93 protein-coding genes and 4 tRNA genes are annotated in these 86,578 nt (G+C 64.7%); 57 read left to right on the top strand and 40 right to left on the bottom strand.

All coding sequences use genetic code 11. The annotated features are described in order from the left end of the window. Nucleotides 1-916: 916 nt before the first annotated feature. The gene (locus BMX17_RS15705; protein ID WP_092661797.1) at nucleotides 917-2,797 is read right to left on the bottom strand and encodes a DUF262 domain-containing protein; all 1,881 of its coding nucleotides are present in this window, start codon (nucleotides 2,795-2,797) and stop codon (nucleotides 917-919) included. Between the two features lie 251 nt (nucleotides 2,798-3,048). On the opposite strand from BMX17_RS15705, the gene BMX17_RS25245 reads away from it, so the two are divergent. After that, nucleotides 3,049-3,276 (top strand): ANTAR domain-containing protein, encoded by a 228-nt coding sequence (locus tag BMX17_RS25245; protein WP_139203548.1) that lies wholly within the window; start codon nucleotides 3,049-3,051, stop codon nucleotides 3,274-3,276. A gap of 64 nt (nucleotides 3,277-3,340) precedes the next feature. Here BMX17_RS25245 and BMX17_RS15710 read toward each other — a convergent pair whose 3' ends face one another. Genes BMX17_RS15710 through BMX17_RS26705 form a run of 5 tightly spaced genes read right to left on the bottom strand, consistent with a single transcriptional unit; the run spans nucleotide 3,341 to nucleotide 6,287 of the window. Continuing rightward, on the bottom strand, nucleotides 3,341-4,465 hold the full coding sequence (locus tag BMX17_RS15710; protein WP_092661799.1) for a phospholipase D family protein: 1,125 nt from the start codon (nucleotides 4,463-4,465) through the stop codon (nucleotides 3,341-3,343). Nucleotides 4,466-4,467: 2 nt separating this feature from the next. Next, a complete protein-coding gene (locus BMX17_RS15715; protein WP_092661801.1) occupies nucleotides 4,468-5,310 on the bottom strand; it encodes a restriction endonuclease in 843 nt (280 codons plus the stop codon). Nucleotides 5,311-5,365: 55 nt separating this feature from the next. Beyond that, entirely contained in the window at nucleotides 5,366-5,638 is a 273-nt protein-coding gene (locus BMX17_RS15720) for a DUF8112 family protein (RefSeq protein WP_092661803.1), read from the bottom strand. Then, complete coding sequence (locus tag BMX17_RS27315; protein ID WP_280141402.1) at nucleotides 5,635-5,769, bottom strand: hypothetical protein; 135 nt, start codon at nucleotides 5,767-5,769, stop codon at nucleotides 5,635-5,637. Before BMX17_RS27315 ends, BMX17_RS15720 begins: the two co-directional genes overlap by 4 nt. Beyond that, the gene (locus tag BMX17_RS26705; RefSeq protein ID WP_211611357.1) at nucleotides 5,769-6,287 is read right to left on the bottom strand and encodes an SWIM zinc finger family protein; all 519 of its coding nucleotides are present in this window, start codon (nucleotides 6,285-6,287) and stop codon (nucleotides 5,769-5,771) included. The genes BMX17_RS27315 and BMX17_RS26705 overlap by 1 nt, the downstream gene beginning before the upstream one ends. A gap of 356 nt (nucleotides 6,288-6,643) precedes the next feature. Between BMX17_RS26705 and BMX17_RS15730 the strand changes: the two genes are divergently transcribed. After that, nucleotides 6,644-7,204 carry a type IV pilin domain-containing protein gene (locus BMX17_RS15730; RefSeq protein WP_092661805.1) on the top strand — a complete coding sequence of 187 codons (561 nt, stop codon included), beginning with the start codon at nucleotides 6,644-6,646 and terminating at the stop codon, nucleotides 7,202-7,204. An 11-nt stretch (nucleotides 7,205-7,215) separates the two neighbouring features. Here BMX17_RS15730 and BMX17_RS15735 read toward each other — a convergent pair whose 3' ends face one another. Further along, a complete protein-coding gene (locus BMX17_RS15735) occupies nucleotides 7,216-7,521 on the bottom strand; it encodes a winged helix-turn-helix domain-containing protein (protein ID WP_244515026.1) in 306 nt (101 codons plus the stop codon). A gap of 76 nt (nucleotides 7,522-7,597) precedes the next feature. On the opposite strand from BMX17_RS15735, the gene BMX17_RS15740 reads away from it, so the two are divergent. After that, entirely contained in the window at nucleotides 7,598-8,056 is a 459-nt protein-coding gene (locus BMX17_RS15740; RefSeq protein ID WP_092661807.1) for an FxLYD domain-containing protein, read from the top strand. A gap of 29 nt (nucleotides 8,057-8,085) precedes the next feature. On the opposite strand, the gene BMX17_RS15745 is transcribed toward BMX17_RS15740, so the two are convergent. Both BMX17_RS15745 and azf read right to left on the bottom strand, forming a co-directional pair. After that, nucleotides 8,086-9,075, bottom strand: a complete 990-nt coding sequence (locus BMX17_RS15745; protein ID WP_092661809.1) for a DUF7983 family protein — start codon at nucleotides 9,073-9,075, stop codon at nucleotides 8,086-8,088. 290 nt (nucleotides 9,076-9,365) lie between these two features. After that, on the bottom strand, nucleotides 9,366-10,136 hold the full coding sequence (azf, locus tag BMX17_RS15750) for an NAD-dependent glucose-6-phosphate dehydrogenase Azf (protein WP_092661811.1): 771 nt from the start codon (nucleotides 10,134-10,136) through the stop codon (nucleotides 9,366-9,368). Between the two features lie 103 nt (nucleotides 10,137-10,239). Between azf and BMX17_RS15755 the strand changes: the two genes are divergently transcribed. Continuing rightward, nucleotides 10,240-10,680, top strand: a complete 441-nt coding sequence (locus BMX17_RS15755; RefSeq protein WP_139203549.1) for a hypothetical protein — start codon at nucleotides 10,240-10,242, stop codon at nucleotides 10,678-10,680. On the opposite strand, the gene BMX17_RS15760 is transcribed toward BMX17_RS15755, so the two are convergent. Beyond that, the gene (locus BMX17_RS15760; RefSeq protein ID WP_092661815.1) at nucleotides 10,681-11,295 is read right to left on the bottom strand and encodes a translation initiation factor IF-2 subunit beta; all 615 of its coding nucleotides are present in this window, start codon (nucleotides 11,293-11,295) and stop codon (nucleotides 10,681-10,683) included. Nucleotides 11,296-11,414: 119 nt separating this feature from the next. Here BMX17_RS15760 and BMX17_RS15765 point away from each other — a divergent pair, with 119 nt between their 5' ends. The 4 genes from BMX17_RS15765 (at nucleotide 11,415) to BMX17_RS15780 (ending at nucleotide 15,567) form a co-directional block, all read left to right on the top strand. Then, nucleotides 11,415-11,762 carry a dihydroneopterin aldolase family protein gene (locus BMX17_RS15765; protein WP_092661817.1) on the top strand — a complete coding sequence of 116 codons (348 nt, stop codon included), beginning with the start codon at nucleotides 11,415-11,417 and terminating at the stop codon, nucleotides 11,760-11,762. 84 nt (nucleotides 11,763-11,846) lie between these two features. Next, nucleotides 11,847-13,949, top strand: coding sequence for a histidine kinase N-terminal 7TM domain-containing protein (locus BMX17_RS15770; protein ID WP_092661819.1), 2,103 nt, complete (start codon nucleotides 11,847-11,849; stop codon nucleotides 13,947-13,949). A 56-nt stretch (nucleotides 13,950-14,005) separates the two neighbouring features. After that, nucleotides 14,006-14,995, top strand: a complete 990-nt coding sequence (locus tag BMX17_RS15775; RefSeq protein WP_092661821.1) for a DUF7544 domain-containing protein — start codon at nucleotides 14,006-14,008, stop codon at nucleotides 14,993-14,995. A 104-nt stretch (nucleotides 14,996-15,099) separates the two neighbouring features. Then, the gene (locus BMX17_RS15780; RefSeq protein ID WP_092661823.1) at nucleotides 15,100-15,567 is read left to right on the top strand and encodes a DUF5790 family protein; all 468 of its coding nucleotides are present in this window, start codon (nucleotides 15,100-15,102) and stop codon (nucleotides 15,565-15,567) included. Here BMX17_RS15780 and BMX17_RS15785 read toward each other — a convergent pair. After that, entirely contained in the window at nucleotides 15,564-16,313 is a 750-nt protein-coding gene (locus tag BMX17_RS15785; RefSeq protein WP_092661825.1) for a creatininase family protein, read from the bottom strand. The genes BMX17_RS15780 and BMX17_RS15785 overlap by 4 nt on opposite strands. Nucleotides 16,314-16,419: 106 nt before the next feature. Here BMX17_RS15785 and BMX17_RS15790 point away from each other — a divergent pair, with 106 nt between their 5' ends. Then, complete coding sequence (locus tag BMX17_RS15790; protein ID WP_092661827.1) at nucleotides 16,420-16,770, top strand: TRAM domain-containing protein; 351 nt, start codon at nucleotides 16,420-16,422, stop codon at nucleotides 16,768-16,770. Nucleotides 16,771-16,784: 14 nt separating this feature from the next. Here the strand turns inward: BMX17_RS15790 and BMX17_RS15795 are convergent, their stop codons facing one another. The 3 genes from BMX17_RS15795 to BMX17_RS15805 form a co-directional block, all read right to left on the bottom strand. Further along, entirely contained in the window at nucleotides 16,785-18,716 is a 1,932-nt protein-coding gene (locus tag BMX17_RS15795) for an ABC transporter ATP-binding protein (RefSeq protein WP_092661829.1), read from the bottom strand. A 61-nt stretch (nucleotides 18,717-18,777) separates the two neighbouring features. Further along, nucleotides 18,778-19,437: a DUF192 domain-containing protein gene (locus tag BMX17_RS25250; RefSeq protein WP_244515027.1), complete on the bottom strand. Its 660-nt coding sequence runs from the start codon at nucleotides 19,435-19,437 to the stop codon at nucleotides 18,778-18,780. Nucleotides 19,438-19,487: 50 nt separating this feature from the next. Then, entirely contained in the window at nucleotides 19,488-19,991 is a 504-nt protein-coding gene (locus tag BMX17_RS15805; protein WP_092661833.1) for a DUF192 domain-containing protein, read from the bottom strand. An 84-nt stretch (nucleotides 19,992-20,075) separates the two neighbouring features. Between BMX17_RS15805 and BMX17_RS15810 the strand changes: the two genes are divergently transcribed. Beyond that, nucleotides 20,076-20,149 (top strand) — tRNA-Val (locus BMX17_RS15810). A 485-nt stretch (nucleotides 20,150-20,634) separates the two neighbouring features. Here BMX17_RS15810 and BMX17_RS15815 read toward each other — a convergent pair. Further along, a complete protein-coding gene (locus BMX17_RS15815) occupies nucleotides 20,635-21,078 on the bottom strand; it encodes a DUF8152 family protein (RefSeq protein WP_092661835.1) in 444 nt (147 codons plus the stop codon). Nucleotides 21,079-21,141: 63 nt separating this feature from the next. Next, the gene (locus BMX17_RS15820; protein ID WP_092661837.1) at nucleotides 21,142-21,633 is read right to left on the bottom strand and encodes a redoxin domain-containing protein; all 492 of its coding nucleotides are present in this window, start codon (nucleotides 21,631-21,633) and stop codon (nucleotides 21,142-21,144) included. A 166-nt stretch (nucleotides 21,634-21,799) separates the two neighbouring features. On the opposite strand from BMX17_RS15820, the gene BMX17_RS15825 reads away from it, so the two are divergent. Both BMX17_RS15825 and BMX17_RS15830 read left to right on the top strand, forming a co-directional pair. Beyond that, nucleotides 21,800-21,873, top strand: a tRNA-Phe gene (locus tag BMX17_RS15825). 239 nt (nucleotides 21,874-22,112) lie between these two features. Then, nucleotides 22,113-22,445, top strand: a complete 333-nt coding sequence (locus BMX17_RS15830; protein ID WP_170845437.1) for a DUF4234 domain-containing protein — start codon at nucleotides 22,113-22,115, stop codon at nucleotides 22,443-22,445. Nucleotides 22,446-22,532: 87 nt separating this feature from the next. Here BMX17_RS15830 and BMX17_RS15835 read toward each other — a convergent pair whose 3' ends face one another. Continuing rightward, a complete protein-coding gene (locus BMX17_RS15835) occupies nucleotides 22,533-22,850 on the bottom strand; it encodes a DUF8152 family protein (RefSeq protein WP_092661839.1) in 318 nt (105 codons plus the stop codon). A gap of 102 nt (nucleotides 22,851-22,952) precedes the next feature. Here BMX17_RS15835 and BMX17_RS15840 point away from each other — a divergent pair, with 102 nt between their 5' ends. Together BMX17_RS15840 and BMX17_RS15845 are read left to right on the top strand one after the other, a co-directional pair. Further along, nucleotides 22,953-23,198: a hypothetical protein gene (locus tag BMX17_RS15840; RefSeq protein WP_092661841.1), complete on the top strand. Its 246-nt coding sequence runs from the start codon at nucleotides 22,953-22,955 to the stop codon at nucleotides 23,196-23,198. 119 nt (nucleotides 23,199-23,317) lie between these two features. Continuing rightward, on the top strand, nucleotides 23,318-23,512 hold the full coding sequence (locus BMX17_RS15845; protein WP_077205918.1) for a cold-shock protein: 195 nt from the start codon (nucleotides 23,318-23,320) through the stop codon (nucleotides 23,510-23,512). A gap of 54 nt (nucleotides 23,513-23,566) precedes the next feature. On the opposite strand, the gene BMX17_RS15850 is transcribed toward BMX17_RS15845, so the two are convergent. Then, entirely contained in the window at nucleotides 23,567-24,319 is a 753-nt protein-coding gene (locus BMX17_RS15850; protein ID WP_092661843.1) for a DUF429 domain-containing protein, read from the bottom strand. Between the two features lie 125 nt (nucleotides 24,320-24,444). Here BMX17_RS15850 and BMX17_RS15855 point away from each other — a divergent pair, with 125 nt between their 5' ends. From BMX17_RS15855 to BMX17_RS15865, 3 genes are all read left to right on the top strand, one after another. Continuing rightward, the gene (locus tag BMX17_RS15855) at nucleotides 24,445-24,792 is read left to right on the top strand and encodes a cupin domain-containing protein (protein ID WP_092661845.1); all 348 of its coding nucleotides are present in this window, start codon (nucleotides 24,445-24,447) and stop codon (nucleotides 24,790-24,792) included. A gap of 147 nt (nucleotides 24,793-24,939) precedes the next feature. Further along, nucleotides 24,940-26,151: an RNA-guided endonuclease InsQ/TnpB family protein gene (locus tag BMX17_RS15860; RefSeq protein WP_092661847.1), complete on the top strand. Its 1,212-nt coding sequence runs from the start codon at nucleotides 24,940-24,942 to the stop codon at nucleotides 26,149-26,151. 186 nt (nucleotides 26,152-26,337) lie between these two features. Next, nucleotides 26,338-27,912, top strand: a complete 1,575-nt coding sequence (locus BMX17_RS15865) for a hypothetical protein (protein ID WP_092661849.1) — start codon at nucleotides 26,338-26,340, stop codon at nucleotides 27,910-27,912. Here the strand turns inward: BMX17_RS15865 and BMX17_RS26215 are convergent. The 4 genes from BMX17_RS26215 to BMX17_RS15880 all read right to left on the bottom strand — a co-directional run bounded on the left by BMX17_RS26215 (nucleotide 27,909) and on the right by BMX17_RS15880 (nucleotide 29,796). Continuing rightward, nucleotides 27,909-28,082, bottom strand: a complete 174-nt coding sequence (locus BMX17_RS26215; protein ID WP_170845438.1) for a hypothetical protein — start codon at nucleotides 28,080-28,082, stop codon at nucleotides 27,909-27,911. The two genes, BMX17_RS15865 and BMX17_RS26215, sit on opposite strands and share 4 nt — an antisense overlap. A gap of 95 nt (nucleotides 28,083-28,177) precedes the next feature. Further along, nucleotides 28,178-29,029, bottom strand: a complete 852-nt coding sequence (locus tag BMX17_RS15870) for an aldo/keto reductase (protein WP_092661851.1) — start codon at nucleotides 29,027-29,029, stop codon at nucleotides 28,178-28,180. Between the two features lie 38 nt (nucleotides 29,030-29,067). After that, nucleotides 29,068-29,232 (bottom strand): hypothetical protein, encoded by a 165-nt coding sequence (locus BMX17_RS26220; protein ID WP_170845439.1) that lies wholly within the window; start codon nucleotides 29,230-29,232, stop codon nucleotides 29,068-29,070. A gap of 42 nt (nucleotides 29,233-29,274) precedes the next feature. Continuing rightward, on the bottom strand, nucleotides 29,275-29,796 hold the full coding sequence (locus BMX17_RS15880) for a type IV pilin N-terminal domain-containing protein (RefSeq protein WP_092661855.1): 522 nt from the start codon (nucleotides 29,794-29,796) through the stop codon (nucleotides 29,275-29,277). A gap of 184 nt (nucleotides 29,797-29,980) precedes the next feature. Between BMX17_RS15880 and BMX17_RS27320 the strand changes: the two genes are divergently transcribed. Further along, nucleotides 29,981-30,109, top strand: a complete 129-nt coding sequence (locus BMX17_RS27320; protein WP_280141403.1) for a hypothetical protein — start codon at nucleotides 29,981-29,983, stop codon at nucleotides 30,107-30,109. 91 nt (nucleotides 30,110-30,200) lie between these two features. After that, complete coding sequence (locus BMX17_RS15885; RefSeq protein WP_092661857.1) at nucleotides 30,201-32,282, top strand: Eco57I restriction-modification methylase domain-containing protein; 2,082 nt, start codon at nucleotides 30,201-30,203, stop codon at nucleotides 32,280-32,282. On the opposite strand, the gene BMX17_RS15890 is transcribed toward BMX17_RS15885, so the two are convergent. Next, entirely contained in the window at nucleotides 32,268-33,266 is a 999-nt protein-coding gene (locus BMX17_RS15890) for a glutathione S-transferase family protein (RefSeq protein WP_092661859.1), read from the bottom strand. The genes BMX17_RS15885 and BMX17_RS15890 overlap by 15 nt on opposite strands. Beyond that, entirely contained in the window at nucleotides 33,263-33,883 is a 621-nt protein-coding gene (locus BMX17_RS15895; protein ID WP_092661861.1) for an FG-GAP repeat protein, read from the bottom strand. The genes BMX17_RS15890 and BMX17_RS15895 overlap by 4 nt, the downstream gene beginning before the upstream one ends. Nucleotides 33,884-34,001: 118 nt before the next feature. Here BMX17_RS15895 and BMX17_RS15900 point away from each other — a divergent pair, with 118 nt between their 5' ends. Continuing rightward, on the top strand, nucleotides 34,002-34,532 hold the full coding sequence (locus BMX17_RS15900) for a 50S ribosomal protein L16 (RefSeq protein WP_092661863.1): 531 nt from the start codon (nucleotides 34,002-34,004) through the stop codon (nucleotides 34,530-34,532). 316 nt (nucleotides 34,533-34,848) lie between these two features. Here the strand turns inward: BMX17_RS15900 and BMX17_RS15905 are convergent, their stop codons facing one another. Continuing rightward, on the bottom strand, nucleotides 34,849-35,280 hold the full coding sequence (locus BMX17_RS15905; protein WP_092661865.1) for a universal stress protein: 432 nt from the start codon (nucleotides 35,278-35,280) through the stop codon (nucleotides 34,849-34,851). 74 nt (nucleotides 35,281-35,354) lie between these two features. Continuing rightward, nucleotides 35,355-35,969, bottom strand: a complete 615-nt coding sequence (locus BMX17_RS15910) for a hypothetical protein (RefSeq protein WP_139203550.1) — start codon at nucleotides 35,967-35,969, stop codon at nucleotides 35,355-35,357. A gap of 234 nt (nucleotides 35,970-36,203) precedes the next feature. On the opposite strand from BMX17_RS15910, the gene BMX17_RS15915 reads away from it, so the two are divergent. Together BMX17_RS15915 and BMX17_RS15920 are read left to right on the top strand one after the other, a co-directional pair. Further along, entirely contained in the window at nucleotides 36,204-37,073 is an 870-nt protein-coding gene (locus tag BMX17_RS15915; RefSeq protein ID WP_092661869.1) for an ATP-grasp domain-containing protein, read from the top strand. Between the two features lie 68 nt (nucleotides 37,074-37,141). Beyond that, a complete protein-coding gene (locus tag BMX17_RS15920; protein ID WP_092661871.1) occupies nucleotides 37,142-37,507 on the top strand; it encodes a hypothetical protein in 366 nt (121 codons plus the stop codon). A gap of 4 nt (nucleotides 37,508-37,511) precedes the next feature. On the opposite strand, the gene BMX17_RS15925 is transcribed toward BMX17_RS15920, so the two are convergent. Together BMX17_RS15925 and BMX17_RS15930 are read right to left on the bottom strand one after the other, a co-directional pair. Then, the gene (locus tag BMX17_RS15925; protein WP_092661873.1) at nucleotides 37,512-37,898 is read right to left on the bottom strand and encodes an Hsp20/alpha crystallin family protein; all 387 of its coding nucleotides are present in this window, start codon (nucleotides 37,896-37,898) and stop codon (nucleotides 37,512-37,514) included. Between the two features lie 71 nt (nucleotides 37,899-37,969). Beyond that, a complete protein-coding gene (locus BMX17_RS15930; RefSeq protein WP_092661875.1) occupies nucleotides 37,970-38,992 on the bottom strand; it encodes a type II glyceraldehyde-3-phosphate dehydrogenase in 1,023 nt (340 codons plus the stop codon). Nucleotides 38,993-39,143: 151 nt separating this feature from the next. Here BMX17_RS15930 and BMX17_RS15935 point away from each other — a divergent pair, with 151 nt between their 5' ends. Together BMX17_RS15935 and BMX17_RS15940 are read left to right on the top strand one after the other, a co-directional pair. Beyond that, nucleotides 39,144-40,679, top strand: coding sequence for a long-chain-fatty-acid--CoA ligase (locus BMX17_RS15935; RefSeq protein WP_092661877.1), 1,536 nt, complete (start codon nucleotides 39,144-39,146; stop codon nucleotides 40,677-40,679). A gap of 41 nt (nucleotides 40,680-40,720) precedes the next feature. Then, nucleotides 40,721-41,677: an aminopeptidase gene (locus tag BMX17_RS15940; protein WP_092661879.1), complete on the top strand. Its 957-nt coding sequence runs from the start codon at nucleotides 40,721-40,723 to the stop codon at nucleotides 41,675-41,677. A 20-nt stretch (nucleotides 41,678-41,697) separates the two neighbouring features. Here the strand turns inward: BMX17_RS15940 and BMX17_RS15945 are convergent, their stop codons facing one another. Next, a complete protein-coding gene (locus BMX17_RS15945; RefSeq protein WP_092661881.1) occupies nucleotides 41,698-41,988 on the bottom strand; it encodes a hypothetical protein in 291 nt (96 codons plus the stop codon). A 142-nt stretch (nucleotides 41,989-42,130) separates the two neighbouring features. Here BMX17_RS15945 and BMX17_RS15950 point away from each other — a divergent pair, with 142 nt between their 5' ends. The 3 genes from BMX17_RS15950 to BMX17_RS15960 all read left to right on the top strand — a co-directional run bounded on the left by BMX17_RS15950 (nucleotide 42,131) and on the right by BMX17_RS15960 (nucleotide 44,255). Beyond that, the gene (locus BMX17_RS15950; protein ID WP_092661883.1) at nucleotides 42,131-42,784 is read left to right on the top strand and encodes an HVO_0476 family zinc finger protein; all 654 of its coding nucleotides are present in this window, start codon (nucleotides 42,131-42,133) and stop codon (nucleotides 42,782-42,784) included. A gap of 1 nt (nucleotide 42,785) precedes the next feature. Further along, nucleotides 42,786-43,412: a protein-L-isoaspartate(D-aspartate) O-methyltransferase gene (locus BMX17_RS15955; RefSeq protein ID WP_092661885.1), complete on the top strand. Its 627-nt coding sequence runs from the start codon at nucleotides 42,786-42,788 to the stop codon at nucleotides 43,410-43,412. Nucleotides 43,413-43,490: 78 nt separating this feature from the next. After that, nucleotides 43,491-44,255, top strand: coding sequence for a protein-L-isoaspartate O-methyltransferase family protein (locus tag BMX17_RS15960; protein WP_092661887.1), 765 nt, complete (start codon nucleotides 43,491-43,493; stop codon nucleotides 44,253-44,255). Here the strand turns inward: BMX17_RS15960 and BMX17_RS15965 are convergent. Then, nucleotides 44,243-44,701 carry a DUF7382 domain-containing protein gene (locus BMX17_RS15965; RefSeq protein ID WP_092661889.1) on the bottom strand — a complete coding sequence of 153 codons (459 nt, stop codon included), beginning with the start codon at nucleotides 44,699-44,701 and terminating at the stop codon, nucleotides 44,243-44,245. The genes BMX17_RS15960 and BMX17_RS15965 overlap by 13 nt on opposite strands. A 121-nt stretch (nucleotides 44,702-44,822) precedes the next feature. Here BMX17_RS15965 and BMX17_RS15970 point away from each other — a divergent pair, with 121 nt between their 5' ends. From BMX17_RS15970 to BMX17_RS16005, 8 genes are all read left to right on the top strand, one after another. After that, nucleotides 44,823-45,227, top strand: a complete 405-nt coding sequence (locus BMX17_RS15970; RefSeq protein ID WP_092661891.1) for a fluoride efflux transporter FluC — start codon at nucleotides 44,823-44,825, stop codon at nucleotides 45,225-45,227. Then, nucleotides 45,227-45,574, top strand: a complete 348-nt coding sequence (locus tag BMX17_RS15975) for a fluoride efflux transporter FluC (RefSeq protein ID WP_092661893.1) — start codon at nucleotides 45,227-45,229, stop codon at nucleotides 45,572-45,574. Before BMX17_RS15970 ends, BMX17_RS15975 begins: the two co-directional genes overlap by 1 nt. A gap of 41 nt (nucleotides 45,575-45,615) precedes the next feature. Further along, nucleotides 45,616-46,593 (top strand): fumarylacetoacetate hydrolase family protein, encoded by a 978-nt coding sequence (locus BMX17_RS15980; protein ID WP_092661895.1) that lies wholly within the window; start codon nucleotides 45,616-45,618, stop codon nucleotides 46,591-46,593. 43 nt (nucleotides 46,594-46,636) lie between these two features. Beyond that, complete coding sequence (locus BMX17_RS15985) at nucleotides 46,637-47,737, top strand: aminotransferase class V-fold PLP-dependent enzyme (RefSeq protein WP_092661897.1); 1,101 nt, start codon at nucleotides 46,637-46,639, stop codon at nucleotides 47,735-47,737. A 124-nt stretch (nucleotides 47,738-47,861) separates the two neighbouring features. Further along, entirely contained in the window at nucleotides 47,862-50,903 is a 3,042-nt protein-coding gene (locus tag BMX17_RS15990; RefSeq protein WP_092661899.1) for a transglutaminase domain-containing protein, read from the top strand. Next, on the top strand, nucleotides 50,900-51,619 hold the full coding sequence (locus BMX17_RS15995; RefSeq protein ID WP_092661901.1) for a DUF7269 family protein: 720 nt from the start codon (nucleotides 50,900-50,902) through the stop codon (nucleotides 51,617-51,619). The genes BMX17_RS15990 and BMX17_RS15995 overlap by 4 nt, the downstream gene beginning before the upstream one ends. Then, entirely contained in the window at nucleotides 51,619-52,992 is a 1,374-nt protein-coding gene (locus BMX17_RS16000) for a DUF58 domain-containing protein (protein WP_092661903.1), read from the top strand. Before BMX17_RS15995 ends, BMX17_RS16000 begins: the two co-directional genes overlap by 1 nt. Next, nucleotides 52,989-54,638 carry a DUF7519 family protein gene (locus BMX17_RS16005; protein WP_092661905.1) on the top strand — a complete coding sequence of 550 codons (1,650 nt, stop codon included), beginning with the start codon at nucleotides 52,989-52,991 and terminating at the stop codon, nucleotides 54,636-54,638. The genes BMX17_RS16000 and BMX17_RS16005 overlap by 4 nt, the downstream gene beginning before the upstream one ends. Nucleotide 54,639: 1 nt before the next feature. Here BMX17_RS16005 and BMX17_RS16010 read toward each other — a convergent pair whose 3' ends face one another. From BMX17_RS16010 to BMX17_RS16030, 5 genes are all read right to left on the bottom strand, one after another. Beyond that, nucleotides 54,640-55,593: an AAA family ATPase gene (locus BMX17_RS16010; protein WP_092661907.1), complete on the bottom strand. Its 954-nt coding sequence runs from the start codon at nucleotides 55,591-55,593 to the stop codon at nucleotides 54,640-54,642. A gap of 69 nt (nucleotides 55,594-55,662) precedes the next feature. Continuing rightward, the gene (locus BMX17_RS16015) at nucleotides 55,663-56,016 is read right to left on the bottom strand and encodes a winged helix-turn-helix transcriptional regulator (RefSeq protein WP_139203551.1); all 354 of its coding nucleotides are present in this window, start codon (nucleotides 56,014-56,016) and stop codon (nucleotides 55,663-55,665) included. A gap of 412 nt (nucleotides 56,017-56,428) precedes the next feature. Then, nucleotides 56,429-57,085: a hypothetical protein gene (locus tag BMX17_RS16020; protein WP_092661909.1), complete on the bottom strand. Its 657-nt coding sequence runs from the start codon at nucleotides 57,083-57,085 to the stop codon at nucleotides 56,429-56,431. A 100-nt stretch (nucleotides 57,086-57,185) separates the two neighbouring features. After that, nucleotides 57,186-57,599 (bottom strand): group I intron-associated PD-(D/E)XK endonuclease, encoded by a 414-nt coding sequence (locus tag BMX17_RS16025; RefSeq protein WP_092661911.1) that lies wholly within the window; start codon nucleotides 57,597-57,599, stop codon nucleotides 57,186-57,188. A gap of 224 nt (nucleotides 57,600-57,823) precedes the next feature. Then, a tRNA-Asp gene (locus BMX17_RS16030) sits at nucleotides 57,824-57,896 on the bottom strand. Between the two features lie 290 nt (nucleotides 57,897-58,186). On the opposite strand from BMX17_RS16030, the gene BMX17_RS16035 reads away from it, so the two are divergent. Genes BMX17_RS16035 through BMX17_RS16060 form a run of 6 tightly spaced genes read left to right on the top strand, consistent with a single transcriptional unit; the run spans nucleotide 58,187 to nucleotide 66,413 of the window. Continuing rightward, complete coding sequence (locus BMX17_RS16035; RefSeq protein WP_092661913.1) at nucleotides 58,187-58,414, top strand: DNA-directed RNA polymerase subunit H; 228 nt, start codon at nucleotides 58,187-58,189, stop codon at nucleotides 58,412-58,414. Then, nucleotides 58,415-59,980, top strand: a complete 1,566-nt coding sequence (locus BMX17_RS16040; RefSeq protein ID WP_092661915.1) for a DNA-directed RNA polymerase subunit B'' — start codon at nucleotides 58,415-58,417, stop codon at nucleotides 59,978-59,980. Nucleotide 59,981: 1 nt separating this feature from the next. Continuing rightward, complete coding sequence (gene rpoB, locus BMX17_RS16045) at nucleotides 59,982-61,808, top strand: DNA-directed RNA polymerase subunit B (protein ID WP_092661918.1); 1,827 nt, start codon at nucleotides 59,982-59,984, stop codon at nucleotides 61,806-61,808. Beyond that, a complete protein-coding gene (locus BMX17_RS16050; RefSeq protein ID WP_092661920.1) occupies nucleotides 61,808-64,726 on the top strand; it encodes a DNA-directed RNA polymerase subunit A' in 2,919 nt (972 codons plus the stop codon). Before rpoB ends, BMX17_RS16050 begins: the two co-directional genes overlap by 1 nt. A 2-nt stretch (nucleotides 64,727-64,728) precedes the next feature. Continuing rightward, nucleotides 64,729-65,982, top strand: a complete 1,254-nt coding sequence (gene rpoA2 / locus BMX17_RS16055) for a DNA-directed RNA polymerase subunit A'' (protein WP_092661922.1) — start codon at nucleotides 64,729-64,731, stop codon at nucleotides 65,980-65,982. A 5-nt stretch (nucleotides 65,983-65,987) separates the two neighbouring features. Further along, nucleotides 65,988-66,413, top strand: coding sequence for a NusA-like transcription termination signal-binding factor (locus BMX17_RS16060; protein ID WP_092661924.1), 426 nt, complete (start codon nucleotides 65,988-65,990; stop codon nucleotides 66,411-66,413). Between the two features lie 298 nt (nucleotides 66,414-66,711). On the opposite strand, the gene BMX17_RS16065 is transcribed toward BMX17_RS16060, so the two are convergent. Beyond that, nucleotides 66,712-66,999 carry an amphi-Trp domain-containing protein gene (locus BMX17_RS16065; RefSeq protein ID WP_092661926.1) on the bottom strand — a complete coding sequence of 96 codons (288 nt, stop codon included), beginning with the start codon at nucleotides 66,997-66,999 and terminating at the stop codon, nucleotides 66,712-66,714. A 225-nt stretch (nucleotides 67,000-67,224) separates the two neighbouring features. Here BMX17_RS16065 and BMX17_RS16070 point away from each other — a divergent pair, with 225 nt between their 5' ends. The 8 genes from BMX17_RS16070 (at nucleotide 67,225) to BMX17_RS16105 (ending at nucleotide 76,153) form a co-directional block, all read left to right on the top strand. Continuing rightward, on the top strand, nucleotides 67,225-67,653 hold the full coding sequence (locus tag BMX17_RS16070; protein WP_077205875.1) for a 30S ribosomal protein S12: 429 nt from the start codon (nucleotides 67,225-67,227) through the stop codon (nucleotides 67,651-67,653). 2 nt (nucleotides 67,654-67,655) lie between these two features. Then, entirely contained in the window at nucleotides 67,656-68,270 is a 615-nt protein-coding gene (locus BMX17_RS16075) for a 30S ribosomal protein S7 (protein ID WP_092661928.1), read from the top strand. Between the two features lie 343 nt (nucleotides 68,271-68,613). Then, nucleotides 68,614-70,980, top strand: a complete 2,367-nt coding sequence (locus BMX17_RS16080; protein ID WP_092661930.1) for a carboxypeptidase regulatory-like domain-containing protein — start codon at nucleotides 68,614-68,616, stop codon at nucleotides 70,978-70,980. Between the two features lie 460 nt (nucleotides 70,981-71,440). Beyond that, complete coding sequence (locus BMX17_RS16085; protein ID WP_139203552.1) at nucleotides 71,441-72,169, top strand: hypothetical protein; 729 nt, start codon at nucleotides 71,441-71,443, stop codon at nucleotides 72,167-72,169. 84 nt (nucleotides 72,170-72,253) lie between these two features. Further along, nucleotides 72,254-72,742 (top strand): DUF6114 domain-containing protein, encoded by a 489-nt coding sequence (locus BMX17_RS16090; protein WP_211611359.1) that lies wholly within the window; start codon nucleotides 72,254-72,256, stop codon nucleotides 72,740-72,742. A 274-nt stretch (nucleotides 72,743-73,016) separates the two neighbouring features. Further along, nucleotides 73,017-74,930 (top strand): PKD domain-containing protein, encoded by a 1,914-nt coding sequence (locus BMX17_RS26990; protein ID WP_170845440.1) that lies wholly within the window; start codon nucleotides 73,017-73,019, stop codon nucleotides 74,928-74,930. Between the two features lie 61 nt (nucleotides 74,931-74,991). After that, on the top strand, nucleotides 74,992-75,666 hold the full coding sequence (locus tag BMX17_RS16100) for a DUF6114 domain-containing protein (RefSeq protein ID WP_139203553.1): 675 nt from the start codon (nucleotides 74,992-74,994) through the stop codon (nucleotides 75,664-75,666). 88 nt (nucleotides 75,667-75,754) lie between these two features. Further along, nucleotides 75,755-76,153, top strand: coding sequence for a DUF6114 domain-containing protein (locus BMX17_RS16105; protein WP_092661938.1), 399 nt, complete (start codon nucleotides 75,755-75,757; stop codon nucleotides 76,151-76,153). 6 nt (nucleotides 76,154-76,159) lie between these two features. Here the strand turns inward: BMX17_RS16105 and BMX17_RS16110 are convergent, their stop codons facing one another. After that, on the bottom strand, nucleotides 76,160-76,909 hold the full coding sequence (locus BMX17_RS16110; protein ID WP_092661940.1) for a DUF5781 family protein: 750 nt from the start codon (nucleotides 76,907-76,909) through the stop codon (nucleotides 76,160-76,162). A 203-nt stretch (nucleotides 76,910-77,112) separates the two neighbouring features. Here BMX17_RS16110 and BMX17_RS16115 point away from each other — a divergent pair, with 203 nt between their 5' ends. Next, on the top strand, nucleotides 77,113-79,299 hold the full coding sequence (locus BMX17_RS16115; RefSeq protein WP_092661942.1) for an elongation factor EF-2: 2,187 nt from the start codon (nucleotides 77,113-77,115) through the stop codon (nucleotides 79,297-79,299). Nucleotides 79,300-79,484: 185 nt separating this feature from the next. Then, the gene (locus tag BMX17_RS16120) at nucleotides 79,485-79,712 is read left to right on the top strand and encodes a hypothetical protein (protein ID WP_092661944.1); all 228 of its coding nucleotides are present in this window, start codon (nucleotides 79,485-79,487) and stop codon (nucleotides 79,710-79,712) included. Between the two features lie 315 nt (nucleotides 79,713-80,027). On the opposite strand, the gene BMX17_RS16125 is transcribed toward BMX17_RS16120, so the two are convergent. Further along, nucleotides 80,028-80,240: a hypothetical protein gene (locus BMX17_RS16125; protein ID WP_092661946.1), complete on the bottom strand. Its 213-nt coding sequence runs from the start codon at nucleotides 80,238-80,240 to the stop codon at nucleotides 80,028-80,030. 300 nt (nucleotides 80,241-80,540) lie between these two features. Here BMX17_RS16125 and BMX17_RS16130 point away from each other — a divergent pair, with 300 nt between their 5' ends. From BMX17_RS16130 to BMX17_RS25255, 6 genes are all read left to right on the top strand, one after another. Continuing rightward, nucleotides 80,541-81,077 (top strand): amino acid-binding protein, encoded by a 537-nt coding sequence (locus BMX17_RS16130; protein WP_092661948.1) that lies wholly within the window; start codon nucleotides 80,541-80,543, stop codon nucleotides 81,075-81,077. Then, nucleotides 81,074-82,027, top strand: a complete 954-nt coding sequence (locus tag BMX17_RS16135; protein WP_092661950.1) for a homoserine dehydrogenase — start codon at nucleotides 81,074-81,076, stop codon at nucleotides 82,025-82,027. The genes BMX17_RS16130 and BMX17_RS16135 overlap by 4 nt, the downstream gene beginning before the upstream one ends. A 163-nt stretch (nucleotides 82,028-82,190) precedes the next feature. Continuing rightward, a complete protein-coding gene (tuf, locus tag BMX17_RS16140) occupies nucleotides 82,191-83,456 on the top strand; it encodes a translation elongation factor EF-1 subunit alpha (RefSeq protein ID WP_092661952.1) in 1,266 nt (421 codons plus the stop codon). A gap of 3 nt (nucleotides 83,457-83,459) precedes the next feature. Further along, the gene (gene rpsJ, locus BMX17_RS16145) at nucleotides 83,460-83,768 is read left to right on the top strand and encodes a 30S ribosomal protein S10 (RefSeq protein WP_092661954.1); all 309 of its coding nucleotides are present in this window, start codon (nucleotides 83,460-83,462) and stop codon (nucleotides 83,766-83,768) included. A gap of 119 nt (nucleotides 83,769-83,887) precedes the next feature. Next, a tRNA-Ala gene (locus BMX17_RS16150) sits at nucleotides 83,888-83,959 on the top strand. A 510-nt stretch (nucleotides 83,960-84,469) separates the two neighbouring features. Then, entirely contained in the window at nucleotides 84,470-85,057 is a 588-nt protein-coding gene (locus tag BMX17_RS25255; RefSeq protein ID WP_139203554.1) for a hypothetical protein, read from the top strand. A gap of 298 nt (nucleotides 85,058-85,355) precedes the next feature. On the opposite strand, the gene BMX17_RS16155 is transcribed toward BMX17_RS25255, so the two are convergent. Next, the gene (locus BMX17_RS16155) at nucleotides 85,356-86,156 is read right to left on the bottom strand and encodes a PH domain-containing protein (protein ID WP_092661956.1); all 801 of its coding nucleotides are present in this window, start codon (nucleotides 86,154-86,156) and stop codon (nucleotides 85,356-85,358) included. A gap of 119 nt (nucleotides 86,157-86,275) precedes the next feature. Further along, on the bottom strand, nucleotides 86,276-86,578 hold a 303-nt coding region (locus BMX17_RS16160), incomplete at its 5' end, for a transposase (protein WP_139203555.1).

An 86,578-nucleotide genomic window follows, 5' to 3' on the forward strand; every position in this document is an offset into this window, starting at 1 on the left:
GGAAGAGGGTGTTGGGCATAACATTACTCTCCCGCTTCATACCCGTGATTCTAACGACCTATCCCGGCGCCGTCTGTGGATTCAATTGAGCCGTGCAAACCTGTCGAGTAGGGATACCCTCGAAAGTGGCAATCGGTAGTCGTCTACATTACTGAAGACGAATTAAACGGGAACACCTCTCAAAAACGGCTGGCACAAACGCCAGTCGGCCCGTTCGGCGCGAAGTTGACACCGTGGAATTACGGTGGACACACGATAACAAACCCGTCCCACTGTGGTCGAGGCTTCGCACGGTGGTTACGGAACCGGTTTTGAGGCAACGATATTCCCCGAGAACCCAACCGCTACTCGGGTGGCACTGTTCGGAATAGGGTCGAACAACCACCAAGATACGTTGGACTTGGCTCGGGTGAATCCCAACGGCCTGACTTACTTTGGCACGCACCTATTCGGCGGCAGTGGGTGTGGCGTATCAGGTGTCACAGAATCCGACGCCTGCGAAGGCTCGGAGAGTTATTCTAAAACCCTGAACGGGGGCGAGTATGTTCAACGCCTCGTCAGTCCGCACTATCCCCTCGTCGTTAGAACCCCATCCTTCGCCAAGAACACCGGCCTTCGTTGACCGTCTACCGAGGGTCAAGGTCTATCCATGCCTCACCACCCACATCCAACGAAATCGTAACGAACTCTCCGTTGAACATCAACGAACCATCTTCCTTCTCGGAGAGTACACCAGACGAAACAGCGTCGTCTATCAGGGTATCAATGGCTTCGGGGTCGTCGGGGGCGAACCACCGATGTTTGAGGTGTGTACGAAGGTCGTCGCGGTCTACAGGCTGGTCGGTTCGGTCGGGGAGATACCCGAAAGCGTCTCCCAACCGAACATGGCTGTACGGTTCTCGTTGGGGCGTCACGCTTACGTGACGTATCGAGTCTTCAATTCCTCTATCAGTAGTTGCTCACGCTGTTCTACGAACTCTTGGTAGTTCTCCGGCTCTAACGACACATCCGGATAACAGTTCACTTCTCGGTAGTGGTCTACCTGTGCCGAACCAAGTACGTCGTCCATCCACTTCTTCGGCATTTTCGTTCCCTTCTGTCGGCGGTTCACAACCGAATCAAGGAGTTGAAGATTGCCGATACGGTGAATATCAACGTCCTCACCGACTGCTTCAGCAACCTCGTCGTCACGCGAAGCGGGGAAGATATGGTCAACGTCGTAGTCCGAAATATCCTCTTGCTCGTAAACGTCGTCAATCAGGCCGAGAACAGCGGCGACGTTCCCACTGGTGAATGTCACAGTACCCGGTGCGTTCGGATTGTAGCTGGCGTTGTTGACGACCCGCTCAATGTCTTCACTCGCCGGGCTGACATTGAGTGTACTGAATAAGTCCAACGCAGGGAACGAATCGTACTCACCACGGTTTTCAGCGAGAACGGGAATCATGTTCCGGGCTTTCGTCCGTCGAAGCAGTCCGTGTGACTCGTTCAGTAAGAGCGCCAGCGAGAAGAATTTGAACACGTCATTCCGCAAGTCGGGGTCGTGTTCGTCAGCCGCCGGATTCTCGTAGAAGAACTTCGCCAGTAGCGTAACATAGGGAACGGAGTCCATCGTTCGATTCGAGAATCCGATACCGGTTAGCGTCTCGAAGGCCCGACGAAGACCCGTTGTGAACCACTCGAAGTCCGCAGTCGTCACGCCGTCCGGACTCCCTATCCACTTCCGTCGCATTTGCTCAAGGTCTGACTCGGAAAGGTCGTTGACAGAACTCTTCCCCGCGAGGTCGCCGTCAATAAGGTAGTAAGAGTACCGCATGAACATATCCCGGTCAATCTCTGTCTCGTACTCGGGGTAGTCGTGCTTGAACTGTTCCGACCACTGTTCAACCTTATCGCGGGGATTGAACGCATTGTCCGAGACGTAAGGCCACGTACTCATGAGGCGAGAGAGCATTAACTGGTAAGGCCGGGGTTCGGAGCCTTGGATATTGATTCTCTGGAAAATCTCCTTAATGTCCTCCGTTTCGTGCTTCACCTCGGTCGTGGAGAGTTCCGCATTGAGAACATTTCTATAAAGAGAATCAACCACAAGGAGAGTCGCTTGTCGGAATGTCTCGCGAGTCGAGGCGTCTATTTCTATACTCGCACTGTCTACGTGTTCTTGTGCGTGATTACGGCTGTCCTGCTGGCGACGAACCATTCCGTCTTCGGCAATCAGGTTCGGAATCGGGTACCAGAACTTATGGACTCCCTGCGAGCGCTCATAGCCGAACTGGTCGTTGTCGCTTAATTTGTCTGTGCGCCGGAACTCGAACTCGAAGTCTCCCGCGAACTCGTCGCCGTCATGCTCCGGATGTGCGAGAAGGTTCACACACAACTCTTTCTCATCCCAGAACTGCGCTTCGTCACGGGTATTCCCTGTTCCACCAGTGTAGCTGACGATACTACCGAAGAGGCCGATAAAAAGAGAGTTCAGGCGTTGCTGACCGTCAATAATGAGAGCGTCGGCCTCTGCGTCGTCGGCCCGGTCGTTGTTCCGGATATAGCCCTCGTCTTTCAGTGCTTGTGGTACCCGGCCCGAGTCAGCGATATAGTTCTGTATGAACTCGTAGGCGTAGTAGTCTTCTCGCGCTCGGCGGACGTTCCACTTGATTAACACTCCGATGGGGTAGTCCCGCATAAGCGAGTCGAACAACATCTCAATCTGCGATGGGTTCCAAACGAACTCTCGTTGTAGGCCGGGGAGAAAGATACGACTGTTCAGGTCAGGTAGCATATCCTCGACAGTATCAGGCATATAGAGTCTGCCGTAGGGCTACATTATCAATGTTATTCAACTACCAGTTCCGCGGCGGTCAGAATACCGATAGATACTCTTCCACCACGTCGCGGTCGTCGTCGGTCAGGTCGAAGAGGTCGTAGACTATTTCATCTATCTCGTCTTGTCTTCATTCAAAGGGTTTGTGAAGGAGCGACCGGTGAATAGATAACACGTTTATTTTGACCCACAAAAAAGATTATTTAGCCCCCATCCCCAATTGAGTGGTGATGGATAAGTCACATATCCTGACTGAAATCGTTCCCGAAATTGTGGAAGATTATGAGGGTGAACGTACCGATGATGGTGATGTCCCTGTCCGGGCAGTGAAAACCATCCTCATCGACGAACACGGGCTATCTGAACAGGAAGCCCATGATGTATTCCAACACGTGAGTGGCCCAAACGGTATCGACGTTGAGGTGACGGCTTCGGGTGGCGTTTATATACACGGGTGACACCTTGGAGTGAGACCCCGGCAAAACGCATACTCCAAAACGCGATGAATCCCTCTGTCGTTAATTAGCCGTTCAGAAACGCTTCACGAAGCACCTGATTTCTGTACTCTTTGTCAACTGCCGCTCGGAACACCAGCGGCTCGTGAGAGTCTTGATACGGTGACCCACTTGCACGCTCTAACTCATTGTAGACTGCGCTAATCCACGCCCGACGGAACGATTGTGACACCATTCGCTCCGGCTCCCCGGTGAACTCGACCCAATGCGGTGTCTCGTCGGTGGCTTCGCCCGAAAGAGCATTGAACGCCATGTGTTCGTCGGCAGTTTCGATTAGTTCGTCTACCTTCTCGGTGTCAGCACCGACGATGAACCCGGTCGTCGGTTCACCCGAAAAGAGTGCACCGAGGACGTAGCGGTTGTTGATGGATACGGCGATTCGGTCGTCTTGGGCGATGGACGTGACCAGCCGCGCGTCGTCTTCAGCAAGACCAGTCGCGGCTATCAGGTCGTTCAGCAGGTCGAAGAAGTCAGTCGCCCATTCTCGATTCGGGGCTTGCTGAACGCGATGAACCAGCGTCTCGTGCGCCTCTTCTTCGGCGTTAACGTCTTCTGTGGTAGGTCTGGTATCCTCTACGAAGGTCGCCCTCACTCGTGGTGCGTCCGAGGAAAGCGAGGTACCAGACTCGGTGTGGGTCGTCGGCGTCGAGGACGACGATTCCACGAACTCGTCCAATTCCCCGCTATCGACAGGACCGCTTTCAGACCAGAGGCGGTTGAACCACTCGTTCAGTTCGTCTACCTTCTCGTCGTCGGTGAACCGAACCCCTATCTCTGTCCGACCGACCACGCCCTTCTCTGTGAGGTTGGCCGAGCCGACGACAGCCGAATCGTCGGATAGGATAGCCTTCGCGTGAACATCGGGGAAGTGGTGAATCCGCTCTCGGTTCGTCTTTATCAACTCGTGTATCTCGTCCCGTGTACTCCCACCGAACGTTCCAATCCACGCTTCCACGTCGGTCACTAACCGCCAGTCGTCAGCAGAAGCAAGTACGCTCTTCAAGTAACTCGGGCCGATGTACGGACAGACAATCCGAATGTTCTCGGCGTTGGCTGTTTCACGGATTGCTCTATCGAACGGTGACTCGGCTTGCGTATAACCCTCTTCAGAATGGTATAGCAGACCCGTCATACCTATTCTTGGTCGTCTACTTCCTCTACGAATGTGCGAAGGGCTTCGGACAAGGACACAAACTCATGGGTATCTCCTAATTCGTCCTTCAATGTCAGGTCAGCGTCGTCAAGCAAGTCAGTGGTATATTCGGTAGTTCCCGAAGAGTAAGTGACTCGATAGTCCACAGACACAAGCTGGTAAAACTCACCCTGAATCAGCAACAATGAATCCTCGAACTCTTCTGTATGCTCACCTTCCTCCACCGAATTGAACCGCTGGTTCAAGCGGTCAAGTAGAGTCTCGCCCGTCGGTTCTCTATCGAGGGTATATATCATGCTGTTCTGCGGAGTGAAGGTCGCATTTATTTCTCTACCCTTCTGCTCTTCTTCCACCGCACGAACATCCATATCGAGAACTTCAAATTTCGGTTGGTTGACCGTTACGTCTATGTTGACCCGTCGAATCCGGTCTTCAAGGTCAATATCGGGAATTATCTGCCGTAGTGTCCACAACTCAATCCCAGAACCTTTCGCTCTCTCCTTTGCTCCACTCTGAAAGCCATTCTTCGAGACAACAACTCCCTTATTGGCGTCAGAATTATCCAAGACTCCGACCAAGCTGTCTACAACTTCCTGTTCAATCGGCTCGTCATGGAACTTGCACTCGATGAGAGTCGTTACAGTATATCGCCCTCGTCTATCCCACACTACTACATCCATCTCCTTCGTGCCGCCCGAGTGAACCGGATAGTCATATTCGTGTTCTACATCAACATCCTCGCCAAGCGCGTGTAGACCAGCGACAATTTTCTGATACGACTTCCAATCAAGATTTGACCATTCTGTCTTTTCCGGGTCTACCATACGTTACCAATCTGATGGAATGATAAAAAGTCATGTCGTCAGCCGCAACAGCGCTTCACGGCCTACTCCGGTCCACGGTCTTGACACCGACGAGCCGCCCGGCCCACCAGACAGCCTCGACAATTACCTCGTCGGCACCGTCAGTCGGCAGTCCGATAGTACGACTCCCGCAATCGCACATCACGCGCCGGACGACCCACCCGTCGGGGTCGTAGTAGGTCGCGTAGACGACCGCCATGTCACCCGTACGAATCCGACGGTTACACCGATCGCAGATGTTGCCCACCTGTACGCCGTTCAGGGCCGACGCCGGAGACGGTCGGGTCATTGGCCCACCTCCAGCGATGAGTAGGCGACGTTGCACTCATCACAGGCCCATCCGCGCTGGCCGGTCACACAGTCCAACAGTGCGCCGTATTCGAGTTTCTCGCCGCAATGGGGACACGTCGGGGTGTCCATCATTCGTCGTCCTCCGTGGCGTTTGGGTTCGGCGTCTCGAACCCTTCGCGGTAGCAGGGCCAACAGCACAGCCCGAGGCCGTCGTTCCACTCGCCACAGTCGCAGTCCTCGGGCCGGTCGTCGTCGCGGTCGTCGGCACTGAACTCTGCGAGGGTCACACCACCGTCAGTCACGGCGACCTTTGGCGTCCCGGCGACGTGTTCACCGAGTTGCGCGTCTACCTCGTCGGCGTCAACCCACGCGGGGATAGCCCATTGACCAGTGGCGAATCGGACTCTGCGCTCATGTTTACAGAGTTCGCCGTCGTCGAGATTGTACTGCTTGTCCGGGCAGGTACAGCGCCCTTCGAGGGCGTCCACGCGGTACTCTGACCCGCTCTCGGTCGTCACAGAGTACACGTCGCCCCCGACCGGAAGGACGGTCATGTACTCCGTCAGGGCGCGTACATCGCGCTGTTCGAGGTCGGTACAGTCAGCCGTGACGGAAGATTCACCTTCCGCTATCTCGAATTGGCTCATGCCTTCTTGGCACCACCAGAAGGCGACCCTCGCGTGTCCAAGCACGCGGGGCTTTCTGACGCGAATCAAGCTCCGAGAAGCGGTCGCCCTCTATTGATTACTACGTTCTATAAGATTATAATTCTTGGGTATGAATAAGCAGTTAGAGATTACTGAATTGAATCAGGGTGCGCTCACACAGCCGCACAGCGCCGTATGACGAACGTAAGAAACCACGGTCAATACCCCTCGCTTCGACGCCGACCACGTTCACGCACCACTCACGACGCTCTCGCAAGCCGTTGGCGACGAATCCGACACCGAAACGCAAGCGAATATGAAGTCCTTTGGTCTGACATACCGAAGACCTAACCAGAATGCGGATTCCCCGGTCGTCGCGTGCTGTCACCCCCGTCGTCTCGAATGTCCTGCTGGTAGCGATAGTGGTGGTGCTGGCGGCGACGATTTCTGTTTTCGCCCTCGGGTTCAGCGAGGAAACGACGGAAACGGGGCCTGTTGTCGGACAGTCTTCCGGAACACTCGAATCGAACGGCGCAGGGAGTGACAACGGCTTTGTTCGGATACGACACGTCGCGGGCGACCCGATTCAAACCTCGAACATGGAAGTCGTCGTTGACGCGACCGCCGCCTGCGGGAAACACGGTCGGCTGGTGAATCTCCCTGTCGATGGGGCTGGAGGTAACGCGATTGGTGAGAACAACATCGAGGGCGACGATATTTTTGATGAACGCCCACCCTATCTCGGTGGTCCCGACAAGAGCGCCCTTCACGAACCAGAATACGCGTCGGGCGAAGCCATTCTGTTCCGTATCCCCAATTCCGACTGTCCGCTTCAGAACGGCGACCAAGTTACCGTTCGTGTCGTTCACACACCGACAAACTCGGTCGTAATCAAAGAGACGCTGACCGCGACGTAGACGGCCCGGATTCAATCCTCGTCGTCCGGTTCGAGAGTCGCCGCGTCAAGTTCGCCGTCAAGGTACTGCTGGCCCTCTTCGGTGAGGACGTACACCCCATTTCCGAGGAACCTGATTAGCCCGTACCGCTCCAGTTTGGTCATTCGCTGGTGAAGGTGCGGGCGACTGAACCGGACGTACTCGTTTTCTGATAGACTCGTCGGAGTCCCGGACTCGTTCTCTCGAAGCGCTTCAAGAATGCGTTCATCGGCAATAGACATCCAATCAGCCGATTTCCTCATTATCAGCGAGTCACGGCCAATGTCGTTACATATCACGAATAGTATGGTTTAGTTAACACAGCGTAAACTGTAGCAACAACTAAATGCACTCCGTGTGTCATGACGAACTGAAATGCAACGAAGAAAGTACATCGCAACTATCGGAGCAACGGTTAGTGGCCTCGCGCTCGCTGGTTGTTCTGATAGCGGTTCTGGAGACTCTGGTACCGGAGACGCAAACGGCAACAGCGGTGACAGTGGTAGCGGTGACTCGGACAACAGCAACGAGGGGAACAGCGGAGACGGTGGTGGCAACGACCAGTCCGACGTGGAAATCTTGAACCACGAGTTCTACGAGGAAGAGTTCTCGTCGGGTGTCCGTGGTACCGCCGTGAACAACACCGACAGTGAACTCTCCTACGTTGAGGCGACCGCGACGTTCCTCGACGCCGACGGTACCCAAATCGGCGAAGGACTCGACAACGTGAGCGACCTCGCGGCTGGCCGCGAGTGGGAGTTCGACTGTATGTTCACCGGGCAGGACGCGAGCCGTATAGACGACTACGAAATCGAAGTGACCACCGGGTTCTGACGCCCTTTTTCGATATTTGAGCCGACTCGTTACTGTCCACCAGCAGAGGTGTGGAACGACCGACCCGACCGGAACTCGGTCAGTTCCTCTATCCGCCCTTCGAGTTCCTCTATTTCCTCGCGCAATTCATCGGCTTCCTCGCCTTCTGTCTCCGCCAGCCTGTCCTTGAGTCCCTGTAGCCGCGTCTCTTTCTCGTCTTCGTCTACGTCCGCCTTTCTGACGTACTCGCTCTCTTCTATCTCGTACACGTCGCTTTCGGACAGTTCGGTTACGTTGAGCGCTTCATCGACTTTGCTCGAATCCACGGTGGTCAGCCGTTCGCGCTCGATTCCGGCAGACTCGAACGCGTTCAACACTACCTCGTCGTCTTTGAGCGACCGGTTCCGGCGCGAAGTTCGTTGCACCGAACCAAATTGACCGGACACCGGCTGGTCATGGTGAAGCCGGTCGAGAAGGACAGCCCGCACGTCTTGGCGCAGGTCGTTGGCGTTCCGCTGTACATCCGACAAGAGCGTGTAGAGATTGACGAGAGCGGGTGTTTCCACGTCTTCGAGTGTAGTTACGTCGTGGCGTTCGAGGGCGTCAATCAGCAACAGCGCGTCCGCATACACGTCCACATCCGGCTCTTCGCGCTCCGTGTCCTCGTCGTCGGTATCTCCTTGGGCTTCCACCAGTGGCGAGCCTGTGGACTGGTCGCTCTCTTTCAGTGTCCCCGCACGGTCGTCAACCTCGAAGCGAGGGTGTAGGGATATGACCGTAGCATACGGTTCGGCGTCCGGAGGCAATCGGCCAAGGTCGAACTCGCCATGCGCGTCTTGAATACGACGGTACAGCGTCTCGAACTGGTCGCGCTGTAGGGGAATTGTCTCGTCGTCGTCGCGGTACTCTATCAAAATCCGAGGTTCCTGAACATCGGTCACGCCGAAGGCTTTGCGAGAGAGTGGGGTAACGAGGGTCGCGTCAGAGGGGAGTTCCTCGACGTTTTCGAGAAGGTTGTTCCATGTCGTGCCGAAGGTCATAACAGCGGATACGGAGAGGTGGGGTAAAGATTTCAGGCACCTTCCACGGTACTGCTGGTACTCTTGCCCGTAGCGAACCAAATCCGTCCTCGTATACTTTGGTAGTGGTCGAAAACAAACGCGTAGGCAGCTCTGCCACTCGAACCATCTCAATATGGGGGAAGACTGAAGAGTCCACGGATACTACACTAACACGAACCAGCCGACAGCAGAGGCTCGGTTACATCCCGTGTAGGACAACAATAGTGGGAGGTCGAAAACGGGAGTTTCGTCCGAAAACTCTCACGACCTCATTGGTCGTTAACGACGTGTTCGTCGCCGTCCCACTCGGCGGAGTTGTCCTGCGGGTCGTAGCCGAGCGCCTCTTTGGCCCGTTCCAGCGAGTAGTACTTCCGGTCGTTGTCCGAGATCCCATAGACGATCTCGAACTCGTAGTCGGCTTCCAGCGTGCGTTCGTGGAGGTGGGCACAGTCGGGATAGGAGAGCCACATGGCCTGCCCGCGCTCGTAGTCGATGGGCGGGTGGCCCTCGGTGAGGTTGCCGATGCGGACGTTACAGACTTTGATCCCGTGTTCGTCGTGGTAGTACCGCCCGAGGACCTCGCCGGTGGCCTTCGAGACGCCGTAGAGGTTGCCCGGACGCGGGAGTTCGGTGCCGTCGAGGCGGTAGTCGTCGTCGGTGCGGTACATTTCCGGCGTACGCTCGTCGGTCTCGAAGGCCCCGACGGCGTGATTCGAGGAGGCGTAGACGAACCGCTCGACGCCGGCCTCGACCGCTGCCTCGTACATCTTCTGGGTCCCGTCGATGTTGTTCGACAGGACGCTCTTCCAGGGTGCGGATGGCCGTGGGTCGCCCGCGAGGTGGATGATCGCCGCCACACCGTCGACGGCCTCTCGGACCACCTCCTCGTCGATCACGTCGCCGACGAGATACTCGTGGTCGGGCTCTTCGTCCGGCGGATTGTGATACATGAGCCGCCAGTCGTAGGTCTCGCCGAGGCCTTGCAGGATTGCCTCGCCGACGCGCCCGCCAGCACCCGTGAGCAAAACCGGGTCGTCCATTCGAGTAAACCTCAGCGACGGCGCGAGTAAGTAAGATGCGGTTCGGTACCCCTCAAACGAGTAATTAATTACGGCTAAGGAGTCTGCCGAAAAACGACGGTCCGTGACCAGTCGAACAGCTTTCCTCGCAGTCGCGGGGTGTCTGTTGCTGGCCGGCTGTGGAGGCGTGATCGGCGACGATCCACGGGAAACCGAGTCAGCGAGCGACGAGTATCAGACGGCGCTTACCGTCGACGCACCGACGATCAGTCCCGGCGAGACGGGCACGCTGACAATCGAGATGCGGCACACGACCGGCCTCACTGTCGACCGGATTCGGGCGGAGAACGTCAGTATCGATCACGGCGATGTGGCTCACTCTCGTCCGCCCAGCGTCACCTGGCTGAGCCTGCCGCCCAGCTGGGGGTGGGAGTCGACGAACGTCACGACGGAACTTCCCGTCGTCGCCACGGAAAACGCCTCTCGTGGAGCCTACAACGTCACGATCCACGCCGGAGTCGACGGCGAAGGCAGGAATTACACGGCGGTCGTGACCGTCGACTAGTTACTGCACCGGGCGGGCAAAGGCCAGCGTCCCGCTGATGTTGTCGATGTAGACCTGCACCACGTCGCCCTCGCTGGTGCCGGGGACGAAGATGCGGTATTTGCCTTTCTCGGCGACGCCGTCGCCCTTCCGGCCCATCCCGGTGATCTTGACCTGGTAGGTCTCGCCCTCTTCGAGCGTCGCGGTGCTGGTCTCGGTGTTCGTCTTGGTCGAGCCTTTGTCGACCGGGCGGAAGGCCCCACAGGCCTCACACCGGAGCATCTGGGTGCGGTCCTCGGTGGTGAGTTTCGTGTCCGGCAGGCCACACTCCGAGCAGATGACGTACTCCTCGGCGTAGGCGTCGAGGACGGCCTCGAAGTCCGCGGCGGAGAAGGTCCCGTTGTAGCGGCTCCGATCGCCGTCGAACTGGCCGTTGGTCCCGAACTCGCGCTGGATGTAGCGGTGGACGTGTTCCGGGTCCCGGGACAGGGCGTCCGCGATGGATTTGAGGTTCGTCAACCGCGTGAACGCACCGTCCTCCTGGGCGGCGGGGTCGGGGATCTGGAGTCGCTGCTGGCTCGCTGTTCGCTCGGGCAGGCTCTCGTAGGCTCTGTCGAGCGCGACGTCGTAGTCCATACACTCCGGAATCGGCCGACACCGAAAAGCGTTCCGTGGTGGTCCGTAGCGCGACCCGCTGCTGGAGCCCGCCGCGCGGGTCCCGGAACACACTTCCCTGCGCCGGTCCCCCGTCCGGTATGGAACCGAGCGACGCGCAGGCCGCCTGCTTCGAGGCGGGGATCAAGTTCGGCTCGCTGTACCACCAGTTCGCGGGTACGCCGGTCAGTCCGGACAGCGCCGACTCGCTCGCCCGCGCCATCGAGGAGTCCATCGAGAACCAGCCCCACTGCGAGGCGGTGACCGTCGAGATCCTGACCGAGGAACTGGAACGCGCCCTCGCGGACGGCCCGGCCGACTACACCGAACTCACGGGCCGCTTTCTCGACGTGGAGATTCGTGTCGCGTACGAGGGCCACACGGTCCGGACCCGGATGGAGATGGAAGACGGGTATCCGCTGATGCGGCTGGTCGACGTGGGCGGCTGAGCGGCCACAGCGCCGGATTTCGACCCGTCGAACCGTACGTAGCTTTTTCACCGTCGGTTCCCTGTTTCGGCTGACGACTACCGAATGGCCGGGCTTCAGGCACTCATCGTTCCGCTTCTCCTGTTTTCGACGGCGCTGTCTGTCGGGCTGATCGTCGTCGCCCGACAGAGCCGCGAGGAGAGCGGTGTCCGCGAGTTCACCTTCCTGATGCTGGCGGCCGCCATCTGGTCGGGCGCGCACGCGCTCCAGTTCGCAGCGGGTGACCTGAGGTGGATGCTCCTCTGGCGGACCGTGGGCTACGTCGGCCACAACCTCGTCCCCGTGGGCTTTCTCGTGTTCATGCTGACGTACACGGGGTCCAGCGAGTGGGTCACGCGCCGGACGGTCGCCCTGCTGGCGGCCGAGCCCCTGTTCGTGGCCGTCGTCCTCACGCCGACGAACCCGCTCCATCACCTGATCTACGCCGAAGTCGGCGTCGAACAGGTCGGCTCGTTGGCCATCCTCGCGCGCTCCTTTGGCCCGTGGTACTGGGTCAACACGACCTACAACTACCTCCTCGTGACGGCGGGTCTCGTGCTCTGTCTCCGGATGGCACTGGGATCACGCCAGCACTACCGCCGGCAGGGGACGGCCCTGCTCGCCGGCGCAGTGCCGGCCTTCGCGGCGAACGTCGCCTGGGTGCTGGGTCTGACGCCCATCGACTACACGCCACTGACGCTGGGGTTTCTCGGCGTCGTCTGGGGCATCGCGCTCTTTCGCTACCGGCTGCTCGATCTGGTCCCCGTCGCCCGCGACACCGTCCTCGACAACATCCGCGACGGGTACATGGTGCTGGACGACCAGTTCCGCATCGTCGACCTGAACCCGGCGGCCCGGGACGTGCTCGACGACCCCGACGACGCGCTCGGGACGCCGGTCGTCGAGGCGTTCCCGGCCTGTGTGGACTTCCTCGACCGCACCGACTCGGAGGCCGAGATCAGAGACGAGATCGTCGTCGAGGATGGCGACTCGAAACGCTACTTCGACGCCGAGTTGACCACGTTGCGCGACGCCCGCATCACCGGCCGACTCCTCCTCCTTCGCGACATCACCGGTCGCCGGTCGGTCGAGCAGTGGTACCGCACGCTCACCGAGCAGTCCACCGATATCGTCACCGTCACTGACGCCGAGGGCCGCATCTCCTACCAGAGTCCCTCGGCCGAACGGGTGCTGGGCTACGACGCCGCCGACCTCGTCGGGACGCCGCTGGTCGAACTGGTCCACCCGGACGACCGGATGGCCGTCCAGGAGCGGTTCCCCGACTGGGGGTCGAGCGAGGAGGCAGCCGTCGAGTACCGCATCGAGGCCGCCGACGGCACCTGGCGCTGGATCGAGTCCCGCGGCCGGAACCTGCTCGACGACCCCACCGTCGGCGGCATCGTCGTCAACTCCCGGGAGATCACCGAGCGCAAACACCACGAGCAGGACCTCGAACGGAAAAACGACCGGCTCGACCGCTTCGCGACGCTCGTCTCCCACGACCTGCGCAACCCCCTGACCGTCATCGACGGCCGCCTGGAGTTCGCCGAGGAGACCGGCGATCCCGAACACTTCGCGGCCATCTCCACCGCGGTCGAGCGCATGGAGCGACTCATCGACGATATGCTGACACTGGCCCGGAAGGGCGCGGTCGTCGGCGATCCCGCGTCGGTCGACCCCGTCCCGATCGTGCAGGACGCCTGGGCACACACCGGGACGGCGGACGCGACGATCGACCTCGAACCGCTGCCCGACACCGTCGTCGCCGATCCGGACCGGCTCCGTGAGCTGTTCGAGAACCTCTTCCGCAACGCCGTGGAACACGGCGGTCCCGACGTAACCGTCGCCGTCGGCACGGTCGAGGCGTGCGCCGACGCGCCCGGTACCCCGCCGGGAACGACCGGCCTCTACGTCGCCGACGACGGCCCGGGCCTCCCCGACGACGCCGACGTGTTCGAACACGGGTTCACCACGAGCGACGGCGGCACCGGGTTCGGCCTGAGCATCGTCGCCGACATCGTCGACGCGCACGGCTGGACGATCACGGGAACCGAGTGCGAGGACCTCGAAGGTGCTCGCTTCGAAATCACGGGGATCGAGACCACCAGGGAGACGGCGGCGACCGGCGACACGACGAACCCCGAATCCGAACCGTCACACTCCGGGTGACTGCTCGTGGTGAGAAGCGACGAAACACGGATGTGGCTGGTGGCTGAAACGTCGATATGGCCCTCTACGCAGTCGACGACGTCGGCGATGCTATCGACGTGACCCGTGCGTACCTCTTCCCCGTCGACAGATCCCGGTGGCTCCGCCTCGCGGTCGTGGCGTTCTTCGTCGCCGGTGGATTCGGTCTGAACGGCCCCACCAACGCCGGCTCCTCGGTATCGAGTTCCGGCAGCGGGGTCTCGGAACTCCCCGAGTCGATCCCGGGAGACGTGCTGGCCATCCTCGCGCTGATCGCCGCCGTCGTCGTCGCCGTCCTCGTCGTCCTCGGGGTGATCGGTTCGATCATGGAGTTCGTCTTCGTCGAATCGCTCCGGAGCGAGGCGGTTCACGTCAGGCGGTACAGTCGCCGGTATCTGGGCGCTGGGCTCAGACTCTTCGCCTTCCGGCTCGGTGTCTTCCTGCTCGCCGCGGCAGCGGTTATCGGGGTCGTCGCCGTCGCCGGCCCGACCGGCCCCGTGCTGACCTGGACCGACGCACAGATCCTCTCGGCCATCTTGCTTGCGCTGCCCCTGATCGTGGTTCTGTTCCCGCTCGTCGCCCTGATCGACGGGTTCACCGTCGACTTCGTCGTCCCCGTCGTCGTCCTGCAGGACCGGTCGATCCTCGGTGGCTGGCGGCGCTTCTGGCCGACGCTCCGGAACAATCTCTGGCAGTACGCCGCCTACGTCCTCCTCGCGTTCCTGCTCAATCTCGTCGTCAGCCTCGCCGCGGCCACCGTGATCGGGATCGCCGCCGTCGTGCTGGCCATCCCGTTCCTCGTGGTCGGCATCGTCGCCTTCTTCGTCGGTGGCGGCACCCTCACGACCGCCGTGATCGGCGTCCTCGTCGTCCTCGGACTCGTCTATGTCGCCCTCGTGCTGGCCGTGGTCGCCCTCGTGCAGGTCCCGCTCCAGACGTTCCTGCGCTACTACACCCTGCTCGTACTCGGTGACACCGACGACGACCTCGATCTGATCCCCGAGCAACGAACCGCCGTCCGAGAGTGACCCACCGCCCATGCCGGTCCGTCTCACCCGGGTCATCGCAGTCATGCGATTTCACTTTCACTTTCGGGCGGGTTTTTATACCCTCGGCCGCCGAACCGGACGGTATGGGTCAGACGACTCTGGACGACGACGATCTGTTCGACGAGGCGGCCTCGGAGATGCGCGAGGATGTCGAGGAATCGCTCGCGAAGGCTCGCGAGGCCCTGCCCGAGGGCGACGCCATCTGGGACGTGGACGCCGACAACACGCTCGGTGTCCTGAACGGCCTGCGGTCGGCGCTGGACCCGGGCGAAGCACAGGACCACCTCACCGACGCCAAGAAGTGGTACACGATGGGTGACCGGGCCGACGCCTTCGAGGACGCCGACGACCTCGCCGAGGAGATCGAGACCCTCGAGGAGGTCTTCGCGGACATCGAGGACGCCCACGAGCAGGTGAGCGACCTCGCCAGCACCGTCCCGGAACTGCGCGGCGCGCTGGACGACGCCCACGAAGCCGCCGACGCGGACGACGAGGGAGACGCCGAGGCCGACGCGGACGCCGACGCCGAGGAAGCCGAAGCCGCGGACTAGCGGTGCTCTGGCAGGCCGGGATCGCGGTCCGCAACCCGTTCCAGTAGCGCCGCCAGTGCCGTCGCCGCGTCGTCGACCAGTCGCTCGCCCAGGTCGGCGTCCCCCTCGCGGGGATCGCCGACCGTCCCGTTCTCGCTGAACGCCGCACTATCGTAGGCCAGATTCACGCCCTGTTCCCACTCGCCCCAGCCGTCGGCTCCGCCCTTCGCGGCCTCGTCCAGTCGATCTTCCCTGACGAGTTCCGGATGCAGATACGCGAGCGCGCTCGTTTCGAGGGGACCGCCGTGGCCCATCGTCACCTCGTCAGGGCCGACGGCGTCGAACCAGGTGAACGGCACGGCGTACCCGTCGGTGTGACGGGTGACGCGGGCACAAAGCTCCCGAAGCGCGTCGACGTTACCACCGTGGCCGTTGACCACGACGACGCGCCGCCAGCCGTGGGACTGCAGGCTCTCGACGGTCTCGCGGACGTAGTTCCGGAAGGTGTCTTCGCTCACCCACAGTGTCCCGGTGAACTGGCGGTGTTCCTCGGCGACGCCCACCGGGATCGACGGCGCGACCACGACCGACTCGTCGGTGTCGACCTCGTAGCGGTCAGCGCCGCGCTCCGCGACGGCCTCGGCGGTGAGGAAGTCCGTTCCCAGCGGCGCGTGGGGGCCGTGCTGTTCGGTACTGCCGACCGGGAGGACGGCGAGATCGGCGTCGGCGGCGTCGGCGTCGGTCCAGGTGGCCTCGTCGAGGTGCATTACCGGTGTCCTCGGCCGGCGGGCACGTAAGCGCCCCGGCGCGGTAGTGGTGGGACTGCCGTCACGAGCCACAAACCTATACACGCCGGCGCTCGCAGAGGTGAGTATGCAAACAGTCTGGATCGGGGCCGGCGTCGCGGCCGTGGTCGTTCTCCTCTTGTTGCTCGTCCTCCTCCGACGGCGCTCGTCAGACGCCAGTGAATCGAAGCGGGCCCACGAGGCCGCCCAGGAGCGCGACCCGCCGGTCGAACTCGGCGAGACCTACGAGTTCGGGATCACCGAGTTCACCGACCACCACTCCGGTGATCGGGTCGCCGTCGGGAGGGTCGAGGGGTTCGTCCTGTTCACCGAGGACGTGCCCGACGCCGTGTCGAAAGGCGACGTGATCCGCTCGAAAGTCCTCTCGTTCAACCAGGGTCGAACCTCCGCCGACGCGACGTTCGTCGAGCAGGCCTGACCGTCCCTCACCGATCAGTCGTCGTCCGACTCCGTCTTCGCCCGTCGCTCCGTCGCGCGCTCGACGAACTCCTCCGGTAGCTCCTCGATCTCGCCGGCCTGGACCGCCCAGAGGTTGGCGTAGAGTCCATTCTCGGCCAGCAGTTCGTCGTGGGTCCCGCGCTCGACGATCCGCCCGTCGTCGAGGACGACGATCCGGTCGGCATCCTTGATCGTCGAGAGCCGGTGGGCGATGGCGAAGGTGGTCCGGTCCTCGGCGAGGCGGTCCAGCGAGCGCTGGATGAGCATCTCCGTCTCGGTGTCCACGTCGCTGGTCGCCTCGTCCAACACGAGAATCTCGGGATCCTTGAGGATCGCCCGCGCGATGGCGATGCGCTGACGCTGGCCGCCCGAGAGCTTGACGCCCCGTTCACCCACTTCGGTGTCGTAGCCGTCGGGCAGGTTCGTGATGAACTCGTGGGCCTCGGCCCGTTTGGCGGCCTCGATCACGGCCTCGCGGTCGGCGTCGAACGTGCCGTACTGGATGTTCTCGGCGACGGTGCCGTAGAACAGAAACGTCTCCTGGCTGACGTAGCCGATGGTCTCCCGGAGGCTGGGGATGGTCACGTCCCGCACGTCCTGTCCGTCGACGCGGATGGTCCCCTCGTCAACGTCGTACATCCGCATCAGAAGCTTCAGCACCGTGGACTTGCCCGCACCGGTCGGGCCGACCAGCGCGAACGTTTCGCCGCCGTCGACCGAGAACGAGATGTCTTCCAGAATCGGGTCGGCGTTCTCGCTGTCGTAACTGAATGTCACGTCCTCGTACTCGACGCGCCCGTCCTCCAGCACGAGGTCCTCGGCGTCGGGTTCCTCGGCGATGCGGGCGGGCGTGTCCATCAGGCCGAAGATGCGCTCGGCCGATGCGCGGGCCCGCTGGTACATATTGATGATCTGCCCGAACTGGGCCATCGGCCAGATGAACCGCTGATTGAGCAGGATGAAGGTGACGAACTCGCCGACGTACAGCGGTTCAGTGAACGGGCCCGGCGGGCCGTTGATGACCCAGAAGCCCCCGACGGCGAAGGTCAGGACGAAGCCAACGCCGGAGATGATCCGCAGGCCGGGGAAGAACTTGATCCGGGTGTCGATGGCGTCCCAGTTGGCGTCGAAGTAGTCCCGGGAGACCTCCTCGACCCGATCCGACTCGAAGGGTTCGGTGTTGGCGCTCTTGATGACCTGGATGCCGCCGAGGTTGTTTTCGAGGCGGGAGTTGACCTGCCCCACGGAGGAGCGGACCTCGGCGTATTTCGGCTGGATCGTCCGGACGAACCGGTAGGTGAAGTAGGCGATGAGAGGGACCGGCACGAGGGCGATCACGGCGAGTTGCCAGTTGATCCAGAAGAGGATGGCGGCGATCCCGAGGACCATGACGCCCAGTCGGAACGCGGAGTTCATCCCGTCGTTGAGGAAGTTCTCTAACCTGTTGACGTCGTTCGAGAGGATCGACATCATCTCGCCGGTCTGCTTGTCGGCGAAAAAGTCCATGTCCAGCCGCTGCATCTTGTCGTAGGTGTCGGTGCGGATGTCGTGCTGGATCTGCTGGGCGAAGCCGTTCCAGCCCCAGTTGCGCACCCAGTGGAAAGTCGCACCGACGAAGAAGGCGCCGGCGATCAGGCCGACCGTCAGGAGGAGCTGGCCGTCGCGTGTGGCCGGGATCCAGGCGTCGGGGACCAGAAGCAGCGTGAAGGACTTGTCGCCGCGGAAGACCGCGTCGACCGCCAGGCCAAGCAACACCGGCGGCAACAGGTCGAGGACGCGTGCGACGACGCTGCCCAACAGTCCCACGCCGAACCACGACAGGTTCTCGCGACCGTACTCGGCGAACAGCCGTCGCATCGGGTCGTCGGTCCGCTCGCGGGCCTCCTCGAACGGATCGTCGTCCGTGTCGGCGGCACCGATATCCATCACCAGTGAAACGTGGTGAGTCCGCAAAAGCCCCTCGCTTGGCGACCACCCGCCCGAATTCTCAGCCCTCGGTGTCGGGGTTGGGCGTCGCGTCCGATGTCGCGACCCCGGCCGGGATCGCCACCGCGTCACCCACCGCGAGCCCCGTGCGGTTGGCGTAGCCGCGATTCACCTCCAGTACGTACTGCCCGTCGCCCGGATAGTGTGTGAGGTTCTCCTCTGCGACGCCCGGCTCGGTGGGGGCGTGGTGAATGGTCGTGATGGTCCCGTTCGGGGCGATAAAGACGATGTCCAGCGGGAAACCCATGTCCCGCATGACGTAGGTGTGTCTGTCGGGTGACTGGTAGACGAACAGCATCCCTTCGCTCTCGTTCAACCGCTCGGTGTCGCTGAGACCTGTCCGCCGCTCGCTCCCGCTATCGGCGATGGCGACCGTGACTCGCCCCAGAACGGTCCCGTTCCCGTCCCGGAGTTCGACCTGTGGCCGCGACTGGGCGTCGGTCTTGGGCGTCTCGATTTCGGCGCTGTCAGTCTCGGAGCCGTCGGTGACCGTTGGCGTCCCCGCTCGGGTCGTCGTCTCGGCTGGTGTCTCCGCGATCTCGGGACTGCTGGTCGTCGCGGACGTGGCCGTCGACGTTGCGCTACCGGGTGTCCCCGAACACCCTGCTAGGATGAGCGCACAGACCACGAGGACGGTCGCGAGTGTCGGGCGTCGTGACACGCCGGAACCGTCCACGTGCGCCAGAATAAAGCGTGTGGTCCCGGCGACGGTCAGGCGACGCCGTCGGGAATATCGACGACGTCTCCCTCGTCGATTCCCGTCGCGTTGGTGTAGCCGTGCGGGACTTCGAGGACGTACTGCCCGCGCCCCTCGTACTTCGTGAGGTCGTCGCCGCTCTCGCCGGGTTCGGTGGGGGCGTGGTGGATGGTGGTGATCGTGCCGTCGGGTGCGAGAAAGAGGATGTCCAGCGGGAACGACATATTCCGCATGACGTAGCCGCGGGTCTCGACGCTCTCGTGGACGAACAGCATCCCCTCGCCGGGGTCGAGGCTGGCGGTTTCGCTGAGGCCGACGTAGCGTTTGCGGTCGGTGTCGGCGATCCGCACGTCGACGGTGGCGAGCGTCGTCCCGTTGTCGTCCCGGACGGTGACGATCGCGTTCTCGTAGTCGCCGGGTTCCAGCGGCGGTGCGAGGACGCCCGACTGGATCACGAGGACGACAGCCAGCACGAGGAGTAACCCCGCTGTGAGCGCGTTGACGGCCCGAGACGGCATGGTCGAGCGGTGGGGAGTCGGCGGGGTAAGGCTGTCGACCCAGAGAGTAAGCGTTATTCTTCGGCGTGGACTTGGGTCGAATGCGGGTTCGTGGTCTAGTCGGTTATGACGCGGCCTTTACAAGGCCGAGGTCGGTGGTTCGAATCCGCCCGAACCCACTGCCTCGCGGCGCGAAAAAATCGTGAGCGCCGCGAAAAGCGTTCGTCGGATTCGCGGCCCAGAGGACGAGCGGAGCGAAGTCCTCGTGGTTCGAATCCGCCCGAACCCACTTGTTGCTGTGAACGAACCGTGAGCAGCAGCAAGGTGTGAGGGCGGTTCGAACCCTGCCAGTCGCGCACAACGGATGTGAGCACGTCTGTCTCCGGTTCGAATCCGCCCGAATCCACTGTTACGCGGCGCGCACAACTCGTGAGCGCCGCGGAAAGCGTTGATTTTGCCGGCGATATTGTTTACTATACTGAAACGAACCTACCGATATGAACCAGATCGAGTTCGTCGTCGCGGTGGTCTTTTCGCTGGGCGTCATCTACTCGGTTATCCGCTGGTACTTGACCGACGACGAGCGCCTCAACAGCGAGTGGTTCGGGTAACGTTGCGGCCACGTCTCCGGCCGCGCTGGCGTACCACTCCGGGGGTGTCACACTCAGGGCTTGATCCACCAGAGCAGATCGCGGACCATCTGGCGGGCGGTGTCGACGTGGGAGTCGGCGTCTGGATCGCCGGTGCTGTCGGCGCGCTGGAGCAGGTCGTCGACCTGCTGGGTGCGGTTGCGCGCGGTCGCCTTCGACGGCGTGCCCGTCGAGAGGTCCCGCGAGATGCGCCGGGCTTCGCGAATCCGGTGGTCCTGTTTGTCGGGCTCCTGCTGTTCGACCATGTCGAGGTGCCAGCTCACGTCGCGCATGGCGCGTTCGGTTCGGTCGTCGCCGCCCGGGCCGTCGGCCGGGCCCGCGTTCGCGCTCGGGCCGACGCCGGCGTCGGCGTCCTGTGCGCGGCGGACGCCCCGCCCCTCGACGGGGCGCTCGTTGCGCTTGGCGTTCCTGATCGATCGGTCTCCGTCTCCCCCCCGGGAGTCCCTCCGATCCCTCATGATATCGTCATTGTCTCGGCCATCGGCAAAGGGTTGTCGCTCGGACTGGTCGACACCGGCTGTTCAGTCCGACTTCGGGGCGGACAGCGACCGAACGGCGTCCAGTAGCGGCCCGAGATCGGGGACCTCCGTCGCCTCGGTGGCGACCGCGCGGTACCGGACAGTCCGTGACTCGTCGAGGACGAAAAACGCCCGTCGCGGGAGTCCGGGTTGGCGGTGCCAGTAGTCGTACTGCACGTCGTAGCGACGGGTGACGCGGCCGTCGGTGTCGCTGAGCAGCGGGAACGGGATGTCGTGGCGGCCGATGAACTCCTCGTGAGCGTAGAGGCTGTCCTGGGAGATCCCCAGCACGGAGAACTCGGGCTGGAACTCGAACCACTCCACGTCCCGGAGCGTACAGAGTTTCTCCTTGCAGAGCGGGCTGAAATCACAGGGGTAGAACGCCAGCAACACCCCGCCATGGGTCACGCAGTCGCTGAGTCGATACACCCCGCGTTCGCTCCCGCGTAGACCCGGTAACTCGAAGTCCGGAGCCCGGTCGCCCTCGTCGACCATCGGTCCGGTATGGCGCGGCACGATCCTTGAACGTCGGGGCCGATTCGAGCGTGTGAACGCGGCCTGGCCACGGCTGCGGCGGCGAGCCAGGCCGGTTCCCGTCTGACCGGGCTTTCGAAATCCTTTTTTCTACCACCCTCAACTGTCGGGATGCGCACGACGGCGCGCCGCCTTAGCTCAGACTGGGAGAGCACTCGACTGAAGATCGAGCTGTCCCCCGTTCAAATCGGGGAGGCGGCATTCCACTTTTCACTCCCTTGGGTGCGCTACGCGCACCACTCGGTCGCAAAAAACGTGGGGAAAAACTACCGGACGCTCCCTGCGGTCGCGTCCGGGGAAATCGTGACTCGATCCGCTCGTCGCGGTATGCTTGTACACCGGGGAGACAGAACACGCGTATCCGCCGAACTTGACACGGGTTTTACACGTGGTAACTGTCGTTAGATTCATATAACAGCTCGAAAGAACGGTTACATACGATGTCCGGACAGGCACAAATAACAGACGCGTCGGCCTTCAGCAAGAAGTCGCACGGAAAACAGGTCCTGTTTTCCATCCTTACGCTCGGTTTCTACACGATCTACTGGACCTACTCGACTGCCAAGCAACTGGACAGGGGGACGAACCAGAGCTTGACGCCGATCCTCGCGATCATCCCGGTCGTGAACCTGATCTCGTTCTGGCAGATCTCGAGTGCCGCGGAGGCGGTCACGGATCAGGGCAAGACGGTCCTGTTCGTCCTGTTTCTGTTCTTCGCGCCCCTGTCGTGGTACTGGGTGCAGGCCGGTTTGAACGACGCGGCAGCGAACTGAACTGGCCATCGGTCGCGGTGTTCTTTTCGCTCGCACGGGCTCCGCCACGCGGAGCACTGCGGTCGTCGCCGGACGGGACGGCGCGAGCTAGTCGGAGTCGCCCCGAGCGACCAGTTCCCGCGCGACGGTCAGCGCGGCGTCGACACGGCGGGCGGCCGCGTCGTTGTCGAGGTCGCCGGCGCTTTCGAGGAGGCGAACGACCTGTCGGGCGCGTTTCGTGACGACGGCGTCGGGGGCCGATCCGTCCGCAACGTCGGCTGCTGCGGCCTGCGCTTCGCCGAGCCAGCGGTTCGCCGTCGGGTCGATGGGCAACTCCTCGGTCGCCGCGAGGTGTGCGTGCAGGGCGGCGGCGAGTTCCGCGCGGTCCATCGCGGTCGGATCGCCGGTGTCGAAGTCGTCGGCCATATCCTCCCCTGGAGCGCCAGCGCCGTAGGAACTCCGCGAACCCGTGTGGGGTCGCCGGAACCCGTAGCTATTTGCGACCCACCCCGCACCCACCGGACGAGGATGACCGTCCTGTCAACAGAAGACGAGGGGAAGTTCCTCATGGACGTCGAGGGTGAACAGATCGGAATCGTGACCGAAGTCGATCCGGACGAACAGGTCGCCTACGTCGAACCGGACCCGGATATGGGCGAGGCCTTGATCCAGGGACTGGGCTTCGGCGACGCAGACGAGGACGACATCGAACTCCCCGCCGATGCCGTCGAGACCGTGACTGACTCGGAACTCCGGGTCACGGTCGACCTCTGAACCGCTCGGGTCGACATCGAAACACCGCTTTTGCCCGCCAGTAGCGGACGCTCGCGGCGTATCCTGTGGTTGGCTGTCTCGCAAGGGTTATATGTCCCCGGCGTCTCCGGACGAAGGCAATGGCAAACGGTACGGTTGATTTCTTCAACGACACAGGCGGTTACGGTTTCATCGACACAGAGGATGCGGACGAGGACGTGTTCTTCCACATGGAAGACGTCGGCGGCCCGGACCTCGAAGAGGGACAGGAAGTCGAATTCGACATCGAACAGGCCGACAAGGGTCCGCGGGCGACCAACGTCACCCGCCTGTAATCGGTCGGACTGCGTTCTTTCATTTATCAGTCTCGTAGCGACTGCGTTGGCGTCTCAGCTCTCTTCGGCCGTCAGCGGTGACTCCGCCCGGTAGGCCAGTCGCATCGGGAGCCCGGTGGGATCGGTCGGCGGATCTGCCGGGAGCGTGCGGATCGAGCCGGGGCCCGGGCGTGCGGTGTAGCCGAGCGCGACCGCGTCGAGCACGTCGGCGACGGTGACGGCGTGGCCGGCGGTGGCCTCGGCCGCGCTCTGGACGACCGGCGGCGCGTCCCGGTCGAACGTCGCGAGCGCGCGCATCCGCTCGGCGTAGCCCGCGGCCGTCGCGGGGTCCTCGGCCAGCGTCGTCCCGGCGAACGCCCGGTAACAGACCTCCGGGTGGGCCTCGGCGATCACCGGTCGGGCTTCCGAGACTTCCTGGAGGAGGTCGTCGAGGGCGACGATGGCGTCGCTGCGCTCGAAGGCCGCCCGCGAGAGGTCGCGACCGGTCTTGCGTTCGGTGACCCGGGCCGCCGCCGGATACCGACGCTTTCGCGCGGCTTCCCTGACCGGCGGATCGGTGATCGCGTCGGCACGGGGGCCCAGCACCTGCCGGGCCGCTCGCTCGGGTGCTCGTGGCTGTTCGCCCTCTTCGCGGAGTCCGACGGGCACGTCGACGAGGATCGACTCGGCGACCTCCTCGTACTGGGCCCAGACGCTCCCGACTTCCGGGAACACGTCGGCGTGGTCGAACCCGTCGCCGGCGAACGCGGCCGCCAGCCACTCGCCGTCGCTGTAGACGACGCCGACGTACAGGGGCGCGTCGCTCATCGGCCGAACCGACGGGCCGCGCGGTCAAAAATTGCGGGGCAGTGTCTGACGCGCGTCATTTGGCCAGCAGTCATCCACGACTCGGAACCGAAGGCTACTCCGCCCGCGACGCTGAATCGGCCGGCATGGAACGCGTCGACTTCGATGCGGCCGAGACGTACGAACCGGACGAGGGCTGGCGACGCGTCGCGCTGGCCGGCAGCGACGACGCCAGCCTCGAGTGGTTCGAGAAGCCGCCGGGCCACTCCTCGCCGATGCACGACCACGAGAACGGGCAGGTCTGTCTCGTCCTCGCCGGCGAACTCACCGTCTACACCGAGGACGACGAGGCGACCCTCGGCCAGTACGACTCCGTCTATCTGGAGCCCTGGGAGTCCCACCGGGTCGAGAACACCGGCGACGAGACTGCCGTGGGCCTGGACATCTTCACGCCCGGGCGCTCCTTCGACTTCTGGACCGACCGGGAGGAGTGACCGGCGACGCTTCGGCAGGCAGGTCCGGACCGTGATTCAAACTAGGTAGCGAGGTGGATTCCCCGCCCCACCGTGGGCGGGGTTGAAGCCGACACTCGCTGCCACAAACCACGGACTACTAACTACCTCTAGTATCTATTGAAACTCGTGGCAGACGACTACCTGAGACGCACCGCAATCACCCGTCCCATCCTCACCGACGAGCAACAGGACCTGCTCGACGCCACCATCAGCGAGTGGAAAGATGCCTGTAACATCAGTAGCCGCATCGGATGGGATGCAGGTGAGACGCGGAAAACCGACCTCCAAGACCTCGCCTACGACACGGTGTTGGAGGAGACACGTCTCGGGAGTCAGCACGCAATTCTCGCCACCCATCAGGCCGCAGCCGCACTCGATGGAGTCGACGCAATCGAAGACCTTGATGAACACTACAAAACGTCCCGACCGGAGTTCACCAGTAACACGGTGAAATACGACACACGGACGATGACGCTGTTCGATGACGGGTCTGTGTCGCTTTCCACCGTCGAGGGTCGAATTCGGTGTGGCCTGAATCTCCCCGACGAAGACGACGGGCATCAACAGGAATACCTCACCGATGACGAGTGGGAAGTAACAGAGTCTACGCTGTCAAAGCGTAATGGCGATTACTACCTCCACCTCGGGTTTCGCAAAGATAAACCTGAGAAACAGGTCGAAATACAGGATGACGACGAGGACAGGACAGTTCTCGGCGTTGACCTCGGCATCGTCAACATCGCCACCACCAGTACAGCCTACTTCGCCTCCGGCAGAGAACTTCGACACCAGCATCGAGAGTTCGAGCGGATTCGCGGCAATCTCCAGCAGACTGGTACACAATCCGCCCATCGGACAATTCAGCAGATGAGCGGGAGGGAATCACGGTATCTTCGTGACCAACTCCATCAAGTTGCGAACCAGATTCTCGAAGAAGCACGTACTCACGACTGCGAGTACATCGCGTTCGAGAATCTGAAACACATCAGGGAGCGTGCGCCGCCCGTCAAAGAGTTCCACCAGTGGGCGCACCGCCAGCTCGTTGATCTCGTGGAGTACAAAGCGGAAGCCGAGGGGATTAGCGTCGAGTTTGTAGACCCGAAGAACACGAGTCGGCGGTGTCCCGAATGTGGTCACACGAGCGAGGGGAATCGCGTCAGGCAGGCGGAGTTCGAGTGTGAGTCGTGCGGTGCAACTCAGAATGCAGATTACGTGGGTGCGAAGAATGTTGGGTGGCGGTACGTCCGTCGCGGCCTACAGTCGTCGCGGCGGACGGGCGACAGTCAACTCGCCCTAAAGTCAGGAACGGTGACGTCCTCAGGTTTCGTAGAAACCTGATGTGCGAACGAGACGCGACGCGTCTCGTCAACGCCGAATCGGGGATTTGCCCCGTCCGACTAACCACGCGGTCGGCAGAGGCCGAGTTCACTGACAAGCCCCGCGCCACCGTGCGCGGGGCAGTTGACCCCGCGGCTGACGGTCAAGTTTTATACGTGATGACACGACCACTCCGGGGTACCCTCGATGCCCGCTCGCTCCGCCCTCCACACAGTCAGTGATCGAGTCGGTCCCTACGATCTGATCGCCGCCGTCGTGCTCGTCGCGGTCCTCGAACGGGCGGCACTCGCCGCCGTTCACCCGCTGGCCGCGCTGCTCGTGCCACCGGTCGCGCCGGCACTCGTGTTCGCCCGTGTCGCGCCGACACTTCGCGACGAGCTAACCGGCCACGATATCCCGGTCGGAGCCTTCGAACCGCTCGGTCCGTGGACGCTCGGCCGACTCGTCGCGGTGACGACGGCGGTTCACGCCGCCGCGGTCGTCGCGGTCGTGGCGTCGTTCCTCGTCTTCGACACCCTCGCGAGTCTGATCGAGTACCGGTCCGACCCGTCGCCCGTCCGCCCGTTTGCGGTTTCCAGAGTCGCCGTCGGCTGTGCGCTGGCGGTCGGCGCGCTCGTCTGGGGCGTTCTCGGTGTCGCGGTCGTCCGCGTCCGGGCCGGCGAGTCGATGCGACGGAGTCTGGTGAGCGCGCTGGTTGCCCCGATCACTCGCCCGCGACGAATCGCCCACACGGTCGGCGTCCACCTGCTGGTGTTCGGACTCGGTGCTGTCCTGTTCGTCACAGCACCGAACGGCCCGGTGCGGCCCGCCTGGGTCGCTCTCGGAATCGTCGCCGTCGCGGTGCTGGGTGGGGTCTTGCTCGCCGTCGTCGGGAGTACGGTCTTTGCCCGACTACAGCTCCGACGCCTCGCCGATCGGCCGGTGATGCCGGCCTGGAACCGCCGAACTGCAGTCACGGTCGCGCTCGCAGGACTCCTCCTCGTCGCGCCCGTCGTCGCCGCGAGTGCCGTTCGGGTGACGGAGACGCGGCCGATGCCGGATCGGGCGGCGACGCTGCCCGACGGCCCTGGCCAAGCGTACCGGGCAGCGGCCATCAACACGCTCCGGTCCAGCGCGACGGTCACTCTCGACGACCCGACCGACGGCCGGCCCGCCGTCGTCTGGGAGAAAGACCGGGCGAACCGGCGGTTTCTCTTCCGGATCGGGGAGACACCGCTCGCGTACGCTTCGACTGGAACGGATGCACACGCGCTGACCGGATACGATCCGTTCGCACTGGCGACCGGAACCGGTGACCGGTCTCGGGCCATCCCGCTCGACCGGGCCGCGACTGCCGAACCTGGCTACCGGGGATACCTCCGAAATCCCGGGTTGCTGGCAATCAGCGACGTGACACCGTTGCCGCTCTTGCCGGGCGACGAATGGACGACTGTAACCCGGAACGAGACTCGCGGGACGTGGGCGGTCGACGTGACCGAAGCGGAGGCGGTCGGTCGGTTCCTGTTCGGAGACGCAGCGGCGGAGGCTAGCCGGGTCGAACGCGCCCGAATCCGGATGACCGTCGACACCGATCGCGGACTCGTCACCGGCGGTCGGATTCGGTACGAGACGAACGCCACGGGTGTCTCGAACGCCACGCGGGCCGGGGAGTACGATGTCGATCTGCGGATTGAGGTCGAAACCGGGACGACGGTCCGGCGGCCCGCCGAACTCGGACGTCGGACCGTCGGCGAGTGGTGGGCGGACCTCCTTGCCTACTAGGACTTCGTCAACTCCGTCAGGGGCACCAGCCGGTGCTGGACGGTCGGTTTCGTGTAGCCCGTGGATTCACCGTGTTCGCCGCCGTAGACCTCGACTTTCTGCTGGAGGACGTGGGGCTCGCCCTCCTTGTTCTTGATGATGTCGATGGACTGCCAGGTGTCCTCCGGCATACCGCATACAGATGGCTTCCGGTACGTTAGCGTTACCGCCGCGTCGGGCGCTCGTCCGACGGACGGCGCACGGCGGGCCGTCGGGGTAGCCTGCCCTACTCGCTCAGGCGACCGATCTCCGCGTCGGTGAGTTCGAGGTCGGTGGCGGCCACGTTCTCTTCGAGGTGGGCGACGCTGGAGGTGCCCGGAATCGGGAGCGTCACCGGCGAGTGCTGGAGGTGCCAGGCGAGCGTGACCTGTTCGGGCGTGGCGTCGTGGGCGTCGGCGATCTCGCCGATCACGTCGGCTTTCTCGTCCATGTCACCGGCGCCGAGCGGGAACCACGGGATGAAGCCGATGCCGTACTCCTCGCAGGCGTCGAGGACGCGATCCGACCCCTGGTCGGCCTCCCTGTCGCCGGGGTTGTAGCGGTTCTGGACGGTCGCCACGTCGACGATGTCGCGGGCGGTCTCCAGTTGCTCGACGGTGACGTTGCTCAGGCCGACGTGGCCGACCAACCCTTCGTCTTTCAGTTCGGCGAAGGCCTCGACGGAGTCCTCGAAGGGCGTGTCCGGGTCGGGGCGGTGGAACTGGTAGAGGTCGATCGTGTCGACGCCGAGTCGGTCACGGCTCACGAGGACCTGGTTGCGGATGTAGTCGGGGTCGCCGTGAGCGAGCCAGTCGCCCTCGCGGTTGCGGAGCAGGCCGGCTTTGGTGGCGACGACCAACTCGTCGGCCACGCCGGCCTCGCGGATGAGCCGTTCGCTGACGCCCGGACCGTACGAGTCCGCCGTGTCCACGAAGTCGACGCCGAGGTCGGCCGCGCGCTGGAGGACCTCGCGGGCACGGTCCTCGTCCGCCGGTGGGCCGACGACGTCGGGGCCACAGAGTCGCATTGCGCCAAAGCCCAGTCGGTGGACGGTCAATTCGCCGCCGATGTCGAACGTGTCGCTCCGGTTCTCGACCATGGCGTCACTGCGGGCGCGACCGGCAAAGTCCTTGGCCGTCACCCCTCGCGGCCGACGAAGACGGTCTCCAGTCGGCGGCCACAGTTCGGACAGCACAGCGACTGCCACTTCGCCGGATCGAGGTCCCCCATCGTCTTCGTTCGGATGGCGTCCTCGCGGGTCACGTCGCGCTCGCAGGTGTCACAGCGGCGGTCGGCTGCCATCACCGTCGCTTCGAGTGGGACCACAAAAACGGGTTCCTGGTGCTACGCGTCCGTCCGGTCCGGCCCGGTCCACTCGTAGACGATCTCGGATCGTTTCCCGTTCTCGGTCGTCCACACGATGCGGACGGCCGCTTCTCCGAGGTCCAGGTGCTGACTGCCGGTCACTGGCGCGCCGCTACGCGTCGTGAACGCCGTCCGGTCGAGGACGAGCGTCTCCGAGGCGGTGAACGCCTCGCCCACCTGCCGTTCGAGTGCGCTCCCGCCGTACTCCAGTGGTGTCCCACGCTCGGTCGTCGCGTCCTGTACCCGGAGACTGACCTCCTCGGTCGGTACCGGGTCACCACTCCGATGCGTAATACGGAGCGTCTGGCCGTCGCCGGCGTCGCTGTCGTTGTACGTCGTCGACGGCGAGAACGACGGCCCCGACTCCTGGACTCCGTCGCCGTACTGGAACAGGTAGACGCCGACGCCCCCGACCAGCAGTGCCGTCATCCCGATCAACAACACGACGCCGACGACTTCGCTGACCCCTCTATCGCCTTCGAACCACATCCCCCGACTCATGCTTCCTTGGTTTCGGCCCACTTGACTTAATGCATCGATCTGTTTCGAGCAACAAAGTCGCCTGTGGCCCGCTCGGCCAGCTGTACGTCCGGGAAAATGAATACGCTTATATAAAATGAACGACCGTGATAGAATACGGCGACCGCGGGGTGTGGGGAACACCTGTCCGTCGCCGAGGACAACTATGACACGACGCTACACCGACGCCGAGAACACGGGTGCGCCGGTCGTTCCGCTGCTGTCGGAACGGCGTGAAATCGCCGGCGAGGACCACGACGAGCAGGTACTCAGCCACCGCAGCCAGCGCGTATAGCGGCGTCTTTTCGATCCCGACGGGTGACCGACAGCGCACGCGTTCGATCCGGTGGTGGCTATATGGTCCTGGAGCACGACACACGGTGACGATGCCCGAACGGCCGGCGGAGGGACTGGACGGACTGGTGGCGGCCGTCGCCGAGGCCGCGGGCGACCGGTCCCGCCCCGACTGGCTGGCGACGGCCACCGACGACCCGGCGGTCCGGGAGCGACTCGCGACGCTCGGCCGGGCGGCCGCGGCCGACGCCTACCAGCGGTCGCTCCCGGCGGACCGTCGGCGAGCGGACGGCCACTTCGTCACCGATCCGGCGGTCGCGGCGGCGTGCTGTCGCTGGGCGATCCGGCCCCGGTCGGACGACCGCCTGCCCCGCGTCCTCGACCCGGCTGTCGGGAACGGCGTCTTCCCCGTCGCGGCGACCCGCCGCCTCGCCGCCATCGCCCCGGAGTCGACGCCGGCCGACCGACTCGAACGGATCGTCGGCGTCGACACCGACCCGGTCCCGCTGGGGCTGGCCGCCAACCGACTGCTGGCGGCCGCGGACCCCGGCCCCGACGCCCGGTGTCGGCTCTACGAGTCGGACTTCTTCGCGGTCGAACCCGGTCCGGACCGCACCTGTACCGTGACCGACGACTCCCTCGTTGCCGGGCGGTTCGACGCGGTCGTCGGCAACCCACCGTACGTCCGCCAGGAGGCCACCGACATCGACCGCGCCCGCGACCACCTGGCCGCCTTCGGTCCCGACGGGCAACAGCCGTACTGCGACGGTGACCGGGCACTGAGCCGTCGCAGCGACGCCTACGTCTACTTCGTCACGCACGCGACCCGGTTCCTCCGCGAGGGCGGCCGTCTGGCCGTCGTCGTCCCGAACAAGTGGCTCACCACCAGATACGGCGCGTCCTTCCAGCAGTTCCTGTTCGACCACTACCGGCTCGCCGCCGTCGTCGGCTTCGGCGCGTCGGTGTTCGACGACGCCTTCGTCGACGCCGTCTTGCTCCTGGCCGAGCGGTGTGCCGACCCCGAGCGCCGCCGGTCGACGCCCGTCCGCTTCTGCCGACTCGACGAGCAGGTGTCGGTCGCCCGGGTGCTCGATCTGGCCGACACCGATACGGTACCGCCCGACGACGACCTCCGGACTCACGAAACCGAGGCCTGCCGGCGCGTGACGGTCCGGCAGGGTCGGTTGGCCGCCCGCGACTCGTCGAAGCTCGCGCCGTATCTGGACGCCCCCGAGTCGTTCATCCGCCTGCTGTCGAACCCGTCGCTCGTCCCGCTGTCCGACCGGTGTACCGTCAGCCGTGGCGTGATGACCGGGGCGAACGACTTCTTCTTCCTCGACGCCGACGGCTGGGCCGCCGAGGTCGACGACCGATTCCTCGCGCCGGCCATCAAGAGCATCCGCGACGTGGACGGCCCGCTCGTGACCGCCGCCGACACCGATCGATACCTGCTCGACGTGCACGAGTACGTCCACGAGGTCCAGGCGGACCGCGACGACGAGCGGGACGACGACCTCGAAGCTGCGGTCCGCCGCGCGCTCGACCGGGACGGGTACGACGCCCTGGCCGACTACGTGGCCTGGGGCGAGCGCCAGGGATTCTACGAGCGCCGGTCGTGTTCCAGCCGCCGGGTCTGGTTCGATCTCGGCGCGCTCTCGGCTCCCACAGTGTTCGCCCCGAAGTTTTTCGACCGCCGCGTCCCCGTCGTCGCCAACCCCGACGGCCTGCTGGCGAGCAACGCTGTCGACTGCCTCTGGGTCGACGCACCGGACGCCGGCGACGACGGGACCGACACCGACGCGGTGGACCCGGCGACCCTCGAACGGGCCACGCTCGGCGTCCTCAACGCCACCGTGACCGCGGGGATTCTGGAGTGCTGGGGCCGTACCGAGGGCGGCGGCGCGCTCCAGGTGATGACCTACGAACTGGCGTCGCTCCCGATCCCCGATCCGCTGGCGATGGGTTCCGACACCCGCCGCGAGATCGCCGCGGCCGCCGACGCGTTGCTGGCCGGCGAGAAAACGGCTCGCGACCGACTGGATCGACTCGTCCTCGACGCCGTCGACGCCGACTTCGGCGTCGAGGCGTGTCGCCGGCACAGAACGGCGATGGTCGAGCGCCGCGCCGGGACGAGCGACAGCACGGCCGCGCCGCTCACCCTAGGCCAGCGGTAGCAGGTCCTCGGGCGGACTGCCACCCATCTCGTCGCGGTCGTGGTCGGCCTCGAAGTCCAGGTCCGGCCCAGCCGCGACGATCCCCGACGGGTTCACGTCCGGGTGGGTCGTGTAGTAGTGTTCCTTGATGTGGGCCATGTCAACCGTCTCTGCGACGCTGGGTGTTTGATAGAGGTCCCGCAGGTACGGCCAGAGGTTGTCGTACTCCTGGACGTGCTGGCGGTTGCACATGAAGTGGGTGTGGTAGACCTGATCGAACCGCACCAGCGTGGTGAACATACAGATGTCGGCCTCGGTCAGTCGGTCGCCCGCGAGGTAGCGCTGGTCGCCCAGGACGGAATCCCAGTGATCGAGTGCGGCGAACAGGTCCTCGACCGCCTCGTCGTAGGCCGCCTGACTGCTCGCGAAGCCGGCCCGGTAGACGCCGTTGTTGATCGGCTCGTAGATCTCGTCGATGATTTCGTCGATTTCGTCCTGGTACCCGTCGGGGTAGAGATCCACGTCGCGGTCCGCGACCCGGTCCATCTCGGTGTCGAGCATCCGGAGGATCTCCTCGGACTCGTTGTTGACGATGGTGTCTTCCTTCTTGTCCCACAGCACGGGGACCGTCACCCGGCAGGTCGCGTCGGGGTCGGCCGCGACGTAGGCCTCCCGGAGGTAGTCGAACCCGTTGATCGAGTCCGGCGTACAGCCGTCCTTCTCGGGGGTGAACTGCCAGCCACCCTCGTCGCGGTAGGGGTCGACCACGTCGACCGTGATCGCGTCCTCGAGCCCCTTCAGCGCGCGGACCAGGAGCGTCCGGTGGGCCCACGGGCAGGCCTTTGAGACGTAGAGGTGGTACCGGCCGGCTTCGGCGGGGAACTGCGCGTCGGGATCGTCGACGATCTCGTCCCGAAACGTCGTGGACTGGCGCTCGAACTCGCCCTCCTCGTTGGTCGTTTCGTACGCGTCGGTGCGCCACTCGCCGTCGACGAGCATATTCATTGTACCTGTAATTGGGTTTCCGGGTGTAAAAACGGGGTAGTGTAATCGGTGTAACCGGGTGCCACCCGGGGGCCAGCCGCCCTGGTCTCACTGTCGGTGTCGGTTCCCAAACCGGTCGATGGATCGGCACCCGACGTGTTGCCCCTGCGCTCGAAGACGTACGCCGACCCACCGTGTTCCCCGTGGAGTTCCTCGTCGCTCTCTGCACCGACGAGGGCCGTGTCGCCGTCGAGTGCGACCGACCGCCCGAACGAGTCGCCGGCGTCACCGTCGGCCGGAACGAGTTTGCTCTGCTGGGTCCACCCGTCCCCCGGCCGCACGAACGCGTACGCCGCCCCAGCGGCTCTGCCGTTCGGGTCCTGTTCGAGCGGCGCGCCAACGAGCGCGGTCTCCCCAGCGAGCGCGACCGACGACCCGAAGTTCTGGAACGCGCTCCCGTCACCGGGCCGTAGCTTCGCAGTCTGTCGGAACCGTGACCGAGTGGCCCCGTCCGATGGGGGCGCTCCCGTCGCCGTCTCACCGGGCCCGGCCGTCGAAACTACACTCCCCGTCGCTCCGACGGCAGCAACCGGAAGCGCGGACAACACCGCACGCCGATCCGTCTCCATCCCCGTCATTACCCGACTCGTGACATCGGATTGTAAAAAAGAACGCCAACTCGGCTCGGCCGACGACCACGGTCCAGTTCGACGGGTTTTTGTACGCGCTTGGCCTCGATTTCCTCAAGAGATACCTATGTCGGACAAGCCTGCCTCGATGTACCGGCAAATCGACAAGCCGTCGTACACCCGCCGTGAGTACATCACCGGAATCCCCGGCTCGAAGGTCGCACAGCACAACATGGGCGACAAGACCAAAGACGCCGACGACTACCCGGTTCAGATCAGCCTCATCCTCGAGGAGGAGGTCCAGATCCGTCACGGATCGCTGGAGGCCTCCCGTCTGTCGGCCAACCGATACCTGATCCAGGAACTCGGCGAGAAAAACTACAAGATGATCCTTCGGAAGTTCCCCCACCAGGTCATCCGGGAGAACAAACAGGCGACCGGGGCCGGTGCGGACCGTGTTTCCGACGGGATGCGCCAGGCGTTCGGGAAGATCGTCGGCACCGCCGCCCGGATCGACAAGGGCGAGCGCCTGTTCACCGCCTACTGCGACGTGGACCAGGCCGAAGAAGTCAAGGAAGCCTTCCGCCGCGCCTACAACAAGATCTCGCCGCCGTGCCGGATCAAGGTCGAACGCGGTGAAGAACTGCTGATCGCCTAAGCCCTCGCGACCGCTGGCGCGGTCGCTCGCCCTTAGAAGTCCGCCAGGCGGGGACCCGCAAGGGGTCTTCCGCGCGTCGCGAGGTACGCGACGCGCGGTTTCTGCCCGGCGCACTCGTGCATTCGAGCACGAGCGCGCCGTGCGTTGACGTACTCGTAGGCAGGCCTGCCCTTCCCCGGGTCGCGTGTCCCGCGCGATGCGCGGGCCACGCTCCCGGCCGAACGCCCGTCCGCAGAGTCTTCGCTCGTCGAAACTGATCAGTGAGCTGTGAGCTGTCGACCGATCCAGACGGCATCGAGTGCCGTGAGAACGACCGTCACTTCTCGTCGGCCACTCTGATCGTCAGCACGGGCACGTCCGAGGACCGGACGACCTTTTCCGTGACGCTCCCGAGCAGGTACCGGTCCAGTCCGCGCCGGCCGTGGGTGCCCATGACGATCATGTCCGCGGCTACTTCGTCGGCGTAGTCGACAATCTCCTGGTAGGGATCGCCCTGCCGGACCTCGCTCTCGGCGACGAGGCCGGCGTCGGTGATCCGGTCGACCGCGTCCGCGACGACCTGATCGCCCGTCGTCTGGAGCGACTCGACGGTCGTCCCCTCGACCGCGCCACCGCCCAGGGCCGTCGTGTTCGCGACGAACAGGACGTGGATGCCCGCGTCGTGTGCCTCGGCCTGTTCGAGCGCGTGGTCCAGTGCGACCGCCGCCCCGTCGCTCCCGTCGGTCGGGAAGAGTATCTCGTCGTACATACCAGACCGTCCCGCCGCCGTCCACTTAGTATTGCGCCGACCTCTCGCGAACTGAGAACCAGTGGCCCCGCCGCTCACTCGTGCGCGCGGAGAATCGCCTCGTAGTAGGGAATCATCACGTCGACCCCCCGTTCGAGGTCCGCCGTCGACCGGTAGTCGTGATGTTCGACCGCCAGCGCGTACCGGGTCGCTTCGGGCCCGAATCCGGACTGTCCGTACCGCGGCTTGTGCGGATATTCGGGGTCGCCCATCGCGACACGCAGTTCCAGCATCTGGGCGCGCATGATCGGCGTCCAGTAGTCGCCACCAGTCTTGTGTCGCCGCCAGGCCGTCGTCGACAGGTCGGCGTAGGTCTCGTCGATGCCGAGTAGACGCGCCCGCTCGGCGAAGTTCTCCTGGACTGGCCCCCAGTCGGCCGCGTCGAGGGCCGCCCGGTCGAACTCCCCGTCCGTAACGTGGGCGTCTTCGATCTCGTCTTTCTTCCAGAGCGCGTTGACGTACGCCACCGCGGCCCGGCGCGCCGTCGCGTCGTCGACGTGCTGAAACTGACTACTGTCGACCGCCGCGAACGCCTTCACCGCCGCCATCCGGTCGCGCTCGTCGTGCGCGACGAACCCGTCCCAGACCCGCTCCGCGAGGAACTCGGCGTGGTCCGTCACCGTTTCCCAGCGCCCCTGATGGGTACTCATCGCTCCGACTGCCCCCCACCGTCGCCCCCCGTCACCGCTCGACCTCCGTCTCTACTCGACCGCTCCCACCGATATCCGCCCATTGAACTCGCCAACATCCTTGTACTTTCCACATTCTGTTTGTAATTAAATATTTCCCAGGGCTAATATATTAAATGACACCCGGCCCCCCGTCGTGCCGGTGCGACCGTGACGAACGGCGGACTTTAGTCCGCGCGGGCCGAGGACGCGGCCATGCTCCGGCTGGCGGTCGCGACCGACGCGGAAACGTACGAACGGCTGCAAGAGCCCCTCGAACAGCGGGGGATCGAGGTCGCGTCGGTCGCAACCACCGAACGGACGCTCCCGGTGACCGACGCCGACGCCGCCGGCGAGTTCGCCGACTTCGACGTCGGGTTCGTCTACCCGCCCCGTATCATGGAAGGCGGCGTCGCCGACGCGCTGCTGGGCGTCCCGTGGGTCAACGACCGCGAGGCGATCCTCACGTCCCGGAACAAGGCCGACGTGATCGCCCGGCTCGATCGGGCCGATGTTCCGGTCCCCGAGACCGTCGCCGTCTCGAACCCGGTCGACCGGTCGGCCCTCGTGGCGGCGTTCGAGCGGTTCGACCCGCCGGTCGTCGTCAAACCCAACTCCGCCACCCGCGGCGTCGGCGTCGCCAAGGCCACCGACCTCGATTCCTTCCTGGGCATCACCGACTACCTCGATCTGGTTCACGACTACCGCGCCACCGGCGATCAGTCCTTCCTGGTTCAGGAGTACCTCCCCGACGCCCGGGACTATCGGGTCATGCTGGTCGACGGCGAATACGTCGGCGCGGTCGAGCGCCGCCTTCCGGAGGCCGCCCTCGAAGCGGGCCAGTGGAAACACAACGTCCACCGCGGGGCCGAAGCGACCGGCGTAGACCTCCCCCCGGAACTGCGCGAACTGGCCGAACGCGTCGCCGACACCCTCGACATCCCCTGGCTCGGGGTCGACCTGCTGGTCACCGACGACCGCGCCGTCGTCACCGAGACCAACGCCCGGCCGACCGTCGACAGCGCGACCAAGTACGAACCCGGCTTCTTCGACGACCTGGCCGCGCTGATCCGCGCGACCGTCTGACGTGGGACACACGAGTGTTCGACACGACGCCAAAGTATATTACGCCGGATATGTAACTGCCGGGAAACATGGCCAAAACCCAGCGGAACGACCTGAGCCGTCCGTTTTTCGTCCTCGGGCTCGTACTCGCCGGTGGCGTGGCGGCCGGAACCGTCTGGTACTCGACTGCCTCGCTCCAGCGGGCCGAGACGCTCGCTTTCGGCTGGTTGCTGGTCGCGTTCACGTTCACGTACAGCTACCGGCCGCTCCGGGAGTCAGTGTACGGTCGGCTGGTGAGTTCGCTCTTCATCATGCTGTTCGCCACGTTCTTCTACCTGCGCGGGAGCCGGGGGCCGCTGGTGCCGTTCGGTCTGTTCGCGCTGGCGCTGGCGGCGTTCAGTTACCAGCTCTATCGGCTCGGCGACGACGAGACGCGGCGCAGTCAGGTCTCCTGAGAACTCAGAGGTCGATGTCCGCCGAGTCGTCGGCGCGGTCGAAGGTGACTTCGAGGACGCCGTTGTTGTAGGTCGCGCTGGCGGAGTGTTCGTCGACGGTCGCGGGCAGGCGGATGCGCTCCTCGTAGTCCCGACGGTCGGAGGCGGCCGCGACGGTCAACACCTCACCGTCGCATTTCAGGTCGATGGCGTCTTTCTCGACGCCGGGGAGATCCGCGACGACCCGGAGCTGATCGTCCTCCTCGAACACGTCCAGGTGCAGGTCCGAGCCGAAGCCGGCCGAACCGCCCCGGTCGATGTGGACGTCGTCGCCCATCATCTCGTTCATGACCCGCTCGATCTCGCGGAGAATGTCGTCGATGGGATCGTGATCGTCGCGGTCGTCGTTCATACCAGTCGGTAGACGCGGTCCCGGCAAAAGGTTTCTGCCCCTGTCAATCCTCGAATCCCGAGGGTTTCGGGTTAGCGGCCCAGCCCCATCCCGAGCGCGTCGTTGGTCCGCTCGATGCTCTCGCGACGGTCGGCGGTCCCCAGGACGGCCCGGATCGCGTCGACGTTTTCGGGCACTACGTCCGACTCCTGGTGGATCGCCTGGAACAGGTAGAGTTCGTCGTCCTCGACGGTGATCGACTCGCCCCAGATGGCGTTCTCCCACACGTCACCGCGCGGCCGCCCCGAATCGAGGGCGAACTCCTTGAGTTTGCCCGAGCCGTCGATCCCCATGTGTTCGGGGATGACGAACAGTCGCGACTCGCCTTCGAGCAGGTCGCGGACTTCCTCGGTGTCTGCCCCGTAGGTCAACTCCACGTTGACGCTGTGGGTGTGAGTCAGCGTCGCCGGCACCTTCATCCCGAGCGTGTCGATGTCCAGGTTCGGGAAGATGGTGTTCACGTCCGGGCCGTGGTGGGAGGGGATCGTCACCGGGTCCGGCAGCGTGTCGTTGATCGGGCCACGCGAGGACTGGGCCGGGTCGCCGCCCCGGCGGACCAGCGTCGCACGCACCTTCTCGACGCCGTACTCGTCTTCCAGCGCCGCGATCAATCGGGAAAGCCCCGTCGTGTTACAGGAGACGACGCGCGTGTGGTCGGCCCCTTCGGCCTCGGCGAAGTTGGCGCGGGCGTTGAAACTCACGTCGACCAGGTCGGCGTCTTCCCCGCCCTGGTAGAGCGCTGGCGTGTCGTACTCCTCGTACATCGATTTGTTCTCCGCGCCGATGCCCGAGGGCGTCGTGTCGACGACGATCTCGCTGTCCTGAACCAGTTCCTCGACCTCGCCGGCCAGTTCGATGCCAGCCTCGTCAAACTGGTCCATCCGCTCGGGGACGGCGGCGTAGAGGGGGTAGTCGTTGGCGACGGCCTGTTCGGCCTCGAAGTTCGGCCGCGTCTTGGCGACGCCGACGACCTCCATGTCCGGCTGTGCGCGGACGGCGTCCGCGACCCGCTTCCCGATGGTCCCGTACCCGTTGATTCCGACTTCGATTGTCATATCCGGGAATGCCACAGCGACGGGGATAACCGTTTCGAGGTTCTCTGACGGGAATTGACTCGACTCCGAGTCACCGTTCGCCCCGTCAGGGGAAGACGGCCGGCGCAATTCTTGCCGAACGCATATGTACGTGTGTGGTAATGACAAGCGTATGCAGCCCACCCTGCGAGAGACGCTGGAGTTGACAGCGAAGCGGTATCCGGAGCGTGACGCCATTGTCTATCCGCGACGCGACCAGCGGTACACCTTCGCCGAGTTCGACGAGCGAGCGAACCGACTGGCCAACGCCCTGGCCGACCTCGGGGTCGAGAAGGGGGATCGCGTCTCGACGATGCTGTACAACGGGTCGGAGATCGTCCTCACGGTCTTTGCCTGTGCGAAACTCGGCGCGGTGTTCAACCCGCTGAACTACCGCCTGCCCGCCGGCGAAGTCGAGTACATCCTGAACGACGCCGAGTCGAGCGTCCTGCTATACGAGGCCGACACCCGCGAGGCCGTCCACGGGGCCCGCGACTCCCTCGATACCGTCTCGGAGTACCTCTACATCGACGAGGACACGCCCGACGGGGCCCAGGATTTCTACGCGCTCGTCGACGAGGCCCCACCGGCCCGGCCCGACGCCGAGGTCGCCGAGGACGACGTGTACGCGTTCATCTACACCTCGGGGACGACGGGCCGGCCGAAAGGCGTCGTCCACGAACACCGGGACATGGTCGAGCACAACCTCATCTGTGCCGCCGAGGGCGGGCTCCGGCCCGACGACGTGGGGCTGTCGGCGCTCCCGCTGTATCACTGCGCCGAACTCCACGCGGCCCTGTTCCCGCGGATCCAGGTGGGTGCGACCTCCGTGATCCACCACGACTTCGACCCCGTCGCAGTGTTGCAGGCTATCGACGAACACGACGTGACCGTGATGTTCGGTGCGCCGACCGCCTGGAACGGGATGGCCCACGCCGCCGCCGAGGTCGAGGCCGACACGTCCTCGCTACGGCTGGGTATGTACGGGGCCTCGCCGATGCCCGAGGACGTGCTGAACGCGTGCATGGACGCGTTCTGTGACGACTACCTCCAGGCCTACGGCATGACCGAGATCGGCCCCTGTGGCACCTTCCAGCACCCCGACGAACAGATCCCGAAACAGGGCTCGGCCGGCGTCCCCGCGCTGAACCACGACCTCCGGGTCGTCGAACCCGGGGCCGATCCGGACGCGGCGGTCGAACAGGGCGAGATCGGCGAAATCCTCTTTTCGGGGCCCTGTACCATGCGGGAGTACTGGAACCGGCCCGACGCGACCGCCGACTCCCTGCGCGAGGCCGACGGCAAGGAGTGGTACTACACGGGCGACCTGGGCTATCTCGACGCCGACGGGTTCCTCTACGTCGTCGACCGGAAAGACGACATGATCATCTCCGGCGGCGAGAACATCTATCCCACCGAAGTCGAGGACGCGCTCTTCTCACACCCCGACGTGGTCGAGGCGGCGGTCGTCGGCGAACCCCACGAGGAGTGGGGTGAGGTCGTGGTCGCCTACGTCGTCGGCGACACCGACGCCGACGCCCTCGACGCGTTCGTCCGCGACAGCGACGACCTCGCCGACTTCAAGCGGCCCCGCGAGTACGCCTTCGTCGAGGAACTGCCGAAAAATCCCAGCGGCAAAGTCCAGAAGTTCAAGCTCCGGGACGAGTAGCGAGGACAACACCTATTCCAGTTCCGTTCGCAGGGTCGGGTATGAAACACAAGCGGCTCCGGGAGCCCGCCGAGACGGCCGTCCGGAAGTGTATGCGCCTCCAGTCGACCGAGTCCTGCCTGATCGTCACCGACCACGAGCGCCAGCCAATCGGCGAAGCCCTCTACGAGGTGGCCAACGAGCGCACCGACGACGCGAGTATCGTCCGCTACCCGCCCGGCGACCAGCACGGCGCGGAACCGCCCGCGGCCGTCGCCGCCGCCATGCAGGCCGCCGACGTGGTGCTCGTCCCGACCAAGAAGAGCCTGACCCACACCAAGGCCCGCTCGGACGCCACCGCGGCCGGCGCTCGCGTCGCCACGCTCCCGGGCATCACCGAAGAAGTGTTCGTCACCGGCCTCGACGCCGACTACGCCGACATCAAGCAACATTGCAAGGACCTGTACGCGCAGGTCTCCGGAGCCGAGACCGTCCGGGTCCAGACCAAACGCGGCACCGACATCGTGTTCCGTCCCGGTGGCCGGGAGTGGCGACAGGACACCGGCATCGTCCACGACCCCGGCGCGATGTCGAACCTCCCGGCCGGCGAGGTGTTCGTGAGTCCCGAGACCGCCAACGGCACCTTCGTCGTCGACGGGACGATGATGCCCCACGGCCTTCTGGAGGACGGCCACGTCCTCGAATTCGAGGTCGAGGACGGTACCGTCACCGAAGTCAGCGACGACGGCGTGCGCGAGGAACTGGAGGCCGCCGCCGAGGCAGTCGGTCGGGACGCCTACAACCTCGCGGAACTGGGCATCGGCACCAACGTCGGCGTCACCGAGTTGATCGGCTCCGTCCTCCTGGACGAGAAGGCCGCCGGCACCGTCCACATCGCCATCGGCGACGACCACGCCATCGGCGGCGACGTGGAGGCCCCGATCCACCTCGATGGGATCGTTCGTGATCCGAAGGTCTTCGTGGACGGGGACGAGATCGATCTACCGTCGGGCGTGTGAGTTACTAACGGACTGCCCGGTCACAGCAGTGTTCCGGTGAGCGATTGGCCGTTCAGCACTGTCAATAACACTCCCATACCGAGTAGCGTGTAGCCTATCGGCCGGAGGAACACACTCGATTCGTCACCGTTCAATTCATCGAGTTCGCCGGCCAGCGACCGCCACGTCAGGAAACCCATGGCGAGAAACAACAGTCCGTCGAGCCAGACCGATTCCGGGCCGCCGCTCGTCTGGAGTGACTCGACGACCCCCAACCCGTAGCCGAGGGCCATGAGCCCGAATCCGGCACCGTAGACGTACCGCAGTTCCATACCACGGCTACTGGGTATCGCACCGAATGGTTCGGGACTGGGGCAACACTGGCCGGCGATCTCGGCCCAGAACCCGAGTGAACGGCCGGCACACGCCCCGTCGGTCAGCGACCTTTTACGTGCGCACCGAGTACTGCCGGGTATGACTACGGAAGCCGGGGACAGGGTTGGAATCGCCTGTCCGGCCTGTTCGCCGCAGTTCGAGACGGTCCACGAGGTCCTGTCGACGGGCGGCGGCGACGCGACGTTGCGGTGTACCGAGTGTGAACACGTCCACAAGGAGAGTCTACCGGAAGAGAAGACGGCACAGCTTGACGTGGTAATCTCCCAGGACGGGGAGTCGTTCTCCGCGCAGGTCGAAGCGCCCGCGGACGCCGAGCTCTCGACCGGCGAGGAGTTCGTCGCCGAGACCGACGCGGCGGTGATGACCGTCCGGATCACCAGCCTCGAACTCGACGGCGGCCGGGTGGAGTCGGCCCCGGTCTCCGACGTGGATACCGTCTGGACCCGTGCCGTGGGCAACGTGAGCGTCAACGTGACCAAACACCCAAAGGACGGCAAGCGGGAGAACACCGAGTCCACCAAGGTGCAGGTGCCCGGCGATCACGAGTTCGTCGTCGGCGAGACCGAGGAACTGGGCGACCTCGAATTTACCGTCGAGGGCATCCACGTCCGCGACGACGCCGAGGGCTACGAGTTCGACAAGGTCGACTACGAGGGCGACACCGTCGCCGCCAAGGACGTGAAACGCCTGTACGTCCGCGACGAAACGTCGACCGCCTGGTCGGCCTGGTAACATGGACTGGGCCGCGCGACGCGAGTCGATGGTCGACCGGCTCGAATCCGGGGGCCGCGTCGACGATCCGGCGACGCTGGACGCCATGCGGGCGGTCCCACGCCACGAGTTCGTCCCCGAGCACAAGCGCGACTCCGCGTACGCCGATACGCCGCTCCCCATCGGCGACGGCCAGACCATCAGCGCGCCCCACATGGTCGCGATCATGACCGACCTGCTGGACCTGTCGCCGGGCGACGATGTCCTCGAGATCGGCACCGGCTGTGGCTACCACGCCGCCGTCACCGCCGAGATCGTCGGCCCCGACCACGTCTTCTCCGTCGAGTATCAGGAGTCGCTGGCCGAGCAGTCCCGAGACCGACTCGACAGGCTGGGCTACGGCGACATTTCGATCCGTGCCGGCGACGGGAAGCAGGGCTGGCCCGACCACGCCCCCTACGACCGAGCCTACCTGACCTGTGCCGCACCCGACTTCCCCGACGCCGTCGTCGAACAGGTCCGATCCGGCGGCGTCCTGCTCGCGCCGCTCGGAACCGCTCGGCAGACACTGGTCCGCGCCCGCAAGCGCGAGGACGGCTCTCTGGACCGCGCGGACCACGGCGGCGTGCGGTTCGTCGAGATGCAGTAACTCGACCGCTCGGCTGACCGACGTACCGCCCCGCCGACAGGCGGGCCATTCAAGAGCCTCCACGCGAACCTTGCGACAATGGATCCCGCGGTACTGCGCGACGACATGGTCGACAGCCTCGAACACGAGAGCAAGGGCTGTGTCCACAGCGACGCCGTCAGCGTCGCCATGCGGGCGGTGCCCCGCCACGAGTTCGTCGCCGACGAACGCGGTGCCTACGCCGACCGCCCCTTCGAGCGGTTCGGCACCCGCGTGCTCGCCCCCAGCACCGCCGCACGACTGCTCGAAGCGCTCTCGCCCGACCCCGACGACTCCGTGCTGGTCGTCGGCGCAGGCGTGGGCTATACGGCCGCCGTGATCGCCGAAATCGTCGGCGAGCGGTCGGTGCAGGCCATCGACATCACCCGCCGGGCCGTCTACGACGCCCGCGAGAACCTCGCCAGCGCGGGCTACAGCGGCGTCCTCGTGGACTGTCGGGACGGCGCGGACGGCCTCCCCGAGTACGCACCCTACGACCGCATCCTGCTGGAGGCCGCCGCGGTCTCGCCACCCCAGGCGCTGGTCGACCAGCTGGCCGAGGGCGGCCGGCTGGTCATGCCACTGGGGGCCCACGAGCAGAGCCTCGCCGTCGTCGAGGGCGACGAGGTCACGGACCGCCTCGGTGGCGTCGCCTTCAGCCCCATGCTCGTCGAGGGTGAGCAGGCCGACACGCCCGAGCGCAACCGAATGCGGCGCGAAGACCGGGAGTACGAACGCCGGGATGCCCGCCGTCGACGCGGCTGGGAGCAGTCGTGGATCGACTGGGACGAGGCTGCCGATACCGGCCGCTCTTACGAGGACTGAGCGCCCCCCGAGACGACGAGCAGTTTCGTGTTCTCCCGGTCGTCGGTGTACCCGCCGCCAGCGGGCGGTTTCACGTCGAGCGTGATCGTCCCCTCCGCCTGATTGGGCCCGAGACTCGGCGAGAGCGACAGCGTCGCCTTCCCGTCGGGCCCGGTCTTCGCGGGCCGAATCTGTGAGAGCGTCGCCGTGCCGTCCTTCGCCACGACGGTTGCGTTGGCCACCGGCTCACCCTCCGGCGTAATGACGGTGACCGTTATCTCGTTGCTTCCCTCGGCTACCACCTCCGGCTGTGGTTTCACGTCGAGTTCGGTGACCCCCAGCGCGGTGAGGCCACCAATGGTGTTCATCATGACGCTGAGACTCGCGATGCCCACGACGAGGGCGATGACGAGTCGCACCGGCAGTCCTTCGATCGCCCGTTCGTCGTCGCTGAAACGCTCGAACATGGACCGGGCTGGCCCGGCCTTCGGACATAAGCGCTCGCCCGATGATTTATCGGTGAACGGGCGCGACAGGGTGGGAGCGAACCGAAAGCACCGAGTAGTCGCTCCGACTCCATCCGGACGAATGAGCGACGGCACGGCCGCCGGCGGGTCGACACACGCGTTGACCCGCCTCGAACCGCTGGTCCTGATCGCCGTCGGCGGGTTCGTCGGGGCCGTCCTCCGGCACGCCGTGGCGCTTGCTCTCCCCGCGACGCCGTTGCCGTGGGGGACGCTGGTAGCCAACGTCGCAGGCAGTTTCGCGCTCGGCGTCCTGCTGTACGAGGCCCACCTCGCCGACGCGCTCAGTCCCGAGACGCGGCTGGTGCTGGGCACCGGCTTTCTCTCCTCGTTTACGACCTACAGCACCTTCGCCGTCGAGACTGCTGGCCTCGATCCTCGTCTCGCGGTCGCGAACGTCGCCGCGAACTACGCACTCGCCTTTCTGGCCGTCCTCCTCGGGCGATTCGTCGCCCGGGTGATCTCCTGATGGTGAGTTCGACCCTGCTCGTCGGAGCTGGCGGCGTCCTCGGCGCGCTGGCCCGGCACCTGCTGGGCGAGCGCATCGACATCCGGACGGTCGACACGCTCGCGGTGAACGTTCTCGGGAGTTTCGTGCTGGGTCTGCTGGTCGCCGTGCCGGTCGCAGATTCGCTCTTCCGCCTGTTCGGGACGGGCTTTTGTGGTGCTTTCACCACCTTTTCGACGTTCGCCTTCGAGACGGTCAGACTGTACGAGACCGGCGAGCGGCGGCGGGCCGCGGCGACGGCGGCGCTGAACCTCGTCGGTGCGCTAGCCGCGGTGGCGCTCGGCACCGCGGTCGCCAGTCTCCTCTGAGAGGCCAAAGCTATACCTGCGATCCGAACCGGGATGCGAGTATGCGACTCGCCAGTTTCGCGGTCGAGACGCCCGTCGGACCGGCCCGACGGGTCGGTGTCGAACACGAGGGGGAACTGCTCGACGTGAACGCCGGCTACGCGTACGTCCTCGCGATGGACGGCGAGGCCGCCCCCGTCGACCTCGCCGAGACCATCGCGCCGGCCTCGATGATCGACTTCCTCCGGCGCGGCCAGCGCGCCTTCGACGCCGCCGAGGAGGTGCTGGAGTGGGTGCCCGACGCCGACGCCGAGACCGGGCCCGGCGGCGCGCGCCTCCGGTACGACCCCACTGAAGTGGACCTGCTGGCCCCCGTTCCGCGGCCGAATTCCCTGCGGGACTACATGGCCTTCGAGGAACACGTCGCCAACACGCTGGGCGACATTCCGGACGTGTGGTACGACCGGCCCGTCTGCTACAAGGGCAACGCCGACCAGGTCGTCGGCGACGGGGACGTGGTCGAGTGGCCGCCATACTCGACCCTCTGGGACATCGAACTGGAGATCGGCGCGGTGATCGGCCAGCGCGGCACCGGCATCGACGCCGACGAGGCCGAGGAGTACGTCGCCGGGTACACCCTGTTCAACGACTTCTCGGCCCGCGACGAGCAGGGCGAGGAGATGGACGCCCAGCTGGGCCCCGCCCGCGGGAAGGACTTCGCCAACGCCTTCGGCCCCTACCTGGTGACGCCCGACGAACTCGACCTGCCGAACGCCGACTTTTCGGTCGAGGTCACCGGCGAGGACGGCGAGACCGAAGTCTGGTCGGAGGGCACCGTCGGCGAGATGGAACACTCCTGGGGCGAGATAATCGAACACACCGCCGAGGCCGAGACCCTGTATCCGGGCGACGTGCTGGGGAGTGGCACCGTCGGCACCGGCTGTGGACTGGAGATTGGCGAGTTCCTGGACGACGGCGACACCGTCTCGATCTCCATCGAGGGGCTGGGCACGCTGACAAACACCGTCGTGGAGTCCTGACCGCCATCTGAGGATTCAAACCGCTGGCGGTCCAACGGCCGCTATGGACCCGGAGGAGCTACGCGACGAGATTCCCGCCGTCGACGATACCGTCTATCTGAACACCGGTGCGAGCGGTCCCAGCCCGCGCCCGGTGGTCGAGGCCGCGACTGACTTCCTCGAACGCCACGAGTACGAGGCCCACGCCGCCGGCGACCCCTACTCGATGGCGTACGGTGAGATCGGGGCCGCCCGCGAGCACGTCGCCGAGTTCGTGGGTGCCGACCCCGACGACCTCGCGTTGACCAACAGCACGGCCGACGGCATCTCCCGGATCGCCGCCGCCGTCGACTGGGACGCCGGCGACACCGTGGCGTACACCGACCTCGAACATCCGGCCGGCATCCTGCCCTGGGAGCGGGCCGCCGACGTACACGACCTCGACACCCGCGTCCTCGAAACCGAGCGCGGCCGCGTCGACATGGACGCCGTGAAAGACGTGGTCTCGGAGGCCAGCCTCCTCTGTGTGAGTTCGCTCTCGTGGAACTACGGGACCCAGCTGCCGGTCGCCGAGATCGTCGACGTGGCCCACGACGCCGGCGCGCGGGTGGTCGTCGACGCGGTCCAGTCCCCCGGGCAACACCCCGTCGACGTGGCCGAGTGGGGGGCCGACGCCGTGGCGGCCGCCGGCCACAAGTGGTTGCTCGGCCTCTGGGGCGCGGGCTTTCTGCACGTCGACTCCGAGTTCGCTGCGGAACTGGAGCCCCGGCGGGCCAGTTACCGGAGCGTCGACGACCCGAGCGCGCCCGGCTGTGACCTGACCGCAGGCGCAGGGAAACTGGAGATCGGCACCGTCTCGCCCGCGCCCCACGTCGCGCTCGGGACGGCCATCGACCGGATTCGGGCCGTCGGAATGGACACCGTCCAGTCCCGGATCGAGCGGCTCACCGACCGGCTCAAATCCGGATTGGGTGAGCGGCTCCTCTCGCCTCGCGAGTACGAGTCCGGGCTCGTCACCTTCCGCGCCGACGACCCCGACGAGCTGGTCGACCGGCTGGGCGAGGAGGGCGTCGTTATCCGGTCGCTACCCGACGGGACCGTCCGGGCGTCGATCCACGTGTTCAACACGGCCGCCGACGTGGACCGGCTTCTCGGTGCGCTCTGAGGGTGATCGGAACTGATAATTCGTACCGAATGTTTAATTCCCTCCTGCCGCTGAATCAGGTAGAGCGTACCGGCGGGCGGCTCGCGGGGCACGCGGGGGTGGTCCGCCGGCGACGATATTCACTATGGCATCCGACGCGGAGACGGCGTCACGCGAGCGGGCACACACGGCGATCGCCCTCCTGGCCATCGCCGGGTTCGTTCTGGTCGCCATCGTCTTGCCGACGGTGGGGGCCGACGCGCCCGGGCGGTCGTTGCTCCCCGGCAACGCCTCCGGCGAGGCGGGCTCGGCCGACGGGAGCGGCGCACTCGGCGAAGTCCTCTCCGGCCGGGCGGGCGGGTCCGCCAGCGGTGGCTCCGGTGGACAGGCCTCGCTGGTCGACGGGCTGATGGGCTCGCTCTCGGGAGCCGGCGGGACGCCCGGTTCGGGGGCCGGCACGCAGACTCCCGGCTCAGGCGGTGGGAGCGGGTTCGGCGCGTTGAACCCGGGCCAGCGGACGGGCGTCGGCTCGCAGGGCTCGCCGCTGTCGGACAGCCTCCGGAGTCAGTCTTCCGAACCACACTTCCTCGTCCGGAGCTCCGCCGCGACCTACTGGCGGACGGGGGCGTACGCGCGCTACACCGGGACCGGCTGGACCGGGCAGGGCGAGGCGAACCGCGCCGCCTGGCCGCGTCGCCCGGGCGTCGCCGCCGAGGACCGGCGCACGATCACCCAGGAGTACCGCCTGCTCCGGTCGGCCTCGGCACTCCCGGCGGCCTGGGAACCAGTCGACGTGGACGGCCCGCGCACGGAGAACGTCCGGCTGACCGATCAGGGCGGCCTGCAGTACACAGGGAACCGGCTCCCGGCGAACGCCACCTACACGGTGACCAGCGCGGCACCGCCCCGGGACCCCGCCCGACTTCGGGCCGCCGGGACCGACTACCCCGACGGGATCGAGGACCGATACACCGATCTCCCCGACTCGACGCCCGACCGCCTCCGGTCGTTCACCGACGACCTGACGGCCGACACGGAGTCGCCTTACGGCGCGGCCGTCGCCATCGAGTCCTGGCTGGAGTCGAACAAGGGGTACTCCCTGAACGCCAGCCACGAGGGGGGCGACGTGGCCGACCAGTTCGTCTTCGAGATGGAGCGTGGCTACTGCGAGTACTTCGCCAGCACGATGGCGGTCATGCTGCGGACTCAGGACATCCCGGCGCGGTACGTCGTCGGCTACTCGACGGGCGAACCACGCGCCAACGGGACGTACCTCGTGCGCGCGATGAACGCCCACGCGTGGGTCGAGGTGTACGTCCCCGACACGGGCTGGGTGCGGTTCGACCCCACGCCCGGCCGGAGTCGGCTGGCCAGCGAGTTCCGCGCCTACCAGCGCGCCGCCGAGAACGGTAACGCCGAGGCCGCCGCCCGCCGCTTCCTCGAATCCGCCAGCCGCGAGGACGGCGGCAACCCCTTCCGTCCGAACGAGGGCGGGGGCTCCCCCGGCGGCCAGTCGCCCGCCGGCGGCCAGTCCGGGGCCGACGACGGCGGGAACGACACCGACCGTAACGGCACCGAGATCGCCGAGACGTACAACCACACCGAGTCGGGCAGTCCGGGCGAGACCTTCGACGTGGACGGCGCGTCGAGCGTGCAGGTGTCGCTCGTGTCCGATCCCGTCCCCGGCCAGTCCGTCGCGGTCCGCGTCGAGCGCGACGGCGACCCGCTGGCCGACGTGGCCGTCGCGTTCGACGGCCGCCGGATCGGCACCACCAACGCGTCGGGGCTGGTCACCGGAACGGTCCCCTTCTCGGCGACGCTCGACGTGACGGTCACGGTCCCCGACGAAACCGCCGCGCCCGCGGGCAGCGCCGCGCTCGCCCTCGGGAACCCGACGGGGACACCGCGCCAGCGCGCGGCGGGCACCGAGACCAACACGACCCGCTCGTTCGACGTGCCCACGGACGTCGCCGTGGGGATCGAGGGCGACCCCGGCCCCGGCGAGACGGTGACGGTCAACGCGACCATCGCCGGCCGGCCGGTCCCCGGCGCGAACGTGTCGGTCAACGGTACGACCGCCGGCCGGACCGACGCCGACGGCCGACTCGACGTGTCGCTCCCGGTGAGCGAACGCGCCTCGGTTCGGGTCGAACGCGGCGAGGCCGCCGGCAACCGGTCACTCGAACTCGCCAACCTCAGTGTCGACGTGTCGGGATTCGCCCTGCCGGGCCTGTCGGTCACCGTCTCGGTCACCGACGGCGGTGAGCCGGTCTCCGGCGCGACCGTCGGCGTCGGCGATTCGACCGTCGAGACCGGCGAGGGCGGGACGGCAAAAGTCTCGCTCCCGCTCGCGCCCGGGGCCACGGTGACCGCCGAGACGCCCGCCGGCCTTACCGAGACCCAGCCCGTGCGGATGCGGTTCCTGACGGCTGGGCTCGTCTCTCTCTTCGCGCTCGGGGTGCTGGCCGGTGCCTACCTGCTCCGTCGGCGTGCGCTCGCCGCCGGCCGCTCGCTGCGCGAGCAGGTCCGGGTCGCGCTCCACTGGCTCTCGGGTGCGTTCGTCTCTGCGCTGGTTGCGCTCGCGGTTCGCGGCGAGGCACTGCTGGCCGCGCTCCCTGCGTTTCTGCGCCGGGTCCGCGACACACTCGCGGCGCTGGCGTGTGAACTCGCGGCCGCCGTCCGCGCCCGCAAAACCGACCTCGGTCGGCTCCCCGGACCGCGAGCCCTCCTCGCTCGACTGCTGGCCGCGATTCGGGGTTTGCTCGCCGGGGTTCGTGACTCACTGCCCGGCGGTGACGCGGCGGCCGAACCCGACGGGGCGACGGCGACGACTGCAGGCACGCCCACGGACGCGCCGGCGGCCCGTGAACGGGTCCGGCGCGCCTGGCGGGAGTTCCGTGAGCAGGTGCCCGTCGCCGATCACCGGACGAAAACGCCCGGCGAACTCGCCCGCGAGGGCGTCGACGCCGGCTTTCCCCGAACCGCCGTCCGGACGCTCCGGGATGCGATCCGGGACGTAGAGTACGGCCGGCGCGACCCGGACGAATACGTCGACGCCGTGGACGACGCTCGGCGGGAACTGACGCCAGCGTCCGACGACGATTCCGAGGGTGCAACGGCAACCGATGGTGGCGCCCCGGGCGAAGCGAGTGACGCGAGCGAACCCGAGGACGGTGAGCGGTCGTGACCGCCCGGACGCGCCTGCTGGTCGGTGCGGCGGGGGCCGTGTTGCTCACTGCGGCTGCGATCGTCCTCGCGCCCGGGCTCTTGCCAGTCCCCCGGTCGCAACTGGCGGCGGTGATGGACACACTGACGGGGACGGTCGGACTGGCCGGCCTCGCAGTGATCGCCGGGCTGATCGCCGTCGTGCAGGGGCTGTGGTCCTCGACGACGGCTTCGCGCCCGCCGCCGTTGCCCGTCGACGGCGACCCGACGGCGCGTGACGTGCCCGGACCGGTCGTCGGCGAGACGTTCGACGAACGACTGGCGGCGGTCCAGCGTGTCGACGCCCGGTCGCCCGACAGCGAGGCGGTCGTCCGCGAGGACCTCCGGCGGCTGGCGACCGACGTGTACCAGCGCACCCACCGGTGTGACTGGGAGACGGCCGCCCGTGCCGTCGAGACGGGTGCCTGGACCGACGACCGCGCCGCCGCGGCGTTCGTCGGCGGGGCCGACGCGCCCGACGTGCCGCTTCGCCGCTGGTTCGAGGATATGCTCAGCGAACACGGTGCCTTCCACCGCCAGACGATCCGGACACTCCGGGCGATCTACGCGCTCGAAGGCGAGACCGACGGCGATACGGCGTCGGCAACCGAGCGGACCTGGACCGCGGACGAGACGGCCCCTACCGAGACCGCCGCGCGGGACGGCTCGGCGACCCGTACGGAGGTGACCGACACGTGATGCGAGTCGCCCGCTGGCACGGCGCGCTGGTCGGGGCGCTCTTTGCTAGCGCCCTCGGCCTGTACGTGGGCGACCACGTCTTCTTCCTGATGGCGACGATTCCGCTCGCGTACGTCGTTTACGGCCACGTCACCGGTCTCGGGCCGCCGTCGCTGGCCATCGAGCGGACGTTCGACGACGACCACGTCGACCCCGGCGACACGGTGACGGTAACCCTCTCCGTGGAGAACACCGGCGACCGCCCGATCCCCGACCTCCGACTGGTCGATGGCGTCCCCGAAGACGTGGCCGTCGCCGACGGATCGCCGGCCGGGGCCATCGCGCTCCGCCCCGACGAGTCGGCCACCGTCTCCTACGAGGTCCGCCCGCCGCGTGGGGCCCACGAGTTCGGGACCGTCGCGGTCCGGGGGCGCAGTCTCGCCGGGACTGTCACGGGGACGACGACGCTCGCACCCGACGGCGACGACACCCTGCGCTGTACCACGTTGCTCGACGAGTTCCCGTTGCAGGACCTGACGACGCCGTTCGCGGGCCAGGCCCCGACCGACACCGGCGGCGACGGCATCGAGTTCCACGCCATCCGTGAGTACCGGCGTGGCGACCCCCTCTCACACGTCGACTGGCGACGCCTGGCTCGCACGGGCGAACTCGCGACCGTGACCTACCGGCAGGAGCGGGCCGCCGCCGTCGTGTTCGTCGTCGACGACCGTCCGGACGCGCATTGTCAGCCGCCCCAGGGCGGGCCGTCGGCGCTCGATTACGTCCTCTACGCCGCCTCGCAGGGACTGGTGACGCTCACCGAGACGGGCCACCGGGTCGGCGTCACGACGCTCTCGCCCGGGGCGGATCGGGACTGGGTCTCGCCGGGCCGGGGGGCCGCCACGGAGTCGGCCGCGTCGGATCTCTTCGACCGGGTCGGAGGTGACGGCACGGAGTCGACCGCGTCCGACGCCGCGCGGACGCCGGTCGCGACCGACGGTGCCGGCTCCGAGACTGCCCAGGAGGAGCCCGAGACCGGGGTCGACGACACCGCCGACCCCGACGGGGCGGCGCTTGGCCTGCGACTCGCGGAGTGGTTGCCCGCGCACGCGCAGGTCGTGCTCTGTACTCCGCTTGTCGACGACGTGCCGATCGATGTCGTCGAGACGCTGCTGTCGAACCGCCACGCCGTGACCGTCCTCAGTCCGAACGTCACCGGACCCGGCGACGGTGCCCATCCGACGCCGGGGCAGGCGGTGGCCGACGTACAGCGCCGCCTTCGGCTGACCGACCTCGAACGGCTGGGCGTCGCGGCCACAGACTGGCAACCCGGGACGCCGCTCCAGGTCGCGCTCGCGGACGTGCTGACGACCACGCGGGGGTGGGACCGATGAGCGACGAGCGGGCGACCGACGGCGGTTCTCGCACCCGCGACGAGGCGGTACTGCCCCGCCTCGGTACCGGCGACGGGGTGGTCGCCACCCTCGCCGAGACCGCCGCGGGGGTGCAACTATCGGCGCTTGCCGGCGGCGTCGTCGCCGTCCTCGCGGCGGTGCTCGTCGGCTGGCAGTTGCTCGGCGTCCGACTCGCGCTGGTGTCGTCCGTCTCGGGCGTCCTGCTGGCGGCCGGGCTGTACGCCCTCCGGAGCGAGCGCGTTCCCGTGCTGTTCGCCGCCGGCGCGCTCCTGACGCCTGCCTCGATGGGGCTGGCCATCGCGCTCGGTGTCGGCGTCGCGTTCGGACTCGACGTGGCCCAGCCAGCGGGCCACCTCGCGGGCGTGACCGTCCTGTTGCTCGTGGGGAGCGGGTTCGGTGCGGTGTTGACCGCCGTCCCCCTCGACGAGGGCGCGGTCCTGGCGGGTTCGTTCATGCGGTTCGTCGGGATGCTCGTCCCGCTGACCGTCGCCCAGGTCGTGGTCGTCGCCATCGCCGCCTGGGAATCCGTGATCCGCTCGCTGGCCCGACTGGTCGTCGACAGCCCCGATCCGCTGCTCGCGCTCGGGCGCTCGCTTCTGGCCCCGACCGGCAGCGCGGCACTGCTAACCTTCGTGCTGTACGTCCTCCTCTTGCTCTTTCTGTTCCGGGTGGTCCTGCGGTCGATCCCCGTGGTGAAGCTGTTCCCGCCGCGTCAGCGTCCGATGGTGACGGCCAGACTCGACCGGCTCGTGGGTCGGCTGGGGTGGGCCCTGCTGGCGGCCACCGGCGGTGCCATCGCCCTGGTCACCGTCGCAGTCGTCGCCGGAGTGGCCACGCCGGCGGCGCTCGCCGCCCGGTTCGGGACGGTCGCCGTGCCCGTCGTCTGGTTGCTAACGACCGTCTGGGTCCGTATCCTGTTCGTCCTCGCTATCGGGACGATGGCGGCCATCCTCGTCAGCGAGCGACTCCGGCGGCGCGTCCGCCGGCTCTCCGAGGCCGACCTGCTCCGGCAGGGGATGCCGCCGCTGGGCGCGTTCACGACCGCATTCCTCTTCGGTGTCGTCGCCGACCTGCTGATCAGCACCGACGAACTGCTCGCGCGCGCGCCAGCGAGTGTCCGCCCGACCGTCGAGTCGCTGCTCGGCGGGGGCGTCGTCACGGCCGTGCTGGTCGTCGCGTTCGGCGCGCTCATCTTCGCCGGAATCGCCTTCGTCTCCCTGTCCGTGCTGGTGAGCTCGCCGATCCTCCCAGAACGGGCGCTCGGGCCGACCCTCGCCAGCGCCGCCGTGTTCGCGCTTGCCCTCCTGCTCGTCCTCTTCGGCGGGTCGTCGCTTGCCGCCTTCTTCGCGGTCGCGGCCGCCCTGGTCGTCTGGGACACTGGCGAGTTCGCGACCAGCCTCCGCGAAGAACTTCCGGACGGTGCGACGACGACGCGAGGCGAACTCGTCCACGTCGGCGCGAGTCTCGTCGTCGGCCTGCTGGCGGTCGTCGGTGCCTTCCTGCTCGCCCTGTTGGTCGCCAGCGACCTGCTCGTGCCGTCGGTCCCGGACACGACGCTCGCGGCTGGCGCGGTGATCCTCGCCTTCGGCACGACGATCGTCCTGCTGTCGTCGCTCCGGGAGTGAGCTACTCGTCGACGGTCGGCACTTCGACCCGGTCCAGCACGTCCTCCAACACTCTCCGCTTCGAGACCGACCGGACACTCGATTCGGCGGTCAACACGAGCCGGTGGGCGAACACCGCGTCGGCCACCTGCTTTACGTCGTCGGGTACCACGTAGTCGCGGCCGGCGATGGTCGCGTAGGCGCGGACGGCCTCGAACAGCCGCTGGATACCCCGCGGTGAGACGCCCACCTCGACGCGCTCGTCCATCCGTGTCGCCCGGCCAAGGTCGACCACGTACTCGCGGACTTTCCGCTCGACGGTCACCGACTCGGGCACCTGTTGCAGGTCACGGACCGTCTCCGGATCGACCACCGGCCCGACACTCGGCGCCTGCGCGGTGCGACTCGCCCGCCGATCCAGCAGTTCGAGTTCACCGTCTCGCTCGGGGTACCCCATCGAACTCTTGATCATGAAGCGATCGCGCTGGGCCTCCGGCAGCGCGAACGTCCCCTCCTGCTCGACGGGGTTCTGGGTCGCCATGACGAAAAACGGCTCCGGGAGCTGGTAGGTCTCGCCGTCGACCGTGACCTGGCGCTCCTCCATGGCCTCCAGCAGCGCGGCCTGGGTCTTGGGCGGTGCACGATTGATCTCGTCGGCCAGCACCACGTTGGCGAAGATCGGTCCCTCCGCGAACTCGAAGCTCCCGTCGCCCTCGTTGTAGACGTTCGTGCCGGTCACGTCCGAGGGGAGGAGGTCGGGGGTGAACTGGACCCGGGAGAACTCCAGCCCGAGCGCCGTCGCGAGACTGCGCGCGGTGAGTGTCTTGCCGACACCAGGCACGTCCTCGAACAGCACGTGCCCCCGTGCCAGAATCCCCGTCAACACCCGCTCCAGAAACGTCCGGTCCGTGATGACCGCCGACTGTACCTCGTCGAGTACCGCCGTACACTCCCCGGCGGCGTCTGTCACGTCCATGCTGTTACGTGTAAACTCGCCCTCATGAATGTTCCTGCTGTGTCAGGACGACTGCCGCCCCGGCCCCGCTCACGATTCGTCGACGGCGACCTCGTCGTTGCGGCTTTCGTCCGCGCCGATATCGTCGTCCATTCGAACCTCGTCGTCGCGGACGCGCTCCAGCCGACCGACCAACTCCTCGATGCCCTCGTTGACGCGTTCGAGTCGCTCGCCGATGTCCTCGGCCGGCACTGCACCCTCCGGCGTCGGCTCGATGAACTCGTCGTTTTCCAGCATTCGCAACGAGTACCGCACCTTGTGTTCGGGGACGTCCGTCCGATCCGATAGCTTGACGATCCCGATCGGCCCGTCCGCGATGACCGCCCGCAGGATCGTCAGATCTCGGCGCTCCTTCTCCACCTGGTTCCTGAGTCGCTCGTCCATACTGGGGTGTCTTCACAGGAGTACCCACCCGCGACATATAATTCTTGTATCTCCCTCGACGCCGGAACGTCATCGTCTGTCACACCTTCGTGACACCCGCGACGGGCGGCCCGGCGGCGGTGTCGCCGTTCGCTCGGCTGTTTGCGGACTCCCGCTGGTCGTCCTCACTACGCTCGGCCGCCCGCTACTCACGGCTCGCTTCGCTCTCACGGGCGTTGCCCGTTCGAGCAGCGGTCAGAGACCGCTCGCAATTCCGGAGATTCTTCGCTCCGCTCGAATCTCCCTGCTCGCGGCTCCATGCGTCGCCGCTCGCTCGTTCGGCGACGCTCCCTGCGGTCCCGTCGCCCGCTGCTCACGGGCGCTTCGCGCCCGTTCGCTCGCTCGGCGCTCCTCACTCCGTTCGGAGCGCCCGCTACTCGTCCACCGGCGTCCGCCGCAACTCGTCGATCTGGTCGCGCAGCGCCCCCAATTCCGACTCCAGTTCCTCGCGCCGGTCGATCAGTGCGCTCAACTCCTCCGTGTTGACCGGCTGGTCGCTCTCCAGGGCCACGTCCAGCGCGTCCGTCGTCGACCGCACCAGAAAGTGCGCGATCTGGAGAATCTCCTCGGGTGATTCCCGGCCCTCGTACAGCTCCACTTCGCCCGACAGGGGCGTGTACTCGACCAGTGGCACCTCCTCCTCGCCCTGGTAGGTCGTCGCCGTACTCAGACTCGTCACCGGGTTGTGCCGCTCTTTGGTCTGTTCCGAGCGGACGATGCTGAACTCGTCGGCCAGATTCCCGTAGGTCTCTTTCAGATCCCGGAGCTTCTGACCCGTCTCGACGTCCATCTGGGCCTCCACGTCCGCGAAGAACTGCGCCGACCCCCCGAGACTCAACGCGACCGCGAAGAAGGCTCCCTGGGAGTGCTCGGCGAACTCGCGCAACCGCTCGCGGACCGTCCCGTGTCGCCCCTCGGCCGCCAGCTTCTGCAGATCGTCGAGAAACGCGCGCGTCCCCGCTTCCTGCTGGAGGTAGTCCTCGACCAGCGCCTTCGGCATCTCCCGAGGCGCGTCGTCTCGGCTGTTCATATCCGCAGTAGCGCCTCCCGTTACTATACGCTTTGGCCTCCGTTCTCGGCCGTGGGAATCGGGGCCGTCCGACTCGACCCCTCGCCGCTACCGATTCGAACTACGGGAGTGCGTCGTCGAACCTGAACGCCGCGGCGTCGTTGACACTCGGGTGATCGATCTCTGGATCGTCCACCCGGAGGTAGGTGTTTTTCTTTCCCGCTCTCGTCTCAGGAACCCAGTACAGCCGATCGGTGTCCTTACACCGGATCGCGAACGCGTCGATCGAGTCGCCGTACTCTTTTGCAACCACGTCACCGTCTACGGTCGTCTTACTGGCCGTTTTGAACCGAACGCAACCGTCTTCGATCCATCCGGTTTTGCACTGGACCCGGTGCAGCCCCGGCGTGGAATCGACGACCAGATCGTAGCTGTCGTTGTCACCGAACGGTATCGAGACGCTGTATCCCCGAGCGATCAGTGCGTGGATGATCCTCGCCTCGGTCGTATCTCCCCTGTCTTTCGTGTTCCCCATCCGGTAGCGGTTGCTTCGGTCTCTGGTTTCAATCCTCGTACCCGAAGCTGGCTCACGAGCCCCGCCGTCGAAACGTATGTCCGGAGCGAGAGTACGCAGTCTCCCCCGTGTACGCCGACCGACGGAGTCGGTCGGAACTTGAACCACAGTCGCAGCAAAACCGCTCTCTGGTTCAGATCCGCTTGGCATATCTGTGACTCACGGATTCGTTCGTCGCAAAAGTACGCCCGGAGCGGGATTTGAACCCGCGTCACGACCGTGACAGGGTCGTATGATGGGCCACTACACCATCCGGGCGAACGCATTTCATCGTATCCGGGTTGCAGTATTAAGGCTTTCCAATGCGACCGGCGTCGTCACCCGTTCCCACGACCCATCCTCGGGGGAGATCGTGTGAAAAACTCACAATAACCCAAACTCCTATGTGCGCAGTTCTCGTACTGACGGGTGAACACGCCTGTTCTGTCCCCGGCGACGGGGGTCGCATAGCGCCGCTCGGCGGGTTTTGACAAGTCTTAAATGGGCCCCACCGCAAGGACGCTGTAGTATCTCGTGACAGCAACCTTCTCCAGCCAGCCAGGCCACACATGGTAGACGTAAGCGAACACGAACTCGTACCGGAACACAACGTTCTCGACGACGAGGACCTCGAGGACGTGCTTCAGGAGTACAACATCGACCGAACAGACCTGCCGAAGATCAAGCGTGCGGACCCGGCTCTGCCCGACGGGGCCGACGTGGGCGACGTGATCGAGATCGTCCGTGACTCCCGCACGACGGATCAGGCAGTCGTATACCGGCTCGTGGTGGAATAAATGAGAATCGACGACAGACGCGCGATTTCGCGTGAGTACTTTTCGAGAGAACGGCTCGCAGAACACCACTTCCGGTCGTTCAATGCCTTCCTCGACCGGGGGATGCAGGAAGTGGTCGACGAGAAAGAGACCATCGAAACCGACATCGGCGACAAGGAGGGCGAGGAGCCGGTCTACGTCGAACTCGGTGACGTACGCGTCGTCACGCCCCGCGTTCGGGAAGCCGACGGCTCCGAGGAACTGCTCTATCCCCAGGAAGCCCGACTCCGGAACATCACCTACGCCGCGCCGGTGTTCATGGAGATGCGGATCATCAAGGGCGGCAAGGAGGAAGAGGAACACGTCGTCGACCAGACCGAGACCAAGATCGGCCGGATGCCGATCATGGTCGGGTCGAACAAGTGTAACATCTCCGGGTTCACCGAGAACGAACTGATCGATATCGGTGAAGACCCGGCCGACCCCGGCGGCTACTTCTGTGTCAACGGCTCCGAGCGGGTCCTGATGACCAGCGAGGACCTCGCGCCGAACAAGATCCTCGCCGAGTACGACACCAAGTACGGCGACGAGATTCAGGTCGCCAAGACCTTCTCCCAGCGCCGGGGCTACCGCGCCCTCGTGCTCTGTGAGCGGACCCGGGACGGCATCCTGGAAGTTTCGTTCCCGTCGGTCTCGGGGAGCATCAACTTCGTCACGCTCGTGCGCGCGCTCGGCCTGGAATCGGACGAGGAGATCGTCCACCGGGTCAGCGACGACCCCGAGATCGTGAAGTTCATGCTCGAGAACCTGGAGGAGGCCGACGTCCAGACGACCGAGGAGGCCATCGAGACGCTCGGGAAACGCGTCGCCAGTGGTCAGGGCAAGAACTACCAGCTGAAGCGGGCGAACTACGTGATCGACCGGTACCTCCTGCCTCACCTCCACGAGGACGGGGTCGACGAGGAGGAGGTCCGGATCAACAAGGCGTACTACCTCTGCCGGATGGCCGAGGCCTGCTTCGAGCTGGCGCTGGGCCGGCGCGAATCGGACGACAAGGACCACTACGCCAACAAGCGCCTGAAGGTCAGTGGCGACCTGATGAAGGACCTGTTCCGGACGGCGCTGAACAAGCTGGCACGGGACGTGAAGTACCAGCTCGAACGCGCGAATATGCGCAACCGGCAGCTGTCGGTGTCCACGGTCGTTCGGTCGGACGTACTGACCGAGCGGCTCGAACACCCGATCGCGACGGGGAACTGGGTAGGCGGCCGGTCCGGCGTGTCCCAACTCGTGGACCGGACGGACTACATGGGGGTCCTCTCGCACCTGCGCCGCCTGCGCTCGCCGCTCTCGCGCAGTCAGCCCCACTTCGAGGCGCGTGACCTGCACGCGACTCAGTGGGGGCGGATCTGTCCCTCCGAGACGCCGGAAGGCCCCAACTGTGGGCTGGTGAAGAACTTCGCGCAGGCGATGGAGCTGTCACAGAACATCGAGGACGAACAGGAACTGAAACACGAACTCGCGTCGATGGGCGTCTCGGGGATCCCGGGCATCGAGTCCATCGAACAGCAGCCAGCGGACGACTAATATGAGTCAAGGACGAGACGCGAAAGTATACGTCAACGGCAGTCTGGTCGGGACACACCCCGAACCGGAGAAGCTCGCAGAGGACATTCGACAGGCCCGCCGCCGGGGCGACGTCAGCGAGATGGTCAACGTCTCGGTGAAAGATCGCACCGACGAGGTCATCGTCAACGCCGACGCCGGGCGGGCGCGCCGCCCGCTGATCGTCGTCGAGGACGGCGAACCCCTCATTTCGGACGAGGAGGTCGCCGCGCTCAAGGCCGGTGAACTCGGCTTCGACGAACTGGTCGACCGAGGTTACGTCGAGTTCATCGACGCCGAGGAGGAAGAAGACATCCTCGTCGCCGTCGACGAGGACGACGTGACCGAGGATCACACGCACCTCGAAGTCGACCCCCAGCTGATCTTCGGGATCGGTGCGGGGATGATTCCCTACCCCGAACACAACGCCAGCCCCCGCATTACGATGGGGTCGGGGATGATCAAGCAGTCGCTGGGACTGCCGAGCGCGAACTACCGGATCCGGCCGGACACGCGCCAGCACCTGCTGCACTACCCCCAGCTGTCGATGGTCAAGACCCAGACCACCGAACAGATCGGGTACGACGACCGGCCGGCGGCCCAGAACTTCGTCGTCGCCGTGATGAGCTACGAGGGGTTCAACATCGAGGACGCCCTGGTGCTCAACGGTGGCTCGGTCGACCGGGCGCTGGCTCGCTCCCATTTCTTCCGGACCTACGAGGGCGAGGAACGCCGCTATCCCGGCGGCCAGGAGGACCGTTTCGAGGTCCCCGAGGACGACGTGCGCGGCGCACGCGGGGAAGAGGCCTACACCCACCTCGACGAGGACGGTCTCGTCAACCCCGAGACACGGGTCGGCGAGAACGACGTCCTGCTGGGGAAGACCTCGCCGCCCCGCTTTTTGGAAGAACCGGACGACATGGGTGGGCTCTCCCCGCAGAAGCGCCGTGAAACGTCGGTTACGATGCGTTCCGGCGAGAGCGGTGTCGTCGACACCGTCACGCTCATGGAGGGCGAAGACGGCTCCAAGCTCTCGAAGGTCAAGGTGCGCGACGAGCGGATCCCCGAACTCGGGGACAAGTTCGCGTCGCGACACGGTCAGAAGGGGGTCGTCGGTCACATCGCACCCCAGGAGGACATGCCCTTCACCGAGGAGGGCGTGGTGCCGGACCTGATCCTCAACCCGCACGCGCTTCCCTCCCGGATGACGGTGGGCCACGTGCTGGAGATGCTCGGCGGCAAGGTCGGCTCGCTGGAGGGCCGGCGTGTCGACGGGACGCCGTTTACCGGCGAGAACGAGGACGAACTCCGCGACTCGCTGGAGGAACACGGCTTCCAGTCCAGCGGCAAGGAGATCATGTATTCGGGCGTCACCGGAGAACAGATCGAGGCCGACATCTTCGTCGGGACGATCTTCTACCAGAAGCTCTACCACATGGTCTCGAACAAACTGCACGCCCGTTCGCGCGGGCCGGTGCAGGTCCTGACCCGCCAGCCTACCGAGGGGCGTGCCCGCGAGGGTGGCCTGCGTATCGGTGAGATGGAACGGGACGTGTTCATCGGGCACGGTGCGGCCATGACGCTGAAAGAGCGCCTGCTCGACGAGTCCGACCGCGAGTGGATTTACGTCTGTGCCGAATGTGGCATGACCGCCGTCGAGAACGTCGAGCAACGGCGCGTCTACTGTCCGAACTGTGAGGAGGAGACCGACATCCACGAGGTGGAGATGTCCTACGCGTTCAAGCTCCTGCTGGACGAGATGAAAGCGCTCGGGATTGCACCCCGGATCGAACTGGAGGACGCAGTCTAATGAGTCAGCACGCACCCAAAGAGATCGGCGAACTCAGCTTCGGGCTGATGGACCCCGAGGAGTATCGGGACATGAGTGCCACGAAGGTCATCACGGCCGACACCTACGACGACGACGGGTTCCCCATCGACATGGGGCTGATGGACCCGCGGCTGGGCGTGATCGACCCCGGCCTCGAGTGCAAGACCTGTGGCAAGCATTCGGGATCCTGTAACGGCCACTTCGGCCACATCGAACTCGCGGCCCCCGTCATCCACGTCGGGTTCGCGAAGCTCATCCGCCGGCTCCTGCGCGGGACCTGTCGGGACTGTTCGCGGCTCTGTCTCAACGACGAGGAACGCGAGGAGTTCACGAGTCGTCTGCGACGCGCCCGCGAGCTCAGCAACGACCTCAACGACGTGACCAAGGCCGCCATCCGACAGGCCCGCAAGAAGGACCACTGTCCGTTCTGTGGCGGCCAGCAGTACGACATCAACCACGAGAAACCGACGACCTACTACGAGGTCCAGCAGGTGCTGTCCGCGGAGTATCCGGACCTGATCGCCGAGGCGATGGAGCCCGACCCCGACGACGAGGACGACCGGGGCGTCTCGCCCGTCGAACTCGCCGACGAGACCGGGATCGACCAGAGCCGGATTCAGGAGATCCTCTCCGGCGAGTTCCGTCCGCGCGAGGAAGACCGCAAGGCCATCGAGCGCGCGCTGGACGTGGACCTAACCGAGGAGGACATGAACAAGCTGATGCCCAGCGACATCCGGGACTGGTTCGAGGATATCCCGGACGGGGACCTCGATGTCCTCGGGATCAGCGCCGAGCGCTCCCGGCCCGAGTGGATGATCCTGACCGTGCTGCCGGTGCCGCCGGTCACGGCCCGGCCGTCGATCACGCTGGACAACGGCCAGCGGTCCGAAGACGACCTCACGCACAAGCTGGTCGACATCATCCGGATCAACCAGCGGTTCATGGAGAACCGTGAGGCCGGTGCGCCCCAGCTGATCATCGAGGACCTCTGGGAACTGCTCCAGTACCACGTCACCACCTTCATGGACAACGAGATCTCGGGGACGCCGCCGGCCCGGCACCGTTCCGGCCGGCCGCTGAAGACCCTCTCTCAGCGCCTGAAGGGCAAGGAGGGGCGCTTCCGTGGCTCGCTGTCCGGGAAGCGTGTCAACTTCTCGGCTCGTACGGTAATCTCGCCCGACCCGACGCTGAGCCTGAACGAGGTCGGTGTGCCCGACCGGGTCGCCACCGAGATGACCCAGACGATGAACGTCAACGAGCGCAACCTGGAAGAGGCGCGCCGCTACGTCTCCAACGGGCCGGAAGCGCATCCGGGCGCGAACTACGTGAAACGGCCGGACGGCCGTCGCCTCAAGGTGACCGAGAAGAACTGCGAGGAACTGGCCGAGAAGGTCCAGCCCGAGTGGGAAGTCTCCCGGCATCTGGTCGACGGGGACATCATCATCTTCAACCGGCAGCCGTCGCTGCACCGGATGTCGATCATGGCCCACGAGGTCGTCGTGATGCCGTACAAGACGTTCCGGCTGAACACGACCGTCTGCCCGCCGTACAACGCGGACTTCGACGGCGACGAGATGAATATGCACGCCCTCCAGAACGAGGAGGCCCGTGCCGAGGCTCGCGTCCTGATGCGCGTGCAGGAACAGATGCTCTCGCCCCGGTTCGGTGAGAACATCATCGGTGCGATCCAGGACCACATCAGCGGGACGTACCTGCTGACCAACCAGAACCCACACTTCAACGAGACGCAGGCGCTGGACCTGCTCCGGGCGACCCGGATCGACGAACTGCCCGAACCCGACGGCACCGACGACGCCGGCAACGAGTACTGGACCGGCCGGACGGTGTTCTCGGAACTCCTGCCCGACGAACTCAACCTCGAGTTCCGCTCCTCGGCCGGCGACGAGGTCGTGATCGAGAACGGCCAGTTGCTGGATGGGACCATCGACGAGGACGCGGTCGGCGCGTTCGGCGGGGAGATCGTCGACACCATCGCCAAGGTGTACTCGAAGACCCGGGCACGCATCTTCGTCAACGAGGTCGCCTCGCTGGCGATGCGTTCGATCATGCACTTTGGCTTCTCGATCGGGATCGACGACGAGTCGGTCTCGCCGGCAGCCGAAGAGCAGATCGACGAGGCGATCGAGAACGCGTACGCCCGTGTCCAGGAACTCATCGAAACCTACGACCGGGGCGAACTGGAGTCCCTGCCAGGCCGTTCGGTCGACGAGACCCTGGAGATGAAGATCATGCAGACGCTGGGCAAGGCGCGTGACAGCGCCGGTGACATCGCCGAAGAACACTTCGACGACGACAACCCGGCCGTGGTCATGGCCGAGTCCGGTGCGCGTGGGTCGATGCTGAACCTGACCCAGATGGCCGGCTGTGTCGGCCAGCAGGCGGTCCGTGGCGAGCGGATCAACCGCGGCTACGAGGATCGTACCCTCTCTCACTACAAGCCCGACGACCTCTCGGCGGAGGCCCACGGCTTCGTGGAACACTCCTACCGGGGCGGCCTGAACCCGCGGGAGTTCTTCTTCCACGCGATGGGTGGCCGCGAGGGGCTGGTCGACACGGCCGTTCGTACGTCCAAGTCCGGCTACCTCCAGCGTCGGCTGATCAACGCCCTCTCGGAACTGGAGACCCAGTACGACGGCACCGTCCGGGACACCTCGGACACGATCGTCCAGTTCGAGTTCGGTGAGGACGGGACCAGTCCGGTGAAGGTGTCCTCCGACGAGGACAACGACATCGACGTGGAGCAGATCGCCGACCGCGTCCTCGATACGGAGTTCGCAAGCGACGACGCCAAACAGCAGTTCCTCGGCCAGGAACGCTCCCCGACGAACCTCTCGGAGCACGCCGACGACTGGTGGATGGCCCAGAGTGACGACTAACCATGAGTGAAATAGACTACGACCCCCAGCAGAAGTTCGACGGCGTCGACGACGACATCGAGGCCGTCGTCGAGGACACGGAACTGCCCCGGCGGCTGAAGACGAAGGTCTACCGGACCGTCGACGAACGCGGTGCCGGCGTCGAGGACGCAGACCAGATCGCCAAAGCCGTCGAGAACCGCTACATGGACACCCGCGTCGACCCGCTCGACCCCGTCGGGACCGTCAGCGCACAGTCCATCGGGGAGCCCGGGACGCAGATGACCATGAACACGTTCCACTACGCGGGCGTCGCGGAGATCGACGTGACCCAGGGCCTCCCCCGGCTCATCGAGCTGGTGGACGCCCGGAAGGAACCGGACACGCCGATGATGACGGTCCACCTCGAAGACGAGTTCGCGGAGAACCGCGAGCGCGCCCACGAGGTCGTCTGGAAGATCGAGGCCACGCGTATCCTCGCGCTGGGTGACATCTCGACGGACGTGGCCGATATGCTCGTCCGCGTCGACCTGAACCCCGACACCCTTCAGGAGCGCTGGCCCACGGTGGACAACCTCGCGGAGATCGTCCAGGAAATCTCCGAGACCATCGAGTCGAAGCTGGGTGTCGACGTGGTCCAGCTCGACGACACGGTCATCGAGTTCGGCCCGGACGAGCCGAGTTACCGCGAACTCCTGCAACTCGTCGAAGACCTCCGGGAGATCGTCTTCAAGGGGATCGAGGACATCGACCGGGTCGTCATCCGCAAAGAGGACACCGAAGAGAGCGAGGACGGCGAATTCGTCCTCTACACGGAGGGATCGGAACTGGGTAACGTCCTCGGCATCGAGGGCGTCGACGCCAGTCGGACCACCTGTAACAACATCCACGAGATCCACCGGAACCTCGGTATCGAGGCTGCCCGGGAGTCGATCATCGAGGAGACGATGAACACGCTCGAAGAGCAGGGGCTCGACGACGTGAACATCCGCCACCTGATGCTGGTCGCGGACATCATGACCAACGGCGGGGACATCCAGTCCATCGGTCGGCACGGAATCTCCGGGAGCAAGGAGTCCGTCCTCGCGCGGGCGGCGTTCGAGGTCATGGTCAATCACCTGCTCGACGCCGCGATCCACGGCGAGGTCGACGACCTCAACGGCGTCACCGAGAACGTCATCGTCGGCAAGCCGATCAAACTCGGCACTGGCGACGTGAACCTGCGGATGGGCTCGGAGCCGGCACGCACTGACGGCACAGGCGAAGGGGCCGACTGACCGCGATGACCATCTCGCTCTCGGACCGTGAACGCCAGTTTCTCGCCCGTTTCGAGGACGAGGTCGGCGTCACCGTCCGGGACTGCGTGGTCGACGAGGACTACGACCGCGTCCTCTTCGTCGTCGAGGCCGGGGAGATGGCCGAAGCCATCGGTCCGGGCGGCCGCAACGTCGAGCGGATCGAGGAGGACCTGGGCCGCAGCGTCGAGTTGATCGAGGACGCCGACACCGCCGAGGCGTTCGTGGCCAACGCGCTGGCCCCGGCGGCGGTGTACAACGTCACGATCAGCGAGAACGAGGACACGGTCGCCTACGCGGAAGTCGATCACGACGACACCGGTGTCGCGATCGGGAAAGACGGCAAGAACATCGAGGCCGCTCGCCGGATGGCCGACCGGCACTTCGACGTGGACGATATTCAACTGACCTAGCACCTTTTTCCCGCTCGGGTGGCCTGCGGCCACCATCTGCTCACGGGCCGCGAAGCGGCCCGTTCGCATGGTATGCGGGAGCTTCGCTCCCGCACTACTCGCGGCAAAAACGTGCGTGAAAAAGGCCGGACGCGAGCCGATGGCTCGCGTCCGGTGTCATCGTGAGTGACCGCAGGGAACGAACGAGGGCTCGAAAGACACGGTGTGTCTTTCGGTGAACCGCGCTCGCTTCGCTCGCGCGGATGCTAACTTTAATCACGAAAAGTGCAACGGCCGATACGATAGCCCTGCGAAGTAACTACTCGATTTCCAGCTGGCCACTTCCGCTGGACTCCCCCTCGGCGTTTTCGTCCCATTCGAGTTCGAACTCGATACTTCGTTCAGTCATATTGCCAGCTGGACCTTCGCGTTCAGCTTTGACCTCGAAGGTTGGTCGAGCAGGGGGATTCAGTGTGACAGACTCGGAGCCTGCTTTCAGGCTGATAGCGTTTCCGCTGTCGAGATTGTCTGCAACCTTCCGAAGGTACGATGCAATCTCTTCTCGGCTCTGGTCGCTTTCCGATTTGAACAGGACCTCTTCGGGCATACTGAACAATAGGCCGCCTGGACCGATAAGTGAACCCCCTGTACTGACCAGAAGCATCCGCGCGACCGCAAGGAGCGCGGTTCACTGAATCGAGGCCGAAGGCCGAGATTCAGCCTCTTTCACCCCTGTTTTTGTACGGGGATTGAGCGCACGCCACAGGCGTGCGCGATGTCCCCGTCGGAAAAGATTGCGTTTAAGTAGCTCGGTTGGGTACGAACGGGTACTATGGCGAACGGCAAATACGCCGCGCGCAAGCTCCGGAAGGACCGCCAGAAGCATCGGTGGTCCGACTCGAAGTACGCGCGCCGAGAGCGGGGACTTCGGGAGAAGTCCGACCCCCTGGAGGGCGCACCTCAGGGTCGCGGTATCGTGCTCGAAAAGACAGCCGTCGAGGCCAAACAGCCCAACTCCGCGGTCCGGAAGTGTGTCCGCGTCCAGCTGATCAAGAACGGCAAACAGGTGACCGCATTCTGTCCGGGTGACGGTGCTATCTCCTTTATCGACGAACACGACGAGGTCACCATCGCCGGGATCGGTGGCGCGAAGGGTCGTGCGATGGGTGACCTTTCGGGTGTCAACTACAAGGTCGAGAAGGTCAACGGCGTGTCGCTGATCGAACTCGTCCGCGGGAACGCGGAGAAACCGGTCCGCTAATCATGTCCAGCGAAGCACCAGAGCCGGAGTCCCCTGCCGGCACCGACGACGAGGAGAGCGCGCCTGCACTGCTGTTCGGGCAGTGGGAGGTCACGGACATCGAGTACTACGACCCCTCCACCGAACGGTACATCACGGTCACGCCTATCGCGCACACGATGGGTCGCCACGCCGGCAAGCAGTTCAAGAAAAGCGAGATCTCCATCGTGGAGCGGCTGATCAACCGGCTGATGCAGACCGACGAGAACACGGGCAAGAAACAGCAGGCGACCCGGATCACCCGTGAAGCCTTCGAGATCGTCAACGACCGGGCCGAGGAGAACCCGGTCCAGATCCTCGTTCAGGCCGTCGAGAACAGCGCGCCCCGGGAAGAGACCGTTCGCCTGAAGTACGGTGGCATCTCCGTCCCGAAGGCCGTCGACGTCGCACCCCAGCGCCGTGTCGATCAGGCGCTAAAGTTCCTCGCCGAAGGCGTCTATCAGGACTCGTTCAAGACGACGACCGACGTCGAGGAGGCACTGGCCAACCAGCTCATCGGCGCGGCCAACGACGACGTGAGTACCTACGCCGTCAACCAGAAAGAAGAGAAAGAGCGCGTCGCGGCAGCCGCTCGCTGATCACGCCCCCTTTCTCGGACCCGTTAGGCCACTCGAATTCGGGAGCCGTTCGGGCACCGTTCCGCAAGCAAATTCTACCGCCCGGAACCTGTTAGTAATAAACAACCGTCCATATCCGGGGAAATCCTAAGCATGATGTCCCTACCCAGTATCCCCGTAGTGGCAACGACGCCAGGACGATGTGTGGTGTGTAACGCGCACGCGTTTCGAGGCGTGCGTACTTCGAGGGAACGAGAGATGGCCCGCAGGTAGTGGGGCCTGCGGACGGGGCTGCCCTCCAGCCCCACTGTTGGGGGTCGTGCCACCACGCTGACAGTCAGCGTGCGAACAGACGGAGCAAACTATGGGATTTGACAAGGGAACGATAACTAACGGAACGGTCGTAACGATCTCCCTGTTGGCCCTCGTCGGGCTACTCGTTGTGGGTGCCACACCGGCAGCCGCACAGTCCAACGAGACTACCGACGACGGGCCACCCGAGTTCGACTTCAATATCGAAGACGGAGCGAACTTCGGGTTCGACGGGGACGACAGTAGCGGGGACGGGTCACCGTTCGACTTCAGCGGCATCGGCGACGACGACGGTGATGCCCCCGACTTCAGTGGTATCGGTGGCGACGGTGAGTCACCGTTCGACTTCGGCGGTATCGGTGAGGACGGCGACGCGCCGGACTTCGGCGGTATCGGTGAGAACGGTGACGCGCCGGACTTCAGTGGTATCGGCGAAGACGGTGATGCGCCGGACTTCGGCGGTATCGGTGAGAACGGCGACGAACCGGACTTCGGTGGTATCGGTGAGAACGGTGACGCGCCGGACTTCGGCGGTATCGGTGACGGTGATGCGCCGGACATCGGTGACGGCGACGACGGCCAGGACGGAGAGGATGGCCAGGACGGAGAGGATGGCCAGGACGGTGAGGATGGCCAGGACGGCGGCGATGGCGACGAGCCCGCCCCGGCCGACTTCCAGGTCTCGAACCTGAACGCGCCGGCCGAGGCGACGGTCGGTGACACGATCACCGTGTCGGCGGACGTCGAGAACGTGGGCGAGTCCGAGAGTACCCAGTCGGTTGCGTTTGGTGTCGACACCGACGGTGACGGTACACTGGAGGAAATCACCGCGCAGGACGCGACGCTGGCCAGCAGTGACAGCACGACGGTGACGTTCGACGTGGACACGAGTTCGCTGTCGGCCGGCACCTACACGCACGGTGTCGCCAGCGCGAACGACACCGAGACTGCACAGATCACGCTGAACTCACAGCAGCCCGACCAGCCGGCGAACTTCCAGATCCAGAGCTTGGAGACGAACTCGCCGGTGACGGAAGGTGAGGATATAGTCGTCAACGCGACGGTCGAGAACACGGGTGACCAAGAGGGCACCCAGCGGGTGACGCTGTCGGTCTTTGGCTCGACGGACCGTCCCGTCGTGACGCTGGCCGGTGGCGAGAGTCAGGAGCTTTCGCTCTCGGTTCAGACCATCAGCGGCGATGGTGGGACCTACGACGCGACTGCCGAAACGGACGACGACTCCGCCTCGGCCACCGTGACGGTGACCGAACCGGGCGCGACCGGTACCGTCGAGGGGACCGTCTCGGACGCCAGTGGTAGCGCGATCGACGGCGCGACGGTCACGGCTGGCGGTCAGTCCACGACCACTGCCGCCGACGGCAGCTATTCGCTGACGCTGGACGCCGGCGACTACACCGTCGAGGCCAACGCTCAGGGCTACAACACGTCCTCGCAGACGGTCACCGTGACCGCTGGCGGGACGACGACTGCCGACCTCACGCTGGGCGAAGTCTCCACGACCGGAACGATCGAAGGAGATGTCATCAACGTGAGTAGCGGAGCCGGTATCGGCGGCGCGACGGTTGCCGCTGGCGGTCAGTCCACGACCACGTCGGCCGACGGAAGTTACTCGCTGACGCTGACGACGGGCGAGTACACCGTCGAGGCCACGGCCGAAGGCTACAACACGTCCTCGCAGGCGGTCACGGTGACCGACGGCGGGACGGAGACGGCTAACTTCCACCTGCAGTCCACCGACCCCGACGTGGGCGTGCCCGAGTACGAGTCGTTCACGGCGTGGGTCGAGGATGGGTACCTGCAGGTCGGGGAAAGTAACTATCGTTCAGAACTACCGTCGTGTCCAGGTGGTGAACCTGCAGCAACGAACGAGAACGAAACCTGCGTGAAGTTCACGGCGGATCTGGACCCCGAGACGGGCGACTACACCGTCTCGCAGGAGAACTTCCAGTTCCCGCCAGTCTGGTTCAACACCGGGACGCTGGGCTGGACCCCAGTCAACAACACGGCAAACGGGACAATCACCGGCAACCTCGATCTCGAAACCGGTGACGGGTCGTTCAACGCGCCGATCTTCGCATACCTCGAAGATTCCGGGTTCGCGCAGTATCCCTCCTGTGGTCTAGAGGTCAATGTCCAAGGGACAACTAACACCAGCGGAGGCCTCACCGGCGAAACGGGTGCCCTGCAGTCGAATGGCACAGCCCGAGCGACGCTGGTTGACGGGGAATTCAGTATCCCCAAGGCGACCTCTGACAATTGTGGTGGTCTCGGCTTTTCCGTCAACAACGACGTGGGCCTACCCGCTGGACCCGGTGAGAACGAACTCGTTCAGGAGATCTACATCGAGTTCAGCGAGGAACCAGTCGAGGACAACCCGGACGCGCCGAGCAACAACTGATCGAACCGACGAGGTTCGATCGGCCCAGCGATTCCATTTTTATAGCGACGAGTAGACAGGATGTTCGAACGAGCGACTGGATCGTGAGTGAAAGTACCTGCGGAAAGAATTGACTAACTTGGTCACCGTTCAGTACGTATTCCTTCGGTGTCTGGTGGTTTTTGCAGACGATCGGTAGCGTGAAATTTGCACATCAGGTATGTTGATTATAAATGGCCGTCTATGTCCGGGGTAACACTGAGGGGTGAGTCAGTATGTGTGTTTCAATGACGTGGTAAGCGGACGAGACGATTGGTGCTCTCCCGCAACCGCCGACCGTGCTCTCGTGGGGAGAAATCGCGGTCGGCGCTATTCCCGTGGTGTTGGGGCCTGACACCGGTCGGGTGTTGGGCAAGAGGGGGAGGTCGACGGAACGTCGCATACCACGCGTGCATAGCGCACGAACGAGAGTGAGAAATCAATGTACGACAAAAGCATACTCGCAAAAAGTACGGGCGCATCGCTTGGGGTGGTCGCGATCGTCGGCCTGCTCTTCGTGAGCACTGGCACGGCGTTCGCGATGCCAGTCGCAGGTATCGGCGGCTTCACGATTTCGGCAGACGTGATCGAGGGGGAGGGCATGGTCCTCTACCCCGGCTCGTCCGACGCCGAAAACAGCACTGACGTTGCTGAAGTGAACGGATCGACTGGAGCCGCCGCGGATCAGTACCCGGTCGGCGTCGTCGAACTCGATAGCACCACGATCGAGGGGATGAATCTGAGGAAGGTATTCGACCTGCAGAACAATTCGGCAGGTCTAATGCCTGGTAAGGCCCGGATCGTCATCTCGGCGTCCGGCAACGTCACGTCCGAGACGCTCATGATGAAGACGCCCCAGCTGGCCGCAGAGAATGCGACGTTCTCGGGCATGGAAATCGACGAAAACACGGTCGATAAGGCTGACGACATCACGAGCTGGATGGAACTTCGTACCGACCAGGACCCCAAGGGTCCGCTCGAGGGTCCCGCCTCTGGGTTCGGTGAAGCGAAGAAAAGTTACAGTGGCGGCGACGGTGGTCCCGGTATGGTCATGAAGGACCCGTACATCCGCGCGACCTACCTGGCTACCGACAGCATCAGCATCCCCGGCATGGCGCTCGAGGTGCAGTACGACAACGACAACGACGGGGACTACGAGTGGGCCAGCTAACGACAGCCAACTAACTAACCAACCGTTTTTTATACCGCAGTAGCCGCGAGATTTTAGTGCGACAACACGAAAGAGAGAGAAACAATGTCTGTTCGAGCAAAACTCTGGCACACGGTTCCGGGTCCGATCCGCCGTCGTATCGACGACCGACGCAGTCGGTTCAGCGAGTGGCGAGAGGGTCGTCCGTTCATGGGCGCGCTCCTGTTGATGATCGGTGGGCTGATCATCGGCTGGGTCCCGATCCAGTTCGCGACCGAACTGGCCATCATCGGTGGCTCGTTCACCGTCATCGGACTCGTGTTCGCCGCCATGGTGTTCCTGACCGGTGCCTTCGTCATGGCCCGGCCCGAGATGTCGACGATCTTCGGCGTCATCGGGATCGCACTGTCGATCCTCTCGCTCATCGGTGCGCTGGGCGGGCTGTTCGTCGGGATGCTCGTCGGCATCGCCGGGGGGAACCTCTGTGTCGCCTGGCGTCATCCCGACCCGGACCACAGTACCGGTACCGGACCCGGCAGTCCGGACGCGGGTGCCAGCGAGGACGTGCAGTTCAGCTGGCAGGGCGACCAGTAAACAGGATCGGTCCGCCAGGCACCGCTTCCGACAGTTTCGTCGGCACCGGAACCCGTCGCCGGGATTATTATTAAGGACCGGCCATATCCGGGGTAAGGTTCAGCATGGAATCTTGTATTGATTGGAGCAACGCGCCTTTGAGCGGGCGAGGGGGTTGGGGACTGCCCGTGGGACGGCACACAACGAGCGATTGTTAACTATGTACAACCGGAAACGCATCGCGCGGGGGGCTGGAACCGCCGTTGCGACATGGGCATTGATCGGACTGTTGGTAATGTCGACCGGCGTCGCGTTCGCACTGCCGCTGGCCGGCGTAGGCGGGTTCAACATCACGGCGTCACAGATCACCGCGGACGATATGGTGTTGTACCCTGGCGTCGGGAATACGGATTCCGAAGAGAACTTTCCACAGACGGTGGTCCAGCTGTCGAACACGGACATTCAGGAGTTCGGATTGACCAAGGATCTCGACATGGGGTCGCTCCCGATGTCACCGCTCCCGGGCACGGTACGGATAAAGTTCATGTCTCCGGGTGGGACAGATGGCGGGAACATCCTGGTGAAATCGACCGCACTCCGTTCCGACCAGGCTACCTTCAACGACTTTCTGACCAACGACACGAACGCGTCCGACGCGCGCGGTCGCTGGAGCATCAGGTCGGACGGGCCGGTCACGCTTCAGGGGACGGATCGTAGCGGCGTCCAGATCCGCGCTCACTACCTGGCGGCCGACCGGATCTCCATTACGGACCTCCGGTTTTTCGCCTGTTACGATGCCGACGACGACGGGACGTTCGAGTGGGGGCCGTGTAGCGCAGACACGAGCGCTGGCGACGGGAGCGGCAACACTGGACCCACGGCCGACGCCGAGGCCAGCGAGACGACGGTCGGGGCCGGTGACACGGTCTCGTTCAACGGCTCGGGATCGAGCGATCCGGACGGGTCGATCGCGTCCTACGAGTGGGACTTCGGCGACGGGACGACCGCGACGGGACAGCAGGCCACGCATACGTACGACGAACCGGGTGCCTACACGGCGCGGCTGACGGTGACCGACGACAACGGTACGACGGCGATCGACTCGGTGACGGTCGTCGTCGAGGGTAACGATCCGCCGATGCCGAGCCTGACCGCTTCCTCGACGACGGTCGAACCGGAGCAGTCGATCACCTTCGACGGCGCGGGGTCGAGCGATCCGGACGGCTCGATCATCTCTTACGAGTGGGACTTCGGCGACGGGACGACCGCGACGGGTCAGCAGGTCACCCACGCGTACGCCGACTCGGGCAGTTACGCGGCGACGCTGACGGTGACCGACGACGACGGTGCGACAGCCTCCAATTCGGTCAGTATCACCGTCCAGGGCGACGACTCGCTGATCGCGAGCGCGGCGGGCAGCCCGGGTGAGGTGATGACCGGCGATACCGTCACCTTCGACGGCTCCGACTCCTCGGCCAGCAACGGCACGATCACGTCCTACGAGTGGGACTTCGGCGACGGGACGACCGCGACGGGCCAGCAGGTCACCCACACGTACGACACGGCCGGCGAGTACACGGCGACGCTGACGGTGACCGACGACGACGGCGACACGGCGACCGACACCGTCACTACGACCGTCACCAACAACACCTCACCGACTGCTATGCCGTCGGTGGAGAGTAGTACCACCGAGGCCGGCGTCGAACTCGCGTTCGACGGCTCGGGGTCGAGCGATCCGGACGGGTCGATCGAGTCCTACGAGTGGGAGTTCGGTGACGGAAGTACGGCCACTGGTACGTACACCACCCACGCCTACAGTTCGCCCGGCGAGTACACGGCGACGCTGACGGTGACCGACGACGACGGCGCGACCGACACGGCGACCGTCACGGTCACGGTCGACGAAAACGACGCGCCGACCGCGAGCGCGTCGACCAGTTCCACGTCGGTCGAGACCCAGTCGGAGATCACTTTCGACGGCTCGGGATCGAGCGATCCGGACGGGTCGATCGCCTCCTACGAGTGGGACTTCGACGGTGACGGAACCGTCGAGGCCACCGGCGAGCAACCGACCTACTCGTACTCGTCGGCGGACACCTACACGGTGACGCTGACGGTGACCGACGACGACGGTGCGACCGCGACCGACACTATCACGATGAACGTCGAGGAGTGCGGGTTCCTCGGTTGGGACTGGACGTGCTGATAGTTTCACCGCCACACATCGTCGAAAGACAAAAGCGCGTCCGGAGTACAGTTCCGCTGGCATGGTAACGTCGTCGGGGGGCGGATCGTCGGTTCGGGACTGGCTGGCTGATCCACGAGGGGAGTTTCGCCGCTGGCGACAGCCACGACCGATACTCGGGAGCGTACTGTTGTTGCTGGGGGCTGCGATCATCGGCTGGGTTCCGATCCAGTTCGCCGCCGAGTTGCTGTTCATCGGTGGGACGTTCACGATCGTCGGGCTCTTTTTCGCCTCGCTCGTGGCGTTTTGCGGGCTCGCGGCTCTCGCGAAGCCGGAGTTCGCGTCGATCTTCGGTGTGTTCGGTATCGCTTTCGCCACACTGTCGCTCGTCGGGGCGCTCGGCGGCTTCTTCCTCGGCATGATCATCGCTACGGCTGGTGGTGTCCTCTGTTACGCCTGGGAGCCGCCGGCCGAGTTCGGCATCGACGTGAAGACGGTGTCCGAGGCGTCGGAGTTCATCTGGGGCGGGACATCCGAGTTCATCTGGGGTGGCACGTCGGGGTTCATCTGGGGGAAGACCTCAGAGTTCATCTGGCAGACCGACGACGAGAGCGACGACGACGGGGACGAGAAAGACGACGGGAACGAGGGCGACCTGGGCCTCGGACTCGATCTGACGGAGGCCGACGACGCGTCAGTCTCCGACGCGGACGACGAGGTCGAGGCCGGTGACCTCGACGACAGGTTCAAACTATAATCGAGACGGATTCCCCGCGCCACCGTACGCGGGGTGGCAGTTGACATTCTAGGACAACTGTTTTCACGCTGTCACTGTCAGCACGTCTATGGACGAGGGTCGGGTGGCGACGGCGCGCGAGCGCTGGGTCGCGTTCGACGAGTGGCGTCGGCAGCGCCCGTTCTGGGGCGGGACGCTGTTGATTCTCGCCGGACTCCTGACTGCGTACCTGCCCGCGGCCTACGACGAGTTCGTCCTCTTTGCCGCGGGCTCGTTCACCGGGTCGGCGCTCCTGTTGGGCGGATCGCTCGTCGTCTGTGGCCTGCTCGTGCTCGCCGTCCCGTCGCTGTCGTCGGTGCTGGGGGGGCTGGGGATTCTCCTGGTGACGGTGTCGCTGTTCGGTGCGCTCGGGGGGTTCGTCGTCGGGTCGGTGCTGGGTGGGATCGGCGGTATTCTCGCGTTCGCCTGGACGGCTCCTGAGGGGAATAAATCCCGAGACGAAGAGTAGGCGGAGTCAGTCAGCCGCTCGCGGTTCGTCGATGGCGTACTCGCGGGTCACGTCGACGAGGGCCTTGCGGTACTCGCTCTCGTCGGGGTCGTCGGCGAGCGAGCGGAACCGGTCTTTGAACCGCTCGAAGCGGATGCCCGGGGCGTCCTGCGCGGCCGCGTGCGCGAGGTCGTACAATCGGTGGTCCGGCGAGACGAGGCCGTGGCGCTCGACCAGTGCGAGGGCGAAGGCGGCGTTGACGGCGGTGATCTCGGGGTCGGCCGCCGGAGTGAGCCGGGTCCCGCTCGTCGGGTCGGCCGGGCGGTCGGCCAGGGCCGTCGCCAGACTCGATTCGAGGAAGGCGACGAGTTTGTCCGCCGGGGCAACCGATAGCGTCAGGTCGTCGGCGTAGATGTCTTTCATGTGGTTGGCGATCTGGTAGCAGTGGGTGAGCTTCCGGCGCTCGACGCTGCGCCCGGAGAGGGCGAGATAGAGCGCTTCCTCTGTGGACTGGGTGTGTGATGGGTGGCCCTGTTCGTTGCGATGCATATGCGCGAACTCGTGGAGCGCCAGTTCGCGGGCCATGGCGCTGCTGGCAGCCTGCCGGGAGATCGAGAGGTCGTGCCCTTCGGTGTCGTGGCTCGTCCGGGTTCGCTCGTCGGGGTCCTCGCGGACGTAGACCCAGACCGGGCGGTCGAGATCGTACTCGGTCTCGAAGAGATCACGTGCGCTGCGAAACGGCTCCGTCGGCCCAGTACCCTGCACGCGAACGTCCATGTCTTGCCGTAATATGAGAGCGACGCGTATCACTTTTGCGGGCGGTCCGATGCCCGCCGGTGGTTACGGCCCCGTCGGTTCCCGTCCCCGCGCCGCCACCCGATTTCGAGTGGAACGGTCGCTCCGCGGCCAGTTTCCGGCGGGTTCGGCCGCTGGGGCAAACCACTTCACTTTTGACCCTGCTTCCGATACGGTTGGGTATAATGGGCCGACGCAAGAAGATCGTACAGGAGTGCGAACGGCTGATGGACGAGCCGGAGAACATCCGGAACATCGCCATCGCCGCGCACGTCGACCACGGGAAGACGACACTTACGGACAATCTGCTGGCTGGTGCGGGGATGATCTCCGACGAGACGGCCGGCGAACAGCTCGCGATGGACACCGAAGAGGACGAGCAGGAACGTGGGATCACCATCGACGCGGCGAACGTCTCGATGACCCACGAGTACGAAGATACCAACCACCTCATCAACCTCATCGACACGCCCGGCCACGTCGACTTCGGGGGCGACGTGACCCGCGCGATGCGTGCCGTCGACGGCGCGCTCGTGGTTGTGGACGCCGTCGAGGGTGCCATGCCCCAGACCGAGACGGTCCTGCGGCAGGCACTCCGCGAGGGAGTCAAGCCCGCCCTCTTTATCAACAAGGTCGACCGCCTCATCTCGGAACTCGAAGAGGGTCCCCAGGAGATGCAGGAGCGACTGACTGCGGTCATCCGCGACGTGAACGACCTCATCCGCGGCATGACCGAGGAGATGGACGACATCGACGACTGGACCGTCTCCGTCGAAGACGGGACCGTCGGCTTCGGGTCTGCGCTCTACAAGTGGGGGGTCTCCATGCCGTCGATGCAGCGCACCGGTATGGACTTCGGCGACATCATCGACCTCGAACGGGCCGACAAACGCCAGGAACTCCACGAGCGGACGCCCCTGGCTGACGTCGTGCTCGACATGGTCTGTGAACACTTCCCCAACCCCATCGACGCCCAGCCGATGCGTATCCCGCGTGTCTGGCGTGGCGACGACGAGTCCGAGCTCGCCGAGACGATGCGTCTCGTCGACGAGGACGGCGAAGTCGTCCTGATGGTCACCGACATCGGTGTCGACCCCCACGCCGGGGAGATCGCCGCCGGTCGTGTCTTCTCGGGAACCATCGAGAAGGGTCAGGAGCTGTACGTCTCCGGGACCGCCGGCAAGAACCGGATCCAGAGTGTCGGTATCTACATGGGTGGCGAGCGCGAGGAGGTCGACCGCGTTCCCGCCGGGAACATCGCCGCCGTCACCGGCCTGAAAGACGCCATCGCCGGTTCGACGGTGTCGAGCGTCGAGATGACCCCGTTCGAGTCCATCGAACACATCTCCGAGCCGGTGATCACGAAGTCCGTCGAGGCCCAGCGCATGGACGACCTGCCCAAGCTCATCGAGACGCTCCAGCAGGTCTCCAAGGAGGACCCGACGATCCAGATCGAGATCAACGAGGACACCGGCGAGCACCTGATCTCCGGGCAGGGTGAACTCCACCTGGAGGTCATCACTCAGCGTATTGAGCGCAATCAGGGTATCCCCGTGAACACCGGCGAACCGATCGTCGTCTTCCGCGAGGCCCCGCAGGAACCATCGCGCGAAGTCGAGGGCATCTCGCCGAACCGCCACAACCGGTTCTACATCTCCATCGAACCGCTCGGCGACGACGTCGTCGAGACGATCAAGATGGGCGAGGCGTCGATGGATATGCCGGAACTCGAACGGCGTGAGGCGCTGATGGAGGCCGGTCTCGACAAGGACACGGCACAGGAAGTCGAGACCATGCACGGCACCAACATCCTCATCGACGACACGAAGGGGATCCAGCACCTCAACGAGACGATGGAACTGGTCGTCGAGGGGCTCGAAGAGGCCCTCGACGACGGGCCGCTGGCCGCCGAGCCGGTCGAAGGCGCACTCATCCGCCTGCACGACGCCCGACTCCACGAGGACGCTATCCACCGCGGTCCGGCACAGGTCATCCCCGCCGTTCGGGAGGCCGTCCACAACGCCCTGATCGACGCCGAGATCCGCCTGCTGGAGCCGATCCAGGAAGTCCGGATCGACGTGCCCAACGACCACATGGGTGCCGCCTCCGGCGAGATCCAGGGTCGTCGTGGCCGCGTCGACGACATGTACCAGGAAGGCGACCTGATGGTCGTCGAGGGCGTCGCGCCCGTCGAGGAGATGATCGGCTTCTCCTCCGACATCCGCTCCGCCACCGAGGGCCGTGCCTCCTGGAACACCGAGAACGCCGGCTTCCAGGTCATGGCCGACAACCTCCAGCCCGACCAGATCACGGAGATCCGCGAGCGGAAGGGCATGAAGACCGAGCTGCCCGAAGCGATCGACTACTTCTAACCCACTTTTTACGTCGGGGGGTTCGCGGAGCGAACCCCCCATCGCAAAAACTTGGGGAAAAACTGCCGCGAGCGCGGCACGGCCGCGCTCGCGGGTGCTGCGCTCGCTTCTTTACCGCACTGCACCACTCCGCGACCGCACCGCACTTGACCAACTTTACCCCGTAGCGGTCCCTACGGCATGGTATGTCGCTGCTCCACCAGGTGCTGGACATCCTCATCGGCGGCCTGATCGCCGGTCTCACGCACTTCATGTTGAATTTCGCCATCGCCGACCCGAACCTCCCCGTGACGATCGGCGTCATCCTCGCGAGTATGTACTACTTCTCGCGGAACCCGTGGGGCGCGAGTCGAGAACAGGGGAAACAGTGGAACGAGCGGATCGACGCGATGTATGAGCGAGTGCTCCCATGACCGTCCGCCGAGCGCGGAGCGCGAGGCGGTTCACTGCCGACGAACGCCGACGGCGTGAGTCGGCAGGTGTTTTATACTAAATTTTGCGAGGCGTGGTGCCCGCAGGCTGCCAACGGCAGCCGAGGACACCCAACGAAGTAAAATTTAGATGCCTACTACTTCTCGCGGAATCCGTGGGGTGCGAGTCGCGCGCAGGGGAAACAGTGGAACGAGCGGATCGACGCGATGTACGAGAAAGTGCTGCCGTGAGAAACACGGCGTCGATAGCGTTCCCCAGTGTCGCTTTCCCCGAACGACCTGTCGAGTCGGGCGTGCTCATCGAGTAATTATCGGGCTAACCCGGCGCCAGGTGAAAACGAGGGCCGTCGCAAGTCCCACCGTTATCGCCATCGAGGAAACTCCCATCTCGATCGAGGTGACGAAATTTTCCGTGGTGAGGAACACGGCAGTACTGACGATGAAGAATACTCCTACAGCGAAGATCAGCCATTCTGTCGGGGACTGGGGTGCGGAAACGGTTCCGGACATACCTGTTTCAAAACGGTTGGATAAATAGTACTTTTTGGGAAGTGGAATGCTCACGGCGTCGATGGTCTGTACGTGGCAGGGATCCGTTCGCGCTCGTTGCCCACATTCGCGAGCGCGCCGTGCTCGCGAACCTTCCATCAGCGGTCTCCGGAGACGTTTTTGGGTCAGGCGGAGCGCGAAAAAGGGGGGTCTTATGTCGATCCGTGTGTCAGATGGAGGTATGACCAGTGACGGGACCGGAGTTCGGTCGTGGCGGTATCTACCAGACGACGGACTTCGCGGGGCGGGGGTGGCCCGCGAATGAACGACGCACACGGCGACGAGGTCCACGCCTACACGATCCGGCTGGAACTCGTCGACGAACCGGGCGAACTACTGCGGGCGCTCGGTCCGATCGCCAACAACGGGGGGAACCTGCTCTCGATCTTCCACGAACGGGGGAACCTGACACCGCGGGGGCACATCCCGGTCGAGGTGGACTTGGAGGCGACGCCCGAGCGGTTCGACGATATCGTCGAGGCGTTGCGCGACGCGGGGGTCAACGTCATCCAGGCCGGTGCCGAACAGTACAGCGAGGAACTCACGGTGATAATCGTCGGTCAGCTCGTCCAGACAGACCTGTCCGATACGCTGTCGGCGATCCAGGACGGGACCGACGCCTCGGTGACCGACGTGTCGCTCTCTGCGCCCGAGGGAACGGAGAACGGCGCGAGCGCCCGGCTCCGGCTGGCGACACAGAGCGGCGAGACCGACAGCGTTCTCTCGGCGGTCCGGTCGGTGGCGGCGGAGAAAGACCTCCGTGTCATCGAGCCGCTCACGGGAGGTGATGCGGCGTGAGACTCGCTATCGTCGGTTCCGGGGCCGTCGGTCGCTCGGTCGCGGAACTCGCCGGCGGGTACGGCCACACTGTCACCGCGCTGGCGGACTCTGGCAGTGCGGCCGTCGATACCGACGGGATCGACGTGGCCGCCGCGCTGGAGCGCAAACGCGAGGACGGACAGGTCGGGACCGCCGACCCCGAGGACGCACTCGACGGCGAGTACGACGTGCTCGTGGAGGCGACGCCGACGACGCTGGGGGACGCCCAGCCCGGCTTCGGCCACGTCCGGACCGCACTGGAACGGGATCGCCACGCCGTGCTGGGCAACAAGGGGCCGGTCGCGGAGCGGTACGACGAGCTTCGCGACCTCGAAGCCGAGAGTGCGGGGGCGATCCGGTTCGAGGCGGCCGTCGGTGGTGCCATCCCCGTGCTCTCGACGGTCGAGGACTTCGGACCGGACAACATCGTCGCCGCGCGCGGCGTCCTCAACGGGACGGCCAACTTCGTGCTCACCCGGATGGCCGCCGAGGGGCTGGACTACGAACACGTCCTCGCGGAGGCCCAGGACATGGGCGTCGCGGAGGCCGACCCCTCCTTCGACGTGGAGGGCACCGACGCGGCGCTGAAGTGCGTGATCCTCGCCAACGTCCTCGCACAGGGCGAGCGGACCTACCGACTGGAGGACGCCGAGGTCGAAGGGATCACGGACGTGCCCGGGAGCGCGCTGGAGCTGGCTCACGAGGACGGGCGGACAGTGCGTCTCATCGGCGAGGTCAGCAGTGATGGCGTGCGCGTGGGCCCGCGCCTCGTCTCCGAACACGGCGACCTCGCGGTCGGCGGGACGACCAACATCGTCCAGTTGGAAACCGACCACGCCGGCCGGCTCAACCTCAGCGGGCGGGGCGCGGGCGGGCCCGAGACTGCGACCGCCGTCCTCTCGGACGTGGGACGACTGCCGGAACTGTGAGCGGTCGCCGACCCGTTCTCACGCACCCGATTTCCGCCCTCGTCGTGTGACACTCTCCCAAATCGCACGACGGCGGCGGGACGGCGAACGACATCTATCGAAATCGTTTTAACTGCCACCACCAAAAGACTCCGATATAGCGCCTCTGCGCGTGAGATAATCAATGAGCGAAGAACGCCACCAGAACTTGGCCATCATCGGCCACGTGGACCACGGAAAGAGTACGCTGGTCGGACGCCTCCTCTACGAGACGGGGAGCGTACCCGAGCACGTCATCGAACAGCACAAGGAAGAAGCAGAAGAGAAGGGCAAGGGCGGCTTCGAGTTCGCCTACGTCATGGACAACCTCGCCGAGGAGCGTGAGCGCGGGGTCACCATCGACATCGCCCACCAGGAGTTCAGCACGGACGAGTACGAGTTCACCATCGTCGACTGTCCGGGTCACCGTGACTTCGTGAAAAACATGATCACGGGCGCGAGCCAGGCCGACAACGCCGTGCTCGTCTGTGCGGCGGACGACGGCGTCCAGCCCCAGACACGCGAGCACGTCTTCCTGGCCCGTACCCTGGGTATCGACGAGCTCATCATCGGCATCAACAAGATGGACCTCGTCGACTACGAGGAAGGTCGCTACCGGGAAGCCGTCGACGAGGTCACGGAACTGCTCAAGCAGGTCCAGTTCAACCCCGACGACGCCAAGTTCATCCCGATCTCGGCGTTCGAGGGCGACAACGTCGCCGACGACTCCGACAACACGCCGTGGTACGACGGCCCGAACCTGCTCGAGGCACTCAACGATCTGCCCGCGCCCTCGCCGCCGACGGACGCCGACCTCCGGCTTCCGATCCAGGACGTCTACACGATCTCCGGGATCGGTACCGTGCCGGTCGGCCGCGTCGAGACGGGGATGCTCAACACGGGCGACAACGTCAGCTTCCAGCCCTCCGACGTGAGCGGCGAAGTCAAGACCATCGAGATGCACCACGAAGAGGTGCCCGAGGCCGGCCCCGGTGACAACGTCGGGTTCAACGTCCGCGGTATCGGCAAGGACGACATCCGCCGTGGTGACGTCTGTGGCCCCGCCGACGACCCGCCGTCGGTCGCCGAGACCTTCCAGGCACAGATCGTCGTGATGCAGCACCCGAGCGTCATCACCGCCGGCTACACCCCGGTCTTCCACGCCCACACGGCACAGGTCGCCTGTACCATCGAGTCCATCGACAAGAAGATCGACCCCTCGACCGGCGAGACGGCCGAGGAAGAGCCGGACTTCATCCAGTCGGGCGACGCGGCGGTCGTCACCGTCCGTCCCCAGAAGCCGCTCAGCATCGAGCCGTCCTCCGAAATCGAGGAACTCGGCTCCTTCGCCATCCGTGACATGGGTCAGACCATCGCGGCTGGTAAGGTCCTGAGCGTCCAGGAGCCCTAACGCATGCAGCAGGCTCGCGTCAGGCTCGCAGGCACGAGTCCCGAGGATCTGGACGACATCTGCGACGACGTCCGTGAGATCGCCTCGAAGACGGGCGTCAAGCTCAGCGGCCCGGTGCCGCTCCCGACCAAGACGCTGGAAGTTCCCGCCCGGAAGTCCCCCGACGGTGAGGGGACCGCCACGTGGGAGCACTGGGAGATGCGCGTCCACAAGCGACTGATCGACATCGACGCCGACGAACGCGCGTTGCGGCAGCTGATGCGGATTCAGGTGCCCAACGACGTCTCCATCGAGATCGTCCTCGAGGACTAACGAACCGGATCGCCCGCGTTCGTTCCGGTGGATCGACCACCGTCTCACGCGCGAGGCTCTCGCGCTTTCGAGGACCGGAACGGAAGCTATAACGGCGTCGATACGCAACCCACGAGTGCGGGCTCGTAGATCAGCGGTAGATCGCTTCCTTCGCAAGGAAGAGGCCCTGGGTTCAAATCCCAGCGAGTCCATTCGGCTTACGCCGACACCGCAATTACCACACGGCGCTTGATTTTGCGCCTTTGCTTAAGTACCACAGTGCCAGTAACGGCAAACCTGCGGTAACTTCTGCCGGGTACAATTGCACCCGTCGTGGTAGCGGCACCGTCACCGTCTGTTGGTGGCTACAATTATCGAGGGGAACTTGCGATTTAGGTGTTTGGGTGGAATGCCTCTGATTTCTCCATGCGGTAAACGTCGGGAAGGGCGAGAATGGGGAGAGAGCCGGTTAGAACATCAAACTCTCCCCAGTGCGCGTGCAAACGTTAGTCCGTGAGAAAATTTCTCACCAAAACCGCCACGCGTAGGGTCTGTCAAAAATAAAACAAAATTGATAAATGATTGGACCTTCTCTACTCGTATGAGTAAGTTTTCCAGCTGGCGCATTCCGGTGAGCGGCGCAAAGAAATCGTTCTCGTCCGCAATCTGATCTTGGTAGTTAGATCTACCTGTGCCATCCTGGGAAACTGAATAGAATATCTATGAGTGTTACAACCACCCAGAGCGACGGCTATGCCCCGGAATCACAGCGGTTTGTCGATTGGTCTAATTTTAAAGAAAACCGCTGGAAGTACGTAGGGGAGACTCAGCCCGTCCCGGAGCCCAACATCTGGACACCGGATCATAGCAACGCAACGGTCATCCGTTATGATAAGGACTGCCAGCAGGATCCCAAAAAACGAAAGAAGTTCAAACGACTTTCAGAGTATAATTCTGGACTTAGAAACGGTAAGTGGACTAACCAAGACTACAACACCTACCTCCTGAATGAACATCTGATTTGGTCACTTATTACTCAATTAGATCTAAACCCCCGTTACCAACAGAAAGCGGCCGGACTATTCCATAGTTTCAATCTACAAAAATTTGGTGTCTCTGCTAACATCGTTGCTTACTGCACCTGTGCTGTAGTAGTCCATCAAGCAGATAATGAGAGGAACTGCCACCCATGGTCAAAGAATAGAGATTCTGAGTTTGAGAAAATCGCCTCGTGTGAAGGATACCAGGAGAAAGAGCTAATCAGTATATACAATAAGATTAGCCAAACACCTGAGAAGTACCAGGGATAAACCCCCTCCCCCCGTATATATACCCCATATCATTCGACTATAGTGAGGGAACAGGGAGTGAACACTCACGTTCCCAGTAACGATTAACAAGGCGGTTACCGGCGGGAAGGACCCCGCAGACGGATACCTTGCTGTTACCGAGGGCGGTTAACCGAAGCGGGTAAGATGCGGCCGGCTCCTTCCTGACGTTTACAGCACGCTTTTGACGTACGGATTACAGCCGATTTGCCACGGCTTTCTTGATCCGCCTGTAAGAGGACTCCAAGCTTCTGTATTTAATCTACGTCGCCACTTGCGTTCAAATCCGGTCCAATAGTTCTGATTTCTTTTCGTTGAATTCGCTTTCTGAGAGAGTACCGTCCTCTCGTAATACCTTCAATCTCTCCAGTTTATCAAGAGGATCGTCGTTTGTTTCGTTGCTGTCTGAATTGCCGCCCTGGTTTACTTCGTTGCGCCGCTGGCGAATATATTTCAATGCGTCACGGCATTCCTCTTCTTCAGTCAGAGTACCTGAAATGTGGTATGTCCGACCATGAGTCTGTAGTGTAAGGCGCTTGTTGGTCCCCATTACGTCGAGATCCATTCCTGTGATAGAGTCATATGGAATGTTTCGTTCGTCGTTTCCTGTAAATTGCTGGACAACCACGAATACTCGATTGTCCGTTATTACTGTGAAGCACCGGTTGTCAAAAAATGACATTTTCCGGCTTCGATCATTCCCTAACAGTGACGAGCTGTCGCCACCTCCTTCAACATCTATTGTCTGCCCTTCGATGATATGATGCGGCTGTTCATCATCATCTAAGTGGTCCAGCAGGTAATTTCCATCTTGTCGGTTAATCTCCTTCCGCAAGAGGTCATCCGTAACAGACTGTCCGTTTGCGTCAGCTACCAATTCTTCCGTGATTTCTTTCCCGTATTCTTGATCACCGGCTTTGCTCGGGGTAAACCGGTTTACTTCGGTGAATTCTGTTTCGTAGCCACACGACTGACAAACGACTGTAGAATCAATCATTCCGCCATTGAGGTTGTCGTCTCCGCATTCCGGGCAATCATCGAGGTGAAAATCTGCATTCTTGATTTTATCAAAGATTCCCATCCCAGGTTAATGTCAGCACCAATACTTAATTCCTGATGTCAAAAAACAGACTAAATTCGGCATAAATTCCAGTGTTAGGTACTTTCAGCTATCGCTCTTGTGAAGCACGTTGTTGATTTTTAGAGGACGGCGTCGAGAGCATGTTTGAGTGCTTCGTCACCTGGTTTTCTGTAGAGTTCGCGGCGGAGCTGAAAGGCTTTGAGATACGGCGTTAGCTTGTCTTTTGACACTCCTCGGTGGGGCGAGAGCCACCGTCGCGTCAGCGACGCGTGGCTCTCGCAGGTGTTGACATGGATGTCGCCGTCAGCGTATTCTCCGTCACTATGGACGACGTATTTGCGGGTGAAAGCGTCGTCCTCGTCGAGTGGATCGTAGGCCCGAAATCCGTCCGTATAGACGGTCAGCGACTCCTTGTTGTGGTC

It is taken from the genome of Halorientalis persicus (genome assembly GCF_900110215.1).
Classification (GTDB): domain Archaea; phylum Halobacteriota; class Halobacteria; order Halobacteriales; family Haloarculaceae; genus Halorientalis; species Halorientalis persica.

Excerpts from the sequence above, each read along its gene's own strand:
- BMX17_RS15705 (WP_092661797.1), bottom strand. The coding sequence starts at position 2,797 with ATGCCTGATACTGTCGAGGATATGCTACCTGACCTGAACAGTCGTATC.
- BMX17_RS25245 (WP_139203548.1), top strand. The coding sequence starts at position 3,049 with ATGGATAAGTCACATATCCTGACTGAAATCGTTCCCGAAATTGTGGAA.
- BMX17_RS15710 (WP_092661799.1), bottom strand. The coding sequence starts at position 4,465 with ATGACGGGTCTGCTATACCATTCTGAAGAGGGTTATACGCAAGCCGAG.
- BMX17_RS15715 (WP_092661801.1), bottom strand. The coding sequence starts at position 5,310 with ATGGTAGACCCGGAAAAGACAGAATGGTCAAATCTTGATTGGAAGTCG.
- BMX17_RS15720 (WP_092661803.1), bottom strand. The coding sequence starts at position 5,638 with ATGACCCGACCGTCTCCGGCGTCGGCCCTGAACGGCGTACAGGTGGGC.
- BMX17_RS27315 (WP_280141402.1), bottom strand. The coding sequence starts at position 5,769 with ATGGACACCCCGACGTGTCCCCATTGCGGCGAGAAACTCGAATACGGC.
- BMX17_RS26705 (WP_211611357.1), bottom strand. The coding sequence starts at position 6,287 with ATGAGCCAATTCGAGATAGCGGAAGGTGAATCTTCCGTCACGGCTGAC.
- BMX17_RS15730 (WP_092661805.1), top strand. The coding sequence starts at position 6,644 with ATGCGGATTCCCCGGTCGTCGCGTGCTGTCACCCCCGTCGTCTCGAAT.
- BMX17_RS15740 (WP_092661807.1), top strand. The coding sequence starts at position 7,598 with ATGCAACGAAGAAAGTACATCGCAACTATCGGAGCAACGGTTAGTGGC.
- BMX17_RS15745 (WP_092661809.1), bottom strand. The coding sequence starts at position 9,075 with ATGACCTTCGGCACGACATGGAACAACCTTCTCGAAAACGTCGAGGAA.
- azf (WP_092661811.1), bottom strand. The coding sequence starts at position 10,136 with ATGGACGACCCGGTTTTGCTCACGGGTGCTGGCGGGCGCGTCGGCGAG.
- BMX17_RS15760 (WP_092661815.1), bottom strand. The coding sequence starts at position 11,295 with ATGGACTACGACGTCGCGCTCGACAGAGCCTACGAGAGCCTGCCCGAG.
- BMX17_RS15765 (WP_092661817.1), top strand. The coding sequence starts at position 11,415 with ATGGAACCGAGCGACGCGCAGGCCGCCTGCTTCGAGGCGGGGATCAAG.
- BMX17_RS15770 (WP_092661819.1), top strand. The coding sequence starts at position 11,847 with ATGGCCGGGCTTCAGGCACTCATCGTTCCGCTTCTCCTGTTTTCGACG.
- BMX17_RS15775 (WP_092661821.1), top strand. The coding sequence starts at position 14,006 with ATGGCCCTCTACGCAGTCGACGACGTCGGCGATGCTATCGACGTGACC.
- BMX17_RS15780 (WP_092661823.1), top strand. The coding sequence starts at position 15,100 with ATGGGTCAGACGACTCTGGACGACGACGATCTGTTCGACGAGGCGGCC.
- BMX17_RS15785 (WP_092661825.1), bottom strand. The coding sequence starts at position 16,313 with ATGCACCTCGACGAGGCCACCTGGACCGACGCCGACGCCGCCGACGCC.
- BMX17_RS15790 (WP_092661827.1), top strand. The coding sequence starts at position 16,420 with ATGCAAACAGTCTGGATCGGGGCCGGCGTCGCGGCCGTGGTCGTTCTC.
- BMX17_RS15795 (WP_092661829.1), bottom strand. The coding sequence starts at position 18,716 with ATGGATATCGGTGCCGCCGACACGGACGACGATCCGTTCGAGGAGGCC.
- BMX17_RS15805 (WP_092661833.1), bottom strand. The coding sequence starts at position 19,991 with ATGCCGTCTCGGGCCGTCAACGCGCTCACAGCGGGGTTACTCCTCGTG.
- BMX17_RS15815 (WP_092661835.1), bottom strand. The coding sequence starts at position 21,078 with ATGAGGGATCGGAGGGACTCCCGGGGGGGAGACGGAGACCGATCGATC.
- BMX17_RS15820 (WP_092661837.1), bottom strand. The coding sequence starts at position 21,633 with ATGGTCGACGAGGGCGACCGGGCTCCGGACTTCGAGTTACCGGGTCTA.
- BMX17_RS15830 (WP_170845437.1), top strand. The coding sequence starts at position 22,113 with ATGTCCGGACAGGCACAAATAACAGACGCGTCGGCCTTCAGCAAGAAG.
- BMX17_RS15835 (WP_092661839.1), bottom strand. The coding sequence starts at position 22,850 with ATGGCCGACGACTTCGACACCGGCGATCCGACCGCGATGGACCGCGCG.
- BMX17_RS15840 (WP_092661841.1), top strand. The coding sequence starts at position 22,953 with ATGACCGTCCTGTCAACAGAAGACGAGGGGAAGTTCCTCATGGACGTC.
- BMX17_RS15845 (WP_077205918.1), top strand. The coding sequence starts at position 23,318 with ATGGCAAACGGTACGGTTGATTTCTTCAACGACACAGGCGGTTACGGT.
- BMX17_RS15850 (WP_092661843.1), bottom strand. The coding sequence starts at position 24,319 with ATGAGCGACGCGCCCCTGTACGTCGGCGTCGTCTACAGCGACGGCGAG.
- BMX17_RS15855 (WP_092661845.1), top strand. The coding sequence starts at position 24,445 with ATGGAACGCGTCGACTTCGATGCGGCCGAGACGTACGAACCGGACGAG.
- BMX17_RS15865 (WP_092661849.1), top strand. The coding sequence starts at position 26,338 with ATGCCCGCTCGCTCCGCCCTCCACACAGTCAGTGATCGAGTCGGTCCC.
- BMX17_RS26215 (WP_170845438.1), bottom strand. The coding sequence starts at position 28,082 with ATGCCGGAGGACACCTGGCAGTCCATCGACATCATCAAGAACAAGGAG.
- BMX17_RS15870 (WP_092661851.1), bottom strand. The coding sequence starts at position 29,029 with ATGGTCGAGAACCGGAGCGACACGTTCGACATCGGCGGCGAATTGACC.
- BMX17_RS26220 (WP_170845439.1), bottom strand. The coding sequence starts at position 29,232 with ATGGCAGCCGACCGCCGCTGTGACACCTGCGAGCGCGACGTGACCCGC.
- BMX17_RS15880 (WP_092661855.1), bottom strand. The coding sequence starts at position 29,796 with ATGAGTCGGGGGATGTGGTTCGAAGGCGATAGAGGGGTCAGCGAAGTC.
- BMX17_RS27320 (WP_280141403.1), top strand. The coding sequence starts at position 29,981 with ATGACACGACGCTACACCGACGCCGAGAACACGGGTGCGCCGGTCGTT.
- BMX17_RS15885 (WP_092661857.1), top strand. The coding sequence starts at position 30,201 with ATGCCCGAACGGCCGGCGGAGGGACTGGACGGACTGGTGGCGGCCGTC.
- BMX17_RS15890 (WP_092661859.1), bottom strand. The coding sequence starts at position 33,266 with ATGAATATGCTCGTCGACGGCGAGTGGCGCACCGACGCGTACGAAACG.
- BMX17_RS15895 (WP_092661861.1), bottom strand. The coding sequence starts at position 33,883 with ATGACGGGGATGGAGACGGATCGGCGTGCGGTGTTGTCCGCGCTTCCG.
- BMX17_RS15900 (WP_092661863.1), top strand. The coding sequence starts at position 34,002 with ATGTCGGACAAGCCTGCCTCGATGTACCGGCAAATCGACAAGCCGTCG.
- BMX17_RS15905 (WP_092661865.1), bottom strand. The coding sequence starts at position 35,280 with ATGTACGACGAGATACTCTTCCCGACCGACGGGAGCGACGGGGCGGCG.
- BMX17_RS15910 (WP_139203550.1), bottom strand. The coding sequence starts at position 35,969 with ATGAGTACCCATCAGGGGCGCTGGGAAACGGTGACGGACCACGCCGAG.
- BMX17_RS15915 (WP_092661869.1), top strand. The coding sequence starts at position 36,204 with ATGCTCCGGCTGGCGGTCGCGACCGACGCGGAAACGTACGAACGGCTG.
- BMX17_RS15920 (WP_092661871.1), top strand. The coding sequence starts at position 37,142 with ATGGCCAAAACCCAGCGGAACGACCTGAGCCGTCCGTTTTTCGTCCTC.
- BMX17_RS15925 (WP_092661873.1), bottom strand. The coding sequence starts at position 37,898 with ATGAACGACGACCGCGACGATCACGATCCCATCGACGACATTCTCCGC.
- BMX17_RS15930 (WP_092661875.1), bottom strand. The coding sequence starts at position 38,992 with ATGACAATCGAAGTCGGAATCAACGGGTACGGGACCATCGGGAAGCGG.
- BMX17_RS15935 (WP_092661877.1), top strand. The coding sequence starts at position 39,144 with ATGCAGCCCACCCTGCGAGAGACGCTGGAGTTGACAGCGAAGCGGTAT.
- BMX17_RS15940 (WP_092661879.1), top strand. The coding sequence starts at position 40,721 with ATGAAACACAAGCGGCTCCGGGAGCCCGCCGAGACGGCCGTCCGGAAG.
- BMX17_RS15945 (WP_092661881.1), bottom strand. The coding sequence starts at position 41,988 with ATGGAACTGCGGTACGTCTACGGTGCCGGATTCGGGCTCATGGCCCTC.
- BMX17_RS15950 (WP_092661883.1), top strand. The coding sequence starts at position 42,131 with ATGACTACGGAAGCCGGGGACAGGGTTGGAATCGCCTGTCCGGCCTGT.
- BMX17_RS15955 (WP_092661885.1), top strand. The coding sequence starts at position 42,786 with ATGGACTGGGCCGCGCGACGCGAGTCGATGGTCGACCGGCTCGAATCC.
- BMX17_RS15960 (WP_092661887.1), top strand. The coding sequence starts at position 43,491 with ATGGATCCCGCGGTACTGCGCGACGACATGGTCGACAGCCTCGAACAC.
- BMX17_RS15965 (WP_092661889.1), bottom strand. The coding sequence starts at position 44,701 with ATGTTCGAGCGTTTCAGCGACGACGAACGGGCGATCGAAGGACTGCCG.
- BMX17_RS15970 (WP_092661891.1), top strand. The coding sequence starts at position 44,823 with ATGAGCGACGGCACGGCCGCCGGCGGGTCGACACACGCGTTGACCCGC.
- BMX17_RS15975 (WP_092661893.1), top strand. The coding sequence starts at position 45,227 with ATGGTGAGTTCGACCCTGCTCGTCGGAGCTGGCGGCGTCCTCGGCGCG.
- BMX17_RS15980 (WP_092661895.1), top strand. The coding sequence starts at position 45,616 with ATGCGACTCGCCAGTTTCGCGGTCGAGACGCCCGTCGGACCGGCCCGA.
- BMX17_RS15985 (WP_092661897.1), top strand. The coding sequence starts at position 46,637 with ATGGACCCGGAGGAGCTACGCGACGAGATTCCCGCCGTCGACGATACC.
- BMX17_RS15990 (WP_092661899.1), top strand. The coding sequence starts at position 47,862 with ATGGCATCCGACGCGGAGACGGCGTCACGCGAGCGGGCACACACGGCG.
- BMX17_RS16000 (WP_092661903.1), top strand. The coding sequence starts at position 51,619 with ATGCGAGTCGCCCGCTGGCACGGCGCGCTGGTCGGGGCGCTCTTTGCT.
- BMX17_RS16005 (WP_092661905.1), top strand. The coding sequence starts at position 52,989 with ATGAGCGACGAGCGGGCGACCGACGGCGGTTCTCGCACCCGCGACGAG.
- BMX17_RS16010 (WP_092661907.1), bottom strand. The coding sequence starts at position 55,593 with ATGGACGTGACAGACGCCGCCGGGGAGTGTACGGCGGTACTCGACGAG.
- BMX17_RS16015 (WP_139203551.1), bottom strand. The coding sequence starts at position 56,016 with ATGGACGAGCGACTCAGGAACCAGGTGGAGAAGGAGCGCCGAGATCTG.
- BMX17_RS16020 (WP_092661909.1), bottom strand. The coding sequence starts at position 57,085 with ATGAACAGCCGAGACGACGCGCCTCGGGAGATGCCGAAGGCGCTGGTC.
- BMX17_RS16025 (WP_092661911.1), bottom strand. The coding sequence starts at position 57,599 with ATGGGGAACACGAAAGACAGGGGAGATACGACCGAGGCGAGGATCATC.
- BMX17_RS16035 (WP_092661913.1), top strand. The coding sequence starts at position 58,187 with ATGGTAGACGTAAGCGAACACGAACTCGTACCGGAACACAACGTTCTC.
- BMX17_RS16040 (WP_092661915.1), top strand. The coding sequence starts at position 58,415 with ATGAGAATCGACGACAGACGCGCGATTTCGCGTGAGTACTTTTCGAGA.
- rpoB (WP_092661918.1), top strand. The coding sequence starts at position 59,982 with ATGAGTCAAGGACGAGACGCGAAAGTATACGTCAACGGCAGTCTGGTC.
- BMX17_RS16050 (WP_092661920.1), top strand. The coding sequence starts at position 61,808 with ATGAGTCAGCACGCACCCAAAGAGATCGGCGAACTCAGCTTCGGGCTG.
- rpoA2 (WP_092661922.1), top strand. The coding sequence starts at position 64,729 with ATGAGTGAAATAGACTACGACCCCCAGCAGAAGTTCGACGGCGTCGAC.
- BMX17_RS16060 (WP_092661924.1), top strand. The coding sequence starts at position 65,988 with ATGACCATCTCGCTCTCGGACCGTGAACGCCAGTTTCTCGCCCGTTTC.
- BMX17_RS16065 (WP_092661926.1), bottom strand. The coding sequence starts at position 66,999 with ATGCCCGAAGAGGTCCTGTTCAAATCGGAAAGCGACCAGAGCCGAGAA.
- BMX17_RS16070 (WP_077205875.1), top strand. The coding sequence starts at position 67,225 with ATGGCGAACGGCAAATACGCCGCGCGCAAGCTCCGGAAGGACCGCCAG.
- BMX17_RS16075 (WP_092661928.1), top strand. The coding sequence starts at position 67,656 with ATGTCCAGCGAAGCACCAGAGCCGGAGTCCCCTGCCGGCACCGACGAC.
- BMX17_RS16080 (WP_092661930.1), top strand. The coding sequence starts at position 68,614 with ATGGGATTTGACAAGGGAACGATAACTAACGGAACGGTCGTAACGATC.
- BMX17_RS16085 (WP_139203552.1), top strand. The coding sequence starts at position 71,441 with ATGTACGACAAAAGCATACTCGCAAAAAGTACGGGCGCATCGCTTGGG.
- BMX17_RS16090 (WP_211611359.1), top strand. The coding sequence starts at position 72,254 with ATGTCTGTTCGAGCAAAACTCTGGCACACGGTTCCGGGTCCGATCCGC.
- BMX17_RS26990 (WP_170845440.1), top strand. The coding sequence starts at position 73,017 with ATGTCGACCGGCGTCGCGTTCGCACTGCCGCTGGCCGGCGTAGGCGGG.
- BMX17_RS16100 (WP_139203553.1), top strand. The coding sequence starts at position 74,992 with ATGGTAACGTCGTCGGGGGGCGGATCGTCGGTTCGGGACTGGCTGGCT.
- BMX17_RS16105 (WP_092661938.1), top strand. The coding sequence starts at position 75,755 with ATGGACGAGGGTCGGGTGGCGACGGCGCGCGAGCGCTGGGTCGCGTTC.
- BMX17_RS16110 (WP_092661940.1), bottom strand. The coding sequence starts at position 76,909 with ATGGACGTTCGCGTGCAGGGTACTGGGCCGACGGAGCCGTTTCGCAGC.
- BMX17_RS16115 (WP_092661942.1), top strand. The coding sequence starts at position 77,113 with ATGGGCCGACGCAAGAAGATCGTACAGGAGTGCGAACGGCTGATGGAC.
- BMX17_RS16120 (WP_092661944.1), top strand. The coding sequence starts at position 79,485 with ATGTCGCTGCTCCACCAGGTGCTGGACATCCTCATCGGCGGCCTGATC.
- BMX17_RS16125 (WP_092661946.1), bottom strand. The coding sequence starts at position 80,240 with ATGTCCGGAACCGTTTCCGCACCCCAGTCCCCGACAGAATGGCTGATC.
- BMX17_RS16130 (WP_092661948.1), top strand. The coding sequence starts at position 80,541 with ATGAACGACGCACACGGCGACGAGGTCCACGCCTACACGATCCGGCTG.
- tuf (WP_092661952.1), top strand. The coding sequence starts at position 82,191 with ATGAGCGAAGAACGCCACCAGAACTTGGCCATCATCGGCCACGTGGAC.
- rpsJ (WP_092661954.1), top strand. The coding sequence starts at position 83,460 with ATGCAGCAGGCTCGCGTCAGGCTCGCAGGCACGAGTCCCGAGGATCTG.
- BMX17_RS25255 (WP_139203554.1), top strand. The coding sequence starts at position 84,470 with ATGAGTGTTACAACCACCCAGAGCGACGGCTATGCCCCGGAATCACAG.
- BMX17_RS16155 (WP_092661956.1), bottom strand. The coding sequence starts at position 86,156 with ATGGGAATCTTTGATAAAATCAAGAATGCAGATTTTCACCTCGATGAT.